Annotated in this window: 102 protein-coding genes, 3 tRNA genes and 1 pseudogene (2 of these 106 running past the window's edge); 52 read left to right on the forward strand and 54 right to left on the reverse strand. The window is 62.6% G+C overall.

The window, feature by feature from the left end; all coding sequences use genetic code 11:
• Both mltA and V1294_RS03535 read right to left on the reverse strand, forming a co-directional pair.
• Window positions 1-1,312, reverse strand: the 5' portion of a protein-coding gene (gene mltA / locus V1294_RS03530) for a murein transglycosylase A (RefSeq protein ID WP_442895315.1). Its footprint begins 332 nt before the window's first position; 1,312 of the gene's 1,644 nt are visible here — the first part of the coding sequence; the start codon lies at window positions 1,310-1,312; its stop codon lies beyond the left edge, outside the window.
• Window positions 1,236-1,937: a Tim44/TimA family putative adaptor protein gene (locus V1294_RS03535; RefSeq protein WP_334487695.1), complete on the reverse strand. Its 702-nt coding sequence runs from the start codon at window positions 1,935-1,937 to the stop codon at window positions 1,236-1,238. Before V1294_RS03535 ends, mltA begins: the two co-directional genes overlap by 77 nt.
• Window positions 1,938-2,387: 450 nt before the next feature.
• Between V1294_RS03535 and secB the strand changes: the two genes are divergently transcribed.
• The gene (gene secB, locus V1294_RS03540) at window positions 2,388-2,876 is read left to right on the forward strand and encodes a protein-export chaperone SecB (protein WP_247833602.1); all 489 of its coding nucleotides are present in this window, start codon (window positions 2,388-2,390) and stop codon (window positions 2,874-2,876) included.
• Window positions 2,877-3,015: 139 nt separating this feature from the next.
• Here the strand turns inward: secB and dnaQ are convergent, their stop codons facing one another.
• Genes dnaQ through V1294_RS03560 form a run of 4 tightly spaced genes read right to left on the reverse strand, consistent with a single transcriptional unit; the run spans window position 3,016 to window position 5,832 of the window.
• Window positions 3,016-3,717, reverse strand: a complete 702-nt coding sequence (dnaQ, locus tag V1294_RS03545) for a DNA polymerase III subunit epsilon (RefSeq protein WP_334495191.1) — start codon at window positions 3,715-3,717, stop codon at window positions 3,016-3,018.
• A gap of 29 nt (window positions 3,718-3,746) precedes the next feature.
• Window positions 3,747-4,346 carry a dephospho-CoA kinase gene (coaE, locus tag V1294_RS03550; RefSeq protein WP_334495193.1) on the reverse strand — a complete coding sequence of 200 codons (600 nt, stop codon included), beginning with the start codon at window positions 4,344-4,346 and terminating at the stop codon, window positions 3,747-3,749.
• 27 nt (window positions 4,347-4,373) lie between these two features.
• Window positions 4,374-4,982: a Maf family protein gene (locus tag V1294_RS03555; protein WP_334487703.1), complete on the reverse strand. Its 609-nt coding sequence runs from the start codon at window positions 4,980-4,982 to the stop codon at window positions 4,374-4,376.
• A 10-nt stretch (window positions 4,983-4,992) separates the two neighbouring features.
• Entirely contained in the window at window positions 4,993-5,832 is an 840-nt protein-coding gene (locus V1294_RS03560; RefSeq protein ID WP_108520084.1) for a pyruvate, water dikinase regulatory protein, read from the reverse strand.
• 453 nt (window positions 5,833-6,285) lie between these two features.
• Between V1294_RS03560 and hemJ the strand changes: the two genes are divergently transcribed.
• The 7 genes from hemJ to V1294_RS03595 all read left to right on the forward strand — a co-directional run bounded on the left by hemJ (window position 6,286) and on the right by V1294_RS03595 (window position 14,729).
• Window positions 6,286-6,732 carry a protoporphyrinogen oxidase HemJ gene (gene hemJ / locus V1294_RS03565; protein WP_334495195.1) on the forward strand — a complete coding sequence of 149 codons (447 nt, stop codon included), beginning with the start codon at window positions 6,286-6,288 and terminating at the stop codon, window positions 6,730-6,732.
• Window positions 6,733-6,990: 258 nt separating this feature from the next.
• Window positions 6,991-8,256: a transcription termination factor Rho gene (gene rho / locus V1294_RS03570; protein ID WP_108520089.1), complete on the forward strand. Its 1,266-nt coding sequence runs from the start codon at window positions 6,991-6,993 to the stop codon at window positions 8,254-8,256.
• Between the two features lie 291 nt (window positions 8,257-8,547).
• Window positions 8,548-9,882 carry a tRNA uridine-5-carboxymethylaminomethyl(34) synthesis GTPase MnmE gene (gene mnmE, locus V1294_RS03575; protein WP_334495197.1) on the forward strand — a complete coding sequence of 445 codons (1,335 nt, stop codon included), beginning with the start codon at window positions 8,548-8,550 and terminating at the stop codon, window positions 9,880-9,882.
• A 130-nt stretch (window positions 9,883-10,012) separates the two neighbouring features.
• Window positions 10,013-11,896, forward strand: coding sequence for a tRNA uridine-5-carboxymethylaminomethyl(34) synthesis enzyme MnmG (gene mnmG / locus V1294_RS03580; RefSeq protein WP_334495198.1), 1,884 nt, complete (start codon window positions 10,013-10,015; stop codon window positions 11,894-11,896).
• 222 nt (window positions 11,897-12,118) lie between these two features.
• Window positions 12,119-12,817: a 16S rRNA (guanine(527)-N(7))-methyltransferase RsmG gene (gene rsmG, locus V1294_RS03585; protein ID WP_334490114.1), complete on the forward strand. Its 699-nt coding sequence runs from the start codon at window positions 12,119-12,121 to the stop codon at window positions 12,815-12,817.
• On the forward strand, window positions 12,814-13,665 hold the full coding sequence (locus tag V1294_RS03590) for a ParA family protein (RefSeq protein WP_334487715.1): 852 nt from the start codon (window positions 12,814-12,816) through the stop codon (window positions 13,663-13,665). The genes rsmG and V1294_RS03590 overlap by 4 nt, the downstream gene beginning before the upstream one ends.
• Before the next feature lie 179 nt (window positions 13,666-13,844).
• Window positions 13,845-14,729: a ParB/RepB/Spo0J family partition protein gene (locus V1294_RS03595; protein ID WP_334487717.1), complete on the forward strand. Its 885-nt coding sequence runs from the start codon at window positions 13,845-13,847 to the stop codon at window positions 14,727-14,729.
• 166 nt (window positions 14,730-14,895) lie between these two features.
• On the opposite strand, the gene holA is transcribed toward V1294_RS03595, so the two are convergent.
• From holA to V1294_RS03615, 4 genes are all read right to left on the reverse strand, one after another.
• Window positions 14,896-15,924 carry a DNA polymerase III subunit delta gene (gene holA / locus V1294_RS03600; protein WP_334495200.1) on the reverse strand — a complete coding sequence of 343 codons (1,029 nt, stop codon included), beginning with the start codon at window positions 15,922-15,924 and terminating at the stop codon, window positions 14,896-14,898.
• A gap of 5 nt (window positions 15,925-15,929) precedes the next feature.
• Window positions 15,930-16,481, reverse strand: a complete 552-nt coding sequence (lptE, locus tag V1294_RS03605) for an LPS assembly lipoprotein LptE (RefSeq protein ID WP_108520101.1) — start codon at window positions 16,479-16,481, stop codon at window positions 15,930-15,932.
• Complete coding sequence (gene leuS / locus V1294_RS03610; RefSeq protein WP_334495202.1) at window positions 16,468-19,092, reverse strand: leucine--tRNA ligase; 2,625 nt, start codon at window positions 19,090-19,092, stop codon at window positions 16,468-16,470. The genes lptE and leuS overlap by 14 nt, the downstream gene beginning before the upstream one ends.
• A gap of 129 nt (window positions 19,093-19,221) precedes the next feature.
• Entirely contained in the window at window positions 19,222-20,913 is a 1,692-nt protein-coding gene (locus V1294_RS03615; RefSeq protein WP_334487725.1) for a sensor domain-containing diguanylate cyclase, read from the reverse strand.
• A 118-nt stretch (window positions 20,914-21,031) separates the two neighbouring features.
• On the opposite strand from V1294_RS03615, the gene V1294_RS03620 reads away from it, so the two are divergent.
• A complete protein-coding gene (locus tag V1294_RS03620; protein WP_334495204.1) occupies window positions 21,032-21,709 on the forward strand; it encodes a YggS family pyridoxal phosphate-dependent enzyme in 678 nt (225 codons plus the stop codon).
• Between the two features lie 137 nt (window positions 21,710-21,846).
• Here V1294_RS03620 and V1294_RS03625 read toward each other — a convergent pair whose 3' ends face one another.
• Both V1294_RS03625 and V1294_RS03630 read right to left on the reverse strand, forming a co-directional pair.
• Complete coding sequence (locus V1294_RS03625; protein ID WP_334495206.1) at window positions 21,847-22,632, reverse strand: 2-keto-4-pentenoate hydratase; 786 nt, start codon at window positions 22,630-22,632, stop codon at window positions 21,847-21,849.
• Window positions 22,633-22,647: 15 nt separating this feature from the next.
• A complete protein-coding gene (locus tag V1294_RS03630) occupies window positions 22,648-23,217 on the reverse strand; it encodes a L,D-transpeptidase family protein (protein WP_334487734.1) in 570 nt (189 codons plus the stop codon).
• Window positions 23,218-23,482: 265 nt separating this feature from the next.
• Here V1294_RS03630 and V1294_RS03635 point away from each other — a divergent pair, with 265 nt between their 5' ends.
• Together V1294_RS03635 and V1294_RS03640 are read left to right on the forward strand one after the other, a co-directional pair.
• Window positions 23,483-24,169 (forward strand): response regulator transcription factor, encoded by a 687-nt coding sequence (locus tag V1294_RS03635; protein ID WP_028348340.1) that lies wholly within the window; start codon window positions 23,483-23,485, stop codon window positions 24,167-24,169.
• 51 nt (window positions 24,170-24,220) lie between these two features.
• Window positions 24,221-24,661, forward strand: a complete 441-nt coding sequence (locus V1294_RS03640; protein WP_108520114.1) for a cyclic nucleotide-binding domain-containing protein — start codon at window positions 24,221-24,223, stop codon at window positions 24,659-24,661.
• A gap of 156 nt (window positions 24,662-24,817) precedes the next feature.
• On the opposite strand, the gene V1294_RS03645 is transcribed toward V1294_RS03640, so the two are convergent.
• The 4 genes from V1294_RS03645 to V1294_RS03660 all read right to left on the reverse strand — a co-directional run bounded on the left by V1294_RS03645 (window position 24,818) and on the right by V1294_RS03660 (window position 30,462).
• The gene (locus V1294_RS03645) at window positions 24,818-25,633 is read right to left on the reverse strand and encodes an exodeoxyribonuclease III (RefSeq protein ID WP_334487737.1); all 816 of its coding nucleotides are present in this window, start codon (window positions 25,631-25,633) and stop codon (window positions 24,818-24,820) included.
• 212 nt (window positions 25,634-25,845) lie between these two features.
• Window positions 25,846-26,658, reverse strand: coding sequence for an outer membrane lipoprotein carrier protein LolA (locus tag V1294_RS03650; RefSeq protein ID WP_334495208.1), 813 nt, complete (start codon window positions 26,656-26,658; stop codon window positions 25,846-25,848).
• Between the two features lie 125 nt (window positions 26,659-26,783).
• Window positions 26,784-29,225 (reverse strand): DNA translocase FtsK, encoded by a 2,442-nt coding sequence (locus tag V1294_RS03655; RefSeq protein ID WP_334495210.1) that lies wholly within the window; start codon window positions 29,223-29,225, stop codon window positions 26,784-26,786.
• Between the two features lie 13 nt (window positions 29,226-29,238).
• Window positions 29,239-30,462: an aminotransferase class I/II-fold pyridoxal phosphate-dependent enzyme gene (locus V1294_RS03660; protein ID WP_334495212.1), complete on the reverse strand. Its 1,224-nt coding sequence runs from the start codon at window positions 30,460-30,462 to the stop codon at window positions 29,239-29,241.
• Between the two features lie 162 nt (window positions 30,463-30,624).
• Here V1294_RS03660 and V1294_RS03665 point away from each other — a divergent pair, with 162 nt between their 5' ends.
• Entirely contained in the window at window positions 30,625-30,855 is a 231-nt protein-coding gene (locus V1294_RS03665; protein ID WP_334490120.1) for an AbrB/MazE/SpoVT family DNA-binding domain-containing protein, read from the forward strand.
• Between the two features lie 3 nt (window positions 30,856-30,858).
• Window positions 30,859-31,275, forward strand: a complete 417-nt coding sequence (locus tag V1294_RS03670) for a type II toxin-antitoxin system VapC family toxin (protein WP_334495214.1) — start codon at window positions 30,859-30,861, stop codon at window positions 31,273-31,275.
• A gap of 170 nt (window positions 31,276-31,445) precedes the next feature.
• Here the strand turns inward: V1294_RS03670 and V1294_RS03675 are convergent.
• From V1294_RS03675 to V1294_RS03690, 4 genes and pseudogenes are all read right to left on the reverse strand, one after another.
• A pseudogene (locus V1294_RS03675) lies at window positions 31,446-32,890 on the reverse strand (ammonium transporter).
• A gap of 38 nt (window positions 32,891-32,928) precedes the next feature.
• On the reverse strand, window positions 32,929-33,267 hold the full coding sequence (locus V1294_RS03680) for a P-II family nitrogen regulator (RefSeq protein WP_008142813.1): 339 nt from the start codon (window positions 33,265-33,267) through the stop codon (window positions 32,929-32,931).
• Window positions 33,268-33,571: 304 nt separating this feature from the next.
• The gene (locus V1294_RS03685; RefSeq protein WP_334495216.1) at window positions 33,572-34,876 is read right to left on the reverse strand and encodes an ammonium transporter; all 1,305 of its coding nucleotides are present in this window, start codon (window positions 34,874-34,876) and stop codon (window positions 33,572-33,574) included.
• Between the two features lie 91 nt (window positions 34,877-34,967).
• Window positions 34,968-35,306, reverse strand: a complete 339-nt coding sequence (locus V1294_RS03690) for a P-II family nitrogen regulator (protein ID WP_108520132.1) — start codon at window positions 35,304-35,306, stop codon at window positions 34,968-34,970.
• Window positions 35,307-35,553: 247 nt separating this feature from the next.
• Between V1294_RS03690 and V1294_RS03695 the strand changes: the two genes are divergently transcribed.
• On the forward strand, window positions 35,554-36,435 hold the full coding sequence (locus V1294_RS03695) for a DUF4339 domain-containing protein (protein WP_334495218.1): 882 nt from the start codon (window positions 35,554-35,556) through the stop codon (window positions 36,433-36,435).
• A gap of 3 nt (window positions 36,436-36,438) precedes the next feature.
• Here the strand turns inward: V1294_RS03695 and tesB are convergent, their stop codons facing one another.
• A complete protein-coding gene (gene tesB, locus V1294_RS03700) occupies window positions 36,439-37,299 on the reverse strand; it encodes an acyl-CoA thioesterase II (RefSeq protein ID WP_108520136.1) in 861 nt (286 codons plus the stop codon).
• Between the two features lie 209 nt (window positions 37,300-37,508).
• Between tesB and V1294_RS03705 the strand changes: the two genes are divergently transcribed.
• Entirely contained in the window at window positions 37,509-38,729 is a 1,221-nt protein-coding gene (locus V1294_RS03705) for a ubiquinone biosynthesis hydroxylase (RefSeq protein WP_334495221.1), read from the forward strand.
• A gap of 76 nt (window positions 38,730-38,805) precedes the next feature.
• On the opposite strand, the gene V1294_RS03710 is transcribed toward V1294_RS03705, so the two are convergent.
• Both V1294_RS03710 and V1294_RS03715 read right to left on the reverse strand, forming a co-directional pair.
• Window positions 38,806-39,003 (reverse strand): Trm112 family protein, encoded by a 198-nt coding sequence (locus V1294_RS03710; protein WP_334487762.1) that lies wholly within the window; start codon window positions 39,001-39,003, stop codon window positions 38,806-38,808.
• Window positions 39,004-39,056: 53 nt separating this feature from the next.
• Complete coding sequence (locus V1294_RS03715; RefSeq protein ID WP_334495222.1) at window positions 39,057-39,590, reverse strand: TetR/AcrR family transcriptional regulator; 534 nt, start codon at window positions 39,588-39,590, stop codon at window positions 39,057-39,059.
• A gap of 90 nt (window positions 39,591-39,680) precedes the next feature.
• Here V1294_RS03715 and V1294_RS03720 point away from each other — a divergent pair, with 90 nt between their 5' ends.
• Window positions 39,681-40,031 carry a hypothetical protein gene (locus V1294_RS03720; RefSeq protein WP_334487768.1) on the forward strand — a complete coding sequence of 117 codons (351 nt, stop codon included), beginning with the start codon at window positions 39,681-39,683 and terminating at the stop codon, window positions 40,029-40,031.
• 4 nt (window positions 40,032-40,035) lie between these two features.
• On the opposite strand, the gene V1294_RS03725 is transcribed toward V1294_RS03720, so the two are convergent.
• Together V1294_RS03725 and trxA are read right to left on the reverse strand one after the other, a co-directional pair.
• Complete coding sequence (locus V1294_RS03725; protein ID WP_334487771.1) at window positions 40,036-40,710, reverse strand: LON peptidase substrate-binding domain-containing protein; 675 nt, start codon at window positions 40,708-40,710, stop codon at window positions 40,036-40,038.
• Window positions 40,711-40,741: 31 nt separating this feature from the next.
• Window positions 40,742-41,665 carry a thioredoxin gene (gene trxA / locus V1294_RS03730; protein ID WP_334495224.1) on the reverse strand — a complete coding sequence of 308 codons (924 nt, stop codon included), beginning with the start codon at window positions 41,663-41,665 and terminating at the stop codon, window positions 40,742-40,744.
• A 504-nt stretch (window positions 41,666-42,169) separates the two neighbouring features.
• On the opposite strand from trxA, the gene V1294_RS03735 reads away from it, so the two are divergent.
• From V1294_RS03735 to V1294_RS03750, 4 genes are all read left to right on the forward strand, one after another.
• Window positions 42,170-42,244: transfer RNA gene (locus V1294_RS03735), tRNA-Gly, on the forward strand.
• Window positions 42,245-42,426: 182 nt separating this feature from the next.
• Window positions 42,427-44,742, forward strand: a complete 2,316-nt coding sequence (locus V1294_RS03740; protein WP_334495225.1) for a DUF2235 domain-containing protein — start codon at window positions 42,427-42,429, stop codon at window positions 44,740-44,742.
• Between the two features lie 338 nt (window positions 44,743-45,080).
• On the forward strand, window positions 45,081-46,340 hold the full coding sequence (locus tag V1294_RS03745; protein ID WP_334495227.1) for a PQQ-dependent sugar dehydrogenase: 1,260 nt from the start codon (window positions 45,081-45,083) through the stop codon (window positions 46,338-46,340).
• 82 nt (window positions 46,341-46,422) lie between these two features.
• Window positions 46,423-47,007, forward strand: coding sequence for a c-type cytochrome (locus tag V1294_RS03750; protein WP_334495229.1), 585 nt, complete (start codon window positions 46,423-46,425; stop codon window positions 47,005-47,007).
• Window positions 47,008-47,193: 186 nt separating this feature from the next.
• Here V1294_RS03750 and panE read toward each other — a convergent pair whose 3' ends face one another.
• The 4 genes from panE to V1294_RS03770 form a co-directional block, all read right to left on the reverse strand.
• The gene (gene panE / locus V1294_RS03755; protein WP_334495231.1) at window positions 47,194-48,114 is read right to left on the reverse strand and encodes a 2-dehydropantoate 2-reductase; all 921 of its coding nucleotides are present in this window, start codon (window positions 48,112-48,114) and stop codon (window positions 47,194-47,196) included.
• Between the two features lie 186 nt (window positions 48,115-48,300).
• Complete coding sequence (locus V1294_RS03760) at window positions 48,301-48,906, reverse strand: 2-hydroxychromene-2-carboxylate isomerase (RefSeq protein WP_108520161.1); 606 nt, start codon at window positions 48,904-48,906, stop codon at window positions 48,301-48,303.
• Window positions 48,907-49,009: 103 nt separating this feature from the next.
• Window positions 49,010-50,374 carry an MATE family efflux transporter gene (locus V1294_RS03765; RefSeq protein ID WP_442895316.1) on the reverse strand — a complete coding sequence of 455 codons (1,365 nt, stop codon included), beginning with the start codon at window positions 50,372-50,374 and terminating at the stop codon, window positions 49,010-49,012.
• An 82-nt stretch (window positions 50,375-50,456) separates the two neighbouring features.
• Window positions 50,457-51,065, reverse strand: a complete 609-nt coding sequence (locus tag V1294_RS03770) for a DUF2239 family protein (protein ID WP_334495233.1) — start codon at window positions 51,063-51,065, stop codon at window positions 50,457-50,459.
• A gap of 150 nt (window positions 51,066-51,215) precedes the next feature.
• Here V1294_RS03770 and V1294_RS03775 point away from each other — a divergent pair, with 150 nt between their 5' ends.
• From V1294_RS03775 to V1294_RS03785, 3 genes are all read left to right on the forward strand, one after another.
• Entirely contained in the window at window positions 51,216-51,881 is a 666-nt protein-coding gene (locus tag V1294_RS03775; protein WP_334495235.1) for a glutathione S-transferase family protein, read from the forward strand.
• A 284-nt stretch (window positions 51,882-52,165) separates the two neighbouring features.
• A complete protein-coding gene (locus tag V1294_RS03780) occupies window positions 52,166-54,178 on the forward strand; it encodes a hypothetical protein (protein ID WP_334495236.1) in 2,013 nt (670 codons plus the stop codon).
• A 1-nt stretch (window position 54,179) separates the two neighbouring features.
• A complete protein-coding gene (locus tag V1294_RS03785; protein ID WP_334495238.1) occupies window positions 54,180-55,775 on the forward strand; it encodes a hypothetical protein in 1,596 nt (531 codons plus the stop codon).
• Between the two features lie 36 nt (window positions 55,776-55,811).
• On the opposite strand, the gene V1294_RS03790 is transcribed toward V1294_RS03785, so the two are convergent.
• From V1294_RS03790 to ggt, 5 genes are all read right to left on the reverse strand, one after another.
• On the reverse strand, window positions 55,812-55,979 hold the full coding sequence (locus V1294_RS03790; RefSeq protein ID WP_334495239.1) for a hypothetical protein: 168 nt from the start codon (window positions 55,977-55,979) through the stop codon (window positions 55,812-55,814).
• Between the two features lie 170 nt (window positions 55,980-56,149).
• The gene (locus V1294_RS03795) at window positions 56,150-57,547 is read right to left on the reverse strand and encodes an IS1380 family transposase (RefSeq protein WP_334494944.1); all 1,398 of its coding nucleotides are present in this window, start codon (window positions 57,545-57,547) and stop codon (window positions 56,150-56,152) included.
• A complete protein-coding gene (locus V1294_RS03800; RefSeq protein WP_334495241.1) occupies window positions 57,460-58,866 on the reverse strand; it encodes a serine hydrolase domain-containing protein in 1,407 nt (468 codons plus the stop codon). The genes V1294_RS03795 and V1294_RS03800 overlap by 88 nt, the downstream gene beginning before the upstream one ends.
• Before the next feature lie 37 nt (window positions 58,867-58,903).
• Entirely contained in the window at window positions 58,904-59,800 is an 897-nt protein-coding gene (locus V1294_RS03805; protein ID WP_334495243.1) for an SDR family oxidoreductase, read from the reverse strand.
• A gap of 60 nt (window positions 59,801-59,860) precedes the next feature.
• Complete coding sequence (gene ggt / locus V1294_RS03810; protein WP_334495244.1) at window positions 59,861-61,603, reverse strand: gamma-glutamyltransferase; 1,743 nt, start codon at window positions 61,601-61,603, stop codon at window positions 59,861-59,863.
• 128 nt (window positions 61,604-61,731) lie between these two features.
• Between ggt and V1294_RS03815 the strand changes: the two genes are divergently transcribed.
• Complete coding sequence (locus V1294_RS03815; RefSeq protein ID WP_334495246.1) at window positions 61,732-63,123, forward strand: MFS transporter; 1,392 nt, start codon at window positions 61,732-61,734, stop codon at window positions 63,121-63,123.
• A 196-nt stretch (window positions 63,124-63,319) separates the two neighbouring features.
• Here V1294_RS03815 and V1294_RS03820 read toward each other — a convergent pair whose 3' ends face one another.
• From V1294_RS03820 to V1294_RS03835, 4 genes are all read right to left on the reverse strand, one after another.
• Complete coding sequence (locus V1294_RS03820; protein WP_334494766.1) at window positions 63,320-64,579, reverse strand: IS110 family transposase; 1,260 nt, start codon at window positions 64,577-64,579, stop codon at window positions 63,320-63,322.
• A gap of 326 nt (window positions 64,580-64,905) precedes the next feature.
• Complete coding sequence (gene purH, locus V1294_RS03825; protein WP_334495248.1) at window positions 64,906-66,498, reverse strand: bifunctional phosphoribosylaminoimidazolecarboxamide formyltransferase/IMP cyclohydrolase; 1,593 nt, start codon at window positions 66,496-66,498, stop codon at window positions 64,906-64,908.
• Window positions 66,499-66,609: 111 nt separating this feature from the next.
• Complete coding sequence (locus V1294_RS03830) at window positions 66,610-68,325, reverse strand: heparinase II/III family protein (protein ID WP_334495250.1); 1,716 nt, start codon at window positions 68,323-68,325, stop codon at window positions 66,610-66,612.
• Window positions 68,326-68,487: 162 nt separating this feature from the next.
• Complete coding sequence (locus V1294_RS03835; RefSeq protein WP_334495252.1) at window positions 68,488-69,837, reverse strand: RsmB/NOP family class I SAM-dependent RNA methyltransferase; 1,350 nt, start codon at window positions 69,835-69,837, stop codon at window positions 68,488-68,490.
• Between the two features lie 159 nt (window positions 69,838-69,996).
• On the opposite strand from V1294_RS03835, the gene V1294_RS03840 reads away from it, so the two are divergent.
• Window positions 69,997-70,197 carry a DUF1674 domain-containing protein gene (locus V1294_RS03840; RefSeq protein ID WP_334495254.1) on the forward strand — a complete coding sequence of 67 codons (201 nt, stop codon included), beginning with the start codon at window positions 69,997-69,999 and terminating at the stop codon, window positions 70,195-70,197.
• 66 nt (window positions 70,198-70,263) lie between these two features.
• Complete coding sequence (locus tag V1294_RS03845; RefSeq protein ID WP_334495256.1) at window positions 70,264-70,863, forward strand: thermonuclease family protein; 600 nt, start codon at window positions 70,264-70,266, stop codon at window positions 70,861-70,863.
• A 48-nt stretch (window positions 70,864-70,911) separates the two neighbouring features.
• Here the strand turns inward: V1294_RS03845 and V1294_RS03850 are convergent, their stop codons facing one another.
• The 3 genes from V1294_RS03850 to acs form a co-directional block, all read right to left on the reverse strand.
• Window positions 70,912-71,424, reverse strand: a complete 513-nt coding sequence (locus V1294_RS03850) for a L,D-transpeptidase (RefSeq protein ID WP_334495258.1) — start codon at window positions 71,422-71,424, stop codon at window positions 70,912-70,914.
• A gap of 430 nt (window positions 71,425-71,854) precedes the next feature.
• Window positions 71,855-72,856, reverse strand: a complete 1,002-nt coding sequence (locus tag V1294_RS03855; protein WP_334495260.1) for a toll/interleukin-1 receptor domain-containing protein — start codon at window positions 72,854-72,856, stop codon at window positions 71,855-71,857.
• A gap of 130 nt (window positions 72,857-72,986) precedes the next feature.
• On the reverse strand, window positions 72,987-74,939 hold the full coding sequence (gene acs, locus V1294_RS03860; RefSeq protein ID WP_334495262.1) for an acetate--CoA ligase: 1,953 nt from the start codon (window positions 74,937-74,939) through the stop codon (window positions 72,987-72,989).
• A 370-nt stretch (window positions 74,940-75,309) separates the two neighbouring features.
• On the opposite strand from acs, the gene V1294_RS03865 reads away from it, so the two are divergent.
• On the forward strand, window positions 75,310-76,470 hold the full coding sequence (locus V1294_RS03865; protein ID WP_334495264.1) for a DNA topoisomerase IB: 1,161 nt from the start codon (window positions 75,310-75,312) through the stop codon (window positions 76,468-76,470).
• 116 nt (window positions 76,471-76,586) lie between these two features.
• Here V1294_RS03865 and V1294_RS03870 read toward each other — a convergent pair whose 3' ends face one another.
• Genes V1294_RS03870 through tsaD form a run of 3 tightly spaced genes read right to left on the reverse strand, consistent with a single transcriptional unit; the run spans window position 76,587 to window position 79,058 of the window.
• Window positions 76,587-77,000 carry an EVE domain-containing protein gene (locus V1294_RS03870; RefSeq protein WP_334495266.1) on the reverse strand — a complete coding sequence of 138 codons (414 nt, stop codon included), beginning with the start codon at window positions 76,998-77,000 and terminating at the stop codon, window positions 76,587-76,589.
• 2 nt (window positions 77,001-77,002) lie between these two features.
• Window positions 77,003-77,983, reverse strand: a complete 981-nt coding sequence (locus tag V1294_RS03875; protein WP_334495268.1) for an NAD(P)H-dependent glycerol-3-phosphate dehydrogenase — start codon at window positions 77,981-77,983, stop codon at window positions 77,003-77,005.
• 1 nt (window position 77,984) lies between these two features.
• Window positions 77,985-79,058: a tRNA (adenosine(37)-N6)-threonylcarbamoyltransferase complex transferase subunit TsaD gene (gene tsaD / locus V1294_RS03880; RefSeq protein ID WP_334504484.1), complete on the reverse strand. Its 1,074-nt coding sequence runs from the start codon at window positions 79,056-79,058 to the stop codon at window positions 77,985-77,987.
• 141 nt (window positions 79,059-79,199) lie between these two features.
• Here tsaD and V1294_RS03885 point away from each other — a divergent pair, with 141 nt between their 5' ends.
• The 7 genes from V1294_RS03885 to V1294_RS03915 all read left to right on the forward strand — a co-directional run bounded on the left by V1294_RS03885 (window position 79,200) and on the right by V1294_RS03915 (window position 87,178).
• Window positions 79,200-79,955: a uroporphyrinogen-III synthase gene (locus tag V1294_RS03885; RefSeq protein WP_334495270.1), complete on the forward strand. Its 756-nt coding sequence runs from the start codon at window positions 79,200-79,202 to the stop codon at window positions 79,953-79,955.
• A 110-nt stretch (window positions 79,956-80,065) separates the two neighbouring features.
• On the forward strand, window positions 80,066-81,277 hold the full coding sequence (locus V1294_RS03890) for a COG4223 family protein (protein ID WP_334495271.1): 1,212 nt from the start codon (window positions 80,066-80,068) through the stop codon (window positions 81,275-81,277).
• Between the two features lie 22 nt (window positions 81,278-81,299).
• A complete protein-coding gene (locus V1294_RS03895; RefSeq protein WP_334495272.1) occupies window positions 81,300-83,039 on the forward strand; it encodes a heme biosynthesis protein HemY in 1,740 nt (579 codons plus the stop codon).
• A 186-nt stretch (window positions 83,040-83,225) separates the two neighbouring features.
• Window positions 83,226-83,301, forward strand: a tRNA-Thr gene (locus tag V1294_RS03900).
• A 445-nt stretch (window positions 83,302-83,746) separates the two neighbouring features.
• The gene (locus V1294_RS03905; RefSeq protein ID WP_334495273.1) at window positions 83,747-84,895 is read left to right on the forward strand and encodes an acyltransferase family protein; all 1,149 of its coding nucleotides are present in this window, start codon (window positions 83,747-83,749) and stop codon (window positions 84,893-84,895) included.
• A 221-nt stretch (window positions 84,896-85,116) separates the two neighbouring features.
• The gene (locus V1294_RS03910) at window positions 85,117-86,643 is read left to right on the forward strand and encodes a hypothetical protein (RefSeq protein WP_334495274.1); all 1,527 of its coding nucleotides are present in this window, start codon (window positions 85,117-85,119) and stop codon (window positions 86,641-86,643) included.
• 106 nt (window positions 86,644-86,749) lie between these two features.
• Complete coding sequence (locus tag V1294_RS03915; protein ID WP_334495275.1) at window positions 86,750-87,178, forward strand: hypothetical protein; 429 nt, start codon at window positions 86,750-86,752, stop codon at window positions 87,176-87,178.
• A gap of 96 nt (window positions 87,179-87,274) precedes the next feature.
• Here the strand turns inward: V1294_RS03915 and V1294_RS03920 are convergent, their stop codons facing one another.
• Window positions 87,275-88,309 carry a polysaccharide deacetylase family protein gene (locus tag V1294_RS03920; RefSeq protein ID WP_334495277.1) on the reverse strand — a complete coding sequence of 345 codons (1,035 nt, stop codon included), beginning with the start codon at window positions 88,307-88,309 and terminating at the stop codon, window positions 87,275-87,277.
• 207 nt (window positions 88,310-88,516) lie between these two features.
• On the opposite strand from V1294_RS03920, the gene V1294_RS03925 reads away from it, so the two are divergent.
• Entirely contained in the window at window positions 88,517-88,798 is a 282-nt protein-coding gene (locus V1294_RS03925) for a hypothetical protein (RefSeq protein ID WP_334495278.1), read from the forward strand.
• Window positions 88,799-89,065: 267 nt separating this feature from the next.
• Entirely contained in the window at window positions 89,066-89,287 is a 222-nt protein-coding gene (locus V1294_RS03930) for a hypothetical protein (protein WP_334487872.1), read from the forward strand.
• Window positions 89,288-89,302: 15 nt separating this feature from the next.
• Here V1294_RS03930 and V1294_RS03935 read toward each other — a convergent pair whose 3' ends face one another.
• From V1294_RS03935 to V1294_RS03950, 4 genes are all read right to left on the reverse strand, one after another.
• The gene (locus V1294_RS03935; RefSeq protein ID WP_334495280.1) at window positions 89,303-91,183 is read right to left on the reverse strand and encodes a TRAP transporter large permease; all 1,881 of its coding nucleotides are present in this window, start codon (window positions 91,181-91,183) and stop codon (window positions 89,303-89,305) included.
• Window positions 91,180-91,848, reverse strand: coding sequence for a TRAP transporter small permease subunit (locus V1294_RS03940; RefSeq protein ID WP_334495281.1), 669 nt, complete (start codon window positions 91,846-91,848; stop codon window positions 91,180-91,182). Before V1294_RS03940 ends, V1294_RS03935 begins: the two co-directional genes overlap by 4 nt.
• A 111-nt stretch (window positions 91,849-91,959) precedes the next feature.
• On the reverse strand, window positions 91,960-93,096 hold the full coding sequence (locus V1294_RS03945) for a TRAP transporter substrate-binding protein (RefSeq protein WP_334495283.1): 1,137 nt from the start codon (window positions 93,094-93,096) through the stop codon (window positions 91,960-91,962).
• A 216-nt stretch (window positions 93,097-93,312) separates the two neighbouring features.
• Entirely contained in the window at window positions 93,313-95,001 is a 1,689-nt protein-coding gene (locus V1294_RS03950; RefSeq protein ID WP_334495285.1) for an MFS transporter, read from the reverse strand.
• Window positions 95,002-95,150: 149 nt separating this feature from the next.
• On the opposite strand from V1294_RS03950, the gene V1294_RS03955 reads away from it, so the two are divergent.
• The 3 genes from V1294_RS03955 to V1294_RS03965 all read left to right on the forward strand — a co-directional run bounded on the left by V1294_RS03955 (window position 95,151) and on the right by V1294_RS03965 (window position 99,479).
• Window positions 95,151-96,524 (forward strand): hydrolase, encoded by a 1,374-nt coding sequence (locus V1294_RS03955; protein WP_334495287.1) that lies wholly within the window; start codon window positions 95,151-95,153, stop codon window positions 96,522-96,524.
• 140 nt (window positions 96,525-96,664) lie between these two features.
• Window positions 96,665-98,050: a cytochrome P450 gene (locus V1294_RS03960; RefSeq protein WP_334495289.1), complete on the forward strand. Its 1,386-nt coding sequence runs from the start codon at window positions 96,665-96,667 to the stop codon at window positions 98,048-98,050.
• Between the two features lie 19 nt (window positions 98,051-98,069).
• On the forward strand, window positions 98,070-99,479 hold the full coding sequence (locus tag V1294_RS03965; RefSeq protein ID WP_108520229.1) for an adenylate/guanylate cyclase domain-containing protein: 1,410 nt from the start codon (window positions 98,070-98,072) through the stop codon (window positions 99,477-99,479).
• A 3-nt stretch (window positions 99,480-99,482) separates the two neighbouring features.
• Here the strand turns inward: V1294_RS03965 and V1294_RS03970 are convergent, their stop codons facing one another.
• Window positions 99,483-99,959: a hypothetical protein gene (locus V1294_RS03970; RefSeq protein WP_334487888.1), complete on the reverse strand. Its 477-nt coding sequence runs from the start codon at window positions 99,957-99,959 to the stop codon at window positions 99,483-99,485.
• Between the two features lie 390 nt (window positions 99,960-100,349).
• On the opposite strand from V1294_RS03970, the gene V1294_RS03975 reads away from it, so the two are divergent.
• The 5 genes from V1294_RS03975 (at window position 100,350) to V1294_RS03995 (ending at window position 104,278) form a co-directional block, all read left to right on the forward strand.
• On the forward strand, window positions 100,350-100,853 hold the full coding sequence (locus V1294_RS03975) for a tellurite resistance TerB family protein (RefSeq protein WP_334487890.1): 504 nt from the start codon (window positions 100,350-100,352) through the stop codon (window positions 100,851-100,853).
• A 230-nt stretch (window positions 100,854-101,083) separates the two neighbouring features.
• Window positions 101,084-101,863 (forward strand): SDR family NAD(P)-dependent oxidoreductase, encoded by a 780-nt coding sequence (locus V1294_RS03980; RefSeq protein ID WP_334495290.1) that lies wholly within the window; start codon window positions 101,084-101,086, stop codon window positions 101,861-101,863.
• 165 nt (window positions 101,864-102,028) lie between these two features.
• Complete coding sequence (locus tag V1294_RS03985) at window positions 102,029-102,829, forward strand: glutamine amidotransferase (protein WP_334495292.1); 801 nt, start codon at window positions 102,029-102,031, stop codon at window positions 102,827-102,829.
• Window positions 102,830-102,936: 107 nt separating this feature from the next.
• Window positions 102,937-103,443 (forward strand): nuclear transport factor 2 family protein, encoded by a 507-nt coding sequence (locus V1294_RS03990; protein WP_334495294.1) that lies wholly within the window; start codon window positions 102,937-102,939, stop codon window positions 103,441-103,443.
• 22 nt (window positions 103,444-103,465) lie between these two features.
• Window positions 103,466-104,278, forward strand: coding sequence for an enoyl-CoA hydratase (locus V1294_RS03995; RefSeq protein ID WP_334495296.1), 813 nt, complete (start codon window positions 103,466-103,468; stop codon window positions 104,276-104,278).
• A 113-nt stretch (window positions 104,279-104,391) separates the two neighbouring features.
• Here V1294_RS03995 and V1294_RS04000 read toward each other — a convergent pair.
• A tRNA-Ala gene (locus V1294_RS04000) sits at window positions 104,392-104,467 on the reverse strand.
• 194 nt (window positions 104,468-104,661) lie between these two features.
• Here V1294_RS04000 and V1294_RS04005 point away from each other — a divergent pair.
• The 3 genes from V1294_RS04005 to folD are packed head-to-tail and all read left to right on the forward strand — an operon-like array spanning window position 104,662 to window position 106,177.
• Window positions 104,662-104,952: a YggT family protein gene (locus V1294_RS04005; protein ID WP_334487902.1), complete on the forward strand. Its 291-nt coding sequence runs from the start codon at window positions 104,662-104,664 to the stop codon at window positions 104,950-104,952.
• 6 nt (window positions 104,953-104,958) lie between these two features.
• On the forward strand, window positions 104,959-105,291 hold the full coding sequence (locus V1294_RS04010; RefSeq protein WP_334495298.1) for a DUF167 domain-containing protein: 333 nt from the start codon (window positions 104,959-104,961) through the stop codon (window positions 105,289-105,291).
• A 1-nt stretch (window position 105,292) separates the two neighbouring features.
• Window positions 105,293-106,177 (forward strand): bifunctional methylenetetrahydrofolate dehydrogenase/methenyltetrahydrofolate cyclohydrolase FolD, encoded by an 885-nt coding sequence (folD, locus tag V1294_RS04015; RefSeq protein ID WP_334495300.1) that lies wholly within the window; start codon window positions 105,293-105,295, stop codon window positions 106,175-106,177.
• 52 nt (window positions 106,178-106,229) lie between these two features.
• Here folD and V1294_RS04020 read toward each other — a convergent pair whose 3' ends face one another.
• The 3 genes from V1294_RS04020 to V1294_RS04030 form a co-directional block, all read right to left on the reverse strand.
• Window positions 106,230-107,711, reverse strand: a complete 1,482-nt coding sequence (locus V1294_RS04020; RefSeq protein WP_334495302.1) for a M20 family peptidase — start codon at window positions 107,709-107,711, stop codon at window positions 106,230-106,232.
• Window positions 107,712-107,853: 142 nt separating this feature from the next.
• A complete protein-coding gene (ppa, locus tag V1294_RS04025; protein ID WP_334487911.1) occupies window positions 107,854-108,387 on the reverse strand; it encodes an inorganic diphosphatase in 534 nt (177 codons plus the stop codon).
• A 191-nt stretch (window positions 108,388-108,578) separates the two neighbouring features.
• Window positions 108,579-109,088, reverse strand: a complete 510-nt coding sequence (locus V1294_RS04030) for a GNAT family N-acetyltransferase (protein ID WP_108520852.1) — start codon at window positions 109,086-109,088, stop codon at window positions 108,579-108,581.
• Window positions 109,089-109,376: 288 nt separating this feature from the next.
• Between V1294_RS04030 and V1294_RS04035 the strand changes: the two genes are divergently transcribed.
• The 5 genes from V1294_RS04035 to V1294_RS04055 all read left to right on the forward strand — a co-directional run.
• Window positions 109,377-110,276 carry an alpha/beta hydrolase family protein gene (locus V1294_RS04035; RefSeq protein ID WP_334495304.1) on the forward strand — a complete coding sequence of 300 codons (900 nt, stop codon included), beginning with the start codon at window positions 109,377-109,379 and terminating at the stop codon, window positions 110,274-110,276.
• On the forward strand, window positions 110,273-110,740 hold the full coding sequence (locus V1294_RS04040; RefSeq protein ID WP_334495305.1) for a DUF2269 family protein: 468 nt from the start codon (window positions 110,273-110,275) through the stop codon (window positions 110,738-110,740). The genes V1294_RS04035 and V1294_RS04040 overlap by 4 nt, the downstream gene beginning before the upstream one ends.
• 6 nt (window positions 110,741-110,746) lie before the next feature.
• On the forward strand, window positions 110,747-112,066 hold the full coding sequence (locus V1294_RS04045) for an SDR family oxidoreductase (protein ID WP_334495307.1): 1,320 nt from the start codon (window positions 110,747-110,749) through the stop codon (window positions 112,064-112,066).
• Between the two features lie 24 nt (window positions 112,067-112,090).
• Window positions 112,091-112,498, forward strand: a complete 408-nt coding sequence (locus tag V1294_RS04050; protein WP_334495308.1) for a thiol-disulfide oxidoreductase DCC family protein — start codon at window positions 112,091-112,093, stop codon at window positions 112,496-112,498.
• 96 nt (window positions 112,499-112,594) lie between these two features.
• Window positions 112,595-114,651, forward strand: partial view of an ATP-binding protein gene (locus V1294_RS04055; RefSeq protein WP_334495310.1) — the 5' portion only. Its footprint extends 103 nt past the window's final position; 2,057 of the gene's 2,160 nt are visible here — the first part of the coding sequence; its start codon is at window positions 112,595-112,597; its stop codon lies off the right edge, out of view.

Here is a 114,651-nt window from a genome sequence, read left to right on the forward strand (position 1 = left end):
CCAGGATGACGAAGCGCGCATTGTGGCGGAGACGGCCGGCAACCTTGCCGGCGTCGAGACCGGCGCCGAAATAGAGATCGGCGCGCGCCGGGCCGACGATGGCCGAGCCGGTGTCCTGCGCAATCATCAGGCGGCGGAACGGTGTCTTCGATTGCTCCGTTTCGATCGGCAGCTCGCCTTCGATGAAGAACGGCGTGCCATAGACATGCAGCGACTTGTCGACCGCGATCGACCGCCCCGGCGTCAACGGCACGCCCTGGGCGCCGACCGCTTCGTCCTTGTCGGAAAGCTGCACCTCGCGGAAGAAGACGTAGGACTTGTTCTGCCGCCGCAGCTCGTCGGCCTCATTGGGGTTCTGCTCCATCCACTCCCGGATCTTCTGCATCGACATCTGATCCTTGGGGATGATGTTGCGCTCGATCAGGATGCGGCCGACCGCCGTATAGGGATAGCCATTATGGGCATCGTAATTGATACGAACGGTCGAGCCGTCGTCGAGGCTGACCCGCGCCGAACCCTGGATCTGCGAGAACAGCAGGTCGGTCTGTTCCTTCAGCCAGCAGATTTCGAGGCCGCGGCCTTCAATCGCGCCGTCCTCGATCTCAGCCCGATCGTAATAGGGCACCAGCTTGCGGCGGCCGATCTTGCGGAACACCTGGCCCTTGTTCGGCAAGCCGGCCGAGCTCTGTGTGGTGCCGCGGACGAACAGATTGGACGGCCGGCGATAGACCGGCACCTTGTAGACCTCGTTCTCCGTCCGCGAGCCGTCGACGATGGGCTCGTAATAGCCGGTGACAAAACCCTCGCCTTCGCCAAGCCGCGAAATCCGCAAGGGGAGAAAATGATCCTCGAAGAAAGCTTTTGCCTTCAGTCCGTCGGACAGTTCCAGGCCTCTCGCGACGAGGCAGGGATCGCGCAGCGAAGTGCCGAGCGCCTTCGGATCGGCCGGCGGCGTTCGTTGCGCCGATATCGGCCTGCAGCTCACCCGAAACGCCTTGTAGGCGGCGAGATGATCGTCCTCGCTCCAGCCCGCGATCCCGGACCATGCGACCGGGGCATACTGACCGCCGCTGATCTGAAACGGCAATTCAAGTGGCGGATATGGCAGGTGACGGACGGACGGCGGATGCGAAGGCTTTTGCGAACGCGCATGACGTGCCGCAAGGGCATCCACCGGAGCCAGCGAACACGCCAAAGCGATCACGCCAAACGCGAGCCTCGCAAGGCGTCGCGTCTCAGGCCGCGCTTCCAGTGCCAACCAGCTTCCAGTTCGGATCGCGAGAGCTCGTGTCGCGGGCGAATGTCCAGACATCGGTGATATCGGCGACCTTATCGGGATTGCCATCGACAATGGCGCCGGTCCTGTCGCGGGTGACCGAGATCATCTGCGACACGAAACGAACAGTCAGTTGCGCCGCGCGGTCGCGGGCTTCCGCACCCACCAGCTCGGCCTTGTCGATCGAAACAAACCGCGTTTCGGTTTTCTGCTCGTGCTTCTCGCGATCCTTGATCACGGCCTCGAAGCTCTCATAGACCTCGCTAGACAGGAGATCCTTCAGCGCGCGGCGGTCGCCATTGGCGAAGGCCAGCACGATCATCTCGTAGGCGCCGCGGGCGCCGGAGATGAAGTGCCTGGGATCGAACGAGGAGTCCTGGGCGGTAATGGCGTCGAGGCCTGCGGCAAGCGGCGTGCCCGGCTCGGCAATGCCTTTCCAGCGGTCGGCCGGCGCGACATCGGCGCTCGGCGCCAGCGGCGCCTGATCGATCACCGCACCTGGTATCGGGACGGCGTTATTGTCCTGCGTTCGCTGCACGACGTTGGGCGCGGCGCGATCATAAGGCGGCCGTTCGCTTCCGGTGCGCTGTCCGAGGACGCTGCGCAGGCGCAGGAAGATAAAGACCGCCAGCGCCAGGAAGATGATGGTGTAAATATCCACGTCGTATTCGCTTTCTGGTTCTAACGCCGGCAACGGGCCCGGCGGTCGAGCGTTCCCTGGTGAGAAGCTCTCTTACGAGTTTTCCCTGAGAACGGCAGAGATTGCATCATCGATTGAGACTGCAGCATGTAGGCATGAAACTTCGCCCGGCCAATGGCGCGTTTTGGCGCGGGTGAATTGTAGCGCGTTTGGGGGCGAGGGGAAACCCGATCGTGTCCGGAAATCACGCATATTCAATTATTTAGGGCACGTATTGGGCGGCCGGCAGGACCGTATTAGGGCATATCCGCCACATTTCGCGGCTCTCACGGGTCCGCCGCCGGCCCGTCATCCTTGTGGAACGAGGCGGGGCTATGATAGCCACTCGCGCGGAAAAGGCATTCCCACCCCATCGAGCGAAATTCAGACGACAACCGGTCTCCGCTCGGCAGCGCTTCAGGAGAAAGTTTCATGACCAACGGTAATGGCGCGCCCCAAGAGCAGGCACCTCCCCAGCTCAACGTGCTGGCGCAATACACCAAGGACCTGTCGTTCGAGAATCCGAACGCGCCCTCCTCCCTGGCGCCGCAGCAGCAGCAGCCGGCGATCAACATCCAGATCAACGTTTCCGCGAACAATCTCTCGGAAAGCGAGTTCGAAGTGACGCTTTCGATCGAGGGCAAAGCTGAAAACGCCGGAAAGGTGATGTTCAGCTTCGAACTCGCCTATGCCGGCGTGTTCCGCATCGTCAATGTGCCGAAGGAGAACCTGCATCCGCTGGTCATGATCGAATGCCCGCGGTTGCTGTTCCCGTTCGCCCGCGAGATCATTGCCACCGCGGTCCGCGATGGCGGTTTCCCGCCGCTGATGCTCGATCCCGTCGATTTCGTCGGCCTGTACCGCCAGAACATGGAGCGGCAGGCTGCCGCCCAGGCTGCTTCCGGCGCAAAGCCGAGCTGAAGCCAGCGACACAGCGCGCAGCCCACAAAATCGCGAAAACAACCCCATGCAAAGTAGAATGGGGCTTGGTTGGCAGCGCTCGCACCTGCTTGCGTCAGGGACACGAAATGGTCCGCCGTTTCGGCCGAACCTGCCTGCGCTAGCCGGCGGCGGGCAGAAAATCGTTCCAGATCGGCTTGTCGCCCAAGGTGGCGACGAAGGCACGATGGATTTCACGGTCCGCCTCGGTGATTCGCGGCGCGAGCGGCGCCTCGCGTTGCCGGCGCGGCGCTTCGCCAAATCCATTGCTGACAGTAACGCGGGTGTCCGACGCCAGTATGAGCTGCGACTGCCGCGCCCCGATCAGGTCGATATAGACTTCGGCCAGGAGCTCGGCGTCGAGCAGCGCGCCGTGCTTGGTGCGGCGGGAATTGTCGATCGCATAGCGCGAGCAGAGATCGTCCAGCCGGTTCGACACGCCGGGATGCTTGCGACGGGCCAGCAACAACGTATCGACCAGGCGATCTCGTGAAACCGGCTGCCGCTTGATGCGGTCGAGCTCGGCATTGATGAAGCTAATGTCGAACGAAGCGTTGTGAATCACCAGCGGTGCGTCGCCGATGAACTCCAGGAACTCCTCGACCACTTCCGTAAACAGCGGCTTGCTGGCAAGGAACTCGCTGGACAGGCCATGCACGGCAAACGCTTCCGCCGGCATGTCGCGCTCGGGATTGATGTAGCGATGGAAGGTCTGCCCGGTCGGCATCCGGTTGTAGATTTCGATGCAGCCGATCTCGACCAGCCGGTCGCCGCGCAGCGGGTCGAGGCCAGTGGTTTCAGTATCGAGAACGATTTCGCGCATGGATTTCAGGAACCGGAGCTAAAGGCGAATCACACTCGCCGCTGCGGCATCTTAACGACCTCGGCCAGAATGTCGCGGATTGCCGTGCGCACCGGGTCCAGTCCGTGCGACGTATCCACCACGAAATCCGCGCGCTTGCGCTTTTCAGCATCGGGCAATTGCCGCGCCAGAATGCCGTCGAGCGCCTCTGACGTCATGGTGCCGCGCGCCAGTATCCGCTCGCGCTGCGTCGCCGGATCGGTTGAGACCACAACGACAGCATCGACGCGTTTCTCGCCGCCGGTTTCGAACAATAGCGGGATATCCATCACCACGACGGGTGCGCCGGAGGCCTCGGCTTCATCGAGGAATTTCTTGCGGGAGGCGCCGAGCATCGGGTGAACGATCTGCTCTAGCTGTTTGATCGCCGCCTGATCATGCACCACCTTGGCGGAAAGCTTGGCGCGATCGACCTTGCCATTCACGGTCGTGCCGGGAAATGCCGCCTCGATTGCCGGTGCCGCCTCGCCTTCATAGATTTTGTGAACGGCCGCATCGGCGTCGTAAACTGGCACGCCCGCCTCGGCGAACAGCTTTGCGGTGGTGGATTTTCCCATCCCGATCGAGCCGGTCAAACCGAGAATGCGCATCAGATCGCCGTTTCCAAAGAGATGATTCTAGACATTGAGCAGTCCCTCGCCGCGCAGGAACGCCAGCAATGGCAGCAGCGGCAGGCCGAGGATCGTAAAATGGTCGCCCTCGATGCGCTCGAACAGATGCACGCCCAGCCCTTCGAGCTGATAGGCGCCGACGCTGGATGTCACAGCTTCGCCAGCCTCGTCCAGATACGCTCTGATCTCCGACCCGGTCAGAGCGCGCATGGTCAGGCGTGCGACCGAAACTTCGGAAAACAGTATCTTGCCGTCGCGGGCAACCGCAACGGCAGAATGCAGTTCGTGTGTTTGGCCGGCAAGCAGGCGCAATTGATCCGCGGCTTGCGCGCGGCCGGCCGGCTTGCTGAACAGGCGGTTTCCCAAAGCCAGCGTCTGATCGGCGCCGACGACATAACGGCCGGGATTTTTTGACGATACGAAGCACGCCTTCTCGCGCGCCAGCAGGCCCGCGATTTCACCCGGCGCGGAAAGTCCCGAATTGTTCTGGACGGATCGTTCGTCGATATCGGCGGGAACGGCCTCGAAGGGAATGCCGGCATTGCCGAGCAGCATGTGCCGCGCGCGGCTTTGCGACGCCAGGATCAATGGATCTTTTCCGCGCCAGATCGTCATCGTATCCGCGTCATTCCGGAAGCCGCTGCCGTTGCCGATCGGTGAACAGTTTCAGCACGGCCGCGGCGGTTTCCTCGATTGAGCGGCGCGTCACGTCGAGCTGCGCCCAACTGAATTTGGCACTCAGTTTCCGGGCGTAGGCGACTTCATCGGCCACCGCCTGACGATCGATGTAATCATCATTGGGGGTATCGGCACCCATGCTCAGCAACCGGTTTTGCCGGACCTGGATCAACCGCTCCGGCGTCGCATGAAGGCTGACGACCAATGGCTTTTTCAATGTCTCGAGCTGGTGCGGCAGCGGAATGCCCGGCACCAGCGGCACGTTCGCGGTGCGGACCCCACGGTTGGCAAGATAGATCGAGGTCGGCGTCTTCGACGTGCGGGACACGCCGACCAGAACCACGTCGGCATCTTCCAGACCTTCGACGTGTTGGCCGTCGTCATGGATCATGGTGTAGTTCAAGGCATCGATGCGCTTGAAATATTCCGCGTTCAGAACGTGCTGGGCGCCCACCCTCCCCGTCGTCGCCGCGCCGAGATAGGCCTCGAACAATTGCATCACGGGGCCGATGATCGACAGGCTCGGGATGTTGATGTCTCTGCACTTGGCCTCCAGCCGGCCAACCAGATCCTTTTCCAAGAGCGTGAAGAGCACGATGCCCGGCGCCTCCTCGATCTCGTCGAGCACGCGGTCGAGCTGCTTCTGGCTGCGCACCAGCGGATAGACATGTTCGACCGCGGTCACATTAGCGTATTGCGCGGCCACCGCGCGGGCCACCGTGATCAGCGTCTCGCCGGTCGAGTCGGACACCAGATGAAGATGAAAATAATTGCCGGTCGTGGGCACCAAAACCCCTGTGTATCCTGTGAATCCCTGTGGAGCTTAACCAAGATATTTGGCCCTGGGTCGCCACGTCAGGGATAACCCGGACATTTCTTCACAGGGCCTCGCGAGAGGACAAGTCCGCCGGCTCATCGCCATGATAGTGGGAAGGTGTGGATTTGTCTCTTCATAAGCTGACCACGAAACGGCGCAAGCAATTGATGCGCGTGGCGTTATCAGGATGACGCAGTGTCCGGCCGAAATTGGGGAGGACTGTGAACAAGCCTCGCAAACATGCGGGATTGTTTTGTGTGAGTCATAATCACGGTCACTTAGACTCAAACCTAAGATTCTAAAATTATTAGTTTAGAGAAGCGGTGCTTTGCGGATATGTCTTGCGTCCCACGCTGGCAGCGCTTCTTCGCAACGCTGAGATGGTTGGAACATTCCAGGGACGAGCAAGGCCGGGCGACTGCAATGTACGAGTGGATCACGATCACCGCGTATCCGTGGATCAAGGCGCTGCACGTGATTGCGGTCATCTCCTGGATGGCCGGCATGCTCTATCTGCCGCGGTTGTTCGTCTATCATTGCGAGGCCGAGGTCGGATCGAAGCAATCCGAGACCTTCAAGGTGATGGAATGGCGACTGCTGAAAGCGATCATCAATCCGGCGATGATCGTTACCTGGCTGGCCGGGCTTTATCTGGCCTGGAGCGGGCACTGGTACACGTCCGGCTGGTTTCACGCCAAACTGACGCTGGTGCTCGTCCTGTCGGGTGTCCACGGCTTTTTTTCGCGATTGGTCAAGGATTTCGCCGCCGACCAGAATACCAGAAGCCAAAAATTCTATCGTATAATCAATGAGGTACCTACCGTCCTGATGATCTTTATCGTCATCCTGGTGATCGTGAAGCCGTTCTAGCCTCGGCTTTCGTCGATGCCGCGATTTCTCTCCGGCTTGCGAAGCGCCGGCCGATTTTCTATATTGTCGAAATCCCACCCCACGCAGGCGGATGTGGCTGCGTTCCGGTTTCTTCATTGGACCGGCCGCCGCATCAGGTTTGAAGCCTCACCGGCGCTTTCCTTGCTTAGACCTGCGGACCTTCCCTTTTTCGTGTCCGCTTTTTCCTTAAGCCACCTCGCACCCCTTCCCTAAAGAACACTCCACAGGACCACCCCAATGCGGGAAATGAAACTCCAGGACCTCAAATCGAAAACGCCGGCCGAGCTCGTCTCGTTCGCGGAAGAGAACGGGGTCGAAAATGCCAGCACCATGCGCAAGCAGGAGCTGATGTTCGCCATTCTCAAGCAGCTCGCGATCCAGGAAATCGATATTATCGGTGAAGGCGTCGTTGAGGTTCTCTCCGACGGCTTCGGCTTTCTGCGCTCGCCAGATGCCAACTACCTGCCCGGCCCCGACGACATCTACGTCTCGCCGTCGCAGATCCGCCGCTTCGGCCTTCGCACCGGCGACACTATCGAAGGCCACATCCGCAGCCCGAAAGAAGGCGAACGTTATTTCGCGCTGCTGAAGGTCAACACCCTCAATTTCGAGGATCCGGAAAAGTCCAAGCACAAGGTCAATTTCGACAATCTGACCCCGCTGTTTCCCGACCAACGCTTCCGCCTCGAACTCGAAGACCCGACGCGAAAAGACCTTTCTGCAAGGGTGATCGACATCGTCGCGCCGATCGGTAAAGGCCAGCGCGCTTTGATCGTGGCGCCGCCGCGCACCGGCAAGACGGTGCTGATGCAGAACATCGCGCACTCCATCACCGCCAATCATCCGGAATGCTATCTGATCGTTCTGCTGATCGACGAGCGTCCGGAAGAAGTCACGGACATGCAGCGCTCGGTGAAGGGCGAGGTGGTGTCATCCACGTTTGACGAACCCGCCGTGCGTCACGTCCAGGTCGCCGAGATGGTGATCGAGAAAGCGAAGCGCTTGGTCGAACACGGCCGCGACGTCGTGATTCTCCTAGACTCGATCACGCGTCTCGGTCGCGCCTACAACACCGTGGTGCCGTCATCCGGCAAGGTGCTGACCGGCGGTGTCGACGCCAACGCGCTGCAACGGCCGAAGCGATTCTTCGGCGCCGCGCGCAACATCGAGGAGGGCGGTTCGCTCACGATCATCGCGACCGCGCTGGTCGATACCGGCAGCCGCATGGACGAAGTCATCTTCGAAGAATTCAAGGGCACCGGTAACTCCGAATTGATCCTCGACCGCAAGGTCTCGGACAAGCGGACATTCCCGGCGATCGACATCTCGCGCTCCGGCACCCGCAAGGAAGAGCTGATCACCGATCCGCAGCTCCTGAAGAAAATGTACGTGCTGCGCCGGATCCTCAATCCGATGGGCACCATGGACGCCATCGACTTCCTGCTCGACAAGCTTCGCAACACCAAGAACAACTCAGAGTTTTTCGATTCCATGAACACCTGATCCGTCAGGCCAGGTGTGGAGGAGGGCGCCTCGCGGGAAGCGGGGCGCCCTTTTTCATGCTGCGGTCGCCGCTGCGACGCGAATGCAGGATCGGAAAATCGGCGTTAGGAATTGGTTAACCATCTAAGCTATTGAATTTTATATTGATCCGGCTGCCAGGGAAGGGCGCCCCGTCGGATTTTGCAGCATCCTTGCCGCACCTGTCTCGCAATACGCCGGCGGTATGGCCTGCGCGTTCAGGCCCCGAATCGAATCGCGTTGCCTTTTCAAAACCTCCCGCACAAATAGGCCATGCATCCGCGGGATCAGACCATTTTTGCATTGTCGTCGGGCCGGCCACCGAGCGCGATCGCGTTGGTGCGCGTCTCGGGTTCGCAGGCCGGAAAGATCGTGACGGCGCTTGCCGGCAAATTGCCGTCGCCGCGAATGGCCACCCGTGCGCTGCTTGGGAATGTCGGCCAGCGGCCGATCGACGATGCGGTGGTGTTGTGGTTTCCGGGTCCGGCCAGCGCGACCGGAGAAGACGTCGCGGAATTTCATGTTCATGGCGGACGCGCGGTGCTGGCGGCTTTGTTCGCGGCGCTGTCCGGATTCGAAGATGTGCGCCCGGCCGAGCCCGGAGAATTTACCCGGCGCGCTTTCGAGAACGGCAAGCTCGATCTGACGGAAGCCGAAGGTCTCGACGATCTCATCCATGCTGACACCGATCGGCAGCGGCGCCAGGCGCTGCGCCAGTTGAAGGGACTGCTCGGCGACAGAGCGCGCGATTGGCGCGCGCGGATCATCGAAGCGTCTGCCTTGATCGAGGCCGGGATTGATTTTTCGGACGAGGGCGACGTGCCGGCGGAATTGATCGCGCCGGCGCTCGCGAAGGTCAAAGCGCTGCTGGTCGAGATCGAGGAAGTCCTGGCCGGGCAGGGGCGGAGCGAGCGGCTTCGCGATGGCCTCGTCGTTGCGATCGCGGGGCCGCCGAATGTTGGCAAGTCGACGTTGATGAATCAGCTTGCGCGCCGTGAGGTCGCGATCGTGTCGCCGCATGCCGGCACCACGCGCGATGTCATCGAGGTGCAGCTCGATCTCGACGGCTATCCGGTGACGGTGATCGATACCGCGGGCATTCGTGAGACGGACGATCCAGTCGAGCAGGAGGGCGTCCGTCGTGCCCGGGCGCGTGCGGCGGATGCGGACCTCGTGCTGTGGCTGGCCGACTCTTTGCAGGCGGCGTTCGATCACGATGGGGCCGCGCCAATATGGCGAGTGCGAAATAAGATCGATCTCGAAGCAGCTCGGCCATTGGCCGAAGCTGGCGCGCCGGGCCTAAGGAGTTTCGAGATTTCGGCGAGCCGCGGCGATGGCGTGCCGGAGCTGATCGCGGCATTGGTTGATTTCGCCCAGCGCTACTTTGGCGGCACCGAGAGCGGACTGATCAGCCGAGCCCGTCAACGGAAACTCCTGCAGGAGACAGCGACTTCGCTTCGACGCAGTGTCGCAGTAGTGGGGCAGGGCGAGGAGCTGGCGGCGGAAGAACTTCGATTGGCGGCACGCTCCCTGGGAAGGCTGCTCGGGCGTGTGGACGTCGAGGACATTCTCGACGTCATCTTCCGTGAGTTCTGTGTAGGTAAGTAATGCTTCCTTAACTATGGGGACCTGTTTCACGTGAAACAGTCGGCCGGTTCCGGGAGCCGTTGTTTCACGTGAAACAATCTCGGCAATTTCTCCCTTCCGCGTTTTTCAACTCCGGGATAGAAGTCGCGGCATGATTTCCCGAGCGGACTCCTTCGACGTCATCGTCATCGGTGGTGGCCACGCCGGCTGCGAGGCTGCGAGTGCGGCTGCGCGGATGGGTGCCAAGACCGCGCTGGTGACGCACCGCTTTGCGACCGTGGGAGCGATGTCCTGCAATCCCGCCATCGGAGGTCTCGGCAAGGGCCATCTGGTCCGCGAGGTCGATGCTCTGGATGGTTTGATGGGCCGGGTGGCCGATGCCGGTGGGATCCAGTTTCGGATGTTGAACCGCCGCAAGGGTCCGGCAGTCCGTGGACCGCGGGCCCAGGCGGACCGCAAGCTTTACGCCACCGCCATGCAGGCCGCGATCCGGGAGACTGCCAATCTCAGCGTGGTCGAAGGCGAGGCGGATGAGCTGATCGTCTCGAATGGCCGGGTGACTGGAATTCGCTTGGGCGACGGCCGCGAGTGGAGTGCCGGTGCCGTGGTCATCACCACAGGTACCTTTTTGCGTGGTCTGATCCATCTCGGCGAAAAGAACTGGCCCGCTGGACGGGTCGGGGAGGCGCCGGCGATAGGGCTCTCGGCGTCCTTCGAGAGGATCGGCTTTACGCTCGGGCGATTGAAGACCGGCACACCGCCGCGGCTCGATGGCACGACGATCGACTGGCCCGCCATTGAAATGCAACCCGGTGACGATCCGCCGGAGCCGTTCTCGGTCATGACCGATCGGATCACGACGCCGCAGATCCAGTGCGGGATCACCCGGACGACGCCGGCGACCCATGAGGTGATCCGGGCCAACGTGCACCGTTCGCCGATGTACTCCGGACAGATCAAGAGCAGTGGTCCGCGCTATTGTCCCTCTATCGAGGACAAGATCGTCCGGTTCGGCGATCGCGACGGTCACCAGATCTTCCTGGAGCCGGAAGGGCTCGACGACTCCACGGTCTATCCCAACGGCATCTCGACCTCGCTGCCGGAGGAGGTTCAGCTCGCGATCCTTGCGACCATTCCCGGACTTGAGCGGGTAAAGATGGTCCGGCCGGGCTATGCCATCGAATACGACCATGTCGACCCTCGTGAGCTCGAGCCGACGCTGCAGACCAGGCGCCTGCCGGGTCTCTTCCTGGCCGGACAGATCAACGGCACGACCGGATATGAGGAGGCGGCGGCTCAGGGAATCGTCGCGGGCCTGAACGCGGCATTGGCTGCGGGCAGCGCAGATCCAATCGTGTTCGATCGGGCGGACGGCTATCTCGGAGTGATGATCGATGACCTCGTGAGCCGCGGCATCACCGAGCCGTACCGGATGTTCACGTCGCGGGCCGAGTATCGTTTGACGCTGCGGGCCGACAATGCCGACCAGCGCCTGACCGACAAGGGCATCGCCTTGGGCTGCGTAGGGAAGGCGCGCTCAGAGCGCCATCGCGACAAGATGGCCGCGCTGGCGGCGGCCAAGGCGTTGGCAAAGTCCCTGACGATGACTCCCAACGAGGCGGGCAGACATGGCCTGGCTCTCAACCGGGATGGCCATCGGCGTTCGGCGTTTGAGTTGCTGGCCTATCCGGAGATCGAGTGGGAGATGCTTCGCGGCATCTGGCCGGAGCTGTCGGCCGTCGATCCCTTCATCGCGGTCCATCTCGAGATCGACGCCAAGTATGATGTCTATCTCAAGCGCCAGACCGCCGACGTCGATGCGTTCCGGCGGGACGAGGGACTGGTCCTGGCCGATATCGACTACGCCGATGTGCCCGGGCTTTCCAATGAGGCGCGATCCAAGCTCGAGGCGGCGCGGCCGCGGACGGTGGGGCAGGCGGGCCGGCTTGATGGCTTGACGCCGGCGGCGCTGGGTATCCTGGCGGCGTATCTGCGTCGTGAGGTGCGGCGGAAGACTTCGAAGGCGAGCGCGTAAAATCTGTTTCACGTGAAACGTTGATGTAGGATGGATGGAGCGTAGCGATACCCATCGTCCAATGCGCGGGTCGTCTGATGGGTATCGCTTCGCCCCACCATCCTATGATTGATGTCGTCATTGCGAGGAGCGCAAGCGACGAAGCAATCCATGCCTGTTTCGTGGCGAGATGGATTGCTTCGCTTCGCTCGCAATGACGGCCCCAAGGGCGACGGCGTTTCAATGGTCAAAATTACTGCACAGGCAAGTCACCCCTTCTCGACGGCGGACAAGGCCGCAGCTCTCGCCCTCACCCCCGTTTCACGTGAAACAGAGGCGCGGCTCGATCGCTATGTTGACCTCCTCGTGGAGTGGCAGGCCAAAACCAATCTCGTCGCGTCATCGACGCTTCCGCACCTCTGGACCCGACACGTCGCCGATTCGCTCCAGCTTCTGAGTCTGGCTCCGACAGCGAAGGCCTGGGTCGATTTTGGCAGCGGCGGCGGTTTCCCTGGCGTGGTGTTGGCCTGCGCCCTGGCCGAGACGCCTGGTGCCAATGTCCATTTGGTCGAGCGCAACGCCAAAAAGGCGGCCTTCCTGCGTGAGGCGGTTCGCGTAACTTCTGCGGCTGCGACCGTGCATTTGGCGGGCATCGGGGATAGTGTGGATAGAATCGGCAGTCGCGTCGATTGCGTCACTGCGCGGGCGCTGGCTCCGTTACATCAGCTTGTCGGTTTTGCGGAACCGTTTGTGAAAGAAGGCGCAAAAGCTTTGTTTCTCAAGGGCCAAGATGTAGAGGCTGAATTGACCGAGGCCACTAAATATTGGAATATCGAACCGCGACTCCATTCCAGCCGCACGGGCGGGCACGGCTGGATCGTCGAACTCGATCGGATCGAGCGGCGCAACCCCTCCGCGATCACATATGGCGATCGGGCATGAGCGAATTAGACGAGTTATATCAAGAAGATAGAGATCCCACTCCACCGCCCCATCCACGCATCCTGTCGCTGGCCAATCAGAAGGGCGGCGTCGGCAAGACCACCACGGCGATCAATCTTGGCACCGCACTCGCTGCAATTGGCGAGCGCGTCCTGATCGTCGATCTCGATCCGCAGGGCAACGCCTCGACCGGTCTCGGCATCGATCGCCGCAACCGCAACTGCTCGACCTATGACGTGCTGATCGGTGAAGCGCCGCTGCGCGAAGCGGTGGTTGCCACCGCGGTGCCGCGGCTGCACATCGCCTCCTCGACCATGGATCTGTCGGGCCTCGAGCTCGAACTCGGCACGACGCCCGGCCGCGCCTTCCGCCTGCGCGACGCGATCGCCGCGCTGAACAAGAACGCGGCGCCGGACACCGAGTACACCTATGTGCTGATCGATTGCCCGCCGTCGCTCAACCTCCTCACCGTCAACGCGATGGCGGCCTCGGATGCGATCCTGGTACCGCTGCAATGCGAGTTCTTCGCGCTCGAAGGTCTGTCGCAATTGTTGCAGACGGTGGAGCAGGTGCGCTCGACGCTCAATCCAAACCTGTCGATCCACGGCATCGTGCTGACCATGTTCGACTCGCGCAACAATTTGTCGAACCAGGTTGTCGCCGACGTGCGGCAGTTCATGGGCGGCAAGGTCTACGATACCATGATCCCGCGCAACGTGCGCATCTCCGAGGCGCCGTCCTACGGCAAGCCGGTGCTGGTCTACGACCTCAAATGCGTCGGCAGCGAAGCCTATCTGAAGCTGGCGACGGAAGTGATCCAGCGCGAGCGCGAGCTGAGGACGCACTAGTCGGGCGTAGGGTGGGCAAAGGCGTCTTCGCCGTGCCCGCCATTGTCGCGAAAATCGGTGGGCACGCTTCCGCCTTCGCTCGTTGAGCTACGGCGGACAAGTCGCTTCCACCCGCGATTTAACAGAGTCGAAATTTCTAGTTCCGGAGTAGCGAAGTGAATCCTAGGGAGTTGGCGGCGATGGCCGACGAAACGCGTTCGCGACTGGGTCGTGGTCTCGCAAGTCTGATTGGGGATGTCGGCGGCGAGGCCGCGCATGTCGACCGGCCGCGCAACCAGCGCAAGGTGCCGATCGAGTTCCTGAAGCCGAATCCGCGCAACCCGCGCCGGACCTTTTCCGATGCCGAACTCGGCGAACTCGCCGATTCGGTCAGGCAGCACGGTGTGATCCAGCCGATCGTGGTGCGGCCGGTGAAGGGCTCGCAGGATCGCTACGAGATCATCGCCGGCGAGCGCCGCTGGCGCGCCGCGCAGCTCGCCAGCCTGCACGAAGTCCCGATCGTTCCCGTGGATGTCAGCGACTCTGACGCGCTCGAGATCATGATTATCGAGAACGTGCAGCGTGAAGACCTCAACGCGATGGAAGAGGCACAGGGCTATCACGCCCTCGCCGACGAGTTCAAACGCAGCCAGGAAGAGATCGCAAAGGATGTCGGCAAGAGCCGCAGCCATGTCGCCAACATGATGCGGCTGACGAAGCTGCCGGCGGAGGTGCAGGCCTTTATCGCCAACGGCCAATTGTCGGCGGGGCACGCCCGCGCCCTGATCGGTGTGCCCGATCCGCTGGCCGCGGCGAAACGTATTGTCGAGGAGGGGCTGAACGTACGCCAGACCGAGGCGCTGGCGCATGAAGAGGGCGTGCCGGAACGCAAGCCGCAAAAGGCGCGGGCCGGCGGCGGCAAGACAAAAGATCCCGACACGATCGCGCTGGAGAAGCGCGTCAGCGATGCACTCGGTCTTGCCGTGACCGTCAACCACCGCGACCCCGGCGGCACGGTCCAGATCAGCTATCGCAACCTCGAACAGCTAGATGAGGTGATGCGACGGCTGGAGAAGGGCGGCTGATCTTCCCTCGCCCCGCTTGCGGGGAGAGGTCGGCGCGAAGCGCCGGGTGAGGGGGCACCGGACCCTCAGCTATCACCCGTGCCAGCGGATAGAACCCCTCACCCCAACCCTCTAAGAGCGAGCTTCGCTCGTCTCGACCCCGCAAGAGCGGGGCGAGGGAGAAGAGCTAGCCCCGTCGCTTCGCATTCACCGCGATCGAGAGCAGCGTGCGCTGAGCTATCGCTGACGCCAGCGATGCCTGTTTGCGCATGTCGAGCGCGGCCGTTCCGAGCTGATCGATGATGGCGGCCAGCCGCGTCACGTTGAAATTGCGCAGCGCGATTTCGACGGCGCCCTTGCGGGAGAAATGCAGGCGCGGATATCCGCTTTCGAGCAAGGTCGAGACCGGCGTGCCTTCGGCCACCGCAAGCGCCGATTTGTGCAGCCACGCCGCCTGGCGCTGCGCGGCGGAGATGATCACGCCGGGATAGGTGCCGGCGACCATCGCTTTGGCAAATTCGCTTTCGACCAGATCCGGCTTGCCGGCAAAGGCGCCGTCCACGATCGGGTCCAACTTCAGCTCGGACGCATCGGAGACGACGGTCATGACATCGTCGAGCGCGATCTCGCCCTTGCCGTGGGCATAGAGCGCCAGCTTGCGCAGCTCGTTGCGCGAGGCCTGGCGGTCGCCGCCCAGCAGTGACATCAGCACGGCGCGCGCGTCAGCGGCGATCCGTAAATTGGAGGAGCGCAATTCCTCGTCGATCAATCTTGCGAGGTCGCGCTCGGTGTCGGGATAGCAGGCGATAGCGACCGCGGTCTTGGCGCGCTCGCAGGCCTTGCGCAGCGGCGATTCCGGCCGCAGCTCGCCGGCCTCGATCACGATGCGGCAATCCTTTATCGGAGAATCGGCCAGCGTATCGACTCCGCCAGCAAAACTGCGGGAGCCGGCGCGCACACGAATGGCCCGGCGGCCGCCGAACATCGGGATCGTCATGGCCTCGTCGACCAGCCGCGACGGCTCGGCCGACAGTTCGTCGCCGTCCAGCCGCACCAGCGAGAAGGGATCATTGGGGTCGTCGACCGCGGAGGCTATCAGCGCGTCAGCACGCTCGCGGACCAGACCGGCATCGGGGCCGTAGAGCAGAATGATGGGGCGGCCGGCATCAGGCCGGGCGAGAAAAGCGTCGATGTCTTTTCCGCGGAGCGCGACCAACGGGATCAGGTGCCGGCGTAGAAGAACGACGCCAGCCGGGTCTGGATGTTTTCGGCGATCTCGTTGGCGGCGCGATCCTCGGCGTCGCGGAAGGCACGCTGGCGCGCGAAGCGCTGGAGCTGGCCGGGAATGTCATAGGACACGCGGGAGAAGGTCGTGCCGGTCATGACCGACTTGTTGGTGGCGAGGTCGATCAGATTGTACTGTGCATCGATGCCGTAATTTTCGCTCGACGGCAGCGCGGTAGCGGGATCGAGCATCAGCGAGGAGCGCGAGGTGTTAAAGCGCAGCACCAGCCGATGGGTCGGCGGCATGCCGGTGGCGTTGCCGTAGAGCTTGAACGCCAGCGCGTTGCGGATCTCAACCTGGATCCGGGCCTCGCGGGAGGCATTGGGCTTGTCCACCGGCGGGACTTCCACGCCCATCAGCTTTTCCCGCAAGCCGGGCTTGCCGTCATTACGTTCGGCATACATCGGCTGGAAACAGCCGGCCGTGAGCGCCGCCAGAGCGGCGACGGCGATGAGCCGAACGGCGATCCGGGTCCTAGCCAACGACATTCACGATCCTCATGGGAACAACGATTACCTTGCGGACGGCCTTGCCGCCGAGAGCGAGTTTTACCGCATCGAGCGACAAAACGGCAGCCTCAATTTCCGGATTTTGGGCGACCCGTGGCACGGTAACATCACCCCGTTTCTTGCCGTTGACCTGGACCACCAGCGTCACGGTGTCTTCAACCAGCAAATCGCGTTCGATTTGGGGCCAATCGGCCTCCGAAATCAGCCCGGACTGCCCCAGGACCTGCCAGCATTCCTCGGCCAGATGCGGCATCATCGGCGCGAACAGTTGAACCAGGATGATTGCGGCCTCCCGAACCGCCCAGGCGGTGTCCGGCGACGGTGTTCCGCCCTTACCCAGCACCTCGGCCAGCGCGTTGGTGAATTCACGGATATGGGCGAGGCAAACGTTGAAATGCAGCCGCTCGATTCCGGACGACACCTTGTCCAGCGCACCATGGGCCGCCTTGCGCAAGCCGAGCGCGTCCGCGCCGAACGAGGCCGGCCGGCTGGCCGGGGCCATTTTGGCGATCTCGGCCGATTCGTTCACCAGCCGCCACAGCCGCTGCACGAAGCGCGAGGCGCCCTGCACGCGCTCGTCGCTCCAGATCACGTCGCGGTCGGGCGGGGAGTCCGACAGCATGAACCAGCGCGCGACGTCGGCGCCGTAGGTCGCGATGATGTCGTCGGGGTCGACGGTGTTTTTCCTCGACTTCGACATCTTCTCGATCGGGCCGATGGTGATATCTTCGCCGGTTTCCAGCAGGATGGCGCGCTTGCCATTGCCGCCGGCTTCGATCTTGACCTCGGCCGGCGTGACGTAGCCGCCGTCAGCTTTTTGATAGGTCTCATGTACCACCATGCCCTGCGTATATTGGCCGGCGAACGGCTCGTCATAGGCGATGTGACCGGTAGCCTTCATGGCGCGGGTGAAGAAGCGCGCGTAGAGCAGATGCAAGATCGCGTGCTCGACGCCGCCGATATACTGATCGACCGGCATCAACCGATCGACGATGGCCCGTGTGGTTGGAGCCGTCTCGTTCCACGGATCCGTGAAGCGCGCGAAGTACCATGCCGAGTCGACAAAGGTATCCATCGTGTCGGTTTCGCGTTGCGCCTTGCCGCCGCATTTCGGGCAGCTGACGTGTTTCCAGGTCGGGTGATGGTCGAGCGCGTTGCCGGGCTTGTCGAAGGTCACATCCTCCGGCAGCACCACCGGCAGGTCCGCATCGGGCACCGGTACGACGTCACACTTCGGGCAGTGGATCACCGGGATTGGACAACCCCAATAGCGCTGGCGTGAAACGCCCCAGTCGCGCAGACGGAAGTTTATCTTGCGCTCGCCGACCGGCAGGTTGCCGCGAACTTCAGTTTCCAGCCGTTTCGCGACGTCTTCCTTGGCCTCTTCGATGGTCATGCCATCGAGAAAGCGTGAATTGATCATACGGCCGTCGCCGTCATAGGCGGTATCGGTGATGAAGAAGGTCTTTGGATCCTGGCCCTCCGGGCAAACCACCGGCGTGTTGCCGAGCCCGTATTTGTTCACAAAATCGAGGTCGCGCTGGTCGTGCGCCGGACAGCCGAAGATCGCGCCGGTGCCGTATTCCATCAGCACAAAGTTGGCGACATAGACCGGCAGCTTCCAGCTCGGGTCGAACGGATGGATCGCTTTAATGCCGGTGTCAAAACCCTGCTTCTCCTGGGTATCGATGATTTCCTGCGCGGTACCGTGACGCTTTGCTTCGGCAATGAACTCCGCGAGCTTTGGATTCTTCGCAGCCGCGGCCTGCGCCAGCGGGTGATCCGGTGCGATCGCCATGAACTTGGCACCGAACAGGGTGTCGTGTCGCGTGGTGAAGACTTTCAGATCGTTATCGCCATTCGGCGCGGTCGCAGGATCGAGCGCGAAGCGGACCAGCATGCCTTCGCTGCGGCCGATCCAGTTGCGCTGCATGACGCGCACCCGATCGGGCCAGCGGTCGAGCGTGTCAAGCGCGTCGAGCAGCTCTTGCGAGTACTTCGTAATCTTGAAGACCCACTGATTCATCTCGCGCTGCTCGACAACAGCGCCGGAGCGCCAGCCGCGGCCGTCGATCACCTGCTCGTTGGCGAGCACGGTCATGTCGACCGGATCCCAGTTGATCTTGCGCTTCTCGCGCTCGGCGAGACCGGCGCGCAGGAAGTCGTTGAACAGTTTTTGCTGATGCTTGTAGTAGCCAGGGTCGCAGGTTGCGAATTCGCGCGACCAGTCCAGCGACAGTCCGATCGACTGCAACTGCTTCTTCATCGCGGCGATGTTGTCGTAGGTCCAAGCCTTGGGCGCGACCTTGCGCTCGATCGCGGCATTTTCCGCCGGCAGCCCGAACGCATCCCAACCCATCGGGTGCATCACATTGTGGCCCTTCGCCCGCATGTAGCGGGCCAGCACGTCACCCAGCGTATAGTTGCGGACGTGCCCGATATGGATGCGCCCGGACGGGTAGGGGAACATCTCGAGCACGTAATATTTCGGCCGCGGATCGTCGTTTTTGCAGACGAAAATCGACTTTTCTGCCCACTGGCGTTGCCAGCGCGGCTCGGAATCACGGGCGTTGTAACGTTCGGAGGTCATGAAATCGCAGCGCTTTTTGTGGATTCGGTCCGGTCCAGAGGACGGCGGACTAGGCCACAAAAGCGGCTGCGGGGTCAACGGGTTGGGATGGTGGGAACGGCCATTTGACCGGAGGCGCGGAGCGTCCGCTCATCCCGCCATCGCTATGCCCGCCTCGTCCACCAGCTTGGCAAAACCGTGTTCGACCACAGTGTTGCGGCCGCGGTGCTTGGCGGCGTAGAGGGCGGCATCCGCCGCCTCGATCAGATCGCCGGGAGTTTGGGCGTCGCTCGGCAGCGTCGCGGCCACGCCGACGCTGACGGTGACGATGCAGTGGCTGGAGGTGATATGCGGCAGGCCGAGGCCTTGAATGGTCGCGCGCACGGTTTCGCCGATCTCCAGCGCCTTCTGCGGGCTCGTGTTCGGCAGCAGCAGGCAGAATTCCTCGCCGCCATAGCGGCCGGCAAAGCCCATTGTGTCGGCGGCGATGCCGGCCAGCGCTTCGCCGAGCCGGGTGAGGCAGGCGTCGCCCTCGGGGTGGCCATAGGTGTCGTTGTAAAGCTTGAAGTGATCGACATCGATCATCAACAGCGACAGCTCGCAATGATACTGCTGCGCCTTCAACCATTCGAAATCGAGCCGGCTCTGGAAGCCGCGGCGGTTGGCGAGGCCCGACAGCATGTCGATCGAGGCCATCACGGTGAGCCGGTCGTTGGTGGCGACAAGTTCACGCTCACGCTGGCTGAGTTGCGCCGCCATCGCGTTGAAGGCGCGCGCCAGCGGCATGAATTCCAGCGGCAGACGGCTGCGCGAGACGCGGGCCGACCAGTCGCCTTCGCCGAACCGCCTGGCCATGCCGGTCATGACTTCGATCGGATTGATGATGAGCTTCTCTGCCCCGATCAGCGCGCCGAGCAGCACGAACAGGCAGACGAATCCCAATTGAAGATAGGCGGTGCGGATGTCGCGATTGATTGCGGCCGTCACCTTGGCCTCGTCGACGCTGACGATCAGGCGCGATTGCGTCCCGGGAATGCGCGCGAAACTGATGGCGCGCTTGGAGCCGTCGTTAGCGGTAAAGGAAAGCGAGCCCGTATCGGAGTTGGAGCTGAGCGCCTTGTAGGTGATGGCCGACAGCAGCGGCACGTTGTCGAGCGGCCGGCCGATCATGCTGGCCTGGTCCGGTGGCGCCGCCAGCACAACGCCGGTGCTATCGATCAGGAGAGATGAAATGCCCGGCCGTCCGCCGAGGTTGGCCATGATCTTCGACAGCCAGTCGAGATTGATGCCGGCGACCGCTACCGAATCTTCGTCCGGATTGATCGCGGAAACCGGATAGGCCGCCATCATGATCGGTCGGTTGTTGGTCTTGCCGAACAGGTAGTCGCTGAAAACGAAATCGCGGGTTTCCTGCGCCTTCTTGAAATAGTCGCGATCGCCGATGTTGAGGCCGACCTGAATATTCAGCGTGGAACACTGCACCACGCCGTCCTTGCTCACGAGCATGATGCTGCGGATCCAGGGCAGGTTGGCGGGCAGGCTGGCGCGCAGGATTTCGCAACTGCGCCCGATGCCGCTGGAGGCGCGGATATAGGCGGCGGATTTCAGCATCGTCTCGACGGAGGAGATCACCTCGCGCTGGGTCTCCGCGCTATGGTGGGTGATATTGGCGTATTCTTCCGAAGCGATCGCGATCTGCTTGGCGCGGGTGTCTTCGAGCGAGCGGACGCGCTCCAGCATCAAGGGCGCCACCAGCATCACTGCCAGCATGGCAAGCCGCGCCCGGATTCCCAGAAGCTTCTTGAGTTTGACCCGATTGCGGTTGAAAGTAACGCCAGACATCCTGTCCCCCCACAGCGGAGGGTAGAGCGAAGGTTTCAAAAAGCCTTTCCCGAACTTGGTAAAATTCGAGGAAATGCCGTAAAATTTCCGGCCGAAATCAGGACATGAAGCGAGAGAGATGGCGACACCGCTAACCAAGTCTTTACCAACCGGCCTGGCCCAGGTGGAGCAGGACATCGCGCGCGCGTGCAAGGAAGCGCGCCGCGAGCGCGCGTCGGTGACGCTGATCGCGGTGTCGAAGACATTTGAAGCAACAGCGATTTCGCCTGTCATCGATGCCGGGCAGCGCGTGTTCGGCGAAAATCGCGTGCAGGAAGCCAAGGCGAAATGGCCGGCGCTGGTGTCGGCCTGTCCCGGAATTGCGCTGCATCTGATCGGGCCGTTGCAATCCAACAAGGCGAAGGAGGCGGTGGCGCTGTTCGACGCCATCCATTCGGTCGACCGTCCCAGTATTTGCGAAGCGTTAGCCAGGGAAATCAATTCCCAGAACAAGCGGCCAGAATTGTTCGTTCAAGTGAACACTGGTGAAGAGCCGCAAAAGGCCGGCGTCGCGCCGGGTGAGGCGGATGCCTTCATCGCGAACTGTCGCGACAAATATGGCCTGGTCATTTCCGGCTTGATGTGCATCCCGCCGGTCGACGAAGCGCCGGCGCCGCATTTCGCGTTGACGGCCAAGATCGCCGCGCGCAACGGGCTGAAAAACCTGTCGATGGGCATGAGCGCCGATTTCGCGGTAGCGATCCAGCTCGGCGCCACACATGTGCGCGTGGGGTCGGCGATTTTCGGGCACCGCTGAACGCGCTTGCCTCTCCGTCATTGCCTGCGACAAACGCGAAGCGTTTGCGCAAGGGAGCGAAGCGACGAAGCAATCCATCTATCCACGGATAGAAAGAGTGGATTGCTTCGCTTCGCTCGCAATGACGTGGAAGGAGCTTAGCTGAACCCCACCGACACCTTTCCGAGCGCGCCGAAATCAACTGCGCAAAAATCGCCCGACTGTATCGGCAGCGGTGGGTGGCAGGTGCCGGTCGTGACGACACGGCCGGCCTTCAACGTCACGCCAAGCTGGCGCAGTTCATTGGCGAGCCAGGTCAGTGCAATCCTGGGATCGCCGAGCACATTCTTGCCGTGACCCGTGAATTGCTGGCCGCGCATCGTGATGACCGGCCGTTCCTCGACAAGATCGAGCGAGCGCCAGTCTGCAACTGCCGGCGGGCCGAGCACGAACAGATGCGCGCAGGCGTTGTCGGCAATGATCTGCGCGGCACCGGCGCTGACGAAATCGGCAAACCGCGAATCCGGAATCTCGATAGCGGGATGCAGCGTGTCGACCGCGTCGAGCACCTGCTGCACGGTATAGGGCGTGGTACGCGCCGGCAGATCCACGCGCATGCGAAAGGCGAATTCCGGCTCAGCGACGCGCATTTCGTTGCCCGTCATCGAAGCCGTTCCGCCATCTGATATCACCGTCTCGGCCAGGATACGCCCGGCCATCGGGCCGTCGACGTTGATGTGCTTTTGTCCGGCCTCGCTGGTGGCAGCGATCTTCCAGCCGAACAAACTATCGGATGAATATTGCTCGATTCCCGCCTGGATCGCATAGCCTTCGATGCGGTCGCGTGGCCGCAGCTTTTCGTCGAGGCCGGCAAATTTGGTGCCGGCGCGCCAGTGGTCATGCAGCGTCTTTGATGCGGCTGCTATCGCGTTCTTATCGAGCATTGTTTTGATTTCCCATCAGCCGATCATGATCTTGGTCTGCGGGCCCATCCGCCGCAACAGCCGCAGCATGGCGGATTTCGTCATCGAAATGCACCCGGCCGTCGGCGAGAAATTGGGGCGTGCCAGATGCAGGAACACGGCGCTGCCGCGGCCGGCTATCCGTGGGCCGGCGTTGTGATCGATTTCGACGATGAAATCGTAGAGGTGGTCCTCGCGCGTCAGCCGGTCGCCGGGCTGGTCGCGGACCAGACGGATCGGCTGATTGTAACGGCGGTCCTGCGGGTCCTCGCACCAGGCGTCTTCGGGCCGGATCGGCCGCACCGGAAGATAGGTCCGCGGCCGAGGATGGCGGTCGGCGCGCCACCACAATTGCAGCGGGCGGTACGTGCCCTTCGGGGTGCCGCCGTCGCCCTCCCGTTTGTTGGCGAGGATGCCGCCGCGGCCAAGTGCCACCGGCACGGTCCAACCGTCGGCCGTCAGCCAGCCCCGGCGCGGATCGCCGGCCGCCCGGTGGACCCTGATTGCCGTCAGCGGCCGATCACGCGTGGCTGTCTTATAAGTGATTGTAATAGCGTTGCTTTCCATGCCTGTGCCCGAATCCTGGGGTTGCCTTTCCCGCCACAATTCCCTACGCCATTACAGGACATTCATCCAAACGCGCCTCAAATTTGGGATAGACTGCGGTTCGGCTTGAGAATCTGTAACAATCTCTTACCTCAATACGAATCAGTACCCTGATGACCCGGCTTGCTTGTGAAGTTTGCCTGCGAATCAGGTTGTCACCGACCAAGACCCGGCTTGAGACGCTTCCACTTGTGTCCGCCGCCTGCCCTCAAGAGGATCGTATCCTATGCCCAATGCCCGCAAGATCCTGATCGTGGATGACGACACCGATCTGCGCGACACACTGGTCGAGCAACTATCGTTGCACGAGGAGTTCGAAGCTTCCGCGGTCGACACCGGCGCCAAGGGCGCCAGCGCCGCCAAGGCCAATTCCCCCGATCTGGTGCTGATGGATGTCGGCTTGCCGGATACCGATGGGCGGGAAGTCGTGCGCAGCCTCCGCAAGGGGGGCTTCAAGGCGCCGATCATCATGCTGACCGGCCACGACACTGACTCAGACACCATCTTGGGGCTCGAATCCGGCGCCAATGATTACGTCGCAAAGCCGTTCCGGTTCGCGGTCCTGCTCGCCCGGATCAGGGCGCAGCTCCGCCAGCACGAGGCCAGCGAGGACGCGGTGTTTTCCGTCGGTCCCTACAGCTTTCGGCCCGGCTCCAAGATGCTGACCGCCGCCAATGCCAGAAAAGTTCGACTGACCGAGAAGGAAACCGCGATCCTGCGTTTCCTGTATCGCGCCGGCCAGTTACCGGTTTCGCGCGAGACGTTGCTGCAGGAAGTCTGGGGCTACAATTCGGGCGTCACCACGCACACGCTGGAAACCCATATCTACCGTCTCAGGCAGAAGATCGAGAAGGATGCTGCCAATCCGGAAATCCTGGTGACGGAAGCCGGTGGCTACAAGCTGGTGCCGTGATACGATTCGCAGCTACGTTTCGTAATTTTCGCGCATCCCGGTCACAGGTCCATGTCGATCGAAGATGATGTAGCCCTGCTCGAGCGGGTCCCGACATTGCGCCTGTTGGGAACGGCTGCCTTGCGCATGCTGGCGATCGGCTCGGAGCAGCGCGATTTCTCGCCCGGCGATTATTTGTTCAACGCCGGCGACGAGGCGGATGCGGGCTATATCGTTCAACGCGGCGCGATCCGCGTCGAGGACGGCGGCGCCGAAGTCGTTGCGGGCCCCGGTGCCCTGATCGGCGAGTTGGCGCTTATCGTCGCGATGAAGCGGCCGTCGAGTGCGGTCGCGCTTGATCATTCCTCGGTCATCCGGGTGGCGCGCAGCTTGTTTCAACGCGTGCTCGAAAGCGATCCGGGCGCGGCGCGCCGCCTGCGCGACGAGCTCGCCACCCGCACCAGCCAGCTCGCCAGCGATATTTTGATGGCCGGCGCCAAGCTGAGTATCTAGTGCAGGATGAGATCAGGTTGGGCCGCGACGACGGACTGCCTCGTGTTCCGGACGCACGCGGCATGAGTACCGCGAGCCGGTGCTCATTCTACTTTGCATGGGGTTGTTTTCGCTTTTTTGCCTGGGCATCGGTCGCTCCAGGGAGGGAAGGCGAAGCTACACGTCCAGCGTCACCGTCACCGGCACGTGGTCGGACGGTCGCTCCCAGCTGCGGGCATCTCGCGTAATCTTGAAATCGCTGACACCGTCTTTCAGCGCGCGCGAGACCCAGATGTGGTCGAGCCGCCGGCCGCGGTCGCCCACCGTCCAGTCGGCGGCGCGGTAGCTCCACCAGGTATAGACCTTTTCCGAAAGCGGGATCCGCTCGCGCGCGACGTCGAACCATTCGCCATGGGTCTGCGCCGCCAGTAGCTTCTCGCATTCGATCGGCGTGTGCGAGACGACCTTCAAAAGCTGCTTGTGCGACCACACGTCGTTCTCATGGGGCGCGACATTGAGGTCGCCGACCAGGATATGCCGGTCGTCGCCGCGCGGATGCAGCGGTTCGCACGCCTTCATCTCGTCGAGAAATTTCAGCTTGTGATCGAACTTCGGATTGAGCGCGGGATCGGGAATGTCGCCGCCGGCCGGAACGTAGAAATTGTGCAGCACCAGTGGCTTCGCAAGCTGCGCCTTCTCGCCGAACGCCACCGAGATGTGGCGCGAATCGATGTTGTCGCAGAAGGTTCGGATATCGGTGGCCTCGAACGGCAGTTTCGAGACGATGGCGACGCCGTGATAACCCTTCTGTCCGTTCAGCGCGACATGCTCGTAGCCGAGACGCTTGAATCGCTTCAGCGGGAAAGCGTCGTCGATGCATTTTGTTTCCTGCAGGCACAGCACGTCCGGCCGCGCCGATTTGAGGAATTTGGCGACGATGTCGATGCGCAGGCGCACCGAATTGATATTCCACGTTGTCAGGGAAAACCGCATGAGGGCCGTGTCTTAACACGGTTCGTGATGACGTCGCCTGCTTGTCCACAGCTGGAATTTCGTGGGGTCGGCAAAGGCGCATCTGCGCCGTGCCCACCATCTATCGAACCGCGACCCTGCCGGTGGGCACGCGGAGCCTGTCATCGGGCGCGCATTCGCGCGACCCGTTGGCTTTGCCCACCTTACGGAAAGAAATGGAGAAGGCGCGCCGTTCAGTTCGCCGGCGTAGTGTAGTTGGTGAAGTCGATCTTGAAGAGGCCGGGATCGACCTTCTTGGACGAGTCCAGATTGTAGACCGCAATCGTGGTGTCGTAACCCTGCGGGTCGGTTACCGTCCATTGCTTGAGCTGGCCGTCCTTGACGCCGACCATCAGCATCAGCCGGCTGGTGCCGATCAGGGCCTGCTTCTCCTCGATGGTGACGCTGATGTAGATGTCATCGGCCGTGACGTTGACGACATTGGTGTCCTTCAGCAGGTCGATCCGGTCCGACAGCAGGAAGCGCAGCGGCGTTTGCGACAGCGGATAGATGTCCTGGGTCGCAAGCTTCGTATCCCGCACCGCCAGCGACGAGCCGTCGGCGATGATTGCGATCGGGCTGGGCGCATCGTACTCGAAACGCACCTTGCCCGGCTTCTGGATGTAGAAATCGCCCTTGGTCTTGCTGCCGTCGGGGCCGACCTGGACGAAGTTTCCGACCAGCGTCTGCAGCGAGGACAGGTAGGAGCTGACCCGGGCGGCCTGCGCCTTCTGGCTGGCGTCGAACGTTGCAAAAATATTAGCCGGGACATTGCGGTTTGGGTCGGGAATCACCGGGTTGGGCGGCGTCTGGGTGGCGCCGGTGGTCGTCGGCCCCTTTTCCTGCGCGCTCATCTGCACGCTGCCGTCGCGGGCCTTGGCCTTCGGCGCGGGTTTCGGAACCGGCACGGTCTGCGAGAGCGCAGGCGTCGCGAAGCCTGCGATGGATATGGCGATCAAAAGGGCCAGTCCGGAGCGCAGCCCGCGATGGGTGGGTTGTTGTGTCATCAGGTATTTCGGATCTCTATTCAACGAGGCACCCCGCTGCCGGCCATTTTATCGTGCTTTCGACCAAAGGAGGTATCGTTTTTCCGTGAAAATCGTTGCGCCGAAACCCCGTTTGGCGCCGGTATCTAGAATCCGCCCTCTTCTTCCGCGACCAGAATTTCGCGCTTGCCGGCGTGATTCGCCTGCCCGACGATGCCTTCGAGTTCCATCCGTTCCATCAACGACGCGGCGCGGTTGTAGCCGATCTGCAGCCGGCGCTGAATATAGGAGGTCGAGGCCTTGCGGTCGCGCTTGACGATCGCAACCGCCTGCGAGAACAGGTCGCCGCCGCCATCGCCGCCCATGCCGGTGGAATCGAACACCGCGCCGTCCTCGTCGGTCGGCTCTTCCGCGGTGACCGCCTCCAGATATTCCGGCTGACCCTGCGTCTTGAGGTGACGCACGACCTTCTCGACTTCCTCGTCGGAGACGAACGGCCCGTGCACGCGGCTGATGCGTCCGCCGCCGGCCATATAGAGCATGTCGCCCTGGCCGAGCAGTTGCTCGGCGCCCATTTCGCCGAGGATGGTGCGACTGTCGATTTTCGAGGTGACCTGAAACGAGATACGGGTCGGGAAGTTCGCCTTGATGGTGCCGGTGATGACGTCGACCGAGGGACGCTGGGTTGCGAGAATCACGTGCAGGCCGGCGGCGCGCGCCATCTGGGCGAGACGCTGCACCGCGCCTTCGATGTCCTTGCCGGCCACCATCATCAGGTCGGCCATTTCGTCGACGATGATGACGATAAAGGGCAGCGGTTCGAGGTCGAGCTTTTCGTCCTCGTAGATCGCCTTGCCGGTTTCCTTGTCGAAGCCGGTATGCACCGTGCGCGTCAGTTCTTCGCCCTTGCCCTTGGCTTCGACGAGGCGCTGGTTGTAACCGTCGATGTTGCGCACACCGAGCTTGGCCATTTTCTTGTAGCGCTCTTCCATCTCGCGCACGGCCCATTTCAGCGCCACCACCGCCTTCTTCGGGTCGGTCACGACCGGCGTCAGCAGATGCGGGATGCCGTCATAGACAGAGAGTTCGAGCATTTTTGGGTCGACCATGATCAGGCGGCACTGATCCGGCCGCAAGCGGTAGACCAGGCTCAGGATCATGGTGTTGATCGCGACTGATTTGCCGGAGCCGGTGGTACCGGCGATCAGCATATGCGGCGTGCGCGCCAGATCGATGATGATGGATTCGCCGCCGATATTCTTGCCGAGGCAGAGCGGAAGTTTCGCGTGCGACTCGTCCTTCGTGGTCAGCAATTCGCGCAGGTAAACCTTTTCGCGATGCACATTCGGCAGTTCGATGCCGATGGCGTTGCGGCCGGCGACCACGGCGACGCGGGCCGAGAGCGCGCTCATCGAGCGGGCGATATCGTCGGCAAGGCCGATCACGCGCGAGGATTTGATGCCGGGCGCTGGTTCGAGCTCGTACAGCGTCACGACCGGGCCGGGGTTGGCCTTGACGATCTCGCCGCGGACGCCGAAATCGCCGAGCACGCCTTCCAGCGCGCGCGAATTGGCCTCCAGCTCAGCCTTGCTGAGCGGTTGCCGATCCGATGCCTTGGGTGCCGTCAGCACCGAGACCGAAGGCAGTTCGAATTTGTCGGATTTGCGTGCCGCCGCGCGCTGCGCGGCCTTCTTGCGCGGAGCGCGAGCGGCCGGGACTTCCTCGTCCTCGTCTTCCTCTTCTTCCTCGTCCTCGAATTCCTCTTCCCGCGGGGCCAGTGCCGGTGCAGCGCGGCCTTTGAGGCTCGGTTCCTGACGTTCGAACGAGGCGGTGCGAGGCGGCGGCGAACTCGACACCAGCGATCGATAGGCCGCGCTCATCAGCCAAGCGAGCCGCGCCTTTGCGCTCATCAGCGCGTGATACACCCATCCGAGCGAAACCGAACTGCGATCCCCTTCTTCCTCGAAGGGCGCGTCATCGTCCTCGATCGGTGTCAGCTCTTCATCTCTCGGACGTGAGCCCCAGCCGCTGGCAAACAGAAAGGCCGCGCACATCGCCGCGAACAGGATGATGCCGAGAACGAGACGATAGGTGAAGCCGGCCGGACCGAATACCACGGCCGGTGCCCGCACCAGCGCATCGCCGACGACGCCGCCAAGGCCGGTCGGCAGCGCCCACGTTCCGCCATGCGGCCAGCAGCTTGCAAAGCCCGCCGCGATCACCGTGCAGAGAATCCAGCATCCAAGGCGCAGCGCTTCGCGGTCGAAGGTGCGATGGGTCAGCATGCGCCAGCCCCACACCGCGACGGGGAGGATCAGCATGATCGCGCCGAGGCCGAGAATCTGCATCAGGAGATCGGCGCCGATCGCGCCGGGATAGCCGAGAACGTTGCGGATCGGACGCGACGTCGCGTGGCTCAGGCTCGGGTCCTGTACCGACCACGTCATCAACGCCGCCGCCGCCACGCCGGACAGCCCGATCAGGCCGAGGCCTGCAAGCTCGCGCAGCCGTCGCGCGAGGGCGTCGCGGATCGAGACCGGCAGATGGCCGACCAGGGGAATGACACGTTCGATCGCTGGCATGCTCATGGGGGCCCTGCGATTAATCCAGAATTTCGACCAGCCGGTGCAATGCCTCGGCCGTTGATTCGCTGTCGGAGACCAGCGCGAGGCGGATGTAGCCTGCACCGGGATTGAAGCCGTCGTTCTGCGGTCGCGACAGATAACTTCCCGGGATCACGCGGACGCCCGCATCCCGATAGAGTTTGACCGCCACAGCCTCGTCGCCGCCGCGCTCGGAGACGTCGAGCCAGACGCAGAAGCCGCCGGCGGGCCGCGCATAGCCGTAGCGGCTGCCGAGAATCTGGTCGGCGAGATCGAACTTGATACGGTAAAGTCTGCGGTTTTCTTCGACGTGCATTTCGTCGCTATAGGCGGCGACCGCGACGTGCTGCAGCGGCACCGGCACCTGGGGTGCCGCGACATTGCGCAATTCGTGAAAGGCCGCGAGAAATTTGCGGTCGCCCGCGGCAAAGCCGACGCGCATGCCGGGCAGGTTCGAGCGCTTCGACAGCGACTGGAACGCAACCACGTTGGCAAAATCGGGCCCGGCGCATTCCAGCGCGCTGCCCGGCGCCTGCCTTGTGTAGATTTCCGAATAGCACTCGTCGCTCAGGATCATGAAGCCATGGCGGTCGGCGAGCTTCTTCAAGCGCATAAAGTAGTCGCGCGAGGCGACCGAACCTTGCGGATTGGCGGGCGAGGCGATGAACATCGCCACGGTTCGGGCCAGCGTCGCCTCGTCGAGCGCGTCGAGTTCCGGCAAAAATCCGTTGGCGAGAGTGGTCGGCAGGTAAATCAGTTCGCATCCGGCGGCGCGGGCGCCCGCGCCATAGGCCGGATAAAACGGGTTGGGCATCAGGATCGCGGGCCTGCCCTTGCGCGGGCCAACATAACGGGCGGCGGTGATCGCCGCGAAAAACAGCCCCTCGCGGCTGCCGCTCAGCACCAGGATTTCGCTCTCGGGATCGATCGGCCGGGGGAGCTGGAACCGAGTCGAAAGCCAATTGGCTGCTGCCCGCCGGAACGGCTCGATCCCCTTGGCCAGGGGATAGCGGCCGAAATCAGCAATGTGCTTCGCCAGAACCGGCCCGACAAAATCCGGCACAGGGTGCTGCGGCTCGCCCAATGACAGCGTAATCAATGGCTTGGCGGGCTGGTAAGGAGCCAGCAACTCGGTGGTGCGCAGAAAGGGCGAACGCTCGGCCTGACCGGCAGGTACGCTGCCGGCGCCCTGCGCCACGCCGGAAGAGGCAGTCATCGCCATGTCTGAAACGCCAGCACTTTCAATAGCGGTCGAGGGACCAAACCTCCGACCGGAAACACATCAAACCACCATAGATACGGCGAGGTTAAGACGCGATTAACCATCGGCCGACCTGTACAATTTGCGCGGTATTACCATATCTACCCGCTGCAGAGGTCTGCCATGGCAACGACAGTCACAAGTAAGGGCCAGGTGACGATTCCAAAGCCGGTGCGCGAGCACCTCGGGATCGCTCCGGGCAGCCAGGTCGAGTTCCGGCGCGCCGCCGACGGCAGCATCGTGATCGAAAAAGTCGAAGCGACAAAGGAACCCAGTCGCCTTGCCAAGCTGGTCGGTATAGCCGGACCCGGTCCCTCCACGGATGAAATCATGGCGATCACGCGCGGGGATTAGTCCGTGACGCTCGTTGATTCGAACATCCTGCTGGACGTCTTCACGCAGACTGAAGGCTGGTGGGAGTGGTCGCTTGCACAACTCGAGGACGCGGCTCGTCGCGGCCCTCTGCTGATCAATGACGTTATCTTTGCAGAAACTTCGATGCGCTTTCCAATGATAGCGGATTTCGAAGCCGCTTTGACGCAAGCCGGCCTCACCGTTGCGCCGATACCGCGGATGGCGCTGTTCCTGGCCGGCAAGGCGTCGGTTCAGTACCGCAACGCGGGCGGCGCGCGCAGCAGTGTGCTGCCGGACTTCTTCATCGGCGCCCATGCAGCCGTTGAACGGCTACCTCTGCTGACACGCGATACGCGACGCTATCGAACTTACTTTCCGGCCGTGACGTTGATCACGCCGGAAAGCGACGCGCGTACCTAGTTCCGGCCCGGGTTCGGCAAATCCGCTGCACAAAAAGAAAGGGGCTCCAACTTGCGCTGGAGCCCCTCAACGGTCAGGGCATTGCCGGGTATGTGCCCGAACCGGAGTTGTGGATGCGACCCCGGGGCAACGACTACGTTGTCCCTTGGGGGATCGCATCCCGGGAGAACTTACATGTTGTAGGCGCGCTCCGTGTGCTCGGTGACGTCGAGGCCTTCACGCTCGGTTTCGACGTTGACGCGCAGGCCGACGATGACGTCGACCACCTTGTAGAGGATCGCCGAACCGATGCCCGACCACACCAGCGTGGTGCAGACGCCCCAGAGCTGCGAGGTCATCTGCGCAACGAAGTCGTAGTCGGCGATCTTGCCGGCGGCGTAGTCCATGACGCCGGTACCGCCGAGGGCCGGATTCACCAGGATGCCGGTGCCGAGCGCGCCGATGATGCCGCCGATGCAGTGGACGCCGAACACGTCGAGCGAGTCGTCATAGCCGAGCGAGTTCTTCACCACGGTGCAGAAGAACAGGCAGACGACGCCGACCACGAGACCAAGCACGATCGCGCCCATCGGACCGGAATAGCCGGCCGCAGGCGTAACCGCAACGAGGCCCGCCACCGCGCCCGACAACGCGCCGAGCACCGAAGGATGACCCTTGACGATCCATTCCGCGAACATCCAGGCCATCGCCGCCGCTGCGCGGTTGCAACGAAGGAGTTGGTCATGGCGAGCGCGGCGCCGCCGGAGGCTTCGAGGTTCGATCCGGCGTTGAAGCCGAACCAGCCGACCCAGAGCAGCGAAGCGCCGATCATGGTCATGGTCAGCGAGTGCGGAGCCATCAGCTCCTTGCCGTAGCCGACGCGCTTGCCGATCAGGAGCGCACCAACAAGGCCGGCGATACCGGCGTTGATATGCACCACGGTGCCGCCGGCGAAGTCGATTGCGCCCTTCTTGAAGATCCAGCCGGCATCGGCGTTGATCTCGTCGAGCTTGGCCTGCGCCGCGGTCTTCGCCGCACCGTCAGCCGCCGCGGCGAGCGCCTTGGCTGCATCCGTGATCAGATCTGGACCGGGCCAGTACCAGACCATATGCGCGATCGGCAGATAGATCAGGGTCACCCAGAGCGGAACGAACAAGGCAACCGCCGCGAACTTCATGCGTTCGGCGAAGGCGCCGACGATGAGGGCAGGCGTGATCGCCGCGAAGGTCATCTGGAAGCAGATATAGATGAGCTCGGTGATGTTGGCATCGACGCTGAAGGTTGCGGCCTTCGATTCGAGGGTTACGCCCATCAGGAAGGCCTTGGAGAAGCCGCCGATGAAGTCGGAACCGCCGGTGAAGGCGAGGCTGTAGCCGTAGAGCGACCAGAGCAGGACGACGATGCAGACGGTGTAGAACACCTGCATCAGGACCGAGAGCATGTTCTTGGAACGGACGAGACCGCCGTAGAACAGCGCCAGGCCGGGAATGGTCATCAACAGCACCAGCACTGTCGACGTCAGCATCCAGGCGTTGTCGCCCTTGTTGACGGTTGGTTCGGCGTAGGCCGCGGTCGCGGCGAACAGGCCGACTGCGAGGGCCGCCAGTCCCGCGCTATAGGGACGTTTAAACGTCATTTGGTTTTACTCCTGAGTGGTAAGGTTTGAGCGCGAAATCAGAGGGCCGCAGCATCCGCCTCACCCGTGCGGATGCGCACCGCATGATCGAGGTTGATGACGAAGATCTTGCCGTCGCCGATCTGGCCGGTCTTGGCAGCGGAGGTGATGGCGTCGATGGTCTTGTCGACCTGATCCGAGGCGACAGCGACCTCGATCTTGATCTTGGGCAGGAAGCTCACGGCATATTCGGCGCCGCGATAGATTTCCGTATGGCCCTTCTGGCGGCCATACCCTTTGACTTCCGTCACCGTAAGACCATGAACGCCAATGGCGGTCAGGGCATCACGGACTTCTTCGAGCTTGAATGGCTTGATGATCGCCATAACAATTTTCATGGGTCCTATCCCCGCTTGGGCCCGGCTCAGACCGACCGGGCGTTCTCGACTGAGGTTCACCACGCGGAGATGTTCACTACGCGGGCACAGCCATGACCCTTAGAATCAAATGCCGTGCCAGATCGGGACCGTTTCCTAACAGACTATGAATCCGGCCCTTTTCGCCCTTTGCGGGAATTGCACGTTCCTGCGCCATTCCGTCGCGCCCAAAGCGTAGTCAGGCCTGCCCAAATCGCGGGCAGGCCTGACAGGCATCACAATCCTGCTCAGCGGCCGGGCAAGAAAACGGTAATGAGGTGGGGATCTATTGCAGCGCTTCGCCGTGCTGCGAGATATCGAGGCCTTCCAGCTCCTGCTGCATCGACACCCGCAGCGGGGCGAACACGCCAACGAACTTGAGCAGCACAAAGGTAACGCCGCCGGACCACACCAGCGTCGCGGCGATCCCATAGAGCTGGATCAGGACCTGTTGCGCATTGCCCTCGATCAGACCTGGGGTGCCGCCGATCGCGTTCACCGCGAACACGCCGGCGAGCAATGTGCCGGTTAATCCGCCAATGCCGTGGACGCCGAACACGTCGAGCGAGTCGTCATATTTGAAACGCTGCTTGAGCCAGGTGCAGGCCCAGAAGCAGAGCGTTCCCGCGACGACGCCGATCAAGACGCCGTGCCACGGCGCAACGAATCCAGAGGCCGGTGTGATGGTGCCAAGCCCCGCGACGGCGCCCGATATCATGCCGAGCACCGACGGCTTGCGCCGTGTCCCCCATTCGATCGCGGCCCAGGTCAGCGCGCCGGCGCAGGCGGCCAGATGGGTTGCGGTGATCGCCATCACCGCGCGCGAGTTCGCGCCCAGCGCCGATCCGCCATTGAAGCCGAACCAGCCGACCCACAACAATCCGGTGCCGATCACGGCAAGTGACAGGTCGAACGGCGCGAGGTTCTCGCTGCCATAGCCGTGACGCGGGCCCATCACCTTCGCCGCAACCAGTCCGCCGATGCCGGCGGAAAGATGAACGACGAGGCCGCCGGCGAAATCCAGCACGCCCCAGGTGGCAAGGAATCCGCCACCCCACACCCAGTGCGCGAGCGGCACATAGACGAACATGAACCAGCCGACGGAGAACAGGAGATAGGCCGAGAATCGCATCCGGTCCGCCACGGCGCCTGCCACCAGCGCTACCGTGATGATCGCAAACGTCATCTGATACAGCATGAAGAGCGCTTCCGGTATCGTCTTCGCCGCCGGGTTGACGCTCTCCATCGTCATTCCGATCAAAAACCAGCGGTCGAGCGTGCCGATCCAGGGACCGTCGCCGACGAAGGCCAGCGAATAGCCGAACGCCACCCAGAGAATCGAGATGATCGCAACGGCAGCGAGGCTCTGCGCCATTGTCGCCAGCACGTTCTTCTTGCGCACCATGCCGGAATAGAACAGCGCCAGGCCCGGTATCGTCATCATCAATACCAGCGCGGTGGCAACGATCATCCACGCGGTGTCGGCGGCATTGATGGTGGACGTCTCGGCAAAGGCCGGCGTCGCGAGTGAGCTCACCGCAAGAGCGATGAGCGCAGCATTCCCCGCTGCACGATACGATGGTGCCCCCATGGAATTCCCCCGGCCTGTTGTCGTTTTGTTGTCGTTTCTTGGCTTCTCGCGATCGGCGTCGTTGCCACCGCGCCTTGAACTCAGTGAAGCCTCAGAGTGCGTCGCTATCGGTCTCGCCGGTGCGGATTCGTAAGGCGTGGTCGATCGGCGTGACAAAGATCTTGCCGTCGCCGATCTGCCCGGTACGCGCGTTCGCGGTAATGACCTCGACCGCTTTTTCGGCGACGTCGGAGGCGACCGCGATTTCGATTCGGAGCTTGGGCAGGAAGTTCACGACATATTCGGCGCCGCGATAGATTTCGGTGTGGCCCTTCTGGCGGCCGTAGCCCTTGACCTCGGTCACCGTCATGCCGTGGACGCCGATGGCCGTCAGCGCCTGGCGCACCTCGTCAAGCTTGAAGGGTTTGATGATCGCGACGACGAGTTTCATGGTCAGGCCTTTATTTCCCTGGATATTTCTTGAGCACTCGGCAGACGGACCGCGTGGCGGCTCGCTGCCGACGCAAATCTGGCATCTTTCTGGGCAAATGGCACAAAAAAGTTGCAGGTAGAAGGGGAAAACATTTCCAGCTGGTGACGTCAATCACTGTACAGGCGGTAGGATCGTCCGCCAAAATACGGTTTCACCGCCAGCCACTCCGCCGGCTCTCCCATTTCCACGGCTCAAGGAAATAATAATGTCGAACCGATCGTGGTTTTATGCATCCAGCGGCCAGCAACAGGGCCCTTATCCGGAAGCCCAGCTTCGCGACCTCATTACCCGGGGCACGGTCAGCGCGGATACGTTGGTCTGGACCGAGGGGATGTCGGGCTGGCAACGGGCAGGGGAAATCCCCGGTCTGGTACCTGGCGGATCCGGCCCGCCCGCTTTCGCGCAGCCCGGTGGCCCGCCACAAATGGCCGGAAGCTATAGCGGGGGCCCGCTGTCGATTGATTTCGGAATTCCGGAGTTCGTCTGGCGCAGCCTCGTACTCGTGATCGGCCTCATCTTCATCATCCCGGGACCATGGGTCGTGGTGTGGTACGCAAAATGGTTCGTTCCGTGCGTCCAAGTGCCGGGACGGCCGAACCTCGGCTTCGCAGGCGAGCCGATGACGATCGTTCCCTGGTATTTCGGAGCTGTCGTCATCATTATCGGGGTTGGCCTGACCGGCATCGAGTGGCTCGGCAATCTGGTGAACATCGGCCAGCTGGTTCTCTACTGGCTTTTCCTGAAATGGTTTATCGCGAACCTTTCGTCCAATGGGCAGCCGCTCGGGCTCAGCTTCTCCGGTTCGGTGTGGGCTTATATCGGCTGGTCCATTCTGGCCGTGATTTCCATCATCACGATCGTCGGCTGGGCCTGGGTTTACGTCGCCTGGCTGCGATGGTTTTGTCGGAACATCGAGGGCACGCGGCGTGAAGTCCTCTTCATCGGCAGCGGACTGGAGTTTCTGTGGCGCGCGCTCGTGTCTGTGATCGGCTTCTTCTTCATCATCCCGATACCTTGGGTATATCGATGGATGTCGCAGTGGCTGGCGTCACAGACTGTTTTGGCGGAGCGCGGCGCGACCGCGTAAGCTTCACTTGCGCTGGCGCACCGAGCCTTCCTGGGCCACCGATGCCACCAGCGTGCCGTCGGGCTTGAAGATCAAGCCGCGGGTCAATCCGCGGCCGTCTTGCGCGCTCGGCGAGTCCTGCGCGTAGAGCAGCCATTCATCGGCGCGGAACGGCCGGTGAAACCACATCGCGTGATCGAGGCTCGCCGGCATCATGCGCTTGTCGAACAGGGTGCGGCCGTAGCGCGCCATCACCGCATCGAGCAGCGAGAAATCCGATGCATAGGCCAGCGCGCACAAATGCAGCGCGGGATCGTCGGGCAGCTTGGCCGCGGTGCGAATCCATACATGGATGCGCCCGTCGTCGATCTTCTGACCGAAATAGCGGCCGAGCTCGACCGGGCGCAGTTCGATCGGCCGGTCGGATTCGTAGTAGCGGCGGATGAATTCTGGCATCTCCTTGAACATCGGCTGCTTCGACACTTCTTCCGCCGTGAGTTTTTCCGGCGGCGGGACATCCGGCATCTTTTCCTGATGGTTGAACGCGCCTTCCTCTTCCGCATGGAACGACACCATGATCGAGAAGATCGCGTTGCCATGCTGGATCGCGGTGACGCGACGGGTCGAATAGCTCTTGCCGTCGCGCAGGCGTTCGACCTGGTAGATGATCGGGATCTGCGGATCGCCGGGCAAGATGAAATAGCAATGGATTGAATGCGGCAGGCGGCCCTCGACGGTGCGGCATGCCGCCACCATCGCCTGTCCGATCACCTGGCCGCCGAACACCCGCTGCCAGCTCGTCTTCGGGCTGTTGCCTCGAAACAGGTTCACCTCGAGCTGTTCGAGATCGAGGATGGAAATCAGGTCAATCAGGCCCTTGGACATGGTGGTGGCGCTTTCAATTTCGGGGTCATTCCGGGGCGCCTCGAATTGGCGAACCTGGAATCTCGTGCCAAAACCTCTGGATTCCGGGTTCGCGCTGGCGCGCGCCTCGGAATGACGGTCAGCTTAAGTACCTTGTTTCTCGGCCCTGTTTCGCCCAGCTAATATCAGGTAGCAAGCGTAGTCTGACGAAGTAACCGGGCAAGGACCGCATGGCGGCACAGCGAAGTATTGTCATCTGCGGCGGCGCCTTTGCCGGGCTGGCGCTGGCGCTGGCGTTCCGTCAGGGCCTTGGCAAGGATATTCCCGTCATCGTGGCCGATCCGGCCCTGGCGGTGCGGCCGAGCCGCGATCCGCGGGCGACCGCCATTGTGGCCGCATGCCGGCGGTTGTTCGAGGCGCTCGGCGTCTGGGACCAGGTGGCGGCCGATTCGCAAGCCATCCTCGACATGGTCGTCACCGATTCCAAACTGGAGGATGCCACCCGTCCGGTGTTCCTGACCTTTGCCGGCCATGTCGAACCCGGCGAACCCTTCGCCCACATGGTCGAAAACCGCCGCCTGATCGATGCGCTAGTCGCGCGCGCCGAGGCTGAAAGCATTGATCTCCGGGCCACGGCGGTTTCGACCTACGATTCGCGTTCCGATGGCGTCACCGTGACGCTCGCGGACGGCAATGTCATCGAGGCAAGCCTGCTGGTCGCCGCTGACGGCGCGCGCTCAAAACTACGCGAGCGCGCCGGCATCGCCACCCATGGCTGGGACTACGATCAATCCGGCATCGTCGTCACCGTCGGCCATGAACGCGATCATCACGGCCGCGCCGAAGAGCATTTTCTCCCGGCGGGGCCATTCGCGATCCTGCCGCTGACCGGAAAACGCTCGTCGCTGGTGTGGACCGAGGATCGCGCCGAGGCCGCACGCATTACCGCGCTCGGCGAAGCCGAATTCCACGATGAACTCGAGAAGCGCTTCGGGCTGCACCTCGGCGAGATCAAGGCGCTCGACAAGCCGCGCGCGTTTCCGCTCGGCTATTTCGTCGCGCGCTCATTCATTGCCGAGCGGCTGGCGCTGGTCGGCGACGCCGCGCACGTCATTCATCCGATCGCGGGGCAGGGCCTCAACATGGGCCTGAAGGACATCGCGGCGCTGGCTGAAGTGGTGGTCGATGCGGCGCGGCTCGGCATCGATCCCGGGCAGGCCGACGTGCTCGACCGCTACCAGCGCTGGCGGCGCTTCGACACCATGGCGATGGGGCTTGCCACCAATTCGCTGAACTTCCTGTTCTCGAACGAATCGACGCTGCTGCGCACCGTACGCGATATCGGGCTTGGCCTCGTCGATCGCGCGCCGCCGCTGAAGAGCCTGTTCATCCGCCAGGCCGCAGGGCTGTCGGGTGAAGTGCCGCGGCTGCTGAAGGGCGAGGCGCTTTAACGGGCGAATGGCGAATAGTGAGTAGCGAATGGAGGTTTTGCTATTCGCCATTCGCTACTCACTATTCGCCAACGCGTCACTCGATCTTACGCGCCTCTTCTGGCAGCATGATCGGGATGCCGTCGCGGATCGGGTAGGCGAGCTTGGCCGAGCGGGAGATCAGCTCCTGCCGGGTCGAATCGAACTCGAGCGGACCCTTGGTCACCGGGCAGACCAGGATCTCCAGCAGCTTCGGATCGACGGTGCTGTCGAGGCGTTCGGGCGTGGCGTTCATTTGCTGTCTCCGGCTAGGCGCTGGTCCATATCATACAGGATCGCGAGGTGTCATTACGCTGACATCCGCACCAGTTCGTCGACCACGGCCTGTTGTCGCGCCTTCGGCAACGGCTGATCCGATAGCGCAAAGCCGAGAAACGCCCAATAGAGAATTTGGGCGCGGGCACGTGCAATTTCCGCCGATAACCCGGACTGGGCCAGAAGGCCCTCCACATAGCTCAACCGACGCCGATCGATCGCCTGCACGGCGGCGCGGGCAGCGGGGTCGATGCTTGCCCAGGTGCGGACCGCCCGTTCCAGCATCAGCCGCTCGCCGAACACGCGGCGCAGCAGCAGCGCGAGCGGGTTCTCGTCCTTCGAGGCCGCCTCGACATTGGCGATGATCTGCTCGGCCGCAACCTCGTGCCAGCGCGCAAGGATTGCGGCATGAAAGGCGGCGATATCGGCAAAGTGCCAGTAGAAGCTGCCGCGCGACACGCCCATCGCCTTGGCCAAAGGTTCCGCCTTCAGCGCGGTGAAGCCGCGGCTCGCCAATGCTTTCAGGCCCTGATCGAGCCAGTCCTTTGCCGATAGCTGATCGTTCATGATCGGTCCTGCAATGCGCACCATACACTACTGTATTGACAGGCGCCAGAATGTGGCGCATAACAATACAGTAGTGTATGGAGGCGTTCGATGCGCGATCTCATTCTGCAATGTGCTGGCGTCGCCGGAATAGTGGTTGCCCTGATTCACGGTGCGCTGGGCGAAACCAAGGTGTTTGCCAAAGCCACCATCCAGCCGGAGAGCCTGCGGACCCTGATCCGCCTCGTATGGCAGGCGGGTACGGTGGCCTGGATCGGCGGCGGCGTGCTGCTGATTGCCGCGCCCTCGTTTGGATCGGAGAGCGCGCGGCACTGGATCGTCGTGACGATCGTCGCGGTCTACGCCTTTGCCGCCGCTGCCAACGCCTGGTGGTCCCGCGGTCGCGGCTTTGGCTGGAAAGCGCTCGGCGCCGTCGTCGTGCTCGCCGTGGCGGGGTATTGACGCATTACTGCAGCCCGGTGTCGCCGCTGGTGCGCTTCTTGGCGAGATCCATTTCGGTCACCGCGATCAGGATTTCGGCGCGGGTCTTCAGGTCGGGCGCCTCCAGCATCGCCTGCTTCTCCGCCGGACCATAGGGCGACATCATGGCGAGCGCGTTGACCAGTGCCTCGTTCGGCGCGCTCTCGATACCTTCCCAATCCACCTTCAGATTGTTGGCTTCGAGAAAATCCGTCAGCACATCGAGCAGGGCCGCGCGGTCGACGGCTTCTTCGCCTTTGCGCGCCACGAAATCGTCGGCATAGGGAAAGAAATCCACCTTGCATTGCCGGTACGCGGTCAGCGCCGAGATTTCCTCGACCACCTTGAAGCGCGCGACGCCGGTCAGTTCCAGAATGTAGCGGCCGTCGCCGGATTCGGCGAGCTGCGTGATGCGGCCGACGCAGCCGACCCGGAACAGCTCCGGCCTTGTCTCATCCCTGCTGTGGGAAGTATCCGGCTGGATCATCCCGATCAGCCGGTGACCATCGCGTAGCGCGTCATCCACCATCGCCAGATAGCGCGGCTCGAAAATATTGAGCGGCATCTGGCCGCGCGGCAGCAACAGCGCGCCCGGCAATGGAAATACCGGAACGATTTCGGGAAGCTCGCCGGGTCCGCGGTATTCGGCATTGATCGGCATTTGCAGTCCCGTTGGTTCGGTGGAATACGTCCTACGAGAACAGAATCGTCGACAGCCGCTTTCGTCCCTCGACGGTCGCTTCGTCGGCGCCGCCCCACGCCTCGAAGAACTGCACCAGTTGCTTGCGCGCGCCGTCATCGTTCCACTTGCGATCGCGCCTGACGATTTCCAGCAACTGGTTGGTCGCCTCGGTGCGCTTGCCGAGGGCGTTGAGCGCGGTCGCCAGGTCGAATCTCGCCTGATGGTCGAGCGGATTTGCGGCGACCTTCTGTTCGAGCTCGGTCACCGGGCCGACCGACTGGGCCTGCTCGGCAAGGTCGATCGAGGCCTGCACCGCCTTGACGGCGGCGTCGTTGCGCTTCGATTCCGGCACCATCGCTAACGTCTGCTTGGCCTGTTCGACGGCGCCCGTCGTCACATAGCATTTCGCCAGCCCTGCCATGGCTGCGATATTGGTGGCATCGAAACCCAGTATCTCGGCATAGATCCGGGCTGCCGCGGCAGGGTCGCCTTCCGCCAGCACGGCCTCGGCCTCCTGCAGGATCTCTGCGATATTCGGCTCGCCCGGCGCCGTCATGCCCTTGGTGAGCTTGTCGATGAAGGCGTTGATCTGGCTCTCCGGTACCGCGCCCATGAAGCCGTCGGCGGGCTGGCCGCCCACGAACGCGATCACGGCCGGGATCGACTGAATGCCCATCTGGCCGGGGATGGCCGGATGCTCGTCGATATTCATCTTGACCAGCTTGACCTTGCCCTTGGCCGCGCGGACTGCCTTTTCGAGAACGGGCGTAAGCTGGCGGCACGGGCCGCACCAGGGCGCCCAGAAGTCGATCAGCACCGGCTGACGCTTCGATTCCTCGATGACATCCTTTACGAAGGTCTGGGTAGTCGTCTCCTTGATCAGATCGGGTGCTGCCTGCGGCGCCGGGCCGCCGCCCTGCTCAACTATCGTCACGGTATCCTCGCCTGATGTCTTGAGAAGATGTCTTGGAGTTAGAATCTTGGCGTTAGAAGATGTCTTGGAATTCGGACCCGTTCTAGCACGGCTAGGGGTGAAGTTCCTCATCCGCTAGATGGCGGCTTGGTCACAAAATTCAATCGGCAGGCGCAGGCCGCGTCATCGGGGGTCGGAACCCTGCCGGAACGTCGACGCCCCGTCGAGGCAAGCCAAATACCTTCGATTGCGACGTGCGGGAGGAATGGACAGCGTTGGGAGGCTGGTTCGAAAAAATGGCTCGAATCGCCCTGCATCGCGCCCGCGGCCTGGCCTTGGGTTCCCGGCGTGGGCTTACGAGGCCGACAAACCCCGTTTAGGCGTTGTTTCGGACCGATTCGCTCCCATTTGTTAATGAAATCGGATGATCCGCGCGCCAACAGATCGCACGCGGACTGTTGCATTCACGGTCCGCATTTGGCATAGGTCTGCCGTTGACGGCGAGCGTTCGCCGCCATCTCGGATGCGGGTGTAGCTCAGTGGTAGAGCACGACCTTGCCAAGGTCGGGGTCGAGGGTTCGAGCCCCTTCGCCCGCTCCAGATTTTCTTCTATGGCAAATTACCGGATCATCGACAGGCCGCCTTTTGGCGGCCTTGTCGTTTTGGGCCCGGTCGTTTTTGGTGCCGTGATGTGATTCAGCTCTCCCTTGGCTCGAGCGGCGCGTGTAATTCTCCCGGGCAAGAGATTGTGGGGTCTCTTCATCACTCGGCGGGGCAATTTCATGGGCCGGAAAATCATTCTGCTGTCCGACGGCACCGGCAATTCTTCAGCAAAAGTCTGGCGAACCAATGTCTGGCGCACCTTCGAGGCGCTGGATCTTTCCGGCAACGACCAGATCGCGTTCTATGACGACGGCGTCGGTACCTCGTCGTTCAAGCCGATGGCGATCCTCGGCGGCGCGTTCGGTCTCGGCCTGCGGCGCAACGTCATCGCCCTCTACAAATTCGCCTGCCGCAACTATCGCGATGCCGACGACGAGCTGTTCGGTTTTGGATTCAGTCGCGGCGCCTTCACGATCCGGATCGTGATGGGGTTGATCGACAGCCAGGGTCTCATCAAAGCCGACAATGAAGCCGAACTCCACAGCCTGGCGAGTGCGGCCTACCGCGCCTATCGCAGGGATCGCTACCATCATCTGAAGTTTGAAGCGCCCTATCAATGGGTCCGCAACAAGTTCGGGCCGCATTATCCTCCGAAAGAGGTTCGCAGGAACGTCAAGATCAGGTTCGTCGGCGTCTGGGACACGGTTGCCGCCTATGGCATGCCGGTCGACGAGATGACCCGCGGCATTCATCAGTATATCTGGCCGATTGAACTGCCGAACAACCGTCTCTCCCCTCGTGTCATGCGCGCCTGTCAGGCGCTGGCGGTCGACGAGGAGCGGACCACGTTCCACCCGCAGCTTTGGGACGAAACCGCCGGCATCAATGGCAACACCGCTGCGCCCGACGTCAACGGGCGGCGCTTCATCAAGGACGAACGTATCAGCCAGGTCTGGTTTGCCGGCGTGCACACCAATGTCGGCGGCGGGTATCCCGACGATGCGCTCGCCTACATCCCTTTCGTCTGGATGATTACCGAGGCCAAACGATGCGGGCTCAAATTCAAATCGGATTATGCAAACGAGCCGCCCAATCCTGATCTGATGATATCCGATCCCGACACGTTCAAGAACGCGATTTCCAAGCGGGACAAGGACGGACGGCTCTACGACCCGCGCAAGGGTCTCGGCGGCTACTACCGCTACGGGCCGCGCAAACTGGTCCCATTCCTGTATCCAGAGACCAGGAAACAGGAAGACGACGAGGTCGGCGTCGGAATCGCAAAAATTCACGAAAGCGTCTTCAGGCGCATCGAAAACCACGCGCATGCTTACGCGCCGGTTGGCCTTCCGCCCTATTATCGCGTCGTCAAGGAAGACGGCGAGATCGTATCGCCCGACAAGTTCAGGATCGCGTCGGCCACAGAACCGTTTGAAGCCAGCACGGCTGCGGCGCAGCGTGCGCTGGCGCAGGAGCATGTTTGGAACGAGGTCTGGAAGCGCCGCATCACCTATTTCGCCACCGTCGGCGCGACGTTGTGGCTGGTGCTGTTTCCGCTGGTGAGCGGCGCGCAACGCTATGATGAATATACAAGCCCGATTCGCTGGGTGTCGGACTTTGTGCGCTTTGTCGGCGGATTTCTTCCAGGCTTTGCATCGACGTGGATCGACGGCTATGCACGCGCGCCGGGCTGGTTCCTTGTTCTGGCTGGCCTGGTTTCCGGCTTGCTATATGTGTCCTCGCGAATTGCAGGTCGCACATCAAATCTGATGGCTTCGATCTGGCGAAAGACGCCGGAAGCACCGTCAGGCCTGCCCGACAACTGGATCTATCGTCTCCGCAGCAGCCCGCTTTACATCGGCTTCCACGACCATCTGAAACGCACGATCGCACCGGCGTTCTTCGCGGTGGTGTTCTTCTATCTCGGATTTGCAGCGGTGAATCATCTCGCCTACGATGGCCTGGACGTGGCCGGATACACCTGCATTCACGGTGATGCCGATCCAGAGCCCGCAGTGCTTGAAATCAACCAGAGCAAGCGTGTTGAATTCAAAACGTCGGAACTGTGCAAGGCAACAGGCATCCTGCTCGAACATCGCGCGCGCTACTATGTGACCATCCAGCCGGGTGAGCCATGGTTCAATGGCGTCGCTCGCATCGGCACTCCGGTCGGAGGCTTCTCCGCCAAAGACCAGCCGGCTTGGTACGAGCGTGTATATCTCTCCCTGTTTCTGCCTTTGCGGCGGGAGCTATCCAAGGATTGGTTCCGCATCGTGCTGCGTTTTGGGCATGTCGGCGGCGAAGAGAGCTCCTACGAACCTGATCCCTACGACGACATCATCCAGTTCAATATCGCGCCCACGATTGCGCCAAATCGCAAACAAGAACTGTTCGTCTTCGTCAACGACGCCGTGATCGGTGTGCCGGGTCTCTATGACCTGCTCTACCGCAACAATCGCGGCACTGCATACCTTACCGTAAGGCGAACAAGATAGCGGGCGCGTGACGGGTCTGTCCCATCGAATAGAACAGACCTGGGTGGATCCACCTTTCTGTGGAAGCTTGCCCACGCGGTGGGCGCTTCTCATTCGCGCTGCGCGTTCGCTCTGCGCGAATATTGCGATGCAGCGTGCACGTCGCAAAAAAGTCTCAGAACCAAACCGGACAAGGAATTTTCCCTTCAGTCTGTTTTTGTCTGACGGTGCCGCGTATCTCCAGCAGCGGATATGCTACCAGTTTGCGGTCTGTTTCTCTTCACCAGACCAAGTTCGCTTCTAGAACCTTTTCAAAATAATAACAGGCGCAGCCGCCAGGCTGCACAGGGAGTGACGCGATGAAGTCGGCTTTCAATCGATCTATTCTTGCGCTCGCAGCAATCCTCGTTGTCGCGGGGGCCAGTCAGGCCAACGCGCAGCAGAAGCCTCTGAAAAAATACGAGTCCGGCACCAAGGATTTCTGGACCAACCCGCCGCCGGACTGGTTCCTCGGCGACGAGACCGAGGCTCAGAAGGGCCAGGCGCCACCATCCGGTCCGCCGACCGGCGCCTCGGACGCCGAACTTGCGGCGATGATGAAGAAGATCAAGCTGCCGGAGGGCTTCAGTATCGAAGTCTATGCCTCCAACGTGCTGGAGGCGCGGCAGATGGCCTGGGGCGACAAGGGCACGCTGTTTGTCGGCTCCTTCAGCCTCGGCAACGTCTATGCGATCAAGGACAATGGCGGAAAGAGAGAGGTCAAGACTGTCCTCAAGGGCCTCAACATGCCGACCGGCCTCGCCTTTCTCGATGGCGCGCTCTACGTCGTCGCGATCAACAAGCTGATCAAATACGAAAACGCCGAAGCCAATCTCGACAATCTCGGCGCCGGCAAGGTGGTGTATGACGACATGCCCTCCTACGTCGCGCATGGTTGGAAATACATCGCCGTCGACAAGGACGGCTGGTTCTATCTGCCGTTCGGACCTCCCTTCAACATCGGCATCCCGCCCACCGGCCTCTCGCAGATCCGCCGCGTCGATCCCAAGACCGGCAATGCCGAGATCTGGGCGCTCGGTGTCCGCAACAGCGTCGGCGGCGACGTCGATCCACGCTCGGGGCGATACTGGTTCACCGAGAACGCGCGCGACTGGATCAGCGACGACATGCCGAGCGACAAGCTCAACATGATCTCGAAGATCGGCGAGCATTTCGGCTATCCCTACTGCCATCAGGGCGATATGCCGGACCCGAAATTCGCGATGGGTCACAAGTGCTCGGAGTTCACGCCGCCCGTGGTCAATCTCGGCGCGCACGTGGCGCCGCTCGGCATGAAGTTCTATACCGGCGATCAATTTCCGCCTGAGTACAAGAACAACATCCTGATCGCCGAGCACGGCTCCTGGAACCGGTACAAGTACCAGGGCGCCCGGATCAAACGCGTGATCGTCGATGCCGATGGCAAGAACGCCAAGTCGGAGATCTTGGCTTCCGGCTGGCTTGAAGGCGACACGGGTTACCTCGGCCGTCCGAACGATATCATCCTCGCCAAGGACGGTTCGATCCTGGTGGCCGACGACTGGGCCGGTGCGATCTATCGCATCAGCTACAAGAAGTAGGACGTCAACGATCAGGGGCTGCGGTTATCCGGGAACGGGTGGCCGCAGCCCTGTTGTTTGGGTGTGGGGCAGAGGAGTTCGCATGCGAAATGCATTGGTCGGGACCGTGGTGGCGTTGGCGATCGCCAGCGGTTCGCCTGTCCGCGCCGCCGATATCGCGGCCGGCAAGGAGAAGGCCGAGCTGTGCGTCGGCTGCCACGGCGAGGGCGGCATTTCGCAGATGGAGAACACCCCCTCGCTCGCAGCCCAGCCCGATCTCTTCATCCAATGGCAGCTCGTGTTCTTCCGCGCCGGCACCCGCAAGAACGAACAGATGCAGCCGATTGTCGAGCAGCTCAACAATGAGGACATCCGCAACCTCGGCGCCTATTACGCCTCGCTTCCGCCGCCGAAGACGCCCAAGCCCGACGACAACCCGGACCTTTCAAGTAAGGGCGCGCAGGCGGCGGCCGGACGGCGCTGCGCCTCATGTCACATGGATAGCTACGCCGGCACCAAGGCGGTCGCCCGCGTCGCCGGCCAGCGCGAGGAATATCTCGTGAAGGCGCTGCGGGATTACAAATCGGGCGTGCGGGCCGGCGGCGCCATGGCGGCGATGGCGGATGTGGCCTTCCCCCTCAGCGAGGAAGAAATCGAAGCGCTCGCGCATTATCTCGCGCATTTGTGAATGCGCAGAGCGCTTCACCCTCCCCTGAAGGGGGAGGGTCGGCTCACATGGAGCGCAGCGAAATGTGAGACGGGGTGGGGTGACGGTCTCTCCACATCCAACATTGCCCGAGTGGAGAAACCGTCACCCCACCTCGCCGCGCGCTTTGCGCGCGTCGATCCTCCCCCTCCAGGGGAGGATAAGAGATCACCCCCGCTGCTTCTCATACGCCTTGAGATGCGTGTAGGCGATGCGCAGCTTCGGCACCGGGATCTTGGCGGCGTCGGCGCGCGCAACGAGGTCGCCGATCACATGGTCGGCCTCGACCGGCAGGCCTGCTTTGATGTCGCGGAACATCGAGGCGGTCATCGGCGAGCCTTCGGTCGTCAACAAGCCGCTGGTGCGCTGGAAGAATGGGCCGGTCGGCGCGTGGCCCGACGCCTTTGCAATCGCGCTGCATTCGTCGAGCATGCCGAGCAGAAAATCCTTGCCGCCGGCGACCGCCAGGATGTTGCCCACCGAAGTGCGCATCAGGCAGGTCGACGCGGCGAGCGAAGCGAGGAAAACCCACTTCTCCCACATGTCCTGCATGATGTGTTCGCTGGCCACCGCGCCGACCTTGGCGCCCTCAAACACTTTCGCGATCGCGCGCACCCGATCCGACATCGAGCCGTCGCGTTCGCCGAAATTGAGCGACTGCATCGGCGCGAGCTGAACCACCTCGCGGGCCTCGTTGAGCGTCACCGCGATCGCGCAGAGGCCGCCGAGCACGCGGTCGGCTCCGAATTTCTCGTCCAGCACGTTAAGGTGCAGCATGCCGTTGAGCAGCGGGATGATCGCCGTTTTCGGCCCGACCACGGGGGCAAAGGACTTGATCGCGTCTTCTAGGTCGAACGCCTTGCAGCTCAGCAGCACGACGTCGAATTTCTCGGCGAGCTTGTCGGCCTGCACCGTCGGCGGGCTCTTGAGCGTCACGTCGCCGGCGGGACTCCTGATGACGAGGCCTGCGCTTGCGAGCTCGGAAGCGCGCTTCGGCCGCACCAGGAACGTCACGTCGTCGCCTGCCTGCAGCAGCCTGCCGCCGAAATAGCCGCCGATGGCGCCGGCGCCGACCACGAGAATACGCATGGATCAACTTCCTTTATTGTTGGCTTTGTTGTCGGCCTTATTGTTGGTCTTGGCGGGAGCCCAATAGCGAGGTTGGCGGATGACGAGCCGGAAAACTCCCGGCCATCATTACCACTGACTGTCAGCTATTTGCCACTCGCTATTCGCCTGCCTACCATGTCCCGCCGAACGGCTTGTGGCGGGTGGCTATTTCCCCGAGACCATCTCTTCGACTTCGCGAAGTTGCTCCTTGCCGAAAAACATTTCCTTGCCGACGAAGAAGGTCGGCGAGCCGAACGCACCACGCTCGACGGCGGATTGGGTGTTCTCGATCAGCTTCGCCTTTACGTCGGCGTCCTGTGAGCGTGCCAGCAGTTTTGCTGCATCGAGGCCGGACGAGGCCAGCGCCTTGGCCGCCACTTCAGGGTCATCCATTTTCTTCGGCTCGACCCACATGTGATGAAAGGCGGCCTCGACATATTTCTCGAACACGCCCTCGAACTGCGCCGCAACCGCCGCACGCATCAGGTTCAGCGTGTTGACCGGAAAAAATGGATTCCAGACATAAGGCTTGACCCCAAACCGCTTCAGGAAGCGCTCGGTCTCCAGCGCGTGGAATTCGCGCTTGTTCTTGATGCCGGCGAGCGTTTCGGCGGGCGACTTGTTGTTGGTGGCCTTGAAGATGCCGCCGAGCAGGATCGGCACATATTCGAACTTCACGTTCGCGCGCTTTTCGATCGCCGGTATAGCTTCGTGGCTGAGGAAGGCGTTGGGGCTGCCGAAATCGAACAGGAATTGCGGATTTGAACTCACGGCAGTCTCCTTGGATGTTTTGGCGCATTGTGGCGCAAGGCTGGCGGTGCGTCCACAGTATTATGACGAGCGTAATATTGTGGAAATGCGCGGTTTGCCTACGTCACACCATCCGCCGAAGCGGGCGGCGACGCCAGACCAGTGTGTAATAGCCGAGCTGCAGGACGAACATGGCGCAGAACACGATCGGATAGGCGGCCCAGACCCCTTCCAGCCCGATGGTCCGGCTCAGGATCATGGCAGAGGGTATTTCGATGGCGACGATGGCGAAGATCGACAGCAGCATGGGGCTCAAGGCCACGCCGCCTGCGCGCATCGCGCCTGAGAACACGGTCGCCATGCCGAACGGCACCGAACTCCACAAAGCGATGATGAGCAGTCTTCTCGCGAGTTCGAGCACGGCTGTGTCGGTAATGAAGACGCCCAGCACCGCGCGGGGAAACAGATAGATCAACGCCACCAGGCCGCCGGTCAGGACGAGATTGAGGAGCAGGCCGGTTCGGACGATGGCGTCCAGCCGGCCGGCATGCCCGCTGCCGATCGCCTGCGCGCCGAGGATCGAAACCGAGATCGAAATCGATATCGCGGTGAACTGCGCATAGCCCATGATCTGGTTGACGGCGCCATAGGCTGCGGTGGCCTCAGAACCGAAGCCGTTGACGAGGCCGAGCAGCACCAGCTCGGCGATCGCCATCACCACCATCCCGACCGCGCTCGGGATGCCGATGCCGAGGATTTTACCGAGCAGCGCGCCATCCAGCCGAAGCCTGCGCAGAAATTCGGCGTCCGGCGCCAGCGGACTCTTCTTGTGACGGAGATATAGACCGAGCACGAATAGCGTCAGCGCGGTGGAAATAGCCGACGCCCATGCCGGGGCCGTCACGCCGGTGGCAGGAAATCCGAACCAGCCGCGGATAAGGAGTGGCGTCAGGATCAGGCCGATCGCGGTCGATACGGCCAGCGCCAGCAGGGGCGTCAGCGTGTCACCAACGCCCCGCAGCATCGCGGTCGTCAGCAGGAAGACGAAGCCGAGCGGCATCGTCAGCAGCATGACGCGCGCGTAAGCGCTGGCCAGGTCGAGGACATCGGGCGGCGTGGCGAGCGCGGCCATCAATTGCCGGCTGAACAGGCCGCCGAACAGCGCCACTGCCATGGCGAGGAGGAGGGCGACCGCCAGCGTCGCGCCGGCGACCGCCTTCACCGTGTCACGCTCGCCCGCGCCCCAGGCCTGTCCGATCAGGACGGTTGCGCCGGTGCTGAGGCCCATGACGAAGGCGAACAGGAAGAACATCACGGGAAAGCACACCGAGACGGCCGCCAGCGCGTCGACCCCGATCATCTGGCCGAGTAATGCGTTGCTCACGGTACCGAACAGCGATTGCAGCGCGTTGCTCAGCATCAGGGGCGCGAGGAAGACGAGGAATGTCTTCCAGAGAGAGGGGGATTTCGGCACGGCGTTTATTCCCATTGTAGACGTGACGATCGTTGCCGCGCACCGGAGCGGTGGCGGATGAGAGGCCCTGGAAATTCGGCTAGAGCCCGAAGCGCGCCTATGGCTCGGCGCGATCGCTGAAGGCGAGCTTGACGACGTGGTCGCGGATATCGTCGGGCCAGCCGGCGACCAGACCGACGAATCGCCGCCGGTCATCGGCGAACAACGCCCGCGAGGCTTCCTCGAAACCTGCGAGATTGCCGGCCATGACAGACATGAAGCGATAGGCGGCATCCCTTGCCGCGCGGGCGCGATCCGCATCGCCATTGGCGCGGCGCGCTTCTTCCACCAGCTTGCGCAACGCCACCGACGCGCCGCCGGGCTGCGTGCCGAGCCACTCCCAATGGCGCGGCAACAACGTCACCTCGCGCGCGACAACGCCGAGCTTCGGCCGTCCCCGCCCACGCGGCTCCGCTGATGCCGTCTCCTCGGTTTCGGCATCCACAGGCGCGGCGGGTTGCGGCAAGCGGGCAATGATCTCGCGTTCGGTGCCGCGAAGATCGAGATCGATCGGGGAGCCGGTCGCGTCGCTGAATATGATGATCGGCGGCGCGGCGGGCCGGCGGGACGCCTGCATGACCGCTATGGCGACCTCGGCGAGCGGACCCGCCGCCAGGCGTTGCGGGCCCATGAAGGCCGTGAAATGGGGGCGGGTCTTGTCAGCCATTGGAGCAACTCTGGATTTTCGGTAGTCAATATTTACCCGGATAATTTTGTCTGTCAATATCATCCGGGTAAATATATCGCGCCGCGAATGGCCGTCTCGACTTTCCGTCCCCCGGCTGGCACCAACGGCGGCCAATTAAAGGGAAACGCCATGCTGACGGTTCATCATCTCAACAATTCCCGCTCGCAGCGCGTGCTGTGGCTGCTCGAAGAGCTCGGTGTTCCCTACGAAATCGTCCGCTATCAGCGCCAGTCGGACATGCGGGCGCCGAAGGAGCTGCGCGCCATTCATCCGCTCGGCAAATCGCCCGTCATTACCGACAATGGCAACACCATCGCCGAGTCCGGCGCGATCTGCGAATACATCATCGGCACCTATGGCAATGGCCGCCTGATCCCGCCGCCGAACACGCCGGAGCGGCTGCGCTACACCTATTGGCTGCACTATGCCGAAGGCTCGGCGATGTCGCCGCTGCTGCTGAAGCTGCTGTTCACACTGATGCCGAAGCGCGCGCCGGCCTTGCTGCGGCCGCTGGTGCGCAAGGTCTCCAACACGGCGCTGACCACGCTGGTCAATCCGCAGCTCAAGCAGCATATGGATTACTGGGAGGGCGAGCTGGCAAAAAGCGAATGGTTCGCCGGCAATGAATTCACCGGCGCCGACATCCAGATGAGCTTTCCGCTGGAAGCCGCCGCGGCACGTGGCGGGCTGGAGGTGGGTCATCCCAAGGCGATGGCGTTTCTCGAACGCATTCACGCCCGGCCGGCCTATGCGCGCGCGCTGGAAAAGGGCGGGCCGTATGTGGTCGGGCGGTAACCACCTGGAATTGCGCTACGTCAGAGGCGCGCTGGTGAAGGAGCGCGATCAATGACCGTCGACGTTGAACCGGGTTGGTCATCTAAACGGACTGCGTTCCCCGAAGCGTTCGCCAATTCTGCGTCGTTATGGCCCTAGAACTGCTTGCGAAGAATGCTGGCCAAATTGTTTGAACTGGAGATATGCTATTCCAAGTTGTGTGATGCGCAACCAGTTGAAGAGCGCGTCTGGCTGGTGCGACTGTCTGAAGACATAATCGAAGGAACTAAATAGCGGGGGGTCCAGTGACTGCGCCCAATTTCATTCCAGATCCAATTTCAAGACGCATTAGAATTTTTTCATTCGATCCCGGTCTGGCCAGCCAATACGATATGGCCGGAATTGGAGAAATTACGATCAAAGTTCCGTGGGAAGAACTGCAGCGCGGTCCGATCGGGGAGTACATCGATGTTATCGACGTTGATCACGCCAGCGGAGTTTTGTACCGGCCCGTCGATCTCAGTGATCCCAAGCTGCTTGCACAGGATGGCTTAGCGCCCTCCGAGTCTAATCCCCAATTTCATCAACAGATGGTCTACGCAGTTGCGATGACCACCATCGGACATTTCGAGCGCGCGCTTGGCAGGGTCGCTCTCTGGTCCGCCCACCGCAAGCGCTATCCAGACGGCGGCTACGACGAATACTTCGTCCGGAGACTGCGCATATATCCGCATGCGCTGCGCGACCGGAACGCCTACTACAGTCCCGAGAAGAAAGCGTTGTTGTTCGGCTATTTTCCAGTGGAGATCAAAGACGAATTCAACGCACCGGGCACCATGATCTTCACGTGCCTCTCACACGATATCATTGCGCATGAGACGACCCATGCGCTGCTCGACGGAGTGCATCCGCGCTTCAACGAACCCGTCAACGTGGACGTGCTTGCCTTCCACGAAGCATTTGCCGATATCGTGGCACTATTCCAGCATTTCGCTTATCCCGGAGTGCTACGCGACCAGATATCCCGCACCCGCGGCAATCTTGCCAATGAGAATATGCTCGCCCAACTGGCTCAGCAATTCGGACGCGCCGCAGGTCGCGGGGGCGCGTTGCGTGACGCGCTCGGCAGAAAGAATGAAAAAACCGGCAAATGGGAGCCGCTACCGCCCGATGCCAACGCACTAGAAAGAATCTCCGAACCGCACGATCGCGGAGCTGTGCTCGTGGCAGCGGTATTCGGCGCCTTCTCGAAGGTCTATCGGGCGCGCACGTTGGATCTCTTCAGAATCGCGACAGAAGGCACCGGCGTGTTGCGCGAGGGTGATATTCATCCGGATCTGGCGAAACGCCTCGCCGAAGAGGCGGCCCGAATCGCATCGTACATACTGCAGATGTGCATCCGGGCAATCGACTACTGCCCACCGGTCGACATTACATTCGGCGATTATCTGCGGGGCATCATTACGGCTGACTACGACCTGAATCCAGACGACGAATTCGGGTATCGGCTGGCGTTCGTGGAAAGCTTTCGGCAATGGGGAATCCATCCGCGTGGGATGCGGAGCATGTCCATTGAAAGCTTGATGTGGCCGACAGGCGAGGAAGCGATGCAGGACGAGGACGTCCCGATAGATCCCGCGGAATTGAAATCACTCTTCGAAGAACTCCAAGAGACCGATGCGCCAGACTCTCCTGGAAAAAGGAGGAAGGCCCGGTCCCCCAAGGACCACCTCAAGCCCTGGCACCTGGACAGCGATCGTTTCAAGACTTGGCAGGGCATCGACGAAAATGCCCGGGTGCTGTGGGCATGGCTGGTCAAGGGCAAAGGCGAAAGGTTTGCGAAGGCGGCCGGCATCATCCTTGATAATAGAGATGGTCCTGTTCCCGCCACAGTGTTTCGCCCCGTCGAAGCATCCGAAGGGCCTGCTCAGGTGGAGGTGCATTCGGTCCGGACTGCCCTTCGGCGTACCGCGAAGGGAGCGACGGCAAATGTTCTGGTCGTCGAGATAACGCAGCGACGTCGCGGATACTTCGACCCTCAAAAACAAAAGGAAATGGATAGTCGCCGCAGCATTCCCAAGGATGAGGAAGGCGACTTCCGATACCGCGCCGGCTGCACTTTGCTGATTGATCCCGCGAGCATGACCGTCCGGCGGGTCATCAGGACAGCCGGAACGATCGCGGATAATAACGAACTCGAACGGCAACGGCGGTTTTTGGTGGATGGAGGACTGGAGCCCAACAATGCTTACTCGCCGGCCGTGAGCGTGCTGCGTTCAAAAGAGCCTTTTGCCATCCTGCACAGGCACGGAGGCTGACATGGCCCGTCAATCAAAGAAGACTGCTGGAAAAAAATCCCCGAAACGGTCAACCAAGAAAACAGCGACAAACAACAGGCCGGAAGTAAACTTGACGCCTCCCAAAGGAGGCGTGGCGATTAGAATGTACCGGATTGGTCATGGCGACTGCTTTTTGCTGGCCTTCAGCGGCAAAGAAAAACCGATCTTTGTGCTGATCGATTGCGGATACAAGCCCGGTTCTCCCAAGTTCATCAACGATGTCACCACGCCCGATAAAGTTGTCGCAGATATCAAGGCTGTCACTGGTGGCCATATCGATGTTGCGGTTATTACCCATGAGCATCAAGACCACGTCAATGCGATCACAAAGTCGAGGTTTGACGGCTTTACGATTGGCCAGACCTGGTTCGCGTGGACCGAAAGCGAGGACGACAAGCTGGCGAAACGTCTGCGAAAAAATTATGGTGATCGCCTCAAGACGTTGGTTGCCGCCAGCATCAGGCTTGCTGCAACCAACCCGTCGCTCGCACTTAAGATGAACGAGTACATCGCCCTGGCAGTTGGCGGCGAGCAGCCCGCAGGCTATGGTATCCCAAACGCTTTCTCGGCGGCCGGCTCGTGGACCAACAAGGACGCGATGAAGCTTTTCCGCGATTTATCGCAATCCGAAGTAAAGTGCCTCTATCCTCACAAAGAGATCATTAAATTGCCGGGGGCGGAATCGGTGCGGGTGTTCGCGCTGGGACCACCCTACGACGAAACCGCACTCAAGGATCTCGACCCTCATGATGGTGAAGGTTTTCCGCAGCAAGGCCGACACATGGCTGCATCATTGGCGTCGTTCGGCGCTGCGGTCAATGCGGCCCCCGGCTCCGTCGTGGCGGGACCGTTCTCAGCTCGCCACGCGGTTTCGATCGATAAGCTTTCGAAAGAGCTGGAGTTGCAGTCCTGGTTCGACAAGAACTACGGTCTCAAAAGAACGGCGTCGAACCATTTTAATCCCGAGCAGGATGAAGTTCCGGCAAATGCGGATTTTCGCAGGATTGACCATGACTGGCTGCAATCGGCGGAGACCCTTGCCCTTGCTATGGGCAATGACACCAACAATGCGAGTCTTGTCCTGGCGTTCGAACTGGGAAAGGGCGGCAAGGTTCTGCTATTCGCGGCCGATGCACAACGTGGAAACTGGGCGTCATGGGCCGACGGATCATTCAAGGATGGCAACGAAACGGTCGAGGTACGCGATCTTCTCAGCCGAACGGTACTTTACAAGACCGGTCATCACGGAAGTCACAATGCGACGCTGAGCGGAGACGCATCTTCGGCCACTCCAAACTTGAGCTGGCTGGGACGCGGCGACCACTCGAGTGAGTTTACCGCCATGATAACTGCTGTGAGAGCTTGGGCTACCCAGCCGACTGTAGGCTGGGACCATCCGCTGAAATCGATCAGGGAGGCGCTGCTGGACAAGTGTTCAGGCCGAGTCTTTCAAACCGATACCGATTTTACGAAGATGGTGCCGCTTGACGGAACCAGTAAGCGCCCGTGGGCGGCGTTTCAAAAGCGATCAACTGGCGGAGCATTGTACTTCGACTACCATATCGAGCCCGGCTAAGAAGGGCTGATCTCCTCCATCGCCCGCAATATCGAATCACGGCTGCACCGCCGCGATGACTTCCTTCACCAGCCGGGCAACGCCGCGTATGTCGCCGGTCGGATCGACGCTGTCGCCGAGCCGCACCACTACGAGGCGCTGCGACGGCATGATCACGATGCGCTGGCCGAGAATGCCGGACGCGAAAAACGAATCGCTGGGCATGCCTAGCCTGCATTTCTCACAGGGCCAATTTGATTTGCGACGGGTATTGGTGGATCGGCGCGAAGGCGACGAGGACCGTGGCGCCGAAAGCGCTGGCGGCGATTTGGTTTTGAGTGTGCGTTGGACCTTGTTGGTGATACCGCGGATTGGGCGCGTCGCGGCTTCGCGTGTCAGGCCGGCGAGGCGCGGGCCTTGGCGGCTTCGGCCAGGCGGCGAGCCGCGTGCCCCCATTCTTCGGCGGCAGGGCAGGCCGAGGCCATGGCGATCCTGATGCGGCGGCAGGAGATGCGAACCAGCGCGCCGATCTTCAAGAGCTTAAGCCTGATGGTGCCGCAGGTGGCGTCCGCAAAGGTGGTTTCAGCAAGGCCGATGCGCCGCAGGGCGCAGATCAGCACATAGGCCATCGCGGCGAACCACAGCCGCAGTTGGTTGGCGCGCATGGTCTGGGCCGAAGTGCGGTCGGCGTAGAGGTCGAGCTGGCATTCCTTGATGCGGTTCTCCATGTCACCGCGCGCGCAATAGATGTCCTCATAGAGCGCCCGCGCTCCCGTCTCGCTGCGCCTGAGCGAAGTGACGACGAAGCGCGGATTGGCCTCGCCGTGCGTCCACTCCGCCTTGGCGACGACGCGGCGGCTTCGGCTCCAGCTATCGAGCGTGCTCCACTGGAAGTCCTTGAAGCGGCGCGCCGGGCGGCCGGTCTTCTCGGCCGCGGCCCTGGCCGTGGCAAGCTCCTCCTCGATCATGGCGACCAGGCGCGTGTTGCGGGCGAGCCCGAACAGGTAATCCACGCGGTTCTGCTCGCACCACGCCATCAGCGCCTCGCGCGCAAAGCCACTGTCGGCTCGCAGCAGGATACGCGCGAACGGCCAGCGGGCGCGGATTTGCCGGACAATCCGCTCGACCTCCGCGACGCTGCCCGCGCTGGCGTCGATGTCGGAGGGGCGCAGCTTGGCCGCCAACAAATGCCGGCCGCAAAACACGTATAGCGGCAGATAGCAGTAGCAGTCGTAATAGCCGTGGAAGAAGCGCCCCTCCTGATGTCCGTGCAGCGGATCGTCGGTGGCGTCGAGATCGAGGATGATCTGCTCCGGCGGCCGCTGGTACGCCTCCAGGAACAGCGTCACCGGCAACGCTTCGATCGCCGCCGCGTCATAGGCGATCTTGTGATAGCGCGAAGGTTCGTTTCGGCTCAACTCCAGCCGGTTCAGCGTCGACTTGCCGGCCACCGGTGCGCAGTCCCCGCGCCGGGCTGCAAGCTTGCCCGAAAGCACCGCCATCAGCGGATCGTGCCGCAGCTCGTCGTGGTCGTTGAGATCTTCATAGCCGAGCGCGATGCCAAAGACCCGCTGCCCGATCAACGTGCCGACCGCATGCTCGATCAAGTCCTGACGGCGATGATCGCGAAAGCAATCCGCAAAGCGACCCACCAAATCGATCGCCCGGTCGGTCGCGCCCAGAAGCAGCGCGCCGGCATCCGACGTCACAAGGCCGCCATCAAAGGCCGCTTCCACAACACGGCCTTCCACCCTTCCAAAATCAAACTGTTCTGCGCTACACTCTGTCGGCATCGGGGCGTTCCTTGAATCATCCCAAAGTCCTTCTCGCAAAAGAACTTTCGCTGATTCGCGCCCCGATGCGCCTCAACACTGTGAGAAATGCGGGCTAGATGGACGCGGCCCTTGGCGTCGGGGTGATCGCTGCGGTTGGTGTAGAATCCCGCGGCGTAATCGCTGTTCAATGTCGCTGCGGCGCAGAAATCCACCCAGTCCTCGTGCAGGATCCGCTTTCCTCCGACCACGCCGTCATTCAGATAGAGCAGGCCGAATTTCGCCCAGTCGCGCGCGCTGGCGAGCATGTAGTTCGCACCCTGCAACGTGCCGGCGCCGTCGAACTCGAGTGTGACGTTGCGCATGCCGAGCGGATTGAACAATTCGCGCCAGGCAAAGGCGAGCGTCTGCTCAGGCCCCCCGGCGGCATCCCTGATGATGCGCGCCAGGATCTGCGTGGTGGCGCTGGAATAGTGAAATCGCGTGCCGATCGGCGCGATCAGCCCAGTATTGACGGCATAAGCAGAAGTATCGTCTTCCAGAAACATCCGGCCTGATCGGTCGAAGCCGGAATTGGTCTCGTCGAGATCGAGGCCCGAGGTCATGCGCATGAGATGCTCGACCTCAATCTCGCGGCGTGGATCCTCAGTGGCACGCCATTCCGGGATCGGTGCGGGCATCGACGGCGTGACCAGGCCCTGCTGCGTCAATACGCCGATCAACGCGTTGATTACCGATTTGGTCATGGAAAAGCCGAACAGCGGCGTCTCCACACCGATGCCGGGCGCATAACGCTCGGCAATCACCTTGCCGTCAAGCACCACCACGACGGCCTTGGTTCGCCGGAACGGGGGCGTGGCAGGTTCTTCGAAAGCATGGTCGAGCGCGGCCTTCAGCGCGGGATCGGTCGGTTCGACTACGGCGGGCCCGGCAATCTCCGGCAAGAGCGGCGGTGTCTTCGACACCCTCAGCGTCTCGACATCGTTCTTCAGCAGATACGGCTCTTTCGCGCCGTGCTGCTCGACGCAGCCGAGCCCGTCATGGAATGATGCGCGGCCCCTGAACAGGCCCAGCGTCGAGGCCTCGACGGCTCTCGCCTTGCGATCGACCTCGAACTTCATGACATGACGCAAGCGGCGGAAGCCCGGCCGATCCATCGTTTCGGCGAATACGGCCTGCGGATCGAGGCCGGAAACGAAGGCCTTCGTGCAAACCATGTGCGCGACGGAGCCCGTGGCGAGGCGAACAGTGCGGTCGGGCCGGAAGTGCACGCCAAGCCCGGTGAGCGCAGCCAACACGACGGCGACGGTGGCGACGAGGATCCACTTCCACGAAGTCACGCAGTTCTCCGGCGTTGCGCGGCGGCCGCTTTCGTTTCTATCGCGACGTCTGCGCCGCACCCACCGAGGGCAGCGCCTGCACGGTGACGCCGGGTGGCGGCACGTCGTCATCTGGCACGAAGAAATCCGACATCAGCGGCACCGAGCGATCGACACGGTAGTGCTCGAAGTCCCTGACGCCGGAAGCATACAGCACCTTGTCGTCGATGCAGAACTGCCCGGTGAATTCCCGCGCCGGTCTTGTCAGAATGGCGTGCGCGGCATCGCCCATGATCTCGGGCGTGCGGCTGGCGCGCATCATGGCCTCGCCGCCGAGCAGGTTGCCGACCGCGGCGGTCGCGATGGTGGTGCGCGGCCACAGCGCGTTGACCGCCACACCAGCGGATCTCAATTCGCCTGACAGCCCCAGCACGCACATGCTCATGCCGAACTTCGCCATCGTGTAGGCGGTGGAATGCTCGAACCATTTTGCCTTCATGTCGAGCGGCGGCGACAGCATCAAGATGTGTGGATTGGCCGCCTTCTTCAGATGCGGGATGCAATATTTCGACACCATGAAGGTGCCCCGGGTGTTAATGCCCATCATCAGGTCGAACCGCTTCATGTCGGTTGCTTGCGAGTTGGTCAGGCTGATGGCGCTGGCGTTGTTGACGCAGATATCGATGCCGCCGAATTGGGCGACGGTCTGCTCGATCGCCGCGATCACCTGCGCCTCGTCGCGGATATCGCACAGCACCGGCAGCGCCTTGCCGCCGGCGGCGCGAATTTCCTCCGCCGCGGTGTAGATGGTGCCCTTCAGTTTCGGATGCGGCTCCGCGGTCTTCGCCGCAATCGCGACATTGGCGCCGTCACGCGCGGCGCGCAACGCAATGGCCAGTCCGATGCCGCGGCTGGCGCCGGATACGAACAGCGTCTTGCCTTTGAGGGATGTCATCTGAAACTCTCCTGTGAGAGGGGACGCATACTACGGCGCGTCCCTCACAAGTGCACGTCCTCATTGGCCCACCGCCGCCGCGCCCCTTGTGCGCGGATCGGGGGCGCCGAGCAGGCCGTGCGGCGTGACGGCGATCGAATTGACCGAGGTCTGGCCGAGCGGCTCGATCACCTTGTGGCCTTTCGCCCTCAACTCGACCAACACCTCGTCGGAAAAGCCGCGTTCCACACGCACTTCGTCGGGCATCCATTGGTGATGGACCCGCGGGGCCGCCACCGCGGCGGCGACATCCATCTTGTAGTCGAGCACGTCGATCACGACCTGCAGCACCGCCGATATGATACGGCTGCCGCCCGGCGAGCCCGTGACCAGCACCGGCTTGCCGTCCTTCAGCACGATGGTCGGCGACATCGACGATAATGGCCGCTTTCCCGGGCCGGGCAGATTGGCTTCGAAACCGACCAGGCCAAACGCGTTCGCCGCGCCGGGTGCTGCGGTGAAATCGTCGAGCTCATTGTTGAGCAGCACGCCGGTACCCTCGGCGACCAGGCCAACACCATAGGGAAAATTCAGCGTGTAGGTGTTGCTGACCGCGTTGCCGCTGGAATCGACCACAGAGTAATGCGTGGTGTTGCTGCCCTCGCGCGGGCTCACCGCCAGCACAAAGGCCGCCGGCGTTGCGCGCGCAAGGTCAATGCCGGCGCGTTGCCGGGCCGCGTAATCCTTGGTGATCAGCACATTGACCGGTGCGTTGACGAAGGCGGGATCGCCGAGATAGCGCGCACGATCGGCGTAGGCGCGCTTCATGGCTTCGATCATGACGTGCAGCGAAGCCGCGGAGCCCTGCTTCATGTCGGCCATCGCAAATCCTTCGAGAATGTTCAGCGATTGCAGCAATACCGTGCCGCCGGAGGAGGGCAGCGGCATCGATACGACGTCGTAGCCGCGGTAGTTGCCGCGCACCGGGCTGCGGATGACAGCCTGATAGGATTTGAGATCGTCCACCGTCATGAGACCGCCGCCGTCGCGGACGGCCTTTGCCAGCCGTTCGGCGACCGGCCCCTCATAAAATCCGCGCGGCCCCTGTTCGGCAATCGCCGACAGCGTTGCCGCGAGATCGGACTGGATCAACCGGTCGCCCTCTTGCAGCCGCGTGCCGTCGCTGCGGGAGAACGCCTTCGCTGAATTCGGCCAGCGCCCCATTCGGCGGTACATATCTGACAGCGTGTCGGCCATATCGTCGGCGACCACAAAACCGTCGCGCGCCAGTTCGATGGCGGGTGTGAGGATTTGCGCGAGTGTGAAACGGCCGGAGCCGTATTTCTCCAGCGCCACTGCCAGCCCGGCTACCGTGCCGGGCACGCCGATACCAAGCGCGGAATTGCGCGACTTGTCGGCATCGGGTTTGCCGTCCGGTCCCAGAAAAATATCGCGCGTAATCGCTGATGGTGCAGTCTCGCGATAATCGATGGCAACATCTTCGTTGCGCCCGGCAGAATGAATCACCATAAAGCCGCCGCCGCCGATGTTTCCGGCGCGCGGATAGGTGACGGCAAGCGCAAAGCCGGTGGCGACCGCGGCATCGACCGCGTTGCCGCCTTGCTTGAGGATGTCGGCGCCGACTTGCGCGGCGAGCCTTTCCTGCGCCACCACCAGACCATGCTCGACCGTGATGGCGCGAACGGTGGAGAGATCGGGAGGCGCGTAAGAGCGGCGTTCCTGGGCAAAGGCTGTCGCCCCGAAGGCAAACGCAAGTACGAATGTGGCAGCTACTCGGCGCCACCGGATTGAAAAGACCGCCATCGAAAATCCGCCGCAGTTGGAGCCTGTGTGACGCTTGGCAACAGCCCCCAGCGCCGGTGACGCATGCTATATGGGTTCGCATTCAACGGGCAAAACGGCTAGCGAGACTTTTGAAGGAAATTTCTCACATGACGGTGATCGCTTCCGAGGCAGCCGGCGCCGAGATACCGCGGGAATATCCGCGCCGCGCCGCCGTCATCAGCTGGATATTCTTCGATTGGGCCGCGCAGCCTTATTTCACGCTGATCACCACTTTTGTATTTGCGCCTTATTTCGCGGGTTTTGTTGCGCCGGACCCGGCGCAGGGGCAGGCGCTGTGGGGATTTGCCACCGCGGCCGCCGGCCTGATGATCGCGTTGTTGTCGCCGGTGCTGGGCGCGATCGCCGATGCCAGCGGACGCCGCAAGCCGTGGATCGCCGGCTTCGGTTCGCTGCTGGTAATCGGCGCCTCGCTGATGTGGTTCGGAAAGCCTGGTGACCCCAGTGTCATCCCGGCGCTGTTGCTCGCCTATGCGATCGCGAGCGTCGGCGTCGAATTCGCCACCGTCTTCAACAACGCGATGATGCCGACGCTGGTGCCGCCGGATCGAATCGGGCGATTGTCCGGCACCGGGTGGGCCACCGGCTATGTCGGCGGCATCCTCAGCCTGATCCTGGTGCTCGGCTTTCTGGCTGCGAACCCCGAAACGGGGCGCTCGCTTTTCGGCCTGGCGCCGCTGTTCGGCCTCGACCCGGTCAGCCACCAGGGCGATCGGATCACCGGCCCTTTGACCGGCATCTGGTTCGTCATTTTCGTGATCCCAATGTTCCTGTTAACGCCGGATTACCCGGCAAAGCTTCCGATCCGCGAGGCGTTGCGCGCAGGACTGAGCGGGCTGAAGCGGACGCTCGGCGAATTGCCGAAGCAGAAATCGGTGGCGACATTTTTGCTCGCCAACATGATCTATACCGACGGACTGGTGTCATTGTTTGCGTTCGGCGGCATCTACGCCGCCGGCACTTTTGGCTGGCATACGATCCAGATTGGAAGTTTTGGAATTCTGCTGGCCATCGCCGGCACGTTCGGGGCGTGGTTCGGCGGCAAGCTCGACGACAAATTCGGACCCAAGCGCGTCATTGCCGGCAGCCTGCTGATCCTGCTGTTTGCGTTGGCTGCGATTTTGCTGGTCGACAAGGATTCGATCCTGTTCGTGAAGGTCGCGCCACCCGCACCAGGCGGCGCGCTGTTCTCGGGCGCCGCCGAGCGCGCTTATCTCGTGCTCGGATGCCTGATCGGCGCCGCCGGCGGTCCGCTTCAGGCGGCGTCGCGCACGCTTCTGATACGCCTCGCGCCAAAGGATCGCATCGCGCAGTATTTCGGATTGTTTGCGCTCACCGGCAAGGTGACGTCGTTCATCGGCCCGCTGCTGATCGGTGTGATCACGGCAGTCACCGCGAGCCAGAAGGCCGGCATGGCGCTGCTGGTGGTGTTTTTCCTTGCAGGCCTGGCTCTGCTGACGCAGGTGAGGGAGAACTCGTAGGACCTCCTAGCTTTCGTCAAGGAGCTGGGCGTCCTTGAATGACGAGCGTAGCGCCGTGCTCGCCGCCGTCCAGGACGCTCCGCGCCGGCTACGCCGGTGCCGATGGCATCCTGGACAGCGTCTGCGCGCGTCGCTGTCGGGTTCGGCAGGTCGGGACGAAGGAATGGTCGCAAGCGGCCGAACCAAGGAATGAGGCTTACTGTTTGACGGAGATCTGCGAACTCCCGCGGTTGGCATCATACAGGGTCCGGCTCTTGAGGGTCGAGCATAGAGCCGAGAGCAGGCGATCGCCCACGCTACGCAACGCACGTGCATGGCCGTGGCCGCGCTGCCGCAAGGCATCATAGCGGCGCCGCGCGGCAGCATCGTGCTGGATGGCAACGCGCGACCAATGATGAACGGCGGTCTGCAGCCTCCTGTTGCAGGCGTGGCGGCGGATCACGAAGCGTTGTTTGCCGCTTTGCCGCGTCACCGGAGCAACCCCTGCCAGCGCACGCAAGGCGTGATAATCTCGGGCCTGCAGCGGCTGCGCTGCCTCGGTGAGCAGTGTGGCGAGAACAATCCTGCCGATTCCCGGCCAGGAGCGAAGGATTGCCACGTCACACTGCTCACGGCTCTGCCCCGACGGGCTCTCCTCGTCCGGTGCCGCGAGCCCGGCGCAGAGGCCGTCCAGGGCGTTGTGGGCTTCCTTGATCTGCTGATTGACCAGGTGCATGCGCGCCGCGAGACTGCGGATATGCACGCAAGCGGCCTCCGTCGTGCCTGGGGCGACGAACAAGGCCGTCTTGCGCAAGGTCTGCAGCACGGTGGCGGCATCGAGACGCCGGATGCGGTGGTCCTTGAGGATGCGCGCAACCGTCTTCTCCGTTACCTTCGCGGCGGCGGCGGGGGTCGGCACCTTTTGCCACAGCGCCAGGAACCAGTCGTCCCCGACATCATCGGCTAGTTCGGTCGCCTGCGGATAGTAGCGCCACAGCTGCTGACGCAGACGATTGGCCAGACGCGTCCGTTCCTGCTGCAACTCGTCCACGAGGCGCGACCACTCGCGCAGCTCGATCACCACCGGATTGTCGATCGCAAGCTGCCGGAAGGCTTTCCGATCGGTACGCAGTGAGTCTCCAAGGACAAGGGCGTCTCGGCTGTCATCCTTGGCGCCTGCGACTGTGAAGCGATCGCGGAAACGATCGAGCTGCTTGGGATTGATGGCAAAGACCACAAACCCGTGCTCGAGCAGCATCTCCACCACGGGACCATGCGGCATCTCGATCGCGACGGCGATCTGCCCCGGCGCAGCCCCGGTCTTCTGCAGCAACCAATCTCGCAGTTCCGTCAGTCCGGCTCCGCCATGGGCGAACTCCCGCTCGCCCATGCGTCCTCCTTCGCTATCAAGCAGGCAAACGCGGTGGCTCTGTGTTGCCCAATCGATCCCGACAAACCAACGCACATCCTCAACCATTACTGGACCTCCTCGCTTCTCAAAGCGGGCCCACTGCGATCCCGATCGATCCCTGTACTGGCGCTCTTGGCGCAAACCTCCTAGTGGATATTGATCGCAGCCGCTCCACCGGGGCGCAGGTCCTACGAAGGTGGCTCATAGCACGGGTGGGTCAGGCAGCTCCCGGCAGATCGGCCCGTGCAGCCAGTCTACATCAACGACTGGTGCCGAACGCCAGAAGGGTACAGGGTGGGCAGAGCGCAGCGTGCCCACCATCTCGCAGCGTGCTCGGTGGCAGATGGTGGGCACGTCGCTTCGCTCCTTTGCCCACCCTACGGCATCGTCGCTCAATGCCTGAAATGCCGCACGCCCGTGAACACCATGGCGATGCCGTGCTCGTCGGCGGCCTTGATGACTTCGTCATCGCGGATCGAGCCGCCGGGCTGGATCACGGCGGTGGCGCCGGCTTCGATGCAGGCCAGCATGCCATCGGCGAACGGGAAGAACGCATCGGAAGCGACGACCGAGCCTTTGGTGAGCGGCTCGGCGAGTTTTGCATCGGCCGCGGCATCCTGCGCCTTGCGGGCGGCGATGCGCGCGGAATCGACCCGGCTCATCTGGCCGGCGCCGATGCCGACGGTGGCGAGGTCCTTGGCGTAGATGATGGTGTTGGACTTGACGTGCTTGGCGACGCGGAACGCGAATTTGAGATCGCGCAGCTCGGCCTCGGTCGGCGCGCGTTTGGTCACCGTCTTCAGCGTGAGGTCGTCGACGACAGCGTTGTCACGGCTCTGCACCAGCAGGCCGCCGGCAACGGTTTTCGCGGTCAAGCCCATCGCGCGCGGATCGGGCAGGCTGCCGGCGAGGAGGAGCCGGAGGTTCTTCCGCTTCGCGATGATCGCGATGGCTTCTTCCGTCGCGTCGGGCGCGATGATCACTTCGGTCAGGATTTCCGTGATGACGCGGGCGGCTTCGGCGTCGAGCGTCCGATTGACGGCGATGATGCCGCCATAGGGCGATTGCGTATCGCAGGCAAACGCCTTGCGATAGGCGCTGACCAGATCGGGACCTTCGGCAACGCCGCAAGGGTTAGCATGCTTGACGATGACGCAGGCTGCGGTGCGCTTCGGATCAAATTCGCCGATGCATTCATAGGCCGCATCGGTATCGTTGATGTTGTTGTAGGACAACTCCTTGCCCTGCAATTGCCGCGCGGTGGCGACGCCGGGCCGCTTGTCGGGCGTGCGATAGAACGCGGCCGTCTGGTGCGGGTTCTCGCCGTAACGCAGGGACTGGATCAGCCGGCCGCCGAACGCGCGGAAATCCGGCGCGTCGTTCTTGAGCTGGAGCGCAAACCAGTTCGAGATCGCGGCGTCATAGGCTGCGGTGCGCGCATAGGCCTTTGCGGCGAGGCGGCGGCGCAGCGCGAGCGTCGTTGCACCCTGGTTGGCGGCGAGTTCGTCGAGCACGGCCTGGTAATCCTGCGCCTCGACGACGACGGCGACGTCGTCGTGGTTCTTTGCGGCTGCGCGGATCATCGCGGGACCGCCGATATCGATGTTCTCGATGCAGTCTTCGAAAGCAGCGCCTTTGTCGACGGTTTCCTCGAACGGGTAGAGGTTGACCACCAGCAGGTCGATCGGCGCGATGCCATGCGCCTTCATCGCATCGGCATGTTCCTTGTTGTCGCGGATCGCGAGCAGGCCGCCATGCACCTTGGGATGCAGGGTCTTGACCCGGCCGTCCATCATTTCGGGGAAGCCCGTCAGCTCCGAGACGTCCTTGACCTGCAGTCCGGCCGCCGCGATCGCCTTCGCGGTGCCGCCGGTGGAGACGAGCTCGACGCCATGTTCTGCAAGCGCCTTGGCAAATTCGATCAGGCCGGTCTTGTCGGAAACGGACAACAGGGCGCGGGTTACACGGCGCGGATGGTCGGTCATGGAGAGGTTCCTGGCTGGTAAGCCAGCCCGGTAGCATGGTTTTGCCGGTCGTGAAACCGGGCAAAAAACCCGCCAAATCCACGGGTGGAAATCTCACGGCCGACAGCGGCCTTAGAGTGGCAGTTCCGGCTCGCGCCGCGCATTGCGGCGGGCGTTCGTTCCGGCTGCCGTCGTCGCCGAGCGGACAAAACTCCAGCGGACCGAGGAAGCGTGGCGGGAATCCTGGCGGATCACGATCTGGGCGGTGCGGCGGGGGCCGTCATTGCCGGCCAGAAACACGCTGTCCTCGATGTCGACCTTGTCGTCGAGCGCCTCGAAGGTCCAGACGTCGCGGTTGGGCAATACCAGCATGACGCCGCGCGCATCGCTGAGGCGGCTTGCCTTCACCGCGGGATGCAGGTGAAACCGCAGGGCAAAATCGGTCTCGGCGCCCTTGATGCGCGTCCCCGGCGCCGGCGAGATGGTATCCTCGCCGTCGAGCCTGCCGCCGTCCTGAGAGATCATCAGCACGCGGCGGTGCACGACGCCGAATTTTGCAAGATACCCGTCATGGGACGTGGTCAGCAGATCGCCGTCGGCCATCGCCTCGCGGTAGCTTTCCACATTGGCCGGGCCGCTGACGACGGGCGCGCCCTGCAGCAGGCGCTTCATCGCCGACAGTTCGATGAACTGGCACGAGGACGTATCGTGATAGGTCAGGGTCGAATGCGCCGCGGTGCTGCGCGCAAAGCTGCGCCAATTGTCTCGGCCGGTCGAGGGCATGCCGCAATTGACGACGATCCGGCTCGGTCCGGAAGACAATTCGAACGCGAGGCAACCGGCATGCGCTTCCTGGCTGACATTCGGCGACGGCGGCGGGCCGGTGTCCACGATCACGGTCGTCGCGCCGGCATCGAGGCGCTGGAAGCCGGTATACGGCATGTTCGCCATCGGTACGCCGTGGGTGTCGTCATAGGCGAGCAGGGTGGCCACCAGATCCGAAGGCGCGTTGCTCATGCCGTTGAACAGCGCAAAGCTGCCGTCGCCGTGACGGAAGAAGCGCAGCATCGGCATCATGCGGTCGATCGCATTCAAAAGCGCCGGCGGCGGCGCAATGTTGCGGGCGGCAAAGGTCTGCCGCAGCGGCAGCAAGTCGCTCAGCAGTTCGACCAGCGCGCCGGGATTGCGCGAGATGTGCCCGCCGTCGGGCAGGATCTGCCGCTGCAATTCGTCGGAAAGCCGTCGCGTGGCGGAACGGATGTGACGCGCCTGATTGGCCAGGCACAGCGAGGCGTAGCACAGCGCGATCAGCACCTGCAGCCGCGGCACGCCGTCGGCGATGTCGAGCATCGCGTAGCGCAAATAGCGGATCTCGCGGGTCAGCCCGCGCAGATATTTGCGATAGAATTTTCCGTCGGTGTCGCCGAGCACCAGCGGCGCCTGCGACAACAGCGAGATCACGCGGCGTGCCAGTACGTCGGGGCGGCGTTCGAGCGGCCGCTTGCGCCCCGGGTTCGAGATCCAGTCGTCGACCAGCGAGCGGGCATTGGCGCGGGTCAGCGCGGTATCGGCGGCGCGCAAATGGCGCAGCCAGCCGAAGCCGAGTAGCGCCACTTCCCAATCTTCCGACGGCGGTTCGAGATCGAAGATCGAGCGGCCATGGCAGGTCACGATCTTGCCGGCGAACACGAAGCGGCCGGCATAGATCTCGGCGGCGCGGGTGGCGTCGGCGGTGCGCAGGTCGTGCGGCGCGATGGTCAGCCGGTCGGCGCGGCCGGGCCACAGCCGCGACATCGCCACCGTAGCGCCGGTCGCACGCGCGATCACGGTCCGCGCCGAGCGGCTCATGATAAGCGTCGAGATGCGTCTGCGTTGAGCGACCGACACGCCGTGCCTTGGTTAGGGAGGGAGGGGTATTCTGGCGAATCCTTTTAATCCGGAAACGCCGGGATGACACCATCTTGAAAACCGGCGAATCACCCCGAAGGGCGAGGAAATTCCAGCTTAAAATCAGGATTTGACCAGGCGCGCCGCGTAAAATCCATCGAACCCGCCGAGCCGGGGGTCGGCATGGGGCAAATGGCAGGGCAGGGTCCGTAAATCGCCGTTTGCGGTCACGATTTCGCTCAGCCCCGCGACCTCGCCCGCCTCGACCGGGGCCCGGCGCACGCCGGATTCGGCGGCCAAAAGGGACGCGATCGCCTGTTCACCTTCCTCCGGCTCCAGCGAACAGGTGCAATAGACCAGCGTTCCGCCCGGCTTGAGCAGGGTGACCGCCCTTTGCAGCAATCGCTTCTGCAAAGCCGTCAATGCGGCAATGTCGGCTTCCTGACGCAGCCAGGCCACGTCGGGGTGACGCCGGATGGTGCCGGTGGAGGTGCAGGGCGCGTCCACCAGCACGCCGTCGAAGCCGCCGTGGCCGCCACCGGGCCACTCGGCACCATCGGTCACGACGTCGTCGGCCTGCAGCGAAAGCCGCGCCAGATTGTCGCGCAGCCGCGCCATGCGCGCCGGCGAGCGGTCGACCGCGGTGACGCGCGCGCCGGCTTGCGCCAGTTGCGCGGTTTTACCGCCGGGCGCGGCGCAGAGGTCGACAATGGTCTTGCCGCCGACGTCGCCGAACAACCGTGCCGGCAGCGCGGCGGCGGCATCCTGCACCCACCACTGCCCCTCGGTGAAGCCGGGCAGCATGGTCACCGAACCCTGCAGCAAGGTGCGCACGGTGCCGGTCGGCAACGTCTCACCGTGCAGGCGGCTCGCCCATTGCGCCGCGTCTGATTTCACCGTGATGTCGAGCGACGGCTCATAGCCGATGGCGAGCGCCATCTGCCGCGCCGTGGTCTCGCCATAGGCGCCGATCCAGCGCGCCAGCAGCCACGGCGGAATGTCGAGATTCTGCGATTTGACTTCGTCGATCAGCGGTTGCCCCTCGCGGGCGCAGCGGCGCAGCACCGCGTTGACGAGGCCGGCATATTTCGCGGCGCGTCGGTCCGATTGCACTAGTCGCACCGAGAGATCGACGGCGGCATGATCGGGGACATCCATCCAAAGAATTTGTGCAGCACCGATCAGCAGCGCGCTTTGCGCGCGCGGCGCATCCGTCGGGATGCCGCGATCGAGCAGGCGCGAAAGCAAATGGCCGAGCGTGCCGAGCCGCCGCAGGATCGTCGCTACCAGCCGCCGCATCAGGGCGCGGTCGCGATCGGCCAGCGTCTTCAGGCCGGGATGCGCGCCGGCGCCGTCGAGCTGGTCGTCGAGGGTGCGGTGCTTGTGCAGTACGCCGTCGAGTATGTCAGCCGCGATCCGGCGCGCCGCGAGACCGGGCACTTCGGCAGGTACTGCGAATCGGGAAGGTGGCATGAATCAGCAATGTCTCGGAAAGCGGAAAGGTTCTGGCTCATGCCATTGGAATGAAAGCCTGCTTGGCATGCGAATATGCCAAATGTAAGAATCGCCACAGACAATTTCGCGAATGTGATGTCATCTGTGCGCCCATCCCTGTGCTAAGGGAGAATTGCGATGACCGACAGTCCCTCATTTCCCGCGGAACGCAAGAAGCTGACGCCCGCCGCCGAGCGCGCGCTCGCCGAGGCCGAAGCCCGCCGCAAGGCCGCCGCGGCCAGCGCCACGCCGCAGCAGAAGGAGTTTCAGGGTCCGAAGGGCCTGGAACCGACCCGCTATGGCGATTGGGAGCACAAAGGGATCGCGTCGGATTTTTGAGGCCCAAGGGAGCGCAGCGCAATGGGCCCTTGCCGGATTCCCCGACTCAGCCCTTAGTCGGGGAATATGTCCCCATACGAGAGAATAAATGCAGATCGGCCCACGCGCCGGGGTTCCTGGCGTCGCTGGTTTTCGGCGGCCCTGCCGTGGCTATTCGTCCTCGGCGTCGCGGCGGGGACGATGCTGCCGGTGCGTGACTGGGTGCGGCGGTCGTTGCCGAGCTCAGCCGACAGCCAGGCCGCGCGCGATGCCGAGACCATCTGGAAGCGGGCCGGAAGGGCGGACACGCGTCACGCCGTCGACGTCGTCCGCACGATTGATGGAGACACGTTCGAGGCGCGGGTTCACTTGGAGCCGGGTCTCGATCTCAACACACGGGTGCGTCTGCGCGGCATCGACGCGCCTGAATTAAAGGCGTCCTGCCCGCAGGAATTGCAGTTGGCCGAGGCTGCGACCGGCGCTCTTCGCTCGCTGCTCGGGCAGGGCGATGTCGCGATCTTCAATATCGGGCCGGACAAATACACGGGCCGTGTCGTGGCTGATGTCGCGACGAGGCGAACCGCAAGTCTTTCGACAGCGATGATCGCGTCAGGCTATGCGCGCAGGTACAATGGTGGCCATCGCAACGGTTGGTGCGCGAACGCAAGTCAACCGTTTGCGAAATAAAAGAGCCGCGCGAACCGCGCGGCTCTTTGCATTCAGATCCGTGAGCAATCAGCGCGTGACAGTCACCATCGTTCCGACCGGTACGCGTTGGTAGAGATCGGAGATGTCGTCGTTGAGCATGCGGATGCAACCGTAGGACACGAAGCCACCGACCGAACCCGGCACGTTGGTGCCGTGAATGGCGTATTCGCCGCCGGCCAGCGTCATCGCTGCCACGCCCATCGGGTTGCGCGGCGAGCCGCCGGGAATGACGTCGGGCATTTCGGGCTTGTCGCGCCTGACTTCGCTCGGTGGCGACCACGCCGGGTTGAGGTACTTGCCGTCGATACGGGTGGTGCCCGCCCACTGCTTGCCGGCCTTGCCGACGCCGACCGGGTAGCGCATGGCGCGGCCGGATTCGAGAACGAGATAGAGACGCCGCTCATGGGTCTTCACCACGATCGTGCCCGGCGCGTAGTCGCCGTTGATACCGACCAGTTCCGGCCGCGCTTGTGCGCCCGACGACATCACAACGCTCATACCAATGGTGGCGGCCAGCGCCACCGCAATTCTCATCAACATGCCCAGCTCCAATCCGCCCGGCCAATCAGGGCCCTCAAATGTCCTTTCAAGCCTTGGCTCACGCCTCTCGACCTAAACCTTGGCGTCTCACCGTCTCGCCCACGCATCTTTAAGCGCGGGCGTTAACCGGATGGTTTCCAACAGGCCTCGAGACGGGTTTCGCTGGGCGGAACAAAGAAAAAGTTGGGATTAAAGTAAATAACTTGAAAACAACACCTGGCACGAAAGAGATACAATTAGGGCACGGATGCGTGAGGGCTAAAACCTCACGAGAGGCTCTGGATCGCGCCGGAGCCTTTGCCCTTTTGTCTGCAGTATGGCTTGCGCCGACGCGTCGTCCCTTCTGCATATCGGCCTACGTCGAAAGGGGTACCGAGGCTGCTCGGATCGAGCCCTTATGAACGTTGTCGAAGGCTAGCAGTCCAATCCTTCAGGGAACGGACCTAAGGAGCAATTTGACGAGCTCGAAATCGACTTCGTCGCCATTAGCGAGACCGCTCACCCTACGAAAATTCGCGATGCCCATTCGTGTTGCCGCATCCAATGTCCCGGTCAACATGATCGCAGCTCCCGACCCCTCGTTCTTGAGAGCGAAGCTGAGCATATGCTGGAACTCCATGGTCCGGGCGTTCCTTTTGGTTGCCGGCACGCCAAAATACCCGACTTCGAACGCATTTTTGAATCCGGCACTTGCGCAATTGTCGACATCTTCGACAGCGGCTTGCAAAACCGGCACCAACTCCGCCGACTTGAGATCAATACTTGCGGGCATGTTGCGCCGCATTCCCTGCAGATAGTTTCGGACGGCCGCAATCGTCGAAGCGCCGGCAACGCCATTTGCGTCAGGGACACAAAGCGCCAGCTGGACGTTATTGATGAACACCTTCTGGGAATGGAAGTGCAGGAGAAGGCCGGCAGTTAAGAGAATGAAAGCGCCTATAGCGACACTCGCAACTATCAGCCAGCGTCGTCCTTGGTCAGGAGATTGGATTGCGTGGACGGCTTGGGCCGGCGCCTCTGAAACTGGTCGCTCCGACGACTGGGAGCCGATTTTGCCCTGAAGGGCCTTGCATAAACTCAGGAATTCGGGCGCTTTCTTGTTCTTTACCCAACTCGAGAAATCCACCGCCTGAATTCCGCCAAATCCAAAGGGTGGCTCCGTGGAGTCGAGCAGCACAGGCACGAGCTTTTGAGCCTTGGTGGCCGCGCGTGCCTCTTCCTTGACCCAAGCCGATTTGCTGGACAATTCAGACCAGGCCACGACTACGCAGCGCGCCTTGGTCAACTCAGCTTCGATTACATCATTCCAGGAATCGCCGCCGTTTATTTTCTTGTCCCACCAAACTGTCCAGCCTCTTTCTTCCAGCGCCGCGATCAAAGGTTGAATGCGATTTCGGTCGGCCCTCGTGTAGCTAAAAAAGATATCTGCCACGCACCAAGTCCCCAAAAGGCAGACGGCCTAAAACCCGTGGAACAGGCTATTTCGAGGAAACGATCGTGGCAAGCATCAACCCCCATCGGAACGAGCCGGCAACGTGGTGACGATCGCAGATCTGTCGAGGTTACGCCGGCGCGCCCTTCTTGTTCTGCCGGTTCTGCACGAGATCGTCGACCACGGCGGGGTCGGCGAGCGTCGAGGTGTCGCCGAGGCTGGAGGGTTCGTCCTCGGCGATCTTGCGCAGGATGCGGCGCATGATCTTGCCGGAGCGGGTTTTCGGCAGGCCCGGCGCGAACTGGATCTGGTCGGGCGAAGCGATCGGGCCGATGTCCTTGCGCACCCAGGCGACCAGCTCTTTCCGCAACTCCTCGGTCGGTTCGGTACCGGCCATCAGCGTCACATAGGCATAGATGCCCTGGCCCTTGATGTCGTGGGGATAGCCGACCACGGCGGCTTCCGACACTTTTGCATGTGCGACGAGCGAGCTCTCCACCTCGGCGGTGCCCATGCGATGGCCTGACACGTTGATGACGTCGTCGACACGGCCGGTGATCCAGTAATAGCCGTCGGCATCCCGGCGGCAGCCGTCGCCGGTGAAATACTTGCCCTTGTAGGTCGAGAAATAGGTCTGCTCGAAACGGGCATGGTCACCATAGACCGTGCGCATCATCCCCGGCCAGGACTTGATGAGGCAGAGATTGCCTGTGGCTTCGCCCTCCAGCACCTTGCCGTCGGCATCGACGATTTCGGGCACCACGCCGAAGAACGGCCGCGTCGCCGAACCCGGCTTGAGTTTGGTTGCGCCGGGCAGCGGCGTGATCAGGATGCCGCCGGTCTCGGTCTGCCACCAGGTATCGACGATCGGGCAGCGGCCGTCGCCGACCACGCGGTGATACCATTCCCAGGCTTCCGGATTGATCGGCTCGCCGACCGTACCGAGCAGCTTGAGGCTTTTCCGCGAGGTCTTCTGCACCGGTCCGTCGCCGCTCTGCATCAGCGCGCGGATCGCGGTCGGCGCGGTGTAGAAGATGTTAACGTTGTGCTTGTCGATGACGTTCCAGAACCTGGAATTGTCGGGATAGTTCGGCACGCCTTCGAACATCAGCGTGGTCGCGCCGTTCGCCAGCGGCCCATAGATAATGTAGCTGTGGCCGGTGACCCAGCCGACGTCGGCGGTGCACCAGAAGATGTCGCCGTCGTGATAGTCGAACACGTATTGATGCGTCATCGCCGCGTAGACGAGATAGCCGCCGGTCGTGTGCAGCACGCCCTTGGGCTGGCCGGTGGAGCCCGACGTATAGAGGATGAACAGCGGATCTTCCGCGTGCATATGCTCGGCCGGGCATTCCGTCGTCACCATCGCGGCCGCTTCGTGGTACCAGAAATCGCGCGAAGGACTCATGTCGACGGCAGCACCGGTTCGCTTGACCACGACGACCCAATCGACGCCGCCGGCTTTCGCAATCGCGGCATCGACATTGGCCTTCAGCGGCACCTTCTTGCCGCCGCGCAGTCCCTCGTCGGCGGTGATGATGACCTTGGACTGGCAGTCGGTGATGCGCTGGGCGAGGCTGTCCGGCGAGAAGCCGGCGAACACTACGGAATGAATGGCGCCGATCCGCGCGCAGGCCAGCATCGCATAGGCCGCTTCCGGGATCATCGGCAGGTAGATCGTGACGCGATCGCCTTTCTTGACGTTCCGCGTGCGCAGGATGTTGGCCATCTTGCAGACCTCGTCGTGCAACTGGCGGTAGGTGATGTGCTTGGACTGCGAGGGGTCATCGCCCTCCCAGATGATCGCGGTCTGGTGACCGCGCTTGTCGAGATGGCGGTCGATGCAGTTCCAGGCCGCGTTCAGGACGCCGTCCTCGAACCATTTGATCGAGATGTTGCCGGGGGCGAAGGAGGCGTTCTCGACCTTGTGGAAGGGCTTGATCCAGTCGATGCGCTTGGCCTGTTCGGCCCAGAATCCGTTGGGGTCCGAGACCGAGCGGGCATACATTTCGCGGTACTTGGCGTCATCGGCATAAGCACGTTTGGCCCAATCGGCGGATACGTCGTAAATCTTGTCGGACATCTTTCCCTCCCACTCGTTACGGCCGGATATTTGGGCGGCCGTAAGTCGCCCTGATTGTTACAGCGATTATGCGTCGCGGGGCGATGTCCGGACAAGGCGGAACGTGTGCGACCTTGGTCGGTCAGCCGGTTCCCGGCCTTGCTACGGATCAAAGTCGCATCATTTTGCGCGGGCCGGCTCAGGGCGAAATCAACGTTATCGCCGGAATGGCACCCATGATCGGTATCTAATAACCGTTAATGACGGAATCGGGACTCGCAAAGCAGTTCATTACCCCCTAAATGGCCTCCCCGGGGCCGGACGGTCCTCCGGAACCAAGCCACAACAACGGGCATTGCTGGCAGACAGGCGGAGCAAGGCGATAACGGTCATGATGGATCAGCAGAGTTTCGAGGCTACGCGGCCCGTTTCCGCCGATCCCGCCGTTGCATTGGCCGAAGCGCTCGGGCAACTGCCAAAGCCGACGCTGAAAGCGCCCGCGGCAAAGCCGCACATCGTTGTCAAAACCTCCGTCGCAGATCTGGCCGAGGAACTTGGCCTCAAGCTCGGCGACCAGAACGGGCTGACCATCCGCCGCGTCAAGCGCGGCAAGGGCTATTCATTCCATCGCGCCAACGGCACGCAGATCCGTCACGCCGGCACCATCCGCCGCCTACATTCGATGGCGGTGCCGCCGGCCTATCGCGACGTGCGCTATTCGGCCGATCCGAGTTCGCATCTGCAGGCCGTCGGCATCGATGCGGCCGGCCGCTTGCAGTACCGCTACCATGTCGATTGGGAAAAGGTCCGCGAGCAGCGCAAGGCGCATCGCCTGGCGCGGCTGGTGGCGGCTTTACCGAAGATCCGTCGCAAGGTCTCGGCCTACCTGTCCGGCGACGAGCCGACGCGCGAGTTCGCGCTCTCGGCGGTGATCGAACTGATCGCCCGCACCGCAATCCGGCCGGGCAACGAATCCTATGCCCGCCTCAACGGCACCCGCGGCGCCACCACGATGTTGAAGTCCAACGTCACGCTGGAAAACGACTGCTTCGTCCTGACCTTCAAGGCCAAAGGCGGCAAGGCCGTGCGCAAGGAATGCGACGCCGCCAAGCTGGTGCGCGCCATCGGCATCCTGCGCACCGTGCCGGGCAAGCGCATGTTCCAGTATCGCGACAATTCCGGCAACGTTCGCACGGTCTCGACCACGACCGTGAATGCGTTCCTGCGCGAGATCGCCGGCATCAAGATTTCGCTGAAGGATTTCCGCACCCTGATGGCATCAGCCGTGGTGCTGGAATCGCTGTCGCGGATTACGCCCGCAGCAAGCGAGCGCGGCCGCAAGAAGCAGGTGCTGGATGCGGTGCGCGCCGCAGCGGATGAGCTGTCGAACACGCCGGCGATCTGCCGCAAGAGCTATGTCCACGACACCATCGTCACCGCGTTCGAGGACGGCATCCTCGAACGTTTTGCCGCGACGATGAAGGGCTATCGCACGCAAGCCAAGCGCGAGGCGCTGCTGGCACAGGTGGTAACGGCAGCGGCGGCGGCGTAACGCCGAAGCCGTAGGGTGGGCAAAGCGAAGCGTGCCCACCATCTAACGACATCGGGATGCTGAATGGTGGGCACGCTGCGCTTTGCCCACCCTACGGCAGTGCGCGATGTGGCGCCTTACATCCCGCCCATCTTGCAGACCATCTTCCACTCTTCCGCCGTCACCGGCTGCACCGACAGCCGCGAATATTTCACCAGCGCCATGTCGGCGAGCTTCTTGTCGGCCTTGATCGCGGCCATCGTCACCGGCGTCTTCAAGGGTTTGTCCGCCTTGATGTCGACGCAGACGAACTTGCCGGTTTTGTCGGAGGGATCGGGATAGGCTTCCTTGATGATTTCGGCGATGCCGACGATCTCCTTGCCTTCGTTGGAATGATAGAAGAAGGCCTTGTCGCCTTTCTTCATGGCCACGAGATTCTGCCGCGCAGTGAAGTTGCGCACGCCGGTCCAGGCTTCGCCTTTGGCGCCCTTTGCAACCTGCTGGTCCCACGACCAGGTTGAGGGTTCGGATTTCACCAGCCAGTACGCCATCGTCATTCCTCCGCCTTGAACGGCCGCGTCAGCAGGCCCTCGATCGCCGCGTCGATCGTGACCTTGCCGCTCAGGATCGCCGCGACTGCATTTGATACCGGCATATCGACGTTCTGCGAAGCCGCGAGTTCGATCAGGACCGGCGCGGTGAACTCGCCTTCGGCTAGCTTGTCGCGGTTCGGCGCTTCGCCGCGGCCGAGCGCGATGCCGAACGCAAAATTGCGCGATTGCAGGCTTGAGCAGCTCAGGATCAGGTCGCCGAGGCCGGAAAGACCCGCGAGCGTCTCGCTGCGCGCGCCGCAGGCCCGCCCAAGCCTTGCCAGTTCGCTAAAACCTCGCGTGGTGAGCGCCGCCAACGCCGAGGCGCCGAGTTGCCGGCCGACGACGATGCCGGCGGCGATCGCCAGCACGTTCTTGGCCGCGCCGCCGATCTCGACGCCGCGGACATCCGTGGTGTGATAGGGCCGGAACGTTGCCGAGCCCAGCGCCTGCACCAGGTCGCTCGCCAGCCTTTCATCCCTTGCGGCCAGCGTTACGGCGGTCGGAAGGCCTCGCGCCAAATCGTCGGCGAAATTCGGCCCCGACAGGATCGCCGGGATGGCACCCGGGATGGTCTCAGCGATGACCTCGGTCATGAAGCGATGCGTACCGCGCTCGATGCCCTTGGCGCAGGCGACGACGGGTGTCGCAGGTTCGAGATGCGGCGCAAGCGTCGTCGCGGCTTCGCGCAAATTCTGCGCGGGCGTCGCCAGCAGGATGATGTCCGCCCGCGCCGCGGCAACGATGTCAGCCGTGACGCCGATGCCCACATCAAGACTCACGCCGGGCAGCTTTGGATTCCTTCGCGTCGTCTGCATCTGCGCGGCGTTTTCGGCGCTTCGCGCATACAGCACGACGTCACGGCCGGCGCGCACCGCGGCGCAGGCCAGCGCGCTGCCATATGCGCCGGCGCCGATTACCGCGACGGAATTAAAGGACGCCATGTCAGAATCCCGCGCGCGTGTTGGTGTAGCCGGCCGGCGCGGTCGCGTTGGCGTCGAGCAGCCAGCGCGCGCGGGGCGGCGCGTCCATCGTATCGGTTAGCCCCAGCGCCATCCGTTCCGCACCGGCCCAGGCAATCATCGCGCCATTATCAGTGCACAGCGCGGGCGGCGGAATGATCAGCGTGGTCTCCGCCTTTGCGGCAACGTCCTGCAACGCGCCGCGGATGGCGTGATTGGCCGCAACGCCGCCGGCGGCGACCAGCGCGCGCGGCGGGCCGAACTGTTCGTGAAACAGGCGCAGGCCGACGCTCAGCCGGTCCGCCGTCGATTCCAGCACCGCGGCCTGAAAACTGGCGCAGAGGTCGCTGACGTCCTGCGGTTCCAGCGGCATCAAGCGGCTGGCTTCGTTGCGAACCGCCGTCTTCAATCCCGACAGCGAGAAATTCGCATCCGGCCGCCCGAGCATCGGCCGCGGAAAGGCGAACCGTTTGGCGTCGCCGCTCGCCGCAGCGCGCTCGACCTCCGGCCCGCCGGGATAGGGCAGCGACAGCATTTTGGCGACCTTGTCGAAAGCCTCGCCCATCGCGTCGTCGACGGTGGTGCCGAGCCGGACATACTGGCCGACGCCGACCACGGCGACGATCTGGGTGTGCCCGCCGGACGCCAGGAACAGGCAATAGGGAAAGGCGAGCGCGCAGGTCAGCCGCGGCGTCAGCGCGTGGGCTTCGAGATGATTGACCGCAATCAATGGCGTATCGTGCACCATGGCGATTGCTTTGGCCGTGGTGAGGCCGACGATCACGCCGCCGATCAGGCCGGGCCCGGCGGCAGCGGCCACCGCCGACAATTGCGCAAAGCCGGTGTTGGCGTCCTTCATCGCCTGGCCGACGATGCCATCGAGCAGGTCGACATGGGCGCGCGCTGCGATTTCCGGAACCACGCCGCCGAAACGGGCATGCTCGGAGGTCTGCGAGCGCACGATATTGGACAGAATCTTGCCGCTGCCGTCGCGCTGGCGTTCCACCACGGCGGCCGCGGTTTCATCGCAGGTCGTCTCGATACCCAGCACCAGCATCGGCGTGTCGTTGTCCAATTTGAACCCTTTGAACCCTTGCGCTATCGCCAAAAACAACGCTTCCGTAACCCGGTAGCATTACGAGGTGACGGCGTGCAATCGCGCTGGTGCACCGAAATCATGTTGGCGGAGATCTGAAATATGGCCGTTCTCGTCACGCGCCCGCATCCGGATGATGAGACGACGGCCAAGGCGCTGCGCGCGCGGGGGTTCGATGTCCTGCGCGCGCCGATGCTGCGGTTCGAGCCGGTGCCGTTCCAGGACGATGCGGACGCAAATTATGGCGCCATCATCGTCACCAGCGCCAACGCCCTGCGTGCCATCGCGCCCCATCTGGCCGATAGCCGGCTCCTGAAATTGCCTTTGTTCGCAGTCGGCGAAAACACCGCGGCTGCGGCGCGCGACGCCGGGTTTGGCGAGGTGATCGCGTCAAAGGGCGGTGCCGGCGCATTGCGCGATCTGGTGCTGGCGCGTGCGAAGTCGAAGCAACTGAAGAAAACGAGCCCGATCCTGTACCTTGCCGGCGCCGATCTCGCGCGCGACCTTGCCGGCGACCTCGGCGAGAGCGGCTTTACGGTGGTGACGCAGACCACCTACCGGATGGTGCCCGCGCCCAGCCTGCCACGGGACATATATGATGCTTTCGTGGCGCATGAGATAGAGGCCGTGCTGCATTACTCCCGGCGCAGCGCGCGGGCATTTCTGGAGGCGGCGCGCGCCGGCGGCGTCGAAATCTCGGCATTGGCGCTGCCGCAATGCTGCATTTCAGCGGCCGTCGCCGCGGTCCTGCGGGACGCCGGCGCGACCCAGGTCACGGCAGCGGCTTCGCCCGACGAAAATGCCCTGTTCGTGGCGCTGGGCCGGGCGTTGCAACCGCGGTCGAGCCCTAATCTTTAAGTCTGAGCATGGTCTAATCGGAAAACCGGTGCCGCCACTGCCGGATCATGCTCTAAGACGTCCCGATTCTGCTAAGTTCCGGAACCTAACCATTCAAGGGAACCGCCGTGATGGTCGATGACAGGCCCGAAGACACTGGATCGCTGCCCGGCGAGGGTCGGCCGAAGCGCGAGCCGCCGACCATCGACCTTGAGGCGACCGAAGTGTCGAGCGAGACCAAGAGTTCCGGCGAAGCGCCGCCTGAGCCTGCGGCTGAGCCAACGCCCGAGGTCGCCGCGGCTTCAACGGCAGAACCGCCCGTTGCGGAGCAGCCATCCCGACCGGTTTCGCCCTGGATCGTTGCGCCGGTGTCCGGCGCCGCCGCCGCGGCGCTGGTGATTGGCGTCGGCTGGATGCTGGGTTGGCCTGCGATTCAGCCCGCGTCAGCGCCGTCGGCAGCGCAGATCAACACGGCCGCCATCGACGGTCTGACCACGCGCATCGCGGGCCTAGAGTCGAAAGCGGGCAAGCCCGTGGCCGATCCCGCCGCTGCCGCGCGTGCCGAGGCCTTGGAAAAAACCGTCGCGGCGCTGCGCGCTGAACTCGCCGCGACGCGCGCGCAAGGCGAGAAAGTGGCGTCCGCCATCAACGATGTGAAGTCCGCCCCGCGCGGCGACGGCACCGTCTCGCCCGATCTCTCCGGGATCGATCAACGCATCGCGAAGATCGAAAGCCAGATGCGGACGCAGGGCGCCGAGATTGCGCAGCAAGGCAGCAAGCTTGCCGATACCAAGGCCGACGCAAAACCTGCCGACGACATGCCGCTGCGCCGACTGGTGTCGGCGGCGCTGCTCGATGTGCTGGTCCGGATCGGCGATCCCTATCCGGCCGCGCTCGCCGCGACCAAGGCGCTGGCGCCCAATCCGGATGCCTTGAAGCCGCTCGATCAGTTTGCGGAAAAGGGCGTGCCAAATGCCGGCAGGCTGAGCAGCGAGCTATTGACGTTGGTGCCAAAACTGTTGCCGGCCGCGCAACAGAGCAATGCCACGACGACCGGTACAGGCATTGTGGAGCGCCTGCAGGCGGGTGCTGCCAAACTGGTCAAGATCGAACGCACCGATACCGTCGGCAATGATCGCGGCGCCGTGGTGGCGCGGATCACCGCGGCGGCGCTGCGAAATGATTTCAACGAGGCGAGGCGGGAATTGAAGACGCTGGAGCCGGCCGATCGCGCCGCGGCGCAGTCCTGGATTGAACGGGCCGACGCGCGCGACGCCGCGCTGGCCGCCTCCCGTCAATTTGCGACCGACGCCATGGCTGCGCTCGCCAAACCGGCGCAATAAGGATTTCGCAGTAAGGATTTCAATGGTCCGGATCATTCTGTTTCTGTTGTTGATCGCGCTGGGAGCGGCCGGCGCGGCCTGGATTGCCGAGCAGACCGGCGATGTCGTGCTGTCATGGGGCGGCTACCGCGCCCAGACCACGCTGCCGGTCTTCGTGCTGGCGTTGGGCATCGTCGTCGTTGCGGCGATGATGATTTGGGCGATCCTGCGTGGCGTGTGGAACGCGCCGGCGCGTATGCGGCGCAGCCGGCGCGAGCGGCGTCAGGCCCGCGGCCGGCATGCGATCACGCAAGGGCTGCTGGCGATCGGCCACGGCGATTCTTCCGCTGCCCGCGTCCATGCCGAGGCGGCGCGGAAACACGCGGCGCATGATCCGCTGGCGCTGCTGCTGCATGCACAGTCGGCGCAGCTCGACGGCGACCGCGAAGGCGCGCAGCGCGCCTTCCGCGCCATGGCCGAGCGCGAGGACACGCGGCTGTTGGGTCTGCGCGGGCTGTTCATCGAGGCGCAGCGCGCCGACGATCCGGTCGCGGCGGTGATGGTCGCCGAGGAAGCGCTAAAGCTGTCGCCGTCCTCGTCATGGGCGTCGCATGCGGTGCTCGGCTTCTGCTGCGCCAAGGGCGACTGGGCCGGCGCGCTGAAAATCCTCGACAACAATCAATCGGCCGGACTGATCGACAAGGCGGCGTATCGTCGGCAGCGCGGCGTGCTGCTGACGGCGCGCGCGCTCGAACTCGAAAAGGTCGATCGCGATCTGGCGCGCGAGAGCGTGATGGAGGCGGTCAAGCTGGCGCCGACCCTGGTGCCGGCTGCGGTGCTGGCGAGCAAGTTCGAAAGCGAGGCGCATCAGGTACGGCGCTCGATGCGCCTGGTCGAGACCGCGTGGCTGGCGCAGCCGCATCCCGATCTTGCGGACGCCTATTCGCATGTGAAGCTCGGCGATTCCGCGCGGCAGCGGCTGGTGCGGGTCGAGACGCTCGCGGCGAAAGCGCCCGGTCACATCGAGGGTGCGCTGGCGATTGCGCGCGCCGCGATCGACGCGTCCGAATTTACCAAAGCGCGCGAGGCGCTGGCGCCCTTCATCGCCGCGCCGACGCAACGCGTCGCGCTGTTGATGGCGGAGATCGAGCGTACCGAACATGGCGACAGCGGCCGGGCGCGGGCATGGACCTTGCGCGCGGTGCGTGCGCTGCACGATCCGGCCTGGACCGCGGACGGCTATGTCAGCGATCGATGGCGGCCGGTCTCGCCGGTCACCGGCAGGCTCGATGCTTTCCAGTGGCAGACACCGGTCGCGGCGCTGCCATCCGACAAGGGCGGCGCGATCGAATCTTCGCCGTTCGAGGAGGCCATGCTGGCGACCCTGCGCCGGGCCGTCGTGCTCGAGCCGCCAAAGCCAAAGGACGTGAGCGAATCGGCCGCCGAGCCCCTCGTATCCGTCACGCCGGCGCCGCCCGCCGAGCAGGACAACGCGCCGCCGCCTGCCGCCGCCGCGGAAGCGGCCCCTGTGGAAGCGACCCCGACCCAAGCGACCCCGGCCGAACCGGCACCAAGCCGGCCGGCTCCCCTGTTCCGCTCGCGGCAGGATATCCCGAAGGCGGTTCCGACCCCAATTCCGGCCGTGATCCCCCTTGTCCGGGCGCCGGATGACCCCGGGATCGACGAGGACGGCCCGGCGGATGAATTCGCGGAACAAATCGGCCCACCCAAGGCGCAGGCCGGCGGCTGGCGGGGATTTTTGTCTCGCTGGGGCGGCAACTAGGCTCCAGATTCTAGTTTTGGCGTGTTTTGTTGACGCGAACCGGTGCCCACCCACGGATCAGGTCCGAGGGGCATGCTTCGCTTGAAAACGCTTTGCAGGGGGCCAGCGTTTTTCTTGCCAATCGGGGCCGTCCCCGATATCAGGTGCGGGCGATTTCGGGTCAGGCCCGGACGCTGCGCTTGGTCCGCCGCAATAGCTCAGTTGGTAGAGCACGTCATTCGTAATGACGGGGTCACAGGTTCGAGTCCTGTTTGCGGCACCATATTTACCTGCTCGATTTACTTCATCGCCATCGGTCTTGGACCAAGAAATCGCCGCGCAACGCTGTGGCGGGGAATTTTGCTTGTCTCGCTTTTGCCTGACCTGCGCTGACGGTCGCTGCGTCTTCGTTGCGTCGGCCGCTAATCAGCGTTCTTGCCGAGGGCCTCAACTTGCCGCCCTGACACAGTGAGGACGAGTGGTTAATCCTGAGCAAACCGTTTTCGGACGTTCCTCTATGGCCGTATGACGAATCGCGGTATCAGCAAGCGTGCTGGCTCCGCGACACTTCCAGAACCCGGAAAATCTCAACTGCGTTTCGCAGCGCCGAACCGCGTCGGACGTACGTCAACGAAGAACTCGGCGTAGAGACCGGCCCATTTCCTACAGATCGACATGCAGGCCCCCGCGACCTTGCTGAGGGATTCACCGACTTGAGACTGGCCCGGATGATTGAGCATGTGGACCGCAAGCCAGGGATCTCCAGGGGCCGCGAACTGAATCGTCTGCATGAGTTGGATAGTCTGCGAGCGCTTGCAGCGATTGGCGTTGTCGTATGGCACTACACAAACCATTTCGGCGCTTCTCCGATTCCATATCTCATGGCGCCCTTCTATCGACACGGAGAGCTTCTCGTTGACTTCTTTTTCATGTTATCCGGCTTTGTGCTCGCTCGCGCGTATTGGAACGACCAGCGCAGTGCGACGTTCGCGAGCAACGTTCGCGAGCGAATTGCCCGAATGTATCCGTTGCACTTCGCGACGCTATGCGCTGTGGCCGTCATGCAATGGATCCTGGTCAATCGTCTGAGCTCGCCGCCGTTTGTATATGTGTTCAACGACAACTATGATTTCGTATTGAACCTCCTGCTGCTGAATCGAACAGGGCTTGAGAGCGGGTTTTCATTCAACGGGCCGTCATGGTCGATCTCGACAGAATTCGTCGTCAACATTCTGTTCCTGGCGGCCATCGCTCTCCCGCGCAGGATTGCGCGCGCGGGATTGTTTGGGCTATTCGCCGTGTCACTTGCGGTGATCCTGCAAAACGGTGTGATCGGCGATGCGATGTTCGGCATCAGAAACGACATCTTTCGGACGATCGTCGGCTTCGTCTGCGGAATAGCGCTATACAATGTAAATTCGCGCTGGCTGTCGCGGATCAGGCTGGAGCGCGGCGTCGCCGATGGACTTGCCATCGTGGCGGTTTCCGGATTTCTCTACTACTGCGCGAGGGGTGAGCTGGTCGGGCTGCGTGACCTGGCGATCGTGGTCATATGCTTTCCGGCCCTGATCATCGGTGTGATCCATGGCCGGCTGGTTAAGTGGTTTTTGACACTTCGCCCGCTGGTCTATCTCGGCACGATCTCCTACTCCATCTATCTCGTGCACTTTCCGCTTCAGCTGGCAGTGCATCTGGCATCTGTCGTGCTGCTCCTTCAGATGCCCTACCACAGCGTTTTTTTCCTGGTGGGCTTCGTCTTCGCAACGATTGGATTGGCATCGGTCACGTATCACCTGATCGAGGTGCCAGGAAAAAATCTGCTGCGAAAGCGCCGGACTGCAACTCTTGCAGAACCGCTGGCAAGCTCCAGGTATTGAATTGTCGGCATTTCGTAAAACTGCCGTAGTTTCAATAGATTACCAACCATCCAGTGTGTGATGACCATCTAGAGCGTAATGACGGGCTCCTGTTTGCGGACGCTTTTGTTCTGCCGCTCGCGTGCCCGAACTCTGTGCCTGGCGCACCTATCCGCCCCTCCGAAATGTCTTGTTAACTGGCCCCTTCTAGCTTGCCTGCACATTCACCCGCAGGATTTAGCATGTCGCTCGATGTCGGCCTGAGCCTTCCCGGGACCAAGGCCGCCCGCCAGGGAAGCTGGACCGTGACTCCCCTGCACGCCGTCGTCGCCGTGTTCATGGTGGCGATCATGCTGCGAGGGGTTCTGCCCTTCAACGTCGATGTCAGCTGGTGGCTGATTGTCTGCGAGCGCATGCTCGACGGTCAGCGTCTGTATGTCGACATCCTCGAGACCAATCCGCCGATGGCGGGATCGGTCTATATGCTCGGGGTCGTCCTCGCACGCGCGATCCACGCGCGGCCGGAAGTGGTGACCAACGGGCTGATCTTTCTATTGATCGCGGGATCGCTGGCGCTGACGTGGCGGGCCTTGCGGTTCTCCTCGTTGCGCGAACGTGCCGGTGGCGCGGCTGCCGCATGGGCGACCGCGGTGCTGGCCATCCTGCCGATGTATGATTTCGGCCAGCGCGAACACCTGGCGCTGGTGGTGCTGCTACCGGCGCTTGCCGTCTACGTCCTGCGCGCCAATCGCGAGCGGGTTGCGCCGTCGGCGATCCTGATCGCCGGCCTGTGCGCCGCGACAACAATGAACTTCAAGCCGTATTTCGTCTTCGGGGTCGGCTTTTGCATTGTGACGGCAGCAGTGCAAGCGCGAGACTGGCGGGTTCTGTTCGCGCCGGAGAACTGGATCGCCGCAGCGCTGGTCGTGATCCACGCCATCTGCATCGTCGTGTTCTATCCGGAGTATTTCACGCTCATCTATCCCCTGGTGCGCGACGTCTATCTGCTCCTGAAAGTGCCGTTCCTTGCCATCTTGCTGATGTCTGCGACGGCGTTGTGGCTGGCGGCGATCATGGTCGTGCTGGCGTTGCAAAGCCGACGGCGAAAGCCCGACGCGACGTCGCTGGTGATGCTGGCCGGATCGCTCGGCTTCGCGGTCTCGTTTTTCGTTCAGGGCAAGGGCTGGGGTTATCACGCCTATCCCATGGTTGCGCTTGGACTGCTGGCGGCAGGCTGGGCAATCTCGACCGGCGACGATGAGCGCGCGGGCTCGCACCGGCTTCGCGCCGGCGCGATGTTCGTCGTCGCGCTGATCTTTGCCAATGCATGCCTGTGGTTCAATGCAAGCGTCGACATGCGGCAAGTCCAGGATCAGGTCGCACGACTTGGGCCGCGGCCAAAAATCCTGATGCTGAGCGCGGCGGCCGTCATTGGTCACCCGATGGTGCGCGAGCTTGAGGGCACATGGGTCTCGCGCCAGGAGGCGTTCTGGGTGCGGGAGATCGTTCGCCGGGCCCGGATGCACGGGACGATCGATTCGGCGATGGCGGCCCGCCTCGAAGGCTACATCGCGCGTGAACGCGCCGGCATCGTCGAGGATTTCAAGAAGCAGCCGCCGGACGTTGTTGTGATCGACAATGAGAACAGCGACTGGGGCAATTGGGTGGCTGCCGATCCCGAACTTTCCGCGCTGCTCAAACCCTATATTCCCGTCAACAATATCAACGGTATCGAGATTTTGCGGCGAGCCGATCAGACGCGGTCCTGATATCCGCCGACCTTCCGCTGCTTCGGCAGCGGTGCGTGACCTGTCTCACATCAAGAACCGGCAGCCCGCCGTAGTCTCCGCCTCGACCTCAAGGGGAGATACAAACATGCGTAAATTCATTCTCATTGCAGGATTTGTTTTGGTCTCCGCCGCCGCGCAGGCTGGTGATCGAAGCTTGTCGCTTGGAGGCGTCGAGACGAAGGCGGCTCCGGCGCCGGCCAAAGCTACGGATGCATCGAAAAGCGCCGAAGCCCCGCAGGCTGCGGAAGCACCGAAATATGTCGAGCGGCCCGCGGTCGTCGAGCCCAAGCCCGAAAGCAAGGCCGAGACGGCCAACGCCGAGACGGCCAGGCCCAGGGCGGGCAGAGCGGCCAGGGCGTATCGGCCCGCTGCCGGACGCATGAGCGCCGGACCCGGAAGGCCCGTGGCCCGGAGAACGGCGTACATGTCGGCGAGAGCGGGATCGCACCGCATGCGCTACGGGATCCGGGCTCGCATCATCGGCGCACTGCACCGGCACGGCATCTATTGGTAACATTGCCAAAGCAAAACGCGCCTCTCGGGTTCAAATCCGAAGGGCGCGTTTTTCATTGCATAAGGCTGGAGCCGTCGACCGGCTTCCCGCCAATCCTTACTGCGAAACCGTCTGCACCACGCTGCTGATCGGGCGGCTGGCAACCGCCGGCACCTTCTGGTCCTTCACCAGCATCGCATCATATTCCGGCAGGGTTTCGAGTTGCTCCTTGGCCTTCATCTGCACGACCTTGTAGCCGCCGGCTTTGAGGCGACGCAGCAGCGTCGGCAAGGCCTGCGCCGTGCTCTTCTGCAGATCGTGCATCAGAATTACGCCCTTGCCCTGCTTGTCGAGCTTGGTCATGACGTTCTGGATGACCTGATCGGCACCCGACGATTTGAAGTCGTTAGAATCGACATCAACTGAAAACATCGAGATGTTGCGCGAGGCGAGATAGCCGAGGGCTCCTTGCGTGTGCGCGAGGCCCGGGAAGCGGAAGAACGGCGCGGGCGCAGTCCCCAGCGCCATCTTCACGGCGCTAAAGCCCTTCTCGATTTCTTCCCTGACCTGCGCTTCGGTCAGCTTCTTGCTGTCGAGATGGGCGTGCGACCAGGTGTGCGAGCCGATCGTGTGGCCGGCCGCCGCGACCTGTTTGAGAATCTCCGGATGATAGGTGGTGTGCTTGCCGACCGGGAAGAACAGGGCTTTCGTGCATTCATCGGCAAGAGCCTTGAGCACCGCCGGCGTGGTCGGCCACGGACCGTCGTCGAACGTCAGCACGACCTCTTTGTCGGTCAGGAAGTCGAACTGCTTGTATTGCAGGAAGCCGAAACCGGGACCGCCCGTGGTGTCGATCACGACGGTGCGGCTGACGCCGAGCGCATCGGGATTGGCGCAGGCCGATCGCACCGGCTGGGCTGCAGGAACTGGCGCGGGGGCAGGGGCCGGCTTGGTGAGAGAAGCCGTGATCTCGACATCGTCCTTCAGCGCGAGCCTGGCCGCGGCGGGCGCCGGTAGCGGCTCTGCCTTGCGGGCGGCGACGGTTTGAGGTGCGGCCGCGTCGGCGCGCGGTGAGGAGGTCCAGAACCAAACGCCGGTGATCAAAACCGCCGTCACTACACTGGCCAGCATCAGGCCCAACGCATTACGCATCGCTACTCTTTCCAGATACTCGGGGTACACACGCAACGGGGCATTAATGCCAACAATGTCTTAACGTCTCCCGAACACGCGTCGGTTAGACGAAGAAAATGAGGGCTTTATGCCTGAGTGACGTCAGTCACAGTCGCGTCCGCGGGCCAGGCGCATGCTCCTGCCATCAACAACGGGCTCGCTTCGCCGGGCCAACAGGAGCCGAAAATGACCGCAGTGTTCTTCAATACCGTTCGCAAGGTTGGTTTAGTGCTGGCCTTGACCACCTCCTTCGCCGCCGTTTCCTCGACCGCGAGTTTCGCTTTCAGTTCGGAAGCGCAGCAGCAGTGCACGGGCGACGCGTTCCGCCTCTGCAGTTCGGAAATCCCCAATATTCCGAAGATCACGGCCTGCATGGTCAAGCATCGCGCCGACCTGAGCGCTGGCTGCCGCGGCGTCATGGATCGCGAGTTCGCTGCCCAGAAATCCGGCAAGCTCGCCGCGCAATAACGGCGCGGTCTTCGCGGTCTCTGACGGCTCGGAAACGCTTGCGTCGATGCGACGCAGGCGTTTTTTCCGTTTCAGGGGGCACAAAACGAACGGTTGCGCGATTTCACCGTTCACAAATGCGTTGCCGGCCGAATTTCGATGCCCGGATTCCCGTTCTGACACGTTTTCTCGACGCGAACCGGTGTCCAGCCGGATGGAGTCCGGCTGGCTTTCGCCGGAAAACGATATAGAACGCGCGGATTGCGTTCTCGTGTAAAGGCATAGCAAATGACCAAGATCCTTTTCGTCATTCCCCTGATCCTGATGGCCTCCAGCGCGTCGGCGCAGACACAAAAAAAAGAGGGGCATGACGAGTGCGCGCGCGACGTCTCGCGGTATTGCCGGGCGCAGATGCAGGCTGGCGATCAGATCATTCTGGCCTGCCTGAAGCAGAACCGATCACGGATCAGCAAGGCCTGCCAGCAGAAGCTGACGAGCGCCGGGCAGTAGAAACGCTCTCCTGCCTCAGCCGCCGTAGAGGTAATTCGGCAGCCACAGTGTGATGCCGGGCCAGATGTACATCAGCACCATGCAGACGATGACGATGAACATATAGGGCATCATGCCCGCGAAGATCTGGTTGAGCGTGACGTGCTTCGGCGCCACGCCTTTCAGATAGAACGCCGACATCGCCACCGGCGGCGACAGGAACGCCGCCTGCAGGTTCACGAACACCATCACGCCCCACAGCACGGGATCGATGTTGAAGTGCTTCAGCATCGGCAGGAAGATCGGCACGAAGATCACGATGATCTCGGTCCATTCCAGCGGCCAGCCCAGGATGAAGATGATCGCCTGCGACAGGATCATGAACTGGACCGGCGTCATGTTGAGCGACAGCACCCAGCTTTCCAAAAGCGCCTGACCGCCGAGGATCGCGAACACCGCCGAGAACAGCGCCGAGCCGACGAACAGCCAGCACACCATCGAGGTGGTTTTTGCGGTGAGGAACACCGCTTCCTTGGTGCGCTTCCAGTCCAGCGTTCGGGCCTGGAACGCGAGCAGGAAGGCGCCGGCGGCGCCGACCGCGGCCGATTCCGTTGCGGTCGTAATACCGAGCAGGATCACCGCCAGCACAATCGCCGTCAGAAGGCCTAGCGGCATCACCGAAGCGACCAGCAGCCGCAGCACCTCGAACTGCTCGGCCTCCATGGTCCAGTAGTAATACAGCAGCACCAGGCCGAAGATGCCGGCGATGAACGCGAAGTAAGTATAAAATTCCGGCGCCGGCCCGGTGTATGAAGGTGCCGTGGTGGTGCTGCGCAGTTCGGAGCTACCCATCTGCTGCAGCGTTTCCGGCTCGTTCCTTGTCGCTGCGCCGGACCTGCCGCCGCCGAGCTCTTCCAGCTTTTCTTCCGCCGGCTGCGAAGTGGCGCCAGCGCCCAGCGGCTGCGGCGCGTCGTCCACCTTCTGCTGTATCGATGCCGCAGGCGGCGTCGGAATATCGGGCTGCTGGTGAATCACGACGTACCACCACGTCGCCCACAGCGTGGCCAGCGTCAGCACCAGCGGCACCAGCGCAAAGCCGAGATTCTTCAGGAGCATCGTGTAGCCGATGCGAGCTCCGTCCACGCTGATGTTCAAGGCCTTGGCCGGCGCGAGCACCGCACCAAACAGCGCCGGCAGCATTTTCCGCGAATAGGCCTGCTGCAACGCGGCCACCCATGGCCGGACCGGAACGCGGGTTTCGCTCTCGGGAAGCTTTGGGGCGATCTTCGGGTTTATGAGCGCCCAGCCGATGATGTAGACGAGATACAGGAACGCCAGGAAGAAACCCGGAAACATCGCCGCCGCATAGAGCTTCACCACCGACTGTCCGGCGACCGCCGCATAGACGATGATCATGACAGAGGGCGGGATCAGGATGCCGAGCGTGCCGCCGGCGGTGATGACGCCGGAGGCGAGTTTGACGTCATAGCCGGCCTTCAGCATCGGGTTGAATGCGATCACGCCCATCAGCACCACCACCGCGCCGACCAGGCCCGAGGCGATGCCCCAGAAGGTGCACACGATTAGCGTTGCGACCGCGAGCGAGGCGGGCACGCGGCGGAACGCGAGCTGGATCGAATAGAACATCTTGTCGACCAGCGCGCCGCGCTCCATCACATACCCCATCAGCACGAACAGCGGGATCGAGATCAGGACGTCGTTGGTCATCGCGCCATAGGTGCGCTGGACCATCAGGTCGAAGATGTGATTGTCGGCCCAGGCCTCGCCACCGCGGTAATAGGCGAAGAAGCCGAAGAACATGCCGAGCCCCATCAGCGTGAACGCCGTGGGGAAGCCCATCATGATCACGACCACGATGAGTCCCAGCATCAAAAGTCCAAGTGCCGGATCGCTCATCGCTGCAAGTCCCCGCCCATGCCGCGTTGCCGCGCGCTTTCCTCGATGTTCTGCGCGTGCGCGATCGCTTCCCTGCGCGACTCCTCGTCGACGTACTCGCTGTGCGCCAACTGTTCCTCGACCACGTCGATCTCGCTGACGTCCTTGAGCCGGCTCGGCCAGACCCCGGTCTTCAGGCAGATCACGCAGCGCATGATCTCGGCGGCGCCCTGCAGCAGCAGCAGCGCGCCGGCGAGCGGGATCATGAACTTGAAATGATAGACCGGAGGCCCGTCGGCGGTCACATTGGAATGCTCGTTGATGCGGTAGGAGATCGACGCATAGTCCCAGCCCGCATAGGCCAGCGCCGCAATGCCGGGCAGGAAGAAGGCGATGTACAGCACCAGATCGAGCAGGGCCTGCGTGCGCGGCCGCATCGAAGAGTACAGGAAGTCGCCGCGGACATGGCCGTTCTGCGCCAGCGTATAGGCGCCGGCGAGCATGAACAGCGTTCCGTACAGCATGTTGGAGGCGTCGAAGATCCACGCCGTCGGCATGTTGAGGATATAGCGCTTGAACACCTCGGCGCAGACCAGCGCCATCAGCCCGATGATCAGCCACGCGGCGGCCTTGCCAAACCAGGTGCTGATGCCGTCGATCGTGTGCAGAAGACGCTGCGCGTTCATGAGAGTTCGAGCTGCCGGTTGAGTAGGTCGTCGGAACAGGGTTGCCGACAATAGAAACCATCATCCGGGATGGCTATCCCGGATGATGCATTGTTCGTGCGAATTATTCTGTCAGGTCTTCTTCTTGGCGTTGGGACCGAAGTAGTGGTTATAGGCCATGCGGCGGTTCACCACGGTATCCTGCTCCCACTGCGTCGCCCGCTTGGCGAAGGCCAGTTGCGATGCGACGATTTCCTTGAACAGCGGGTTATCAGCCGATTTCTTCTCGACGACCTGGTCGTAGATATCGAGCTGCTTCTGCAGCACCGAATCCGGCGTCTTGTAGAACTTGACCTTGTCCTTGGTCTGCAGCTCTTCGTAATCCTTGGAATAGCGGTCGATCGCCTTCCACGCCATGTCCTGACCTGCCGCTTCGGTGGCGACCGCGATAATCGCCTTCATCTTGTCAGGCAGCGCGTTGTACTTGTCCTTGTTGAACATGATCTCGAACTGCTCGGCGTTCTGGTGATAGCTCTGCAGCATGCAGACCTTGGAAACGTCGGCGAAGCCGAGGATGCGATCGGAGGAGGCGTTGTTGAACTCGGCCGCGTCGAGTAGGCCGCGGTCCATCGCCGAGACGATCTCGCCGCCCGGCAGCGCGTTGACGGCGGCGCCGAGGCCGGTGAACACGTCGATCGAGATGCCGACGGTCCGGAACTTGACGCCCTGAAGGTCCTCCGCCTTGGTCACCGGCTTCTTGAACCAGCCGAGCGGCTGGGTCGGCATCGGTCCATATGGGAATGAGACGACGTTGGCGCCGATCGAGGCGTACAGTTTTTCCAAAAGCTCCTTGCCGCCACCATATTTGTGCCAGGCGAGCAGCATGTTGGCGTCCATCGCATAGCCCGGCCCCGAGCCCCACAGCGCCAGCGCGTTCTGCTTGCCGTAGTGATAGACCAGCACGCCGTGGCCGCCGTCCAGCGTGCCCTTCGACACCGCGTCGAGCAGGCCGAAGGCGGGAACCACGGCGCCTGCCGGAAGCACCTCGATCTTGAGATCGCCGCCGGTCATATCGTTGACCTTCTTGGCGTAGTCGAGGGCGTATTCGTGGAAGATGTCCTTGGCCGGCCAGGTGCTCTGCCAGCGCATGCTGACGGGGCCCTGCGCGCTCGCGATGTTTGGCGCGGCCACGGTTGCTGCGGCGCCCGCGGCGGCCACTTTCAGGAAGCTGCGACGGGTCGAACTCTTGCCCTTGGTTGGTTTGGTCATGGGTATCCTCCCGATTGAGCCGATCCTTGGTTGGCCGGCCGTGACTGATTGGTAGGAACTTTAGAGGCCGGGCCCGAGCTTTGGCAAGGATACGTTATACCAATGCGGCGTTAAGCTGCGGCGCGGCATGGGCAGCGACCCATGGCGCGGCGGGGCCTGCCGGGCCGCTCCAAATGGTTAACGGCGCAGCCGCTCGACTGCGGCGCACGCGTCAGGTCAGGTGCTGCCTGCCGCCGTCGCGACCACCGGCAGGACCTCGTTGGCGGCGCGGTCGGGGGTATCTTCCTTCCAGCGTACCGAGCCGAACGGCCGCTCCAGCATGCGGCGGACGCGGATCGGTTCGGGCCCAAGATGAAAGTCGATCGCGCGCTGGTGCAGCGCGCGCTCGGACTGCGTGGCGCGGCTGCGCTGGCGCAGATAGTCCAGCCAGGTCGGGCAGTGATAGCGCTCGGTCCACAATTCGGGGTCGGCGATGTCGCGCGCGATCGACCAGCCATAGGCGCCGTTGCGCTGGCGGCTGAGCTGCACTTCCTGCATCACATTGTGAAACGCGCGGGCGTTGTCCTGCGCGACGCGATACTCGATCTCGACCACCAATGGTCCGCTGCGTCCGGTGAGCGACAGCCGCACTTCGGGATCGGCCAGCGCCTCGGCGGGCGGCTCATTGCGCGCGCCGACCGGCGGCATGCGCAGCCAGATCCCGAGCAGCGGCGAAAGCAGCATCAGACCGGCGGAGGCCAGCAGCGCCACTTCGACGCCGGCGATGTCGGTGAGGTTGCCCCAGCCCCAGCTTCCGATCGCAATGCCGCCTGCAATTGCGGCCTGGAACGCCGCCAGCGAGCGGCCTGCGACCCAGCGCGGCGCCGAAAGCTGCACGCCGATGTTGAACAGGGCGACCGCCAGCATCCACACCGCGCCGGCCAGCACCAGGGCGATCGCCGTCAGGATGGCGTTCGTGCTCAGGGCAACCGAAGCGATCGCACCGGCCAGCGATAGCGCACAGGCGCGCACCGCGGCCTCGCCGCTCATGCGCCGGCGCACCTCGCCGATATTCAGCGCACCGAACACCGCACCCATGCCGAACGCCCCCAACATGATGCCGTAGGTTTGCGCACCGCCATGCAGGAGGTCGCGGGCGACCAGCGGCATCAGCGCCGAGATCGAGCCGCCGATCACGCCGGTGACCAGTGTGCGGATCAGGACGATGCGGATCGATGGCGAGTTGGCGATGTAGCGCACGCCCGAGACGATGGCGCGGTTGAGACGTTCGCGCGGCAGGCGCGACGGTTCATGGGTGCGGTTCCACAGAAACAGCACCACCATCAGCGGCAGATACAGCACGGCATTTACGGCGAACGCGGCGACAGCGCCCGACGTCGCAACCACAATGCCGCCGACCGCCGGCCCGAAACTGCGCGCGATGTTGTAGCTGATGCCGTTGAGCGCGACCGCCGCCGGCAGCGTTTCCGCCGGCACCTGCTCGCTGACCGAGGCTTGCCAGGCCGGCCCGAACAGCGCCATGCCGCTGCCGACCACGAAACATAGCGCCAGCAGGATATTCGGCGTGACGAGGCCGAGCCACGCCATGACGGTCAGCACGGTTGCGCCGACAAGCGCGATACCGAGCGAGACAAGGGCGACGATCCGCCGGTCGTGCATGTCGGCGATGGCCCCGGCCGGCATCGAGATCAGCATGATCGGCAGCATCAGCGCGGTCTGCACCAGCGCGACCTTGTCGGCGGACGACGTCATCTGCGTCATCGCCCAGGCAGCTCCAACGCCCTGGATCAAGATCCCCAGATTGGAAACGAGGCTGGCGAGCCAGATGCGCCGGAACACGGCATGCCGCAGCGGCGCTGCGATGCCGTCAGTCGCAAAACCCCGGCGTTTCAGCTGGTCGATCATGATAGGTTCCGTTGGCCTTCTGTCACCGGCTTGATTCCATTCGAACTTAAAGTGATGCCTGCGAAAACCCCGGCCTGTCCAGTCGCAGAGCGGCGCTCGACGGTGCTATCGCACAGCTAAGATATTGAAAAGCAACGGGAGGTTTGGAAATGAGGCTGTCGCGGCGGTCGATCCTGAAAAGTGCCGGAGCTCTGCCTTTACTGGCTGGCTCGTTCGGTCTCCCGCTTTTGGGTTTGCGGGTGCAAGCGCAGACGGCGCCGGCCGCGGTTCCTCCGGTCTTGTTCGTGCACGGCAATGGCGACCATGCGGCGCTCTGGATCACCACATTATGGCGCATGGAATCGAACGGCGTGCCGCGGGAGCGAATGCGGGCGATCAATTTCATCGATCCCTTGGCGCGCACCGATGACAAAGTGGAGCAGGCAAACCGTTCCTCGACCGAAGACCAGCGTCGCGAGCTGGGCGAGGCCATCAAGGAATTGCAGCGCCGCACCGGCGCGTCGCGCATCGCCCTCGTCGGCAATTCGCGCGGCGGCTATTCGATCCGCAATTACATCAGGAATGGTGGCGGGGCCGACATCAGCCACGCCGTGCTATGCGGCGTTCCCAACCATGGCATCTATGAATGGGACGAGGGGCTCGGCGGTGAGTTCAACGGCCGCGGTCCGTTTCTGCGCGGCCTGAACGAGGGTGAGAGCGAGGTGACGCCGGGCACGGCGTTTCTCACATTGCGCAGCGACGGCAACGACAAATATGCGCAAGCCGACGGGCGCTTCGTCGGCAAGCCGGGCACGCCGACCGGCGTAACATCGGACGGCCCTGCGCTGAAGGGCGCGGACAATCTCGTGCTCGGCGCGCTCGATCATCGCGAGGTCGCATTTCATCCACGCGCATTTCGCGAGATCTACAAATTCATCGCAGGGAGGGAGCCGTCGCGCATCGAGATCGTGCCGGAAGCGGAAGTCAAACTGAGCGGGCTTGTGACGGGCACGCCGGGCGGCGTTCAAACCAACCGTCCGGTATCCGGCGCGACGGTCGAAATCTATCGCGTCTCTCCCGAGACTGGCGAACGCATCGCCGGGCCGATCCATTCGTCGCAGACCGGCGCCGACGGCCGCTGGGGCCCGGCGCAGGTCGAGCCGAGCTGGTATCTCGAGATCGTGCTGACATCGGTCGGCACTCCCACCACGCATCTCTACCGCTCGCCGTTTCCGCGCTCCTCCGAAATCGCGCATCTGCGCGCCGCGCGCCCGCTCGGGCCGGCCGATGCGGGCGCGGGTGCCGTGGTGCTGATGTCGCGTCCGCGGGGCTATTTGGGTTTGCCGCGGGACGTGGTGCTGATCGACGGCAAGGAGCCGAAGGACGTGAAATCCGGCGTGCCGACCGATTCGGTCTCGACCTTGCGGCTTACCGCGGAGGAGGTTGGACGCCCGGTGGTGACCATATTCAATACAGAACGAATCGTGGCGCGGGCCTGGCCGGCCTCGGAAAACCGCATTGCGATTGCCGAATTGACTTACTAGCTATTTCGGATGGATGCGCCCTTATGGCGCCCGGATCGAAAGACATAGTTTGGCAGTAGCCCGCATGAGCGAAGCGATATGCGGGGCTTTGGCAGGATCCCGGATATCGCTGCGCTCATCCGGGCTACGAAAGTGGCACCATGAGCATAGCCGAAGCCTACGACATGCCGGCCGCACGTGCACCGCTGGTGCCGCCGAGCCCGCCGCGGGCGCCCGACGACATGACGGCGTTCGGGCGGATGAAGGCGATCCGCATCAGCCCGATCGGGAGCTGGGGCCAGCGCGCTTATGAGGAAGAAATCGTCCAGGGCCGCTTTGTCGGGCGCAACAGTTTCATTCTCAACGCGCCGGATGCGATCAAGCATGTGCTGGTCGACAATTACGAAAACTATACAAGGACGCCGGTCGGCATCCGCGTCTTGCGTCCGATCCTCGGCGAAGGTCTCTTGATTTCAGAAGGGCGCGCGTGGAAGCATCAGCGCCGGACGCTGGCGCCGGCCTTCACGCCGCGCGCGGTGACGCCGCTTATTCCGCACATGCTGGCGGCGACCGACGAGACGGTCGCCAAGCTGAGCGCGGCCAGCAACGCGCCCGTCGACCTGCGCGAAGCCATGCAGCGGATGACACTGGAAATCGCCGGCCGCACCATGTTCTCGTTCGGGATGGATCGCCACGGCGCTGCGTTGCGCGATTTCGTGATGGATTATGGTGAGCGGCTGGCGCGGCCGCATTTTCTCGATCTGCTGCTGCCGCTGGGCTGGCCGAGCCCGCAGGATTTCGCCCGCGCCCGCTTCCGCAAGCGCTGGACCGCCTTTGTCGGCACGCTGATGGCCGAGCGCCGCGCCGCCGGCAAGAACGAGGGCGCGCCGGCGCGCGATTTGTTCGACCTAATGGGTGACGCGCGCGATCCGGAAACCGGCCAGGCCTTCACCGATGCGCAGCTTGGCGATCAGATCGCGACCATGATCCTCGCCGGCCATGAGACCACGGCCACCGCGCTGTTCTGGGCGCTCTATTTGCTGGCGCTCGATCCTGCCGTCCAGCAGGACGTCGCTAACGAGGTACAGGGCGCAACCATCGACGGCACGCTCGATATCGAGCGGCTGAAATTCACCCGCGCGGTGATCGACGAAACCATGCGGCTCTATCCGCCGGCGTTCCTGATTGCGCGTGCAGCCAGTGGGCCGGATACGATCGCGGGGCTTCCGGTCAGGAAGAAGGATGTCATCCTGATCGCGCCGTGGCTGCTGCACCGGCACGAAAAGCTCTGGCGCGATCCGAACGCCTTCATCCCGTCCCGTTTCATGACCGGCACGCCGCCCGATCGCTTCGCCTATCTGCCGTTCGGCGTCGGCGCACGCGTCTGCATCGGCGCGCATTTCGCGCTGGTCGAGGCAACGCTGGCGCTGGCGAAGATGATCGGCGCGTTTCGGGTGACGCTGGTCGACAAGGAGCCGGTGATGCCGATCGGCGTGGTGACGACGCAGCCTGACCGTTCGCCGATGTTTGCGATCACGCCGCGATAATTTCATCCAGGGTTCCACCATGAGCAATACCCAGGCCCAGTTCTCCGTTCTGCGGCAGACCGCCGATCCCGCGGTCGTGGATGCCATTTCGCAGTTGATCGCGAAGGGCGAGGATCGCGATCTCAACCGGATCAACCTTTTGGATTTTTCCGCGCGGAACGGGCTCGACGAGGAAAAGGTCATTTCGGCCTTCCTGCATTCGGCGCGGCTCGGGCTGTTCGATCTCAGCTGGAATGTGCTGTGTCCCGGCTGTGGTGGCGTGCTCGGTGCGCACAACACCCTGAAATCCCTTCGGCACGACGACTACAATTGCGCGTTATGCGCTCAGGGTTATGAGGCATCCGTCGACGACCGCGTGGAGGTTTCTTTCACCGTCAGTCCCCGCGTCAGGCGGATCGCGGCGCATGATCCCAATACGTTGTCGATCTGGGAATATAACCGCCAGATGTTCTGGAGCTCGGGGATGGACCTGAGCGAAGAATCGATTGCGCGGCTGATCGATGAGGTGTCGCTCGAAGCCATCGAGCTGCCGGCGGGCGAGAAGGCAGTGCTGTCGCTGCAACTGCCCAATCAGTTCGTGATCGTGTTCGAGCCGGTGACGCATTCGGCGCATTTTCTGGATATCCAGGGTGAACCGACCCGCGAGCGCCAGCAGTTTTCCATCGTCTTCAACAAGCTGCACGCGCCGACCGGCACCACCGTGATGCGCCCCGGGCCGTTACGGCTGTCACTCGAAAACCAGACCGACCACCGGGTGCTGCCCGCGGTCTGGATCGCCAACGACACGCTTCATGAGCTGCTCGGCAAGCGCAAGCCAATCCTGACCGCCAAGCGGATGCTGTCGAACCAGACTTTTCGCGACGTCTTCAAGGCTGATAATCTCAATGTCGATCAGCGCCTGAAGATCACCTCGCTGACGTTCCTGTTCACCGATCTCAAGGGCTCCACGGCGCTCTATGAGCGGGTCGGCGATCTCGCCGCCTTCGATCTGGTGCGAGCGCATTTCCATGCGCTGCTCGAAATCATTGCGTCCGAGAAGGGCGCGGTCGTGAAGACGATCGGCGACGCCGTGATGGCGACCTTCATCCGGCCGGAACATGCGATCGTGGCGGGCCTGCGCATGCGCGCGGCGATGGCTCAGCTCAATGTCGAGCGTGGCAGGGAGGATCTGGTCGTCAAGATCGGCATCCACGAAGGTCCGTGCCTGGCGGTGATGCTGAACGAGCGGCAGGACTATTTCGGTCAGACCGTCAACATCGCTTCAAGGGTGCAGAGCCTGTCGACGTCGCAGGAGATTCACATCACGGGACCTGTGATCGACTCGCCGGCGGTCGCCACCATTCTGGAAAAAGAGGCGATCAGGCCGATCCAGAAGGAAGCGGCGCTGCGCGGTATCGCCGACAAAATGGTGGTGTATGAAATCCCCTGATCACTATTCGATCACGATCTCGCCGGTCATGCCGAGCTCGGCGTGGGTCTTGCCGTCGCTGGTCTTGATGTCGCAGCGCAGGTCGCTGGCACGGCCGGCCGCGACCGGCACCAGCCACCATTCGGCGGATTGTCCCGGATAGACCTCGATCTCGCGGATCGCGCCCTTGAATTCGGCGAGCGTCACGGCCTTGCCGTTCTGCTGCTGCGTCACCTGCACCTTGCGCGTGAACACCATCTGCGAGAACGCATGCGAGGTGAAGTAATGCGGATCGCTGCTCGTGTTGCGCAGGATCAGCTTGTAGAGCTTGCCGGTTTCGAATTTCAGTTGCTTCGGCGCGAATTCGTGTTTTCCGGGCGAGCCGAGATCGACCGTCACCTCGATCGGCGTCTGCCTCGACAGGTCGCCTGCCGCCAGCGCAGCTCCGGAAGCTACTCCCAACACAACGGCAGCACCAAGTGCGAAGCGGAAGGAGGCCATGTTCGTTTCCTTTTGAGAAATCGCTTGTTGAAACAACGAGTTCAGCATTTAATGCAAATGCGAATGATTTGCAATTAGATATCGGTCCTGCTGCCTGCGGCGAATCGCGCAGTCAGCCGCTAACCGACAGGCGGTGACCTTCGGGGGCGGCAAGGCGACGCGCGTCGAACCCATGCCCGCGGGGCCGCCGACCCAACAGGAAGCGAAGGCTCGGCACGTCGCTGTGGCCGTTGAGGGCGCTGCCTGGGTTTCGCGCAGATGTTTCCGTCCGTTCAACGTGACGTCGAATTAATCCGCCTGCACCGTCAGGGAGGCATCGCGCGGATTGCGGCGGCCAAATCCGCGACCCATATTCACCAAACGGCTTTCACGACTTTGCAGGGTAGATTGATGCTCGACGGACTGCGCCAATTCATTGCCGACATCGTTGCGCCCAGCGCGGATTCGGATCTGTCGTTCGACGATACCGGATATCTCCTGGCGGCGACGGCGCTGCTGGTTCACGTCGTCTCGCTCGATGGCGAGCCGAGCGCGATCGAGAAGCGCAAACTGCACAGTTTGATCGAGAGCCGCTTCAAGCTCGATCCCGGTACAGCGGATCATTTGATCGCGTCGGCGACGCGGGCCGAAGGCGAGGCGGTCGATCTCTATCATTTCACCAGCGTCATCATGCGTTCGGTCAATGAGGAGGGCCGGCTCCGCATCATCGAGATGATGTGGGAGCTGGTATACGCGGACGGCCAGGTCAGCGAGTTCGAGGATAACGTCGTCTGGCGCGCGGCTGATCTGCTCGGTATTTCATCGCGCGACCGGATCGATCTCAAGCATCAGGTGGCGGAGCGGCGGTCGGCCTCTTCTGCGGACGCGCCGAAGGCCGAAGATGCGGCGATGTGACGATACGCGGCGCGAGCCACGCGTCATTGCAGATGACGAAACTTTAATCTGCGGCGCAATCGGCTGCGCCAACGCGCGATAAGCCTGAAAACATAGAGAATTCAGCGTGCGCGGCACGCGGGCCTGCATGGCGCCATGTTTGAGGGGTGGCTTGCGCCACACCACGCGCCTATGCTCTCGTTCCAATGCTGGCGGCATAACCTCCAATTGATTTTCAAGAGCATTCGATCGTGACTGAGCGTGTGACGCTGATAACCGGTGCATCGGCGGGCATAGGCACCGAGCTGGCGCGCGTTTTTGCATCAAAGGGTCATCGCGTGGCGCTGGTGGCACGGCGCGCAGAGCGCCTGGAAGCGCTGGCGAGTGAAATCAAGACGGCGGGCGGCGCAGCGCCGATCGTCATTCCTTGCGACCTTGCGCAACCCGATTGCGGCGACAGGATTGCCGAGGCGTTGACTGCCTCCGGCGTCGAGGTCGAATACATCGTCAACAACGCTGGATTCGGCGTGTTCGGCCGAGCGATCCAGCGAGATCGGTCCAATCAACTCGAGATCATCGCCGTCAACGTCCGCGCGCTCACCGACCTGTCGCTGCGGTTCTCCGATCACCTGATCCGCAATCGCGGCGGCCTCCTCAATGTCGGCTCGATCGCCGGCTTTCTGCCGGGGCCGGGAATGGCGGTCTATTACGCGTCCAAGGCCTTTGTGCTGTCGTTCACCGAGGCCATGCGCGCGGAGTTGGCGCCACATGGCGTGCGCGTGACGGTGTTGTGTCCCGGCCCGGTGCCGTCGGAATTTCAGGCGCGGGCCGGATTCAGGCCCGGATTTGATTCGGCGATCCTCAACGTCTCGCCGGCTGCGGTCGCACAGCAGGCCTATAGCGGGTTGATGGCGAACAAACGGGCAGTGCTGCCTGGCCTGGGCATCAAGATCGTGCCGTTCCTGCTCCGGTTGTTTCCACGCTCCTTTATCCTCGGCGCGGTCGGCCGCTTTCAACTCCGCCAGCGCTGAGAAAATCCCGGGTTTTTGCGGGCAAAAGCGCGCGTGTGCCGAGCACGCGCGCGCAGGCCGCGTTTGGCCCGCGGCTTGCTTCCACTTTTTGATGTGTGCGTGAACTCACGCGAAATTAAGACTCACTTAGGTATGGTTTCGGTTTGAGGTGCCAGAGCAACGTCGATGTCGTTCCGGTCGAACAATAATGACGAAAACGTGCTGCCCTTTCCGGGCAGACCCACGTTGGGTGCGGCTGACCCGGCCCTCCTCAAGCCGGTCCTGATCGTTCTGCACCAGGAGACCTCGACGCCGGGACGGGTCGGCAATGCGCTGCGGACGCTCGGCCACCCCCTCGACATCCGACGCCCACGGTTCGGCGATCCGTTGCCGGAAACGATGGACCAGCACGCCGGCGCGGTCATCTTCGGCGGCCCGATGAGCGCCAACGACTCCGACGATTATGTCCGACGCGAGATCGATTGGATCGAAATCCCCCTGCGCGAGCAGCGACCGTTTCTCGGCATCTGCCTGGGCGCGCAGATGCTTGCCAAACAATTAGGCGCGCAGGTCGCACCGCATCATGAAGGCCGGGTCGAGATCGGCTACTATCCGATCCGGCCGACGGAGGCCGGATATGCGCTATGCCCGGACTGGCCGGAGCGTGTCTATCACTGGCACGGCGAAGGATTTCAACTGCCTCGCGGCGCAAAGCTGCTCGCCGAAGGCGACGACTTTCCGGTGCAGGCGTATCAGCACGGTCATGCGTTCGGCTTCCAGTTTCATCCCGATGTGACCTACGCCATGATGCATCGCTGGACCACGCGCGGATGCGTCCGCATGGAGTCGCCGGGCGCGCAACCGCGTCACCTTCACTTCGAAGGCCGCGCGGTGCACGACGTGATCGAACGGGCGTGGTTGAAGAATTTCATTGCGGGCTGGATCGCGTGCGCGCCGCGCGCGCTCATGCTGGATGCCGCCGAATAGCCGCCACGCGGAATTTTCCCGCGCGTCCGAACATCTTTCAAAATTCCGGGATGTGATAGAGTCGCTGCCTGAAGCCTGCGGATACCAGCAGGCGAATGGGAGGCGACATGACCGGCGACGAGTTTGCATCGCTGCTCAGTGATTTCACGCTGTCGGCGGAGTCAGGCGATGGCGCGGGCTTCGCCGACCATTTCACCGAAGACGCCGTCTATCACGACTACATCTACGGCCCGCATCGAGGCCGCGCCGACATCGCGCATATGATGCAGAACCTGTTTCATCGCGACGCCACCGATTATCGCTGGGAAATGTTCGATCCCGTCTTCGACGGACGCCAGGGCTATGCGTGGTCGCTGTCGAGCTTCACGTCGACGATTCCGCAGTTCAAGGGGCGGCGCGTGGTGATCGACGGCATGAGCCGCTTTCTCGTGCGTGACGGGCTGATCGCGGAGTATCGCGAGTCCGTCAATGGCGGCGTCGCGATGACGCAACTCGGCGTCGAGCCGGCGCGGATGGAAAAAGTATTCCGGCGCTGGACCGGATGGCTCAGCGAGCGTCCGGAAACACAGGATTATCTGGCGCGGCCCAAGGGCTCGCGCGCGAAACGTCAATGACAGAAACGACAGGGAGATCGCGATGACCTATCAGCATATTCTCTACGAGGTGATCGACAAGATCGCGACCGTCACGCTCAACCGGCCCGACCGCATGAATGCGTGGACCGTGACCATGGAGCGCGACGTGCGCCACGCGATGGAGGCGGCGGCCGGTGATGACAGCGTCCGCGTCATCGTGCTCACCGGCGCCGGTCGCGCCTTCTGCGCCGGCGCCGACATGGAAGCCTTGCAGGGCATCGATCCCAACGAGATCCGTCGCGGCGAGAACACGCCGCCGTTCGACATGAACCGACGGGCGGACTGGCAGACGCGCTACGCCTATTATCCGGCGATCCCGAAGCCCGTGATCGGCATGCTGAACGGCGCCACCGCCGGCATCGGCCTCGTCCATGCGCTCTATTGCGACCTGCGTTTTGCCGCCGACAATACCGTCTTCACCACCTCGTTTGCGCGCCGTGGGCTGATCGCCGAGCACGGCATCAGCTGGATGCTGCCGCGCATCGTCGGCCACGCCAATGCGCTCGATTTGCTGATGTCCGCGCGGCGGGTCACCAGCGAGGAGGCGCTGCGGATCGGGCTGGTCAACCGCCTCTATCCGCCGGACCAGTTGCGCGAGCAGACCTATGCCTATGCGCGGGATCTCGCCGATTTCGTCTCGCCCAGCGCGATTTCGGTGATCAAGCGGCAGCTCTACGACGTGCCGTTCCAGACGCTGGCCGAAGCCACCATCGACGCCAACCGCGAAATGCAGATCGCGCTGAAGGGGAGCGATTTCCGGGAGGGCGTGGCGAGTTTTGTGGAGAAGCGGGCGCCGAAGTTTACGGGGAAGTGAGGGGGGAGATTGCGGATCCAGCCCGTCGTCGCCCTGCGGGCTATGCCGGGCACCACGCTTCGCCCTTCAGGCTCTTGCGTGGCTGCGCCACGCGTAGCCCGAAGGGCGAAGCGTGGTGGAGCCAGGCGGGATCGAACCGCCGACCTCGTCATTGCGAACGACGCGCTCTCCCAGCTGAGCTATGGCCCCGTCGCGACCGCCTCGAAGTGACCCGAAGCGATCGACAATCGGCGCCATTTACAATCCGGCCCAAGGCCAAGTCAAGAACGGTGCAAGAAATCTGAAACGGTTGATTTTGACGTCATTTTGCCGGGAACTTCCCTTGTTTGCGGGGGAATGAACCGATATCTAGCTGGATATCCCTCCTCGCGAGCCCCCGCCACATGCGCGCTATCCTGGAAGTCATTCTTATCGTCTTGGACCTCTATGTCTGGCTGCTGATCGCCTCCGCGATTCTGTCCTGGCTGATCGCCTTCAATGTCGTCAACACCCGCAACCAGTTCGTGGCGGCGGTGGCGGAATTCCTGTACCGGATCACCGAGCCGGCGCTGGCGCCGATTCGCAGGTTCATGCCCAATCTGGGGGGGCTCGACATCTCGCCGATCATCCTGATCCTGTGCATTATCCTGGTTCAAAAGCTCATCGCGTATAACGTGGCGCCTTACTTCACGTGAGCGGCGGTGGATCCCTGGCGCTATTCCACCGACGGCATCAGCGTCGCGCTGCGGGTGACGCCGCGCGGCGGTCGTGACGACATCGACGGCATTGAAACGCTCGCCGACGGCCGTTCCGTGGTCAAGGTGCGTGTTCGCGCCATTGCCGATGGCGGCGAGGCCAACCGCGCGGTGATGGAACTGCTGGCGAAGATTCTCGGCGTGCCGAAGGCGCGGGTGAAGATCCTTTCGGGGACGACCTCGCGCCTCAAGCAGGTTGCCGTCGCCGGCGATCCTAAAATTCTCGGCGAAACGCTGCGAAAGGCGGCCGCAGCCAAGCCGGAAAAGACGAAGGATTGAGATGACGGCACGCATTATCGACGGAAAGATCATTGCGGCGGAGCTTCGCACCCGGGTCGCCGACGAGGTCGCGCGGGTCAAACGCGAGCATCAGCTCACGCCGGGCCTTGCCGTGGTGCTGGTCGGCAACGATCCTGCCAGCGAGGTCTATGTCCGCAGCAAGCAGACGCAGACGCAGGCCGCCGGCATGGCCTCGTTCGAGCACAAGCTGCCCGCCGATGTGGCGCAGGCCGATCTGCTGGCGCTGATCGCAAGGCTCAATGGCGATCCGACCGTGCACGGCATTCTCGTGCAGTTGCCGCTGCCGAAATCGATCCACACCGAAACGGTCATCAACGCGATCGATCCCGCCAAGGATGTCGACGGCTTGCATCCCAACAATGCCGGCCGGCTGGCGGGCGGCTTTGCCGCGCTGTCGCCATGCACGCCGCTCGGCTGCATCATCCTGACCAAGAGCGTGCATGCTTCGCTGGAAGGCATGAATGCCATCGTGATCGGCCGCTCCAACCTGGTCGGCCGCCCCCTGGTGCAATTGCTGCTCAATGAAAATGCCACGGTGACGATTGCGCATTCGCGCTCAAAGGATCTGCCGCAACTCTGCGCCCGTGCCGATCTGGTCTATGCTGCCGTAGGCCGACCAGAGATGGTGCGCGCCGGCTGGATCAAGCCCGGTGCCACCGTGATCGATGTCGGTATCAACCGCACGCCATTGCCCGACGGCAAGACCCGCCTCGTCGGCGACGTCGCGTTTAAGGAAGTCGCCGAGGTCGCAGGCGCCATCACGCCGGTGCCCGGCGGCGTCGGGCAGATGACGGTGGCGTGCCTGCTGGTGAATACGCTGCGCGCGGCGTGTGCGATTCACGGGCTGCCGAAGCCGGGTGTGTGAGTTGGGGTTTCTCCCTCTCCCCGTGAAGAACGGGGCGAGGGAGCGATCACAGCTACCCTGCAGCGTTCTCGATCAGCCGCCGATAAAACCGGATCATGTCGGCATAGCCCTCGACGGGAAGGCGCTCGTTGGTGCCGTGGAAGCGCTTCAGGTCTTCCGAATTGGCACGCACCGGCGAGAAGCGGAAAATCTTGTCCGTAATGCCTGTGTAGTGGCGCGAGTCGGTGGCGGCGACCATCAGGCCGGGCGCGACGATCACGTCCGGATAGATTTCCCGGATGGTCCGGTTGAGCATCTGGAACGACGGGCTTGAGATTGCCGTCACCGGCGGCGGGTCGGTGTTGCCGGGAAACGGTTTGATGGAAATACGGTCATTGGCAATCGTGCCGCGCACGTGATCGATCACGCTCCCTTGCGTGTCGCCGGGGATCAGTCGGAAGTTGATCGTCGCCTCGGCATTGCCGGGCAACACATTGTCCTTGTCGCCGGCGTTGAAGATCGTCAGCGCCGTGGTGGTGCGCACCATTGCTTCCGTCGGCCCGCTCTTTTCGAACTCGCGCAGCAACAGCGGCCTGAACAGCCAGAGGTTCGACAGCACCACGCGGTTGAAGCCGGACATCTCGGGCGCCAGCGTGTCGAACATCTCCGCGACCGTGCTGTGGATCTGCATCGGTAGCCGATGGTCCTCCAGCCGCGTCAGCGCCGCGCTCATCATGCCGATCGCGGTATCGCGCGGCGGCATCGACGAATGGCCGGACGTGGCCTGCGCGTTCAGCACCAGCGTGGCATAGCCCTTTTCGGCAACACCGATCAGCGCCGCCGGCTTGTCGAGCCCCTTCATGATGCCTTCGGTGATCAACAGGCCCTCGTCGATCACGAAGTCGAGGCGGATGCCACGCGAGGCGAGTAACGCTGCGATCGATTTGGCTCCCGCGGTGCCGGCCGTTTCCTCGTCATGGCCGAACGCGAAATAGATCGTGCGTTTGGGGCGGAAACCGGCCTTGACCATGGCTTCGGCAGCCTCAAGCATCGAATAGAGGTTGCCCTTGTCGTCCCAGGAGCCGCGGCCCCAGATGAAGCCGTCGGCGATCACGCCGTCAAAAGGCGGCTGTTGCCAATCCTTCTCGGTGCCCGGTGCCACCGGCACGACATCCTGATGCGCGAGGAATGCGATCGGCTGCGCCCTCGGATCGGAGCCTGCCCATGTGTAGAGCAGGCTGTAGCGACCGACGATTTCGCGTTTCGCTGCGGCATGAAATGCCGGGAAGCTCTTTTCGATATGCGCGCGCATGCCGCGGAGTGCTTCGGCGTGCTGGTCGGGCTTTTCGTTGCTGGAAATGGTCCGGAAGCGGATCGCTTCGGACAGGCGCCTGGCCGACGCCTGTGCGTCGACCTCGGCGCGCGGCACGGCCGCCACCTGAAGCTGCCGCGAACCGAGGGTGAGGGTGTTGAATGCAAGGATGCCGGTGAGGATGATGATGACAGCGATCGCGAACAGCAGGATGTTGCGGATGACACGGATCAGCCGGCGCATGGTGTTGTTTCCCCCGTCATTGCGAGCGAAGCGAAGCAATCCATAGCGCAACAAGCGGTCAAATGGATTGCTTCGTCGCTAGCGCTCCCTTGCGCAAACGCTTTGCGTTTGTCGCAGGCAATGACGGCATTGGAAGCGCCGCCTATTTCTTTGCCTTCGCCCGTTCGATGCCTTCCAGGATCAGCCGGTGGGCGTCCTCGGCGCCGCCCCAGCGCAGCACCTTCACCCATTTGCCCTTCTCGAGATCCTTGTAGTGCTCGAAGAAGTGCTGGATCTGCTGCAGCGTGATGTCGGGAAGGTCGCTGTAGGTCCTGACCTTGTCGTAGCGCTGGGTCAGCTTGGAAGATGGCACTGCGATGATCTTCTCGTCGCCGCCGGCCTCGTCCTCCATCAGCAACACGCCCACGGGGCGCACGCTCATCACGGCGCCCGGCACGATCGCGCGGGTATTGGCGACCAGCACGTCGCAGGGGTCGCCGTCGCCCGACAGCGTGTGCGGGATGAAGCCGTAATTGCCGGGGTAGCGCATCGCCGTATAGAGGAAGCGGTCGACCACCAGCGTGCCGGCTTCCTTGTCCATTTCATATTTGATCGGCTCGCCGCCAACCGGCACCTCGACGATGACGTTGACGTCGTGTGGCGGATTTACTCCGATCGGAATGGCGTCAATGCGCATAAAGGGCTCCGCTTGGTGTTGAGGGATGCGCCCTGAACCGGGCGCGCGTTAGCGCCGGTTTAGCCCCGCAGTGCAGCAGGGGGAAGCCTCAAATACAGCCTGATCGGGAAAAGTCGGCACGCCTTTTCGTCGCGACAAACGCAAACGCTTGCGCGGAGACCATGCTCAAATCCAAAGAAAATAGAACAGACTCAGTTGGTCCAGGCGAAAGCGACTTTGTCGAGCGACTTCGGCCCGAACTTCTCCGAGGAGCGTGCCACCATCCGGCCGCCGAGCGCACGGTAGAATTCCGTCGCCGGGTCGTTGTCAGACAGCGCCCAGATCACCATGCTCTTCAGCCCGCTCTGCATCAAATCGCGCCGGGCAGCGGTGAAGAGGCGGCGGCCGAAGCCGAGGCCCTGGAATTCCGGCCGCAGATAGAGCTCGTAGATCTCGCCTTCGAAATGCAGGCTGCGGGCGCGGTTGCGGCCGTAATTGGCGTAGCCCGCGACCTTGTCGCCGAATACCAGCACGCTGACGCGGCTGCCTTTGCGGATCGCGCTGTCCCACCATTGCGGGCCGCGACGGTTGATGAGTTTTTCGAGCTCGGCGCCGGGAATGATGCCCTGATAGGCGGAACGCCAGGCTTCATCATGGGTAGACGCCACCGCGGCTGCGTCTGCAGCCTTGGCCGGTCGGACCTCGATCAGGGTTGTGCTCATGACCTGATCAAAGCAAGTCGGCGGGCCGTCTTCAAGGTCCATCGTTAATTATCGGTTAACCTGTGGATTTTCTGCATCAGTTTTTGTTGTTCTGTACCGAAAGAGGACAGCGGACCTGTCCTTAACGGTATTTGCCGAAAAATGCCGGGCGAAATGGTTGTCAGAACTACCTGCGGAAACGTCTCCGCGAATACCGTTCACGGAAAAATGGGCTGGATTTGATTCGCCGGCGGTATTCTGTTGGTGACTTCGCAAATTCGCCCGCCCTCGGCTGTGTCAGGCCCGTTCATGCATCCGCCAAACCTGCTTTTTGCGCTGGTTCTCGTGGCCGCGCTCGGTGTGAAGGCCGCATCCGCGCAGCCCGCCCTTGGCGCCCAGGGTGCGGAGGGCGAACCGCACCGGCTGCAGCAATGGCTGGTACCTTCTCCTGATCCCGCAACCACGGCGCATGCGGTGCTGTTCAGGCCGCCTGGCGAGGGGCCGTTTCCGCTCGCCGTGATCGCGCACGCCTCCACCCAAAACGTGTTGCGACGGGCGCAAATGCCGCAGCCCGAATACCGCGCGCTCGCCGGCTGGCTGGTCGCGCGCGGTTTTGCCGTGCTGGTGCCCGAGCGTCCGGGCCATGGCGCGACGGGCGGAAAATACCTCGAAGATCAGGGCGGCTGCGACGAGGCTGATTACGCCAAATCCGGCCGCGTCACGGCCGATGAGATCGCCGCCGCGGTTGGCCTTCTGCGGAAGCAATCCTTCATCCGTCCCGAGGGCATGGTCGTGATCGGTCATTCGGCCGGTGCCTGGGGCGCGCTCGCGCTGGCCGGCGAAGACCCAAAAGAAATTGCCGCCATCATCGCTTTCGCGCCGGGGCGTGGCGGGCATGCAAATGATTTTCCGGGCCGGGTCTGCGCGCCGCATACGCTGATGGCCGCGGCGGGCGAGTTCGGCAAGGCCGCACGCGTGAAGGTGATCTGGCTGGTGGCCGCCAATGACAGCTACTTTTCGCCCGCTTTCTCGCGCCAACTGGCCGACGCGTTTCGTGGTACCGGCGGCAAGGCCGATTTTCGCGTGCTGCCGGCCCATGGCAGCGAGGGCCACTGGCTGGTGGAAACCGAGGGCGGGGTAAAACTCGCCGGAAGTGAACTCGATCGCGCCTTGAAGGCGCGACCGGCAACCACGGCGAAGAAGCGATGACGCTGTATTTCCTCGTCAAATATCTGCATGTGGTGGGCGCGATCGTCATTCTCGGCACCGGCGCCGGCATCGCGTTCTTCATGCTGATGGCCCATCGCAGCCGGGACGCGGCCTTCATCGCGCGCACGGGCGAAACCGTCGTGATCGCCGACATGCTGTTCACGCTGATGGCGGTGCTGCTGCAGCCGATGAGTGGCGGCGTGCTGATGTGGCTGTCCTCCACCATGTGGAGCGAGCGCTGGCTGATGACCTCGCTCGGGCTCTATGTCGTCGCCGGGCTGTTCTGGGTGCCGGTGATCTTCATGCAGATCGAAATGCGCGATCTCGCACGCAAGGCGGTCGAGCAAAACCAGGAGTTGCCGCCGCGCTATTTCGCACTTTTCCACCGCTGGTTTCTATTTGGGATTCCCGGTTTTGGCTCTGTCATGACTATTCTCTGGCTGATGATCGCCAAACCGCTTTAGGCAGGCATGAACGCCGGTAACCGAAAAATCCTCGTGCTCGGCGCCTCCGGCTTGATCGGCCGCTTCGTGACCGATGATCTGCGCACGCGGGGATTTTCCGTCGTGGGCGTTGCCCGAAGATTATCCGCTTCGCAGAAGAGCGGCCCGCTCGATCTCGAACTGCCTGTTATGTCGATGGAGGCAGCCCAACTGGCGCGGCTGCTGCGCGATCACTGCATCGATGTCGTCGTCAATTGCCTTGGCGTGCTGCAGGACGGCCCCGGCAGCGACACGGCCGCCGTGCATTGCGATTTCGTCGCGCGTCTGTTGCAGGCGATCCATGAAAGCGACCGTACGATCCGGCTGGTGCATATCTCGATTCCCGGCACGACCGAGACCGACCGAACCGCCTTCAGCACCACCAAGCGCGAGGCCGAACGGCTGATCGCGGAATCCGGCGTCGCGTTCACGATCCTGCGGCCGGGCTTCGTGGTGGCGCTCGCGGCCTACGGCGGCAGCGCCATGGTGCGCTCGCTCGCGGCGTATCCGTTCGATCTTCCGGCCGCCCAGCGGGCCGCGCCATTCCAGCCGATCGCCATGGAGGACATTGCCGCGACCATCGCCTGGCTTGCGGTGCGCGATGCTTCTGAGGCGAACGCCGTGACGTGGGACCTGATGCAGGAGCAACCGGTCACGCTCGGTGACGTGATCGATCAATTCCGCGAGGTGTTCGGCACCGGCAGATGGTGGCGCATTGTGATGCCGGCGTTCCTGCTCGATCTCGGCGCCAGGCTCGGCGATCTCGCGAACCAGCTCGGCTGGATGCCGCCGATGCGAACCACCGCGATCGCGGAGCTGCGCCGCGGCGTCAGCGGCGATCCCGCCGACTGGATGGCCGCCACCGGCATCGTGCCGAAGCGTATCGAACAGACGGCCGGAAAACGCCTGGCGACCATCCAGGACAAATGGTTTGCCCGGCTGTTTCCGATCAAGGCGTTGATGATCGCAAGCCTCGTGGTGTTCTGGGTCGTCTCGGGCTTGATTGCGCTGGTGATTTCCTATGACGCTGCGGCGGGAATCCTGAGCAGCCACGGGTTTCCGCCGGCGCTGGTTGCCCCCATCACCATCGGTACCAGCCTGATGGATATGGGCATCGGCGTGCTGATCGCGTTCCGCCGCACCGCGGCAATTGGCTTGGTTGCAGGTATCGTCGCGTCGCTGGGTTATATGGTTGGCGCGGCAATACTGACGCCAGACCTCTGGATCGAGCCGCTCGGCGCGCTGGTGAAGACCGGCCCCGCCGTCGTCCTGATGCTGGTGTCGCTGCTGACCCTGGACAACCGATGACCCCAAGCCCATGACCCCAAGCCCATGACCCATTGGGCCGACGATGACGTGATCCTCTATGACGGCGTCTGCGTCTTCTGCTCGCGCTGGGTCCGCTTCGTCGCTACCCGCGACGTGGAGCGAAGATTCCGCTTCACCGCGATCCAGTCGCCCTATGGCACGCGGCTGGCGCAGGCTTTTAAAATCGATCCCGATGACCCCGATACCAATGCTGTCGTCCACGGCGGCGTCGCACATTTCAAATCCGACGCCGCATTAATGGTGCTGGGCTCGCTGCCCGGCTGGCGGTGGACGCGGGCATTGTTTGTTGTCCCGAAGCCGGTGCGCGACGCCGTCTACAGTCTCGTCGCGCGAAATCGGTATCGGATATTCGGGAAGTACGAGAAATGCTTCGTGCCTGATGCAGAGATGCGGGTTAGGGTGATGGAATAACGAGGCTATGAACAAGGCTCCAAGGCACAATCAAAAGTAGAGTAGATAACGGATCATTCTCTTGCTAGAGTTGCGCAACATTTCAGGCAGATTGGTATGACGGCTGACAACGAAAGAAAGCTCCGATTTCGGCCTCGAGCACGTATTATCAGAACCATCGGCGACCAATTAATCAGCGGCCCGGAAGCTGCAGTGATAGAGCTCGTCAAGAATTCTTATGACGCGGATGCATCATTTGCCTCAATCAAGTTCATACCTCCGCTGGAGGTTGGGAAGGGAAGAATAGTTTTTGCGGATGATGGTGTCGGTATGACACTCGCCGATATTGAGAACAAGTGGATGGAGCCGGCCACCACGTCGAAAACGGCGACGCGGCTTTCCGCATTGCGACGACGGCGCATGATGGGATCGAAGGGCATTGGACGGTTCGCCGCAGCAAAACTCGGTTCCAAAATGGCATTAAACTCTGTGAGCGTCAGAGACGGGAAAAGAGTGGAGGTCTTGATTCCCGAACTTGATTGGAACCTATTCAATTCCGAAGCATATTTGGCCGACATCTCCATCGACTACCTGATCCAAAATACAGATCAGCCCTCGGGAACAACAATCGAAATTTCGGAATTGGCGGAGGCTTGGCCAGAAGCCAAGCTCGAGAGGCTGTATAGGGAGCTTCGACGGTTGATATCTCCACTGGATCAATCCACCGAAGATCGCTTCAGCATCTACCTAGATTTGTCAGATTGCACTAGGCAGACCGTCGGATTTGATGGTGCAGAGTTGTTGGGTGTTCATCCGGTACATAACGATTTCCGTGTTGACCACCTTGCTCCTCCGCCACAGTTCGAGGTCCAGCCCTTCCCACTCTTGGATACAAGTGACTACGAGGTTATAGGTGCATTTGACCCTAATGGTCGCTTCGAAGGAACGATCGAAATCCGTCGGGGACGTCAGTCGCCGCGGCCTATCGAACTTTCATTGCCTCTAAAGGAAGATGAGGCTCCCTGCGGAAACGTATCAGTTCGCCTATCTATTTTTGATAGAGAAGCAGACGCCGTGCGTGAGGCCGTCAAGAAGGCGGGGTTTGGAAACGTCACCGCGACAGAGGCTCGCCGCATACTAGACGAGATCTCTGGTATTGCGATTTATCGGAATGGCTTTCGAGTCCGTCCTTATGGTGATCCGGAGAATGATTGGCTTACGCTTGATACGCGACGCGTACAGAATCCCACTCTTCGGATCGGTCACAATCAGGTCGCCGGATATGTATCCGTTGAGGATCCGAACATCTCCGGCTTAGTGGAGAAGAGCAGTCGAGAGGGGTTTGAGCAAAGCGCATCGTTTCTGCGTTTGTATAGATTGATAACGGGCTTGTTTGCACAATCGGTCGAACCTGAACGTCTCAAGTTTCGTGAAGATGCGGGGATTGGTAGAAGGAAAACGACATCCTTTGAAGAACTAAAGAAGCTTTCCGAGTTTGAGAATCTTGAGAAGCTACTGCCTAATATTCCCGCCGATAAACGCTCGAGCGCAAAGGAACTGATTGCAAAGCAGTCGGCGCTGTTGACCGAGAAAATAGAGGATTTGGAAGAGCGTCAACGCATCTTGGAAGCGCAGTCGTCTCTTGGCCAAATCATTGGCGAAGTTCTTCATGAAGGGGCGCCAAGTGCGACTTTCTTGGCTAAAACGGGTCAACGACTACGACAGAGATACCATCATCTCTTCAACAATGGCGACTTGACGGAGCGAACCAAAGCAGAATTCCCGGAGAAGTTGGCGCTTGTCCAGGAGAGTGGAGAAAAACTCCAAAATCTCTTTTCGACTCTTCGGCCGCTTTCTGGCTCGAGGCGCGGTCCGCCAACCGATTTTTACGGAGTTGACGTTGCGCACGCGGTCCTTGGAATTTTCCTAAGTCACAATATTGCTACCAAGATTCACGAGGAGGGTCAGCAAATAAGGCTGTCAGGATACCCCGATGATCTAAAGACAGCTCTCGTGAATCTCGTAAGCAATTCCATCCACTGGCTTGAGGACGCAAAAACACCGAACCCTCGGATAGACATTTCGTTTCGTTGGGCAAGCCGGGAAGCAATAATTTATGTTGACGATAATGGGCCGGGAATCCCGGATGAGTTTGCGGAGAGAGTCTTCGACGT

Source organism: Bradyrhizobium sp. AZCC 1678 (genome assembly GCF_036924765.1).
Taxonomy (GTDB): domain Bacteria; phylum Pseudomonadota; class Alphaproteobacteria; order Rhizobiales; family Xanthobacteraceae; genus Bradyrhizobium; species Bradyrhizobium algeriense.

Bases quoted from the DNA above. Each gene is read 5' to 3' on its own strand.
- ggt (WP_334495244.1), bottom strand. From the start codon at position 61,603: ATGGCGGTCTTTTCAATCCGGTGGCGCCGAGTAGCTGCCACATTCGTA.
- V1294_RS03745 (WP_334495227.1), top strand. From the start codon at position 45,081: ATGAAGTCGGCTTTCAATCGATCTATTCTTGCGCTCGCAGCAATCCTC.
- mnmG (WP_334495198.1), top strand. From the start codon at position 10,013: ATGATTTCCCGAGCGGACTCCTTCGACGTCATCGTCATCGGTGGTGGC.
- V1294_RS03885 (WP_334495270.1), top strand. From the start codon at position 79,200: ATGGCCGTTCTCGTCACGCGCCCGCATCCGGATGATGAGACGACGGCC.
- V1294_RS04040 (WP_334495305.1), top strand. From the start codon at position 110,273: ATGACGCTGTATTTCCTCGTCAAATATCTGCATGTGGTGGGCGCGATC.
- V1294_RS03590 (WP_334487715.1), top strand. From the start codon at position 12,814: ATGAGCGAATTAGACGAGTTATATCAAGAAGATAGAGATCCCACTCCA.
- mnmE (WP_334495197.1), top strand. From the start codon at position 8,548: ATGCATCCGCGGGATCAGACCATTTTTGCATTGTCGTCGGGCCGGCCA.
- V1294_RS03965 (WP_108520229.1), top strand. From the start codon at position 98,070: ATGAGCAATACCCAGGCCCAGTTCTCCGTTCTGCGGCAGACCGCCGAT.
- V1294_RS03930 (WP_334487872.1), top strand. From the start codon at position 89,066: ATGACCAAGATCCTTTTCGTCATTCCCCTGATCCTGATGGCCTCCAGC.
- V1294_RS03795 (WP_334494944.1), bottom strand. From the start codon at position 57,547: ATGCCGACAGAGTGTAGCGCAGAACAGTTTGATTTTGGAAGGGTGGAA.
- V1294_RS03740 (WP_334495225.1), top strand. From the start codon at position 42,427: ATGGGCCGGAAAATCATTCTGCTGTCCGACGGCACCGGCAATTCTTCA.
- V1294_RS03805 (WP_334495243.1), bottom strand. From the start codon at position 59,800: ATGACATCCCTCAAAGGCAAGACGCTGTTCGTATCCGGCGCCAGCCGC.
- lptE (WP_108520101.1), bottom strand. From the start codon at position 16,481: ATGTCGTTGGCTAGGACCCGGATCGCCGTTCGGCTCATCGCCGTCGCC.
- V1294_RS03850 (WP_334495258.1), bottom strand. From the start codon at position 71,424: ATGTTGATGAGAATTGCGGTGGCGCTGGCCGCCACCATTGGTATGAGC.
- leuS (WP_334495202.1), bottom strand. From the start codon at position 19,092: ATGACCTCCGAACGTTACAACGCCCGTGATTCCGAGCCGCGCTGGCAA.
- V1294_RS03660 (WP_334495212.1), bottom strand. From the start codon at position 30,462: ATGGCGATGACTGCCTCTTCCGGCGTGGCGCAGGGCGCCGGCAGCGTA.
- acs (WP_334495262.1), bottom strand. From the start codon at position 74,939: ATGTCCGACAAGATTTACGACGTATCCGCCGATTGGGCCAAACGTGCT.
- panE (WP_334495231.1), bottom strand. From the start codon at position 48,114: ATGCGTATTCTCGTGGTCGGCGCCGGCGCCATCGGCGGCTATTTCGGC.
- V1294_RS03940 (WP_334495281.1), bottom strand. From the start codon at position 91,848: ATGAACGCGCAGCGTCTTCTGCACACGATCGACGGCATCAGCACCTGG.
- V1294_RS03595 (WP_334487717.1), top strand. From the start codon at position 13,845: ATGGCCGACGAAACGCGTTCGCGACTGGGTCGTGGTCTCGCAAGTCTG.
- rho (WP_108520089.1), top strand. From the start codon at position 6,991: ATGCGGGAAATGAAACTCCAGGACCTCAAATCGAAAACGCCGGCCGAG.
- V1294_RS03955 (WP_334495287.1), top strand. From the start codon at position 95,151: ATGAGGCTGTCGCGGCGGTCGATCCTGAAAAGTGCCGGAGCTCTGCCT.
- V1294_RS03775 (WP_334495235.1), top strand. From the start codon at position 51,216: ATGCTGACGGTTCATCATCTCAACAATTCCCGCTCGCAGCGCGTGCTG.
- V1294_RS03720 (WP_334487768.1), top strand. From the start codon at position 39,681: ATGCGCGATCTCATTCTGCAATGTGCTGGCGTCGCCGGAATAGTGGTT.
- V1294_RS03840 (WP_334495254.1), top strand. From the start codon at position 69,997: ATGACCGACAGTCCCTCATTTCCCGCGGAACGCAAGAAGCTGACGCCC.
- V1294_RS03655 (WP_334495210.1), bottom strand. From the start codon at position 29,225: ATGAGCATGCCAGCGATCGAACGTGTCATTCCCCTGGTCGGCCATCTG.
- V1294_RS03685 (WP_334495216.1), bottom strand. From the start codon at position 34,876: ATGGGGGCACCATCGTATCGTGCAGCGGGGAATGCTGCGCTCATCGCT.
- V1294_RS03645 (WP_334487737.1), bottom strand. From the start codon at position 25,633: ATGCGGTTTTCCCTGACAACGTGGAATATCAATTCGGTGCGCCTGCGC.
- V1294_RS03555 (WP_334487703.1), bottom strand. From the start codon at position 4,982: ATGACGATCTGGCGCGGAAAAGATCCATTGATCCTGGCGTCGCAAAGC.
- hemJ (WP_334495195.1), top strand. From the start codon at position 6,286: ATGTACGAGTGGATCACGATCACCGCGTATCCGTGGATCAAGGCGCTG.
- V1294_RS03985 (WP_334495292.1), top strand. From the start codon at position 102,029: ATGTCGTTCCGGTCGAACAATAATGACGAAAACGTGCTGCCCTTTCCG.
- V1294_RS04030 (WP_108520852.1), bottom strand. From the start codon at position 109,088: ATGAGCACAACCCTGATCGAGGTCCGACCGGCCAAGGCTGCAGACGCA.
- V1294_RS03820 (WP_334494766.1), bottom strand. From the start codon at position 64,579: ATGGTTGAGGATGTGCGTTGGTTTGTCGGGATCGATTGGGCAACACAG.
- V1294_RS03815 (WP_334495246.1), top strand. From the start codon at position 61,732: ATGACGGTGATCGCTTCCGAGGCAGCCGGCGCCGAGATACCGCGGGAA.
- V1294_RS03695 (WP_334495218.1), top strand. From the start codon at position 35,554: ATGTCGAACCGATCGTGGTTTTATGCATCCAGCGGCCAGCAACAGGGC.
- rsmG (WP_334490114.1), top strand. From the start codon at position 12,119: ATGGTCAAAATTACTGCACAGGCAAGTCACCCCTTCTCGACGGCGGAC.
- V1294_RS03960 (WP_334495289.1), top strand. From the start codon at position 96,665: ATGAGCATAGCCGAAGCCTACGACATGCCGGCCGCACGTGCACCGCTG.
- V1294_RS04005 (WP_334487902.1), top strand. From the start codon at position 104,662: ATGCGCGCTATCCTGGAAGTCATTCTTATCGTCTTGGACCTCTATGTC.
- V1294_RS03945 (WP_334495283.1), bottom strand. From the start codon at position 93,096: ATGACCAAACCAACCAAGGGCAAGAGTTCGACCCGTCGCAGCTTCCTG.
- V1294_RS03910 (WP_334495274.1), top strand. From the start codon at position 85,117: ATGTCGCTCGATGTCGGCCTGAGCCTTCCCGGGACCAAGGCCGCCCGC.
- V1294_RS03765 (WP_442895316.1), bottom strand. From the start codon at position 50,374: ATGGGAATAAACGCCGTGCCGAAATCCCCCTCTCTCTGGAAGACATTC.
- V1294_RS03845 (WP_334495256.1), top strand. From the start codon at position 70,264: ATGTCCCCATACGAGAGAATAAATGCAGATCGGCCCACGCGCCGGGGT.
- V1294_RS03705 (WP_334495221.1), top strand. From the start codon at position 37,509: ATGGCGGCACAGCGAAGTATTGTCATCTGCGGCGGCGCCTTTGCCGGG.
- V1294_RS03870 (WP_334495266.1), bottom strand. From the start codon at position 77,000: ATGGCGTACTGGCTGGTGAAATCCGAACCCTCAACCTGGTCGTGGGAC.
- secB (WP_247833602.1), top strand. From the start codon at position 2,388: ATGACCAACGGTAATGGCGCGCCCCAAGAGCAGGCACCTCCCCAGCTC.
- V1294_RS03835 (WP_334495252.1), bottom strand. From the start codon at position 69,837: ATGCCACCTTCCCGATTCGCAGTACCTGCCGAAGTGCCCGGTCTCGCG.
- V1294_RS03790 (WP_334495239.1), bottom strand. From the start codon at position 55,979: ATGCCCAGCGATTCGTTTTTCGCGTCCGGCATTCTCGGCCAGCGCATC.
- V1294_RS03625 (WP_334495206.1), bottom strand. From the start codon at position 22,632: ATGCTCGATAAGAACGCGATAGCAGCCGCATCAAAGACGCTGCATGAC.
- coaE (WP_334495193.1), bottom strand. From the start codon at position 4,346: ATGCGCATTCTCGGTTTGACCGGCTCGATCGGGATGGGAAAATCCACC.
- V1294_RS03915 (WP_334495275.1), top strand. From the start codon at position 86,750: ATGCGTAAATTCATTCTCATTGCAGGATTTGTTTTGGTCTCCGCCGCC.
- V1294_RS03970 (WP_334487888.1), bottom strand. From the start codon at position 99,959: ATGGCCTCCTTCCGCTTCGCACTTGGTGCTGCCGTTGTGTTGGGAGTA.
- V1294_RS03865 (WP_334495264.1), top strand. From the start codon at position 75,310: ATGATGGATCAGCAGAGTTTCGAGGCTACGCGGCCCGTTTCCGCCGAT.
- V1294_RS03925 (WP_334495278.1), top strand. From the start codon at position 88,517: ATGACCGCAGTGTTCTTCAATACCGTTCGCAAGGTTGGTTTAGTGCTG.
- ppa (WP_334487911.1), bottom strand. From the start codon at position 108,387: ATGCGCATTGACGCCATTCCGATCGGAGTAAATCCGCCACACGACGTC.
- V1294_RS03950 (WP_334495285.1), bottom strand. From the start codon at position 95,001: ATGATCGACCAGCTGAAACGCCGGGGTTTTGCGACTGACGGCATCGCA.
- V1294_RS03975 (WP_334487890.1), top strand. From the start codon at position 100,350: ATGCTCGACGGACTGCGCCAATTCATTGCCGACATCGTTGCGCCCAGC.
- V1294_RS03785 (WP_334495238.1), top strand. From the start codon at position 54,180: ATGGCCCGTCAATCAAAGAAGACTGCTGGAAAAAAATCCCCGAAACGG.
- V1294_RS03990 (WP_334495294.1), top strand. From the start codon at position 102,937: ATGACCGGCGACGAGTTTGCATCGCTGCTCAGTGATTTCACGCTGTCG.
- V1294_RS03895 (WP_334495272.1), top strand. From the start codon at position 81,300: ATGGTCCGGATCATTCTGTTTCTGTTGTTGATCGCGCTGGGAGCGGCC.
- V1294_RS03905 (WP_334495273.1), top strand. From the start codon at position 83,747: ATGATTGAGCATGTGGACCGCAAGCCAGGGATCTCCAGGGGCCGCGAA.
- V1294_RS04045 (WP_334495307.1), top strand. From the start codon at position 110,747: ATGAACGCCGGTAACCGAAAAATCCTCGTGCTCGGCGCCTCCGGCTTG.
- V1294_RS03995 (WP_334495296.1), top strand. From the start codon at position 103,466: ATGACCTATCAGCATATTCTCTACGAGGTGATCGACAAGATCGCGACC.
- V1294_RS03725 (WP_334487771.1), bottom strand. From the start codon at position 40,710: ATGCCGATCAATGCCGAATACCGCGGACCCGGCGAGCTTCCCGAAATC.
- V1294_RS03710 (WP_334487762.1), bottom strand. From the start codon at position 39,003: ATGAACGCCACGCCCGAACGCCTCGACAGCACCGTCGATCCGAAGCTG.
- dnaQ (WP_334495191.1), bottom strand. From the start codon at position 3,717: ATGCGCGAAATCGTTCTCGATACTGAAACCACTGGCCTCGACCCGCTG.
- V1294_RS03875 (WP_334495268.1), bottom strand. From the start codon at position 77,983: ATGGCGTCCTTTAATTCCGTCGCGGTAATCGGCGCCGGCGCATATGGC.
- V1294_RS03690 (WP_108520132.1), bottom strand. From the start codon at position 35,306: ATGAAACTCGTCGTCGCGATCATCAAACCCTTCAAGCTTGACGAGGTG.
- V1294_RS03830 (WP_334495250.1), bottom strand. From the start codon at position 68,325: ATGAGCCGCTCGGCGCGGACCGTGATCGCGCGTGCGACCGGCGCTACG.
- V1294_RS03630 (WP_334487734.1), bottom strand. From the start codon at position 23,217: ATGGAAAGCAACGCTATTACAATCACTTATAAGACAGCCACGCGTGAT.
- V1294_RS03770 (WP_334495233.1), bottom strand. From the start codon at position 51,065: ATGGCTGACAAGACCCGCCCCCATTTCACGGCCTTCATGGGCCCGCAA.
- V1294_RS03620 (WP_334495204.1), top strand. From the start codon at position 21,032: ATGGCGACACCGCTAACCAAGTCTTTACCAACCGGCCTGGCCCAGGTG.
- V1294_RS03750 (WP_334495229.1), top strand. From the start codon at position 46,423: ATGCGAAATGCATTGGTCGGGACCGTGGTGGCGTTGGCGATCGCCAGC.
- V1294_RS03650 (WP_334495208.1), bottom strand. From the start codon at position 26,658: ATGACACAACAACCCACCCATCGCGGGCTGCGCTCCGGACTGGCCCTT.
- tsaD (WP_334504484.1), bottom strand. From the start codon at position 79,058: ATGCTGGTGCTGGGTATCGAGACGACCTGCGATGAAACCGCGGCCGCC.
- V1294_RS04050 (WP_334495308.1), top strand. From the start codon at position 112,091: ATGACCCATTGGGCCGACGATGACGTGATCCTCTATGACGGCGTCTGC.
- V1294_RS03635 (WP_028348340.1), top strand. From the start codon at position 23,483: ATGCCCAATGCCCGCAAGATCCTGATCGTGGATGACGACACCGATCTG.
- V1294_RS03890 (WP_334495271.1), top strand. From the start codon at position 80,066: ATGGTCGATGACAGGCCCGAAGACACTGGATCGCTGCCCGGCGAGGGT.
- V1294_RS03680 (WP_008142813.1), bottom strand. From the start codon at position 33,267: ATGAAAATTGTTATGGCGATCATCAAGCCATTCAAGCTCGAAGAAGTC.
- V1294_RS03715 (WP_334495222.1), bottom strand. From the start codon at position 39,590: ATGAACGATCAGCTATCGGCAAAGGACTGGCTCGATCAGGGCCTGAAA.
- V1294_RS04020 (WP_334495302.1), bottom strand. From the start codon at position 107,711: ATGCGCCGGCTGATCCGTGTCATCCGCAACATCCTGCTGTTCGCGATC.
- V1294_RS03640 (WP_108520114.1), top strand. From the start codon at position 24,221: ATGTCGATCGAAGATGATGTAGCCCTGCTCGAGCGGGTCCCGACATTG.
- V1294_RS03665 (WP_334490120.1), top strand. From the start codon at position 30,625: ATGGCAACGACAGTCACAAGTAAGGGCCAGGTGACGATTCCAAAGCCG.
- tesB (WP_108520136.1), bottom strand. From the start codon at position 37,299: ATGTCCAAGGGCCTGATTGACCTGATTTCCATCCTCGATCTCGAACAG.
- purH (WP_334495248.1), bottom strand. From the start codon at position 66,498: ATGACCGACCATCCGCGCCGTGTAACCCGCGCCCTGTTGTCCGTTTCC.
- V1294_RS03935 (WP_334495280.1), bottom strand. From the start codon at position 91,183: ATGAGCGATCCGGCACTTGGACTTTTGATGCTGGGACTCATCGTGGTC.
- folD (WP_334495300.1), top strand. From the start codon at position 105,293: ATGACGGCACGCATTATCGACGGAAAGATCATTGCGGCGGAGCTTCGC.
- V1294_RS04035 (WP_334495304.1), top strand. From the start codon at position 109,377: ATGCATCCGCCAAACCTGCTTTTTGCGCTGGTTCTCGTGGCCGCGCTC.
- V1294_RS03920 (WP_334495277.1), bottom strand. From the start codon at position 88,309: ATGCGTAATGCGTTGGGCCTGATGCTGGCCAGTGTAGTGACGGCGGTT.
- V1294_RS03615 (WP_334487725.1), bottom strand. From the start codon at position 20,913: ATGTCTGGCGTTACTTTCAACCGCAATCGGGTCAAACTCAAGAAGCTT.